The organism is Enterobacter sp. KB-221C9, from assembly GCF_041320715.1.
Lineage (GTDB): Bacteria > Pseudomonadota > Gammaproteobacteria > Enterobacterales > Enterobacteriaceae > Enterobacter > Enterobacter asburiae_D.
Genome location: NZ_JBGIWG010000006.1, coordinates 57672 through 168728 on the forward strand (window position 1 = coordinate 57672; position 111057 = coordinate 168728).

Annotated in this window: 115 protein-coding genes, 3 tRNA genes and 1 other annotated feature (2 of these 119 running past the window's edge); of the genes, 55 read left to right on the top strand and 63 right to left on the bottom strand. The window is 57.1% G+C overall.

Annotated features, from left to right (window positions below):
* Positions 1–163 carry the end of a JmjC domain-containing protein gene (locus AB8846_RS10435; protein ID WP_370732659.1) on the top strand. The gene continues 959 nt to the left of window position 1, outside the view, so the window shows 163 of its 1122 coding nt (coding positions 960–1122); its start codon lies beyond the left edge, outside the window; it ends in the stop codon at positions 161–163.
* A gap of 91 nt (positions 164–254) precedes the next feature.
* Here AB8846_RS10435 and AB8846_RS10440 read toward each other — a convergent pair whose 3' ends face one another.
* On the bottom strand, positions 255–1670 hold the full coding sequence (locus AB8846_RS10440) for a PLP-dependent aminotransferase family protein (RefSeq protein ID WP_370732660.1): 1416 nt from the start codon (positions 1668–1670) through the stop codon (positions 255–257).
* Positions 1671–1846: 176 nt separating this feature from the next.
* Between AB8846_RS10440 and AB8846_RS10445 the strand changes: the two genes are divergently transcribed.
* Positions 1847–2008, top strand: coding sequence for a DUF1127 domain-containing protein (locus AB8846_RS10445; RefSeq protein WP_023334364.1), 162 nt, complete (start codon positions 1847–1849; stop codon positions 2006–2008).
* Between the two features lie 85 nt (positions 2009–2093).
* On the opposite strand, the gene AB8846_RS10450 is transcribed toward AB8846_RS10445, so the two are convergent.
* The gene (locus AB8846_RS10450; protein WP_370732661.1) at positions 2094–3482 is read right to left on the bottom strand and encodes a PLP-dependent aminotransferase family protein; all 1389 of its coding nucleotides are present in this window, start codon (positions 3480–3482) and stop codon (positions 2094–2096) included.
* Positions 3483–3583: 101 nt separating this feature from the next.
* On the opposite strand from AB8846_RS10450, the gene AB8846_RS10455 reads away from it, so the two are divergent.
* Complete coding sequence (locus AB8846_RS10455) at positions 3584–4063, top strand: carboxymuconolactone decarboxylase family protein (protein ID WP_014882392.1); 480 nt, start codon at positions 3584–3586, stop codon at positions 4061–4063.
* Here AB8846_RS10455 and AB8846_RS10460 read toward each other — a convergent pair.
* Complete coding sequence (locus AB8846_RS10460; RefSeq protein WP_370732662.1) at positions 4050–4952, bottom strand: LysR family transcriptional regulator; 903 nt, start codon at positions 4950–4952, stop codon at positions 4050–4052. The two genes, AB8846_RS10455 and AB8846_RS10460, sit on opposite strands and share 14 nt — an antisense overlap.
* 100 nt (positions 4953–5052) lie before the next feature.
* Here AB8846_RS10460 and AB8846_RS10465 point away from each other — a divergent pair, with 100 nt between their 5' ends.
* Positions 5053–6468 carry an aldehyde dehydrogenase family protein gene (locus tag AB8846_RS10465; protein WP_370732663.1) on the top strand — a complete coding sequence of 472 codons (1416 nt, stop codon included), beginning with the start codon at positions 5053–5055 and terminating at the stop codon, positions 6466–6468.
* 50 nt (positions 6469–6518) lie between these two features.
* On the opposite strand, the gene AB8846_RS10470 is transcribed toward AB8846_RS10465, so the two are convergent.
* Both AB8846_RS10470 and AB8846_RS10475 read right to left on the bottom strand, forming a co-directional pair.
* Positions 6519–7040 (bottom strand): GNAT family N-acetyltransferase, encoded by a 522-nt coding sequence (locus AB8846_RS10470; RefSeq protein WP_331413519.1) that lies wholly within the window; start codon positions 7038–7040, stop codon positions 6519–6521.
* A 3-nt stretch (positions 7041–7043) separates the two neighbouring features.
* A complete protein-coding gene (locus AB8846_RS10475) occupies positions 7044–7313 on the bottom strand; it encodes a DUF1778 domain-containing protein (RefSeq protein WP_063143245.1) in 270 nt (89 codons plus the stop codon).
* A 216-nt stretch (positions 7314–7529) separates the two neighbouring features.
* Here AB8846_RS10475 and AB8846_RS10480 point away from each other — a divergent pair, with 216 nt between their 5' ends.
* Both AB8846_RS10480 and AB8846_RS10485 read left to right on the top strand, forming a co-directional pair.
* Entirely contained in the window at positions 7530–7853 is a 324-nt protein-coding gene (locus tag AB8846_RS10480; RefSeq protein ID WP_370732664.1) for an antibiotic biosynthesis monooxygenase, read from the top strand.
* Positions 7854–7921: 68 nt separating this feature from the next.
* Positions 7922–8617, top strand: coding sequence for an ArsR/SmtB family transcription factor (locus AB8846_RS10485; protein ID WP_370732665.1), 696 nt, complete (start codon positions 7922–7924; stop codon positions 8615–8617).
* 73 nt (positions 8618–8690) lie between these two features.
* On the opposite strand, the gene AB8846_RS10490 is transcribed toward AB8846_RS10485, so the two are convergent.
* Positions 8691–9848, bottom strand: a complete 1158-nt coding sequence (locus AB8846_RS10490; protein WP_370732666.1) for a DDE-type integrase/transposase/recombinase — start codon at positions 9846–9848, stop codon at positions 8691–8693.
* Between the two features lie 214 nt (positions 9849–10062).
* Between AB8846_RS10490 and AB8846_RS10495 the strand changes: the two genes are divergently transcribed.
* Genes AB8846_RS10495 through AB8846_RS10505 form a run of 3 tightly spaced genes read left to right on the top strand, consistent with a single transcriptional unit; the run spans position 10063 to position 12669 of the window.
* Entirely contained in the window at positions 10063–10533 is a 471-nt protein-coding gene (locus tag AB8846_RS10495) for a MarR family winged helix-turn-helix transcriptional regulator (protein WP_063143248.1), read from the top strand.
* Entirely contained in the window at positions 10530–11597 is a 1068-nt protein-coding gene (locus tag AB8846_RS10500; protein ID WP_121932425.1) for an HlyD family secretion protein, read from the top strand. The genes AB8846_RS10495 and AB8846_RS10500 overlap by 4 nt, the downstream gene beginning before the upstream one ends.
* Before the next feature lie 4 nt (positions 11598–11601).
* Complete coding sequence (locus AB8846_RS10505; protein WP_370732667.1) at positions 11602–12669, top strand: DUF2955 domain-containing protein; 1068 nt, start codon at positions 11602–11604, stop codon at positions 12667–12669.
* Here AB8846_RS10505 and AB8846_RS10510 read toward each other — a convergent pair.
* Both AB8846_RS10510 and AB8846_RS10515 read right to left on the bottom strand, forming a co-directional pair.
* Positions 12657–13037, bottom strand: coding sequence for a tautomerase family protein (locus AB8846_RS10510; RefSeq protein WP_370732668.1), 381 nt, complete (start codon positions 13035–13037; stop codon positions 12657–12659). The genes AB8846_RS10505 and AB8846_RS10510 overlap by 13 nt on opposite strands.
* Positions 13037–13345 carry a carboxymuconolactone decarboxylase family protein gene (locus AB8846_RS10515; protein ID WP_370732669.1) on the bottom strand — a complete coding sequence of 103 codons (309 nt, stop codon included), beginning with the start codon at positions 13343–13345 and terminating at the stop codon, positions 13037–13039. Before AB8846_RS10515 ends, AB8846_RS10510 begins: the two co-directional genes overlap by 1 nt.
* 95 nt (positions 13346–13440) lie before the next feature.
* Between AB8846_RS10515 and AB8846_RS10520 the strand changes: the two genes are divergently transcribed.
* Positions 13441–14304: a LysR substrate-binding domain-containing protein gene (locus AB8846_RS10520; protein WP_370732670.1), complete on the top strand. Its 864-nt coding sequence runs from the start codon at positions 13441–13443 to the stop codon at positions 14302–14304.
* Here the strand turns inward: AB8846_RS10520 and AB8846_RS10525 are convergent.
* Entirely contained in the window at positions 14294–15562 is a 1269-nt protein-coding gene (locus AB8846_RS10525; protein ID WP_370732765.1) for a DUF445 domain-containing protein, read from the bottom strand. The two genes, AB8846_RS10520 and AB8846_RS10525, sit on opposite strands and share 11 nt — an antisense overlap.
* 171 nt (positions 15563–15733) lie before the next feature.
* On the opposite strand from AB8846_RS10525, the gene AB8846_RS10530 reads away from it, so the two are divergent.
* Both AB8846_RS10530 and AB8846_RS10535 read left to right on the top strand, forming a co-directional pair.
* Entirely contained in the window at positions 15734–16021 is a 288-nt protein-coding gene (locus tag AB8846_RS10530) for a BrnT family toxin (RefSeq protein WP_010427219.1), read from the top strand.
* Positions 16008–16310, top strand: a complete 303-nt coding sequence (locus AB8846_RS10535; protein WP_116342305.1) for a BrnA antitoxin family protein — start codon at positions 16008–16010, stop codon at positions 16308–16310. Before AB8846_RS10530 ends, AB8846_RS10535 begins: the two co-directional genes overlap by 14 nt.
* Before the next feature lie 30 nt (positions 16311–16340).
* Here AB8846_RS10535 and AB8846_RS10540 read toward each other — a convergent pair whose 3' ends face one another.
* Positions 16341–16979, bottom strand: coding sequence for a LysE family translocator (locus AB8846_RS10540; protein ID WP_370732671.1), 639 nt, complete (start codon positions 16977–16979; stop codon positions 16341–16343).
* A gap of 47 nt (positions 16980–17026) precedes the next feature.
* Complete coding sequence (locus AB8846_RS10545) at positions 17027–17770, bottom strand: AraC family transcriptional regulator (RefSeq protein ID WP_370732672.1); 744 nt, start codon at positions 17768–17770, stop codon at positions 17027–17029.
* A gap of 151 nt (positions 17771–17921) precedes the next feature.
* Here AB8846_RS10545 and AB8846_RS10550 point away from each other — a divergent pair, with 151 nt between their 5' ends.
* Positions 17922–19292 (top strand): NAD-dependent succinate-semialdehyde dehydrogenase, encoded by a 1371-nt coding sequence (locus AB8846_RS10550; protein ID WP_370732673.1) that lies wholly within the window; start codon positions 17922–17924, stop codon positions 19290–19292.
* A gap of 57 nt (positions 19293–19349) precedes the next feature.
* On the opposite strand, the gene AB8846_RS10555 is transcribed toward AB8846_RS10550, so the two are convergent.
* Entirely contained in the window at positions 19350–19895 is a 546-nt protein-coding gene (locus tag AB8846_RS10555) for a YfaZ family outer membrane protein (RefSeq protein WP_063143257.1), read from the bottom strand.
* Positions 19896–20305: 410 nt separating this feature from the next.
* Between AB8846_RS10555 and AB8846_RS10560 the strand changes: the two genes are divergently transcribed.
* Positions 20306–21664 (top strand): esterase-like activity of phytase family protein, encoded by a 1359-nt coding sequence (locus AB8846_RS10560; protein ID WP_370732674.1) that lies wholly within the window; start codon positions 20306–20308, stop codon positions 21662–21664.
* 53 nt (positions 21665–21717) lie between these two features.
* Here AB8846_RS10560 and yjiA read toward each other — a convergent pair whose 3' ends face one another.
* The 14 genes from yjiA to hpaG form a co-directional block, all read right to left on the bottom strand.
* Positions 21718–22671, bottom strand: a complete 954-nt coding sequence (gene yjiA, locus AB8846_RS10565; protein WP_370732675.1) for a GTPase — start codon at positions 22669–22671, stop codon at positions 21718–21720.
* Positions 22672–22681: 10 nt separating this feature from the next.
* Positions 22682–22885, bottom strand: coding sequence for a YbdD/YjiX family protein (locus AB8846_RS10570; protein ID WP_003856610.1), 204 nt, complete (start codon positions 22883–22885; stop codon positions 22682–22684).
* 96 nt (positions 22886–22981) lie between these two features.
* Entirely contained in the window at positions 22982–25135 is a 2154-nt protein-coding gene (locus AB8846_RS10575; RefSeq protein ID WP_370732676.1) for a carbon starvation CstA family protein, read from the bottom strand.
* A 191-nt stretch (positions 25136–25326) separates the two neighbouring features.
* Positions 25327–26244 carry a YafY family protein gene (locus tag AB8846_RS10580; RefSeq protein ID WP_063143260.1) on the bottom strand — a complete coding sequence of 306 codons (918 nt, stop codon included), beginning with the start codon at positions 26242–26244 and terminating at the stop codon, positions 25327–25329.
* Positions 26245–26423: 179 nt separating this feature from the next.
* The gene (locus tag AB8846_RS10585) at positions 26424–26936 is read right to left on the bottom strand and encodes a 4-hydroxyphenylacetate 3-monooxygenase reductase subunit (RefSeq protein WP_063143261.1); all 513 of its coding nucleotides are present in this window, start codon (positions 26934–26936) and stop codon (positions 26424–26426) included.
* Between the two features lie 17 nt (positions 26937–26953).
* Positions 26954–28516 carry a 4-hydroxyphenylacetate 3-monooxygenase, oxygenase component gene (gene hpaB / locus AB8846_RS10590; protein WP_014168483.1) on the bottom strand — a complete coding sequence of 521 codons (1563 nt, stop codon included), beginning with the start codon at positions 28514–28516 and terminating at the stop codon, positions 26954–26956.
* Positions 28517–28711: 195 nt separating this feature from the next.
* Entirely contained in the window at positions 28712–29602 is an 891-nt protein-coding gene (hpaA, locus tag AB8846_RS10595) for a 4-hydroxyphenylacetate catabolism regulatory protein HpaA (RefSeq protein WP_370732677.1), read from the bottom strand.
* Positions 29574–30926 carry a 4-hydroxyphenylacetate permease gene (gene hpaX, locus AB8846_RS10600; protein ID WP_370732678.1) on the bottom strand — a complete coding sequence of 451 codons (1353 nt, stop codon included), beginning with the start codon at positions 30924–30926 and terminating at the stop codon, positions 29574–29576. The genes hpaA and hpaX overlap by 29 nt, the downstream gene beginning before the upstream one ends.
* A gap of 21 nt (positions 30927–30947) precedes the next feature.
* On the bottom strand, positions 30948–31745 hold the full coding sequence (hpaI, locus tag AB8846_RS10605; protein ID WP_370732679.1) for a 4-hydroxy-2-oxoheptanedioate aldolase: 798 nt from the start codon (positions 31743–31745) through the stop codon (positions 30948–30950).
* A 9-nt stretch (positions 31746–31754) separates the two neighbouring features.
* The gene (hpaH, locus tag AB8846_RS10610; protein ID WP_023615753.1) at positions 31755–32558 is read right to left on the bottom strand and encodes a 2-oxo-hept-4-ene-1,7-dioate hydratase; all 804 of its coding nucleotides are present in this window, start codon (positions 32556–32558) and stop codon (positions 31755–31757) included.
* A gap of 147 nt (positions 32559–32705) precedes the next feature.
* Entirely contained in the window at positions 32706–33086 is a 381-nt protein-coding gene (locus AB8846_RS10615; RefSeq protein WP_331413491.1) for a 5-carboxymethyl-2-hydroxymuconate Delta-isomerase, read from the bottom strand.
* A 9-nt stretch (positions 33087–33095) separates the two neighbouring features.
* A complete protein-coding gene (hpaD, locus tag AB8846_RS10620) occupies positions 33096–33947 on the bottom strand; it encodes a 3,4-dihydroxyphenylacetate 2,3-dioxygenase (RefSeq protein ID WP_370732680.1) in 852 nt (283 codons plus the stop codon).
* Between the two features lie 2 nt (positions 33948–33949).
* On the bottom strand, positions 33950–35416 hold the full coding sequence (hpaE, locus tag AB8846_RS10625) for a 5-carboxymethyl-2-hydroxymuconate semialdehyde dehydrogenase (RefSeq protein WP_047367279.1): 1467 nt from the start codon (positions 35414–35416) through the stop codon (positions 33950–33952).
* Positions 35413–36690: a 4-hydroxyphenylacetate degradation bifunctional isomerase/decarboxylase gene (gene hpaG, locus AB8846_RS10630; protein ID WP_370732681.1), complete on the bottom strand. Its 1278-nt coding sequence runs from the start codon at positions 36688–36690 to the stop codon at positions 35413–35415. The genes hpaE and hpaG overlap by 4 nt, the downstream gene beginning before the upstream one ends.
* A 271-nt stretch (positions 36691–36961) precedes the next feature.
* Here hpaG and hpaR point away from each other — a divergent pair, with 271 nt between their 5' ends.
* The gene (gene hpaR, locus AB8846_RS10635; RefSeq protein WP_023334396.1) at positions 36962–37402 is read left to right on the top strand and encodes a homoprotocatechuate degradation operon regulator HpaR; all 441 of its coding nucleotides are present in this window, start codon (positions 36962–36964) and stop codon (positions 37400–37402) included.
* An 83-nt stretch (positions 37403–37485) separates the two neighbouring features.
* Entirely contained in the window at positions 37486–39150 is a 1665-nt protein-coding gene (gene tsr, locus AB8846_RS10640) for a methyl-accepting chemotaxis protein (RefSeq protein WP_063143380.1), read from the top strand.
* 276 nt (positions 39151–39426) lie between these two features.
* Here tsr and AB8846_RS10645 read toward each other — a convergent pair whose 3' ends face one another.
* The 18 genes from AB8846_RS10645 to AB8846_RS10730 form a co-directional block, all read right to left on the bottom strand.
* A complete protein-coding gene (locus AB8846_RS10645; RefSeq protein ID WP_370732682.1) occupies positions 39427–39933 on the bottom strand; it encodes a GNAT family N-acetyltransferase in 507 nt (168 codons plus the stop codon).
* 29 nt (positions 39934–39962) lie between these two features.
* Positions 39963–40436: a hypothetical protein gene (locus AB8846_RS10650; protein ID WP_032660867.1), complete on the bottom strand. Its 474-nt coding sequence runs from the start codon at positions 40434–40436 to the stop codon at positions 39963–39965.
* A gap of 1 nt (position 40437) precedes the next feature.
* Positions 40438–41178 (bottom strand): winged helix-turn-helix domain-containing protein, encoded by a 741-nt coding sequence (locus AB8846_RS10655; RefSeq protein WP_331413483.1) that lies wholly within the window; start codon positions 41176–41178, stop codon positions 40438–40440.
* A gap of 126 nt (positions 41179–41304) precedes the next feature.
* Complete coding sequence (locus AB8846_RS10660) at positions 41305–42261, bottom strand: spore coat U domain-containing protein (RefSeq protein ID WP_370732683.1); 957 nt, start codon at positions 42259–42261, stop codon at positions 41305–41307.
* Entirely contained in the window at positions 42252–44543 is a 2292-nt protein-coding gene (locus AB8846_RS10665) for a fimbria/pilus outer membrane usher protein (protein WP_370732684.1), read from the bottom strand. The genes AB8846_RS10660 and AB8846_RS10665 overlap by 10 nt, the downstream gene beginning before the upstream one ends.
* Positions 44464–45240: a molecular chaperone gene (locus tag AB8846_RS10670; RefSeq protein WP_063143272.1), complete on the bottom strand. Its 777-nt coding sequence runs from the start codon at positions 45238–45240 to the stop codon at positions 44464–44466. Before AB8846_RS10670 ends, AB8846_RS10665 begins: the two co-directional genes overlap by 80 nt.
* A 2-nt stretch (positions 45241–45242) precedes the next feature.
* Positions 45243–45740, bottom strand: a complete 498-nt coding sequence (locus tag AB8846_RS10675; protein ID WP_063143273.1) for a spore coat protein U domain-containing protein — start codon at positions 45738–45740, stop codon at positions 45243–45245.
* A 32-nt stretch (positions 45741–45772) separates the two neighbouring features.
* Positions 45773–46315 (bottom strand): helix-turn-helix transcriptional regulator, encoded by a 543-nt coding sequence (locus AB8846_RS10680; protein WP_063143274.1) that lies wholly within the window; start codon positions 46313–46315, stop codon positions 45773–45775.
* Complete coding sequence (locus tag AB8846_RS10685; protein ID WP_063143275.1) at positions 46312–46950, bottom strand: EAL domain-containing protein; 639 nt, start codon at positions 46948–46950, stop codon at positions 46312–46314. Before AB8846_RS10685 ends, AB8846_RS10680 begins: the two co-directional genes overlap by 4 nt.
* Positions 46951–47129: 179 nt before the next feature.
* The gene (gene opgB / locus AB8846_RS10690; protein ID WP_370732685.1) at positions 47130–49421 is read right to left on the bottom strand and encodes a phosphatidylglycerol--membrane-oligosaccharide glycerophosphotransferase; all 2292 of its coding nucleotides are present in this window, start codon (positions 49419–49421) and stop codon (positions 47130–47132) included.
* A gap of 270 nt (positions 49422–49691) precedes the next feature.
* Positions 49692–50174 carry a DUF2501 domain-containing protein gene (locus tag AB8846_RS10695; RefSeq protein ID WP_370732686.1) on the bottom strand — a complete coding sequence of 161 codons (483 nt, stop codon included), beginning with the start codon at positions 50172–50174 and terminating at the stop codon, positions 49692–49694.
* 84 nt (positions 50175–50258) lie between these two features.
* Positions 50259–50996, bottom strand: a complete 738-nt coding sequence (gene dnaC, locus AB8846_RS10700; RefSeq protein ID WP_370732687.1) for a DNA replication protein DnaC — start codon at positions 50994–50996, stop codon at positions 50259–50261.
* Positions 50993–51538: a primosomal protein DnaT gene (dnaT, locus tag AB8846_RS10705; RefSeq protein WP_063143277.1), complete on the bottom strand. Its 546-nt coding sequence runs from the start codon at positions 51536–51538 to the stop codon at positions 50993–50995. The genes dnaC and dnaT overlap by 4 nt, the downstream gene beginning before the upstream one ends.
* 149 nt (positions 51539–51687) lie before the next feature.
* Entirely contained in the window at positions 51688–52116 is a 429-nt protein-coding gene (locus AB8846_RS10710; RefSeq protein WP_010427173.1) for an organic hydroperoxide resistance protein, read from the bottom strand.
* 84 nt (positions 52117–52200) lie between these two features.
* A complete protein-coding gene (locus AB8846_RS10715) occupies positions 52201–52653 on the bottom strand; it encodes a MarR family winged helix-turn-helix transcriptional regulator (RefSeq protein WP_063143382.1) in 453 nt (150 codons plus the stop codon).
* Positions 52654–52694: 41 nt separating this feature from the next.
* Positions 52695–53336: a TetR family transcriptional regulator gene (locus AB8846_RS10720; RefSeq protein ID WP_023334413.1), complete on the bottom strand. Its 642-nt coding sequence runs from the start codon at positions 53334–53336 to the stop codon at positions 52695–52697.
* A gap of 68 nt (positions 53337–53404) precedes the next feature.
* Complete coding sequence (locus tag AB8846_RS10725; RefSeq protein ID WP_331413472.1) at positions 53405–53878, bottom strand: threonine/serine exporter; 474 nt, start codon at positions 53876–53878, stop codon at positions 53405–53407.
* Positions 53869–54645, bottom strand: a complete 777-nt coding sequence (locus AB8846_RS10730) for a threonine/serine exporter ThrE family protein (protein WP_121424960.1) — start codon at positions 54643–54645, stop codon at positions 53869–53871. Before AB8846_RS10730 ends, AB8846_RS10725 begins: the two co-directional genes overlap by 10 nt.
* Before the next feature lie 409 nt (positions 54646–55054).
* Between AB8846_RS10730 and AB8846_RS10735 the strand changes: the two genes are divergently transcribed.
* Both AB8846_RS10735 and bglJ read left to right on the top strand, forming a co-directional pair.
* Positions 55055–55792, top strand: a complete 738-nt coding sequence (locus AB8846_RS10735; protein ID WP_063143279.1) for a response regulator transcription factor — start codon at positions 55055–55057, stop codon at positions 55790–55792.
* Positions 55789–56424, top strand: coding sequence for a DNA-binding transcriptional activator BglJ (bglJ, locus tag AB8846_RS10740; RefSeq protein WP_063143280.1), 636 nt, complete (start codon positions 55789–55791; stop codon positions 56422–56424). Before AB8846_RS10735 ends, bglJ begins: the two co-directional genes overlap by 4 nt.
* 38 nt (positions 56425–56462) lie before the next feature.
* On the opposite strand, the gene AB8846_RS10745 is transcribed toward bglJ, so the two are convergent.
* Positions 56463–56921 carry a YbaK/EbsC family protein gene (locus tag AB8846_RS10745; protein WP_008502085.1) on the bottom strand — a complete coding sequence of 153 codons (459 nt, stop codon included), beginning with the start codon at positions 56919–56921 and terminating at the stop codon, positions 56463–56465.
* Between the two features lie 328 nt (positions 56922–57249).
* Here AB8846_RS10745 and AB8846_RS10750 point away from each other — a divergent pair, with 328 nt between their 5' ends.
* Positions 57250–58596, top strand: a complete 1347-nt coding sequence (locus AB8846_RS10750; protein WP_032660833.1) for a PTS sugar transporter subunit IIC — start codon at positions 57250–57252, stop codon at positions 58594–58596.
* A 140-nt stretch (positions 58597–58736) separates the two neighbouring features.
* On the opposite strand, the gene fhuF is transcribed toward AB8846_RS10750, so the two are convergent.
* Together fhuF and AB8846_RS10760 are read right to left on the bottom strand one after the other, a co-directional pair.
* Positions 58737–59525 (bottom strand): siderophore-iron reductase FhuF, encoded by a 789-nt coding sequence (gene fhuF, locus AB8846_RS10755; RefSeq protein WP_370732688.1) that lies wholly within the window; start codon positions 59523–59525, stop codon positions 58737–58739.
* Between the two features lie 94 nt (positions 59526–59619).
* Positions 59620–60684, bottom strand: a complete 1065-nt coding sequence (locus AB8846_RS10760; RefSeq protein WP_370732689.1) for a GGDEF domain-containing protein — start codon at positions 60682–60684, stop codon at positions 59620–59622.
* Between the two features lie 252 nt (positions 60685–60936).
* On the opposite strand from AB8846_RS10760, the gene AB8846_RS10765 reads away from it, so the two are divergent.
* On the top strand, positions 60937–61167 hold the full coding sequence (locus tag AB8846_RS10765; RefSeq protein WP_023310309.1) for a DUF1435 domain-containing protein: 231 nt from the start codon (positions 60937–60939) through the stop codon (positions 61165–61167).
* 41 nt (positions 61168–61208) lie between these two features.
* On the opposite strand, the gene AB8846_RS10770 is transcribed toward AB8846_RS10765, so the two are convergent.
* The 4 genes from AB8846_RS10770 to rsmC all read right to left on the bottom strand — a co-directional run bounded on the left by AB8846_RS10770 (position 61209) and on the right by rsmC (position 62730).
* Positions 61209–61294: transfer RNA gene (locus tag AB8846_RS10770), tRNA-Leu, on the bottom strand.
* Between the two features lie 33 nt (positions 61295–61327).
* Positions 61328–61414: transfer RNA gene (locus tag AB8846_RS10775), tRNA-Leu, on the bottom strand.
* Positions 61415–61442: 28 nt separating this feature from the next.
* Positions 61443–61529: transfer RNA gene (locus AB8846_RS10780), tRNA-Leu, on the bottom strand.
* Between the two features lie 172 nt (positions 61530–61701).
* Positions 61702–62730, bottom strand: a complete 1029-nt coding sequence (gene rsmC, locus AB8846_RS10785) for a 16S rRNA (guanine(1207)-N(2))-methyltransferase RsmC (RefSeq protein WP_029740018.1) — start codon at positions 62728–62730, stop codon at positions 61702–61704.
* Positions 62731–62832: 102 nt separating this feature from the next.
* Between rsmC and AB8846_RS10790 the strand changes: the two genes are divergently transcribed.
* The 8 genes from AB8846_RS10790 to AB8846_RS10825 all read left to right on the top strand — a co-directional run bounded on the left by AB8846_RS10790 (position 62833) and on the right by AB8846_RS10825 (position 69195).
* Entirely contained in the window at positions 62833–63246 is a 414-nt protein-coding gene (locus AB8846_RS10790; protein WP_370732690.1) for a DNA polymerase III subunit psi, read from the top strand.
* Positions 63215–63658 (top strand): ribosomal protein S18-alanine N-acetyltransferase, encoded by a 444-nt coding sequence (gene rimI / locus AB8846_RS10795; RefSeq protein WP_023334424.1) that lies wholly within the window; start codon positions 63215–63217, stop codon positions 63656–63658. Before AB8846_RS10790 ends, rimI begins: the two co-directional genes overlap by 32 nt.
* Before the next feature lie 20 nt (positions 63659–63678).
* A complete protein-coding gene (gene yjjG, locus AB8846_RS10800; protein WP_370732691.1) occupies positions 63679–64356 on the top strand; it encodes a pyrimidine 5'-nucleotidase in 678 nt (225 codons plus the stop codon).
* Positions 64357–64447: 91 nt separating this feature from the next.
* On the top strand, positions 64448–66037 hold the full coding sequence (gene prfC / locus AB8846_RS10805; RefSeq protein WP_370732692.1) for a peptide chain release factor 3: 1590 nt from the start codon (positions 64448–64450) through the stop codon (positions 66035–66037).
* 299 nt (positions 66038–66336) lie between these two features.
* On the top strand, positions 66337–66954 hold the full coding sequence (gene osmY / locus AB8846_RS10810; RefSeq protein WP_039260909.1) for a molecular chaperone OsmY: 618 nt from the start codon (positions 66337–66339) through the stop codon (positions 66952–66954).
* 127 nt (positions 66955–67081) lie between these two features.
* A complete protein-coding gene (locus AB8846_RS10815) occupies positions 67082–67243 on the top strand; it encodes a DUF1328 domain-containing protein (protein WP_003856556.1) in 162 nt (53 codons plus the stop codon).
* A 120-nt stretch (positions 67244–67363) separates the two neighbouring features.
* Positions 67364–68416 (top strand): patatin family protein, encoded by a 1053-nt coding sequence (locus AB8846_RS10820; protein WP_331413464.1) that lies wholly within the window; start codon positions 67364–67366, stop codon positions 68414–68416.
* Positions 68413–69195 carry a TatD family hydrolase gene (locus tag AB8846_RS10825; protein WP_370732693.1) on the top strand — a complete coding sequence of 261 codons (783 nt, stop codon included), beginning with the start codon at positions 68413–68415 and terminating at the stop codon, positions 69193–69195. The genes AB8846_RS10820 and AB8846_RS10825 overlap by 4 nt, the downstream gene beginning before the upstream one ends.
* Here the strand turns inward: AB8846_RS10825 and AB8846_RS10830 are convergent.
* The gene (locus tag AB8846_RS10830) at positions 69190–70050 is read right to left on the bottom strand and encodes a YjjW family glycine radical enzyme activase (RefSeq protein WP_370732694.1); all 861 of its coding nucleotides are present in this window, start codon (positions 70048–70050) and stop codon (positions 69190–69192) included. The two genes, AB8846_RS10825 and AB8846_RS10830, sit on opposite strands and share 6 nt — an antisense overlap.
* The gene (locus tag AB8846_RS10835) at positions 70025–71572 is read right to left on the bottom strand and encodes a YjjI family glycine radical enzyme (RefSeq protein ID WP_370732695.1); all 1548 of its coding nucleotides are present in this window, start codon (positions 71570–71572) and stop codon (positions 70025–70027) included. The genes AB8846_RS10830 and AB8846_RS10835 overlap by 26 nt, the downstream gene beginning before the upstream one ends.
* Before the next feature lie 262 nt (positions 71573–71834).
* Between AB8846_RS10835 and deoC the strand changes: the two genes are divergently transcribed.
* From deoC to deoD, 4 genes are all read left to right on the top strand, one after another.
* Positions 71835–72614 (top strand): deoxyribose-phosphate aldolase, encoded by a 780-nt coding sequence (gene deoC, locus AB8846_RS10840; protein WP_023310320.1) that lies wholly within the window; start codon positions 71835–71837, stop codon positions 72612–72614.
* 100 nt (positions 72615–72714) lie between these two features.
* Positions 72715–74037, top strand: coding sequence for a thymidine phosphorylase (deoA, locus tag AB8846_RS10845; protein WP_063143383.1), 1323 nt, complete (start codon positions 72715–72717; stop codon positions 74035–74037).
* A gap of 52 nt (positions 74038–74089) precedes the next feature.
* Complete coding sequence (deoB, locus tag AB8846_RS10850; protein ID WP_023334433.1) at positions 74090–75313, top strand: phosphopentomutase; 1224 nt, start codon at positions 74090–74092, stop codon at positions 75311–75313.
* A gap of 104 nt (positions 75314–75417) precedes the next feature.
* Entirely contained in the window at positions 75418–76140 is a 723-nt protein-coding gene (gene deoD / locus AB8846_RS10855; protein WP_010427122.1) for a purine-nucleoside phosphorylase, read from the top strand.
* 85 nt (positions 76141–76225) lie between these two features.
* On the opposite strand, the gene lplA is transcribed toward deoD, so the two are convergent.
* Both lplA and AB8846_RS10865 read right to left on the bottom strand, forming a co-directional pair.
* Complete coding sequence (gene lplA / locus AB8846_RS10860; RefSeq protein ID WP_370732696.1) at positions 76226–77242, bottom strand: lipoate--protein ligase LplA; 1017 nt, start codon at positions 77240–77242, stop codon at positions 76226–76228.
* A 39-nt stretch (positions 77243–77281) separates the two neighbouring features.
* Positions 77282–77926, bottom strand: a complete 645-nt coding sequence (locus AB8846_RS10865; protein WP_032643995.1) for a YtjB family periplasmic protein — start codon at positions 77924–77926, stop codon at positions 77282–77284.
* 117 nt (positions 77927–78043) lie between these two features.
* Here AB8846_RS10865 and serB point away from each other — a divergent pair, with 117 nt between their 5' ends.
* The 3 genes from serB to nadR all read left to right on the top strand — a co-directional run bounded on the left by serB (position 78044) and on the right by nadR (position 81742).
* Positions 78044–79012, top strand: coding sequence for a phosphoserine phosphatase (serB, locus tag AB8846_RS10870; protein WP_023310325.1), 969 nt, complete (start codon positions 78044–78046; stop codon positions 79010–79012).
* Positions 79013–79086: 74 nt separating this feature from the next.
* Positions 79087–80472 (top strand): DNA repair protein RadA, encoded by a 1386-nt coding sequence (radA, locus tag AB8846_RS10875; protein WP_014068810.1) that lies wholly within the window; start codon positions 79087–79089, stop codon positions 80470–80472.
* 37 nt (positions 80473–80509) lie between these two features.
* Positions 80510–81742: a multifunctional transcriptional regulator/nicotinamide-nucleotide adenylyltransferase/ribosylnicotinamide kinase NadR gene (nadR, locus tag AB8846_RS10880; protein ID WP_063153260.1), complete on the top strand. Its 1233-nt coding sequence runs from the start codon at positions 80510–80512 to the stop codon at positions 81740–81742.
* A 42-nt stretch (positions 81743–81784) separates the two neighbouring features.
* Here nadR and AB8846_RS10885 read toward each other — a convergent pair whose 3' ends face one another.
* Positions 81785–82786: a zinc-binding alcohol dehydrogenase family protein gene (locus AB8846_RS10885; protein WP_370732697.1), complete on the bottom strand. Its 1002-nt coding sequence runs from the start codon at positions 82784–82786 to the stop codon at positions 81785–81787.
* A gap of 108 nt (positions 82787–82894) precedes the next feature.
* On the opposite strand from AB8846_RS10885, the gene AB8846_RS10890 reads away from it, so the two are divergent.
* Positions 82895–83794 carry a LysR family transcriptional regulator gene (locus AB8846_RS10890; protein WP_370732698.1) on the top strand — a complete coding sequence of 300 codons (900 nt, stop codon included), beginning with the start codon at positions 82895–82897 and terminating at the stop codon, positions 83792–83794.
* Positions 83795–83887: 93 nt separating this feature from the next.
* On the opposite strand, the gene ettA is transcribed toward AB8846_RS10890, so the two are convergent.
* Entirely contained in the window at positions 83888–85555 is a 1668-nt protein-coding gene (gene ettA, locus AB8846_RS10895) for an energy-dependent translational throttle protein EttA (protein ID WP_063143296.1), read from the bottom strand.
* A 227-nt stretch (positions 85556–85782) separates the two neighbouring features.
* On the opposite strand from ettA, the gene sltY reads away from it, so the two are divergent.
* Together sltY and trpR are read left to right on the top strand one after the other, a co-directional pair.
* Positions 85783–87720 carry a murein transglycosylase gene (sltY, locus tag AB8846_RS10900; RefSeq protein ID WP_370732699.1) on the top strand — a complete coding sequence of 646 codons (1938 nt, stop codon included), beginning with the start codon at positions 85783–85785 and terminating at the stop codon, positions 87718–87720.
* A 55-nt stretch (positions 87721–87775) separates the two neighbouring features.
* Positions 87776–88105: a trp operon repressor gene (trpR, locus tag AB8846_RS10905; protein ID WP_010427104.1), complete on the top strand. Its 330-nt coding sequence runs from the start codon at positions 87776–87778 to the stop codon at positions 88103–88105.
* A gap of 27 nt (positions 88106–88132) precedes the next feature.
* On the opposite strand, the gene yjjX is transcribed toward trpR, so the two are convergent.
* A complete protein-coding gene (yjjX, locus tag AB8846_RS10910) occupies positions 88133–88648 on the bottom strand; it encodes an inosine/xanthosine triphosphatase (protein ID WP_023334447.1) in 516 nt (171 codons plus the stop codon).
* A gap of 50 nt (positions 88649–88698) precedes the next feature.
* Between yjjX and gpmB the strand changes: the two genes are divergently transcribed.
* Positions 88699–89346 (top strand): 2,3-diphosphoglycerate-dependent phosphoglycerate mutase GpmB, encoded by a 648-nt coding sequence (gene gpmB, locus AB8846_RS10915; RefSeq protein WP_248227263.1) that lies wholly within the window; start codon positions 88699–88701, stop codon positions 89344–89346.
* Here the strand turns inward: gpmB and robA are convergent.
* Positions 89343–90212, bottom strand: coding sequence for an MDR efflux pump AcrAB transcriptional activator RobA (gene robA, locus AB8846_RS10920; RefSeq protein ID WP_063143299.1), 870 nt, complete (start codon positions 90210–90212; stop codon positions 89343–89345). The genes gpmB and robA overlap by 4 nt on opposite strands.
* A 211-nt stretch (positions 90213–90423) precedes the next feature.
* On the opposite strand from robA, the gene creA reads away from it, so the two are divergent.
* From creA to creD, 4 genes are read left to right on the top strand one after another with little or no spacing between them, the layout of a single operon-like run.
* Positions 90424–90894 (top strand): protein CreA, encoded by a 471-nt coding sequence (gene creA / locus AB8846_RS10925; RefSeq protein WP_032642647.1) that lies wholly within the window; start codon positions 90424–90426, stop codon positions 90892–90894.
* Positions 90895–90908: 14 nt separating this feature from the next.
* Entirely contained in the window at positions 90909–91598 is a 690-nt protein-coding gene (creB, locus tag AB8846_RS10930; protein ID WP_024907408.1) for a two-component system response regulator CreB, read from the top strand.
* Complete coding sequence (gene creC / locus AB8846_RS10935) at positions 91598–93022, top strand: two-component system sensor histidine kinase CreC (protein ID WP_370732700.1); 1425 nt, start codon at positions 91598–91600, stop codon at positions 93020–93022. Before creB ends, creC begins: the two co-directional genes overlap by 1 nt.
* Before the next feature lie 56 nt (positions 93023–93078).
* Complete coding sequence (gene creD / locus AB8846_RS10940; protein WP_370732701.1) at positions 93079–94431, top strand: cell envelope integrity protein CreD; 1353 nt, start codon at positions 93079–93081, stop codon at positions 94429–94431.
* 46 nt (positions 94432–94477) lie between these two features.
* On the opposite strand, the gene arcA is transcribed toward creD, so the two are convergent.
* Positions 94478–95194: a two-component system response regulator ArcA gene (gene arcA / locus AB8846_RS10945; protein ID WP_003856501.1), complete on the bottom strand. Its 717-nt coding sequence runs from the start codon at positions 95192–95194 to the stop codon at positions 94478–94480.
* A gap of 95 nt (positions 95195–95289) precedes the next feature.
* On the opposite strand from arcA, the gene yjjY reads away from it, so the two are divergent.
* The 7 genes from yjjY (at position 95290) to AB8846_RS10980 (ending at position 102158) form a co-directional block, all read left to right on the top strand.
* A complete protein-coding gene (gene yjjY / locus AB8846_RS10950; protein ID WP_085928893.1) occupies positions 95290–95430 on the top strand; it encodes a protein YjjY in 141 nt (46 codons plus the stop codon).
* Positions 95431–95829: 399 nt separating this feature from the next.
* Positions 95830–96516, top strand: coding sequence for a tRNA/rRNA methyltransferase (locus tag AB8846_RS10955; RefSeq protein WP_370732702.1), 687 nt, complete (start codon positions 95830–95832; stop codon positions 96514–96516).
* A 211-nt stretch (positions 96517–96727) separates the two neighbouring features.
* Positions 96728–96796 (top strand): thr operon leader peptide, encoded by a 69-nt coding sequence (thrL, locus tag AB8846_RS10960; protein ID WP_015572623.1) that lies wholly within the window; start codon positions 96728–96730, stop codon positions 96794–96796.
* Positions 96735–96852 (top strand) — a sequence feature (Thr leader region). Its footprint overlaps the gene before it by 62 nt.
* A gap of 24 nt (positions 96853–96876) precedes the next feature.
* Positions 96877–99339, top strand: a complete 2463-nt coding sequence (thrA, locus tag AB8846_RS10965; protein ID WP_370732703.1) for a bifunctional aspartate kinase/homoserine dehydrogenase I — start codon at positions 96877–96879, stop codon at positions 99337–99339.
* A gap of 1 nt (position 99340) precedes the next feature.
* Positions 99341–100270: a homoserine kinase gene (thrB, locus tag AB8846_RS10970; protein ID WP_370732704.1), complete on the top strand. Its 930-nt coding sequence runs from the start codon at positions 99341–99343 to the stop codon at positions 100268–100270.
* Between the two features lie 3 nt (positions 100271–100273).
* The gene (thrC, locus tag AB8846_RS10975; protein WP_159515485.1) at positions 100274–101560 is read left to right on the top strand and encodes a threonine synthase; all 1287 of its coding nucleotides are present in this window, start codon (positions 100274–100276) and stop codon (positions 101558–101560) included.
* Between the two features lie 295 nt (positions 101561–101855).
* On the top strand, positions 101856–102158 hold the full coding sequence (locus AB8846_RS10980; protein WP_331413442.1) for a DUF2502 domain-containing protein: 303 nt from the start codon (positions 101856–101858) through the stop codon (positions 102156–102158).
* Between the two features lie 32 nt (positions 102159–102190).
* Here AB8846_RS10980 and yaaA read toward each other — a convergent pair whose 3' ends face one another.
* Both yaaA and AB8846_RS10990 read right to left on the bottom strand, forming a co-directional pair.
* Entirely contained in the window at positions 102191–102964 is a 774-nt protein-coding gene (gene yaaA, locus AB8846_RS10985) for a peroxide stress protein YaaA (RefSeq protein ID WP_063143307.1), read from the bottom strand.
* A gap of 66 nt (positions 102965–103030) precedes the next feature.
* Positions 103031–104461 carry an alanine/glycine:cation symporter family protein gene (locus AB8846_RS10990; RefSeq protein WP_370732705.1) on the bottom strand — a complete coding sequence of 477 codons (1431 nt, stop codon included), beginning with the start codon at positions 104459–104461 and terminating at the stop codon, positions 103031–103033.
* A gap of 262 nt (positions 104462–104723) precedes the next feature.
* On the opposite strand from AB8846_RS10990, the gene tal reads away from it, so the two are divergent.
* From tal to AB8846_RS11005, 3 genes are all read left to right on the top strand, one after another.
* Positions 104724–105677, top strand: coding sequence for a transaldolase (gene tal / locus AB8846_RS10995; protein ID WP_023334458.1), 954 nt, complete (start codon positions 104724–104726; stop codon positions 105675–105677).
* 110 nt (positions 105678–105787) lie between these two features.
* Positions 105788–106375, top strand: coding sequence for a molybdopterin adenylyltransferase (gene mog, locus AB8846_RS11000; RefSeq protein ID WP_023310343.1), 588 nt, complete (start codon positions 105788–105790; stop codon positions 106373–106375).
* Positions 106376–106497: 122 nt separating this feature from the next.
* On the top strand, positions 106498–107820 hold the full coding sequence (locus tag AB8846_RS11005; protein WP_370732706.1) for an MFS transporter: 1323 nt from the start codon (positions 106498–106500) through the stop codon (positions 107818–107820).
* Here the strand turns inward: AB8846_RS11005 and satP are convergent.
* Positions 107797–108363, bottom strand: a complete 567-nt coding sequence (gene satP, locus AB8846_RS11010) for an acetate uptake transporter (protein WP_023334461.1) — start codon at positions 108361–108363, stop codon at positions 107797–107799. The genes AB8846_RS11005 and satP overlap by 24 nt on opposite strands.
* Positions 108364–108659: 296 nt before the next feature.
* On the opposite strand from satP, the gene dnaK reads away from it, so the two are divergent.
* Positions 108660–110573 (top strand): molecular chaperone DnaK, encoded by a 1914-nt coding sequence (gene dnaK, locus AB8846_RS11015; protein ID WP_024907421.1) that lies wholly within the window; start codon positions 108660–108662, stop codon positions 110571–110573.
* An 87-nt stretch (positions 110574–110660) separates the two neighbouring features.
* Positions 110661–111057 carry the beginning of a molecular chaperone DnaJ gene (dnaJ, locus tag AB8846_RS11020; RefSeq protein ID WP_023310347.1) on the top strand. Its footprint extends 749 nt past the window's final position, so 397 of the gene's 1146 nt are visible here — the first part of the coding sequence; it begins with the start codon at positions 110661–110663; the stop codon falls past the right edge of the window.

A 111057-nucleotide genomic window follows, 5' to 3' on the forward strand; every position in this document is an offset into this window, starting at 1 on the left:
CAACAGCGAACAGCTGGAGACGGTAGACGCGAAGGCGGCGGATGCGCTGTGCCGCTACACCGAACTCGGCCAGGCCGAGCTGGGCGATGCGCTGAATAACCCGGCGTTTGTTGAAGAGCTCACCGGGCTGATTAACCAGGGGTACTGGTACTTCGACGAGTAGTGCGGCCTGTTGCCCGGTGGCGCTGCGCTTACCGGGCCTACAACGGCAAGAACGTAGGCCGGGTAAGGCGAAGCCGCCACCCGGCAAAACACTACGCCTCCATCGCAATCACAATCGCTTCGCCCATCTTCTTCAACGCCTCACGATTCTTCTCCGTCGGCGGCAGCGCCACGTTGATCCGCAGACAGTTGCGGTACTTCCCGGAGGCGGAGAACAGCGACCCGGCCGCGGCCTGGATCTTCAGCCGACACAGCTGCTTGCTGACGCACACCATGTCGACCTTCTCCGGCAGCTCAATCCACAGCAGGAAGCTGCCCTGCGGGCGCGTGACGCAAATCTCTGCCGGAAAATACTGCCGCACCCAGCAGGTGTAGGTTTCCATATTCTGCTGATAAATCTGGCGCATACGGCGCACGTGGCGATGATAATGCCCGTCGCGAATAAACGCCGCCACCGCCATCTGCGTGCCCGGCACGTTAAACCCGCCCGCGGCGTATTTCATGTGCATCACCCGGTCGTAATAGCGCCCCGGCACAATCCAGCCGACGCGCAGGCCCGGTGCCACGGTTTTGGTAAACGAGCTGCAGAGGATCACGCGGCCGTCGATATCCATCGAATGAATGGTGCGCGGGCGCGGGTACTCCGCCGCCAGCTCGCCGTAAATGTCATCCTCCACGATCACGATATCGTGCCGCTGGGCGAGGGCTAACACCTGCTTTTTCCGCGCCTCCGGCATGATAAACCCGAGCGGGTTATTGCAGTTGGGCACCAGGATCACCGCCTTGATCGGCCACTGCTCCAGCGCCAGCTCGAGCGCCTCGATGCTGATCCCGGTCTCGGGATCGGTAGGAATTTCAATCGCCTTGATGTCAAACCCGCGCAGCATCTGCATGGTGCCGTGAAACGACGGCGACTCCACCGCCACGATATCCCCCGGCTTGCACACCGAGAGCAGGGCGATCGACAGCGCGCCGTGGCAGCCGTTGGTGATGACAATCTCGTTCGCTGCCACCGTCGAGCCGCCGTCCAGCATCAGGCGGGCGATCTGCTCGCGCAGCTCCAGGCGGCCGTCGAGCACGTCGTAGCTCAGCATCTCGGCAGGATTATGCTGCGCGATGCGGCTCATCTCGCGCCACAGGGGCTTCAGGCTCGGCTGGTTAATATCCGGCGAGCCGCCGCCAAACGAAATCATCTCTTTGTCGGCGCGGGCGTCCAGCAGCATCATCACCTCATCCCACTGGGTGACGTCCACCGGGCGCTGCACCGGGCGCGTCATGGCCGGGACGGGCGGCTGGGCTTTGCGCTGCGAAACAAAATAGCCGGAGCGCGGCTGAGGGGTGATCAGCTGGAGGTTTTCGAGGATCTGATAGGCCTGCTGTATGGTGCTGATACTCACGCCGTGCTCCTGGCTCAGCGCGCGTACCGACGGCAGACGTTCGCCGCTGCGATACAGCCCTTGTTCAATGCGTTCTGCCAGAAGGTTGGCGAGATGTTGATAGCGCGTCATGCTGTATCCTTTGTTTTCACCATACAGATTGTAAAACCAGTACAGATTGCCGTAAAAATTGGCATGCAGATACTGTTTTAGCGGATCTGTATGTTAAACAAAAGTTGTTTTTGAGTCTGTATTGCACAGACCGATTTCCAGGATGATAACCCCACTGGTACAGTGAGGAGAGCATCATGGAATTCTATGAGAATCGTTCAAAACGTCCGTTCGTCGTGTTTGTCTGGATCGGCAAAACGATCTGCAACTGGTATCGCATCAACCGTACCCGCCGCATTCTGAGCCAGATGAGCGACGAGCAGCTCAAGGACGTTGGGTTGTCGCGGTATGATGTGTGAGGCATTTATCGCCCGGTGGCGCTTCGCTTACCGGGCCTACGGGATCGAGTAGGCCGGGTAAGGCGTAGCCGCCACCCGGCGATTTTCAGCTCAACAGCCCAAGCGTCTGCCGCTTCGGCCTTTCCAGCAAATCCACCGCCTCCTGATACGACCGCACGTTGTTATAGCCCATCACCAGCCCGTAGCGTTTGCCCGACCCGCGATACCACTCCGAAAGCGCATTCACCTGCAGCTGCTGTTCCTGCCAGCAGCGCGCCACTTCCCGGTCACAGCTTCCTCTGGTCAGAAACGCCACAACATGCATCCCGCCGTCGTTTTGCTCGGTGAAAAACAGATCGCCATAAACCTCCTGCAGGGCGGCAATCATCCAGTCGCGGCGGGTCTGATACAGCGTGCGCATCTTTTTCAGGTGACGGAAAAAATGCCCTTCGTTGAGAAACGCGGTGAGGATCTTTTGCGTCAGCACCGGCTGGCCGCTGGTGGTAATGTCCGCGCAGTCGGTAAAGGCCCCGACGGTGCTGGCGGGCATCACCACGTAGCCCATGCGCAGCGACGGCATGATGGTTTTACTGAAGGTGCCCATAAAAATCACCCGGTCGTGCTGGTCCAGGCTTTTCAGCGACGGCAGCACCTTGCGGGTGTAGTGAAACTCCCCGTCGTAATCGTCTTCAATGATCCACGCCTCGTTCTGGCTGGCCCAGTCGAGCAGCTGCTGCTTGCGCGGCAGGGAGAGGGTGACCGCCAGCGGGCTCTGGTGCGACGGAGTGACGATGGCAAAACGGGCGTCGCGATGGTGGCGGAGCAGGTAGTCCGTATCGATACCGCAGCGATCGACCGGCACCGTGTGCAGGCGCGGCACGATCCGCTTGAGCAGCTGCTGGCCCATAAAATAGCCCGGATCTTCAAACACCACCTTGTCGCTGCGGCTGGCAAGCGTGTCGAGGATCAGCCGCAGGCTGCCGCTGTAGCCGCTGGTGATCAGCACCTGTTCGGCGCTGCAGGACAGCCCGCGTGAGATATTGAGATAGCGGGCGATGGCCTGGCGCAGCGGATACCAGCCCAGGACGGGCGGATTGAGCATCTCCTCCTGACGCATGGCGCGCGTCGCCTGGCCCGCCAGCAGCAGCCATTTTTTATACGGAAAGCTGTCAAGGGCGGGGATGCCGGGGCGCAGAAACCCCGCCCGCTCGCGCTGGCTGATGAGCGATGCCGGGAGCGTGCCGGTGGGCTGTTCCGCAGGGGCAGTCTTATCCGGCAGCAGTAAATCCGGGTTGACCCGCGTGCCGCGCGCGCCCTGGCTCACCAGATACCCTTCGCCTGTCAGAATGGCATACGCCGTTTCGACAGTTTTACGCGCCACCTTCAGCTCTTCCGCCAGCACGCGGATGGCAGGCACCTTATCGCCCGGCTTCAGCACGCCGCGCGTGATGTTGTCGCGATAGCGGGAATAAATCTCGTGATAGCCCGGCTTCATGTCCTACCTCGTTTCACGCTTTTTGTATCTTTTTACTATGTCATGAACGGCGTAGATTTGCCTCATCGCATGACACATGCCGCACAAAAAGAGGAAAGACAATGAGCACCCGCGTTAACCACCATAAAGTTACACCTGCCCTCGCCAACGCCCTGTCCGCCCTGAGCATGGAAGTGGCAAAAACCTCCATCGACCCGGCGCTGAAGCACCTGATCGACATTCGCGTGTCGCAGCTGAACGGCTGCACCTTCTGCCTGGATATGCACTCGAAAGAGGCCAAAATCGCCGGCGAGCGCGAGCTGCGCCTGTACCATCTGGCGGCCTGGCGCGAGTCCCCATTGTTCAGCGCCCGCGAGAAAGCCGCGCTGGCCTTCACCGAAGCGCTGACCCAGATTGGCGTTCACGGCGTGAGCGACGCGCTGTATCGCAGCGTGGCGGAGCACTTCTCGGACGTTGAGATTTCAGAGCTGAACTTCGCCATCGTGGCGATCAACGCCTGGAACCGTCTGGGGATCACCTCCCGCATGGCGCCGGGCTCGCTGGACGCGGCTTACGGGCTGAATAAGGCTAACCTGGAATAATCCCGCGCTCGCGGATCGTCGCCACCAGCGCCCGTAGCCCTGGCGGAACGTGGCGATGGCCGGGGTAATACAGGCGCAGCCCGGCAAAAGGCTGCGCCCAGTCGTCTAAGACGCTCACCAGTTCTCCCCGCTCAAGCTCTTCCCGGATATACAGTTCCGGCAAAAATCCCACCCCTAATCCCGCTTTTACGGCGCGGATCGAGGCAAAAAGATCGGACGTCGCAAAGCGCGGCGGCACGGCAAGGGCGTACGTTTCCCCCCGACGCGCCAGCTCCCAGCGGTAGATCCCGCCGTGGGCCATGCGCATGCCGATCCCCTGATGTGAAAGCAGATCGTCCGGCGTCTGCGGAATGCCGTGACGTGCAAAATACTCCGGCGTGGCGGTGACCAGTTGGCGGATCTCCCCGGTCAGCGGTACGGCGATCATGTCCTGCGGCACGGACTCCTCAAGGCGGATCCCCGCGTCAAAGCCTTCCGCGACGATGTCGATCATTCGCGCTTCGCTGACGGTCTCTACGCGCATCTTCGGGTAGAGGATCATAAAGTCGATCAGCAGCTGGTCCAGAAACAGGGTGCCGATATGGTTCGGCACGTTCAGACGCAGCGTGCCGGCGGGTTCCCCGGTGTCGCTGTGGATCTCCTCGCTGGCGAGACGGATCTCCTGCAGGGCCGGGCCGATACGCGCCACGTAGCGCTGTCCGGCGTCGGTGAGCGCCACGCTGCGGGTGGTGCGGTTAAAGAGGCGGGTATCAAGGCGGCTCTCCAGCCCGGCGATGGCGTTGCTTACCGCCGTGGCGGACATGCCCAGCTCCTGCGCTGCGGCGCGAAAGCTGCCGCGCCGCACTACCGCCATCACCACTTCCAGCTCTGTCAGACCTGAACGATGCATAGATTATCCTGAAAATCGAAACAACCCTTGCAGCATAGCGTGGATTATCGCAACGGAAAAGCCGTGCCAGACTGTGCTCACACAGCCTGAGGAGGTTTATATGCACACCATCGAACAGATCTTTATTAACGGCGAATTTGTTACTCCGCACGGCACCGAGTGGTTTGATTTGTACAACCCGGCGACGGCGCGGGTCATCGGCAAGGTTCGTCTGGCGGATGAGGTCGACGCAGAGCGCGCCATTGCGGCGGCAAAAGCGGCGTTTCCGGCGTGGTCGCAGACCACAAAGCAGGAACGCATCGCGGCGCTAAAACGAATGCACGCCGCCGTGGCCGCTCGCCACGACGATCTGCTCGACGCGATCGTTGAAGAGTACGGCGCGCCCGCCTCGCGCTCGGCGTGGATGGCCAGCTATCCGGCGGAGGTGATTGCTCAGGCCATTGAGGCTCTGGAGGCGTTTGCATTCGTCACCCCCGCAGGCGCGGCAACGGTGCAGATGACGCCGCTTGGCGTAGCAGGGCTGATTACGCCGTGGAACAGCGACGCGGGGTTTATCTGCGGCAAGCTGGCGGCCGCGCTGGCTGCGGGCTGTACGGCAGTCATCAAGCCGAGCGAAATGAGCGCCCTGCAAACCCGGATTGTCACCGAAGCGCTGCGCGATTCCGCGCTGCCGCCGGGCGTGTTTAACATCGTCACCGGGCGCGGCGAGACGGTAGGTGAGACCATCAGCCGCCATCCGGACGTGGCAAAAATCTCGTTTACCGGCTCCACGAATACCGGTAAGGCGATCCTGCGCAACGCGGCGGAGAGCTTTAAGCGCGTGACCCTGGAGTTAGGCGGCAAATCGCCGACGATCCTGCTGGATGATGTGGATCTGGCGCAGGCGATCCCATTGGTGATTCAGGCCGGGTTTATGAACAGCGGGCAGGCGTGCGTGGCCGGGACGCGCATTCTGGTGCCGCAGGCGCGTAAGGCGGAGATCGAAACCGCGCTGGCGCAGGCCGTGTCGACGGTGAAATCCGGCGACCCGCGCGACAGCGCGACGGACCTCGGCCCGATGGTCAGCGAAAAGCAGTGGCAGCGGGTACAGGGCTATATCCGTAAAGGCATCGAAGAGGGGGCGCGTCTGCTGGCGGGTGGAGAAGGGAGACCGGACGGGACGCGAGACGGCTGGTTTGTGCGCCCGACGCTATTTGCCGACGTGAACAACCAGATGGCGGTTGCCCGTGACGAGATTTTCGGCCCGGTGCTGTGCGCGATCCCCTATCGTGACGAGGCGGAGGCGATCGCCATTGCCAATGACACAGAATACGGACTGAGCGCGATGGTGCTGGGCGGCGATGCGAACCGCGCGCGCCGCGTGGCGCAGCAGATTGTTTCCGGTCGCGTGCTGGTGAACACGCTAGCCCATGAACCGAAAGCGCCGTTCGGCGGATTTAAGCACTCCGGCGTGGGGCGCGAGATGGGCGAGTGGGGGATTCGGGCATTTATGGAGCCGAGGTCGATTCTGGGTTAAGACCGCTGAAGGTAAAGTACGCCCCGCTAGCCGGGGCGTTACGTGCTTGATCACTCTTCAAACACGCTCTCAAAGGTTTTCGTCGGCAAGAACAGGGTGAATTCATTCTCGGCCAGGAGCGGTATGAACCCCATTTTGAGGTAAAAATCTTTGGCTTTATGGTTGAGTGCTTCGACAAACAGGCCGTGAATGCCGACGGCAAAGGAGGCCAAATAAACGGTCCTCATGGCATGAATAACGAGTAATTCTCCGTAGCCTTGCCCCTGAATATGTTTATCAATCGCCAGACGGCCAAGGGTGACGCTCGGCACATTTTTATAAGGAATACGTTTTTGCTGAGTTTTAGAGGGCAGGTAAGCCTTTTCAAAACAGCTTCCGGAGAGCGTGTAATAGCCCAGAATACGCGGTTTTGGCTCTCGTGTGGTGAGGACATAACCCCGCAAAAACTTTCCACGATGCTGGCGTTTCAGGTGTTCCGTCAGGAAAGTGTTAAGGCTCTCTTCTCCACAGTCGAACTGGCTTAGGTCGTACTCAACGTCTTCTGAAAAAATCCCTATCTTCACGTCGTTCACGTTTTACTCCATATCCAGGAGACGCTTAGCCGCTCGCTTCAGGCGGTCATTTGGCGCAGGCGGATTGCTGATGGCATCCATCACCGTATTCCAGGATGCCTCGCTAAGGACCAGGCGGCGGTGCTGGTCAATTACCTCTGCTGCGCGTTCAGAGGCTGTGCTGACCATGAATTGTGAAATCGACTGGTTTGTCATTGCCGCCGCTTCTTCGATCATGTTTTTGTCATCTTCGGTTAACCGGAGATCGATGCGCTGTTTCTTCAGTGCTGACATGGTTTCATTCTCAATCTTTATCCTGGCTTAACGCCTCGTTTTACCTGTAAAACTAATGTACGGCATTTATCCGTACATTAATCATAGGTGCGTCATCACCGGAATTCAACGAGAAGTTGAGCGCAACGCCATCCGGCACAACACTTCGCTCCTTACCGAAGCATTGTGCTTTTTCCTCCTGCATTCTTTCCTCATCCTCACAACGGAGAGACACCCATGATTGCAGTCATTTTCGAAGAGAAAGCCGCGCCCGAGCACCAGGCGCGCTACCTGCAGCTCGCCGCCGAACTCAAGCCTCTGCTGGCGGACATCGACGGCTTTATTGATATCGAACGTTTTCAGAGCCTGACCACCGACGGCAAAATCCTTTCCCTTTCCTGGTGGCGGGACGAAGAGGCCGTCCGCCGCTGGAAGCAGAACGTGTTTCACCAGGCCGCGCAGGCCGAAGGGCGGGAGTCGATTTTTTCTTTCTACCGCATTCGGGTGGCGCAGCTGGTGCGGGAGTACAGCTCCGAAACCGAAGGGCACGCGGATGTATGACGTTCACCTTATTCTGCCGACAGATAATGATAAGCTGGCCGCAGAGATAACCAGACCCTGGGCGACGAATGCTAAAGACGAGCTTACCCCCTGATAACAGCGCGGCGCTGGAGCAGGCCGTTGCGGCGGCGGCGGCGGCAATGGCCGATCCGTCGCGCGTGAAGATGCTGTGCGCGCTGATGGACGGGCGGGCGTGGACCGCTACCGAGCTGAGCGCGGCGGCAGACGTTGCGCCGTCGACCGCCAGCGGGCATCTCGCCCGGCTGGTGGAAGGGCAGCTGATTACCTGCCTGTCACAGGGACGGCATCGCTACTATCGCCTTGCCGGGCACGACGTGGCGGCGCTGGTCGAGCAGATGATGGGGCTCTCCTGGAGCCGCATCACCCCGCCGGAAACCACCGCGCCGAAAGCCATGCGCGAAGCGCGAACCTGCTACGACCATCTTGCCGGAACGATCGCGGTACAAATCTATGATTTCATGCAGGCGGAAGCGTGGCTGGAGGTAGACGGTTCAGCGCTCACGCCGTATGGCCGCGAGCAGTTCCTGAAGCTCGGTATTCCGCTAACGCCTCACCCCCGTCGCAAGGCCTGCTGCGCCTGTCTGGACTGGAGCGAGCGGCGGTTTCATCTTGGCGGCGAGGCCGGCGCGGCGCTGTTGATTTATCTGGAAAGTAAAGGGTGGATCCAGCGGGTGGCGGGGTACAGGGAGGTGGTGGTGACAGCTTCCGGGAAAAGTGCCGTTCAGAGACTTTTTAGCCGCTAAAAAAAGCCCGGTGGCGCTGGGTATGACCGGATACATAGGTGACAGATCAGACCGGGAACATAGGTAACACTTTTTAGTCTATCCGGAGCACACTCTGGGTTTTTCGGTCATAGTACGCAAGCGTTATTCCGTTAAAGATGATGGCCTCAAGGCCATCATCTTGTTCTTCCAGCATGATGTACTCATCAGTCAGCGCTTCACTCAGGAACACCGTCCCCTTTTTCCCCATATAGAGTGTCCCCCTCGATTTCACCCTGTAGACCGTCCCTCCCTCCGGATAAGCATATTCAGGAACCCTGCCATCCCAGTGACGGCCTGAGGGCTTCCACACCGTTCCGGGCGTTGCACCCGCCAGGGCTTCATGCGGCCTTTCGTGGTTAAACTCTTCCCGGTAGTCACTGAACCACCGCTGTTGTTCTTCCATCGTCATGAAGGTGTTGCCCTGTTTCACTGCACTTTTCAGCGAGCGGTGCATTCGCTCATGACGGCCGTTTTCTTCCGGATGCCCCTTTCTGATACGTTCCGGTCTGATGCCCAGCTTTATCAGCCAGACGGCAAGGCGACTTAACCCGGCGATACCTGTTCCCGCGAACGGCTGACCATTATCCGTTCTCAGGACTTCCGGCAGACCGTACTCCAGGAACGCATCCGTCAGGCACTGCCTGACGAAGGGCTCGCTCTCCCGGTCCGTTCCCCGGCAGCTCAGAAGATACCGGCTGTGATTGTCGGTCAGGGTGAAGGGATGGCAGTATTCCCGGCTCAGCAGCCTGAACTTGCCTTTAAAATCAGCGCTCCAGACCTGATTGTTCTCACTGATGGTGGTCAGGGGCTGGCGATTACCCGGTGTTCTGCGTTTTCTCTTTTTATCCGGAACCAGGCCTTCACGCTTGAGGATATCGCCGATAGTGCTGGCAGCAGGTACGGTAAAATCGACGTGATGATTGAGCAGCCACATCCGCAGTTTTTTGGGGCCCCAGTCAGGGTGTTTTTGACGCAGGGCAGTCAGGTGTCCGGCGATATCATCAGGAACCGTCCGGGAGTGGGAGCGTGGCGCGCGCGACCGGTCAGAGAGAGATGACAGGTCAGAGGGGTCAAAACGCTGAAGCCATTTATAGCCGGTTTTACGGCTGATGCCAAAAAGACGGCAAAGAGCGGAGAAGGAGTCCGTACCTGCATGGCAGGCACGGATAAAATCAAGGCGTTGCATAGGTCGGGTCTCAGTCCAGGGCATAGCGAGTCTCCTCTTCTATGCCAGTTATAACTGTTACCCATGTATCCGGTCTAAAGTGTTACCCATGTTTCCGGTTCATACCCTGCGCTTACCGGGCCTACGTGTAAATCGCCTCCCGTAACGCCTTTCGCAATTCCTGCGCTTTTCCCTCTCGTTTCTTGATACTTACCCTGATAACTATTATCTTGACCGCGTGTGACGAGAGGTTTCCCCCATGAGTGAAGAAGAACTGTTCTGCCGCAGGCCGATGGGTATGCGGATGGCGATGATCGTGCGCCAGTGGCGTGCCGTCATTGACGATGCCATTCTCGATACCGGGTTAACCCAGTCGAGCTGGACGGTGATGATGCAACTGCATCAGCTCGGGGATAACGTCTCGATGAGTGAGCTGGCGGAGGTGCAGGGTATTGAACTGCCGCCGCTGATGCGCACCCTCACACAGCTGGAAAAGCAGGGTTACCTGCTGCGCGCCGTATCGCCTTATGACAAGCGCATCCGGCTTCTGACGCTGACGCCTGAGGGAAAAGCCATATTAAAAAGGCTCACTCAGGTGATTGAGACCTATCAGGCGCGCGTATCGCAAAACATCGCGCCGGAACATATCGACATTTTCAGCGCCACCCTGAATCAAATCGCCTGCAATTTGCGGACAATCCGCGAAGAAGATAACAAGACCGAAAAATAATGACTCCTGAACAAAAGTTTGCCCGCTGGGTAAGGGTGAGTATTGCCTCTTTCCTGCTGATGTTTGTCTACTTTATCGTCGCGGATATCTGGATCCCGCTGACGCCGGACTCCACCGTGATGCGCGTGGTGACGCCGGTTTCTCCGCGCGTCTCCGGGTATGTGGCGGCGGTACATGTCCACAACAACAGCCAGGTGAAGAAAGGCGATCTGCTGTTTGAACTCGACGACACGCCGTTTCGCAATAAAGTGGAAGCGGCGCAAATCGCGCTTGAGCAGGCCCGCCTTTCCAACGAACAGCTGGACGCGCAGATCGCCGCCGCGCAGGCCAGCCTGAAAACCGCCGTGCTGACCGCACGCAACGACAAAGTGACCTTCGACCGCTACCAGAAGCTGAGCACGCTGCAGAACGTTTCGCAGGCGGATCTGGATAAGGTTCGCACCACCTGGCAGAGCAGCGAGCAGTCCGTCAGCTCCATCCAGGCCAATATCCATAACCTGCGCATTCAGCGCGGCGAGCGGGACGAGCACCGCAACGTGACGCTGCAAAAATACCGTAACGCGCTGGATGAAGCGGAACTCAACCTCGGCTGGACGAAGGTCTACGCCCAGGCGGACGGCACGGTCAGTAACCTGCAGTTAAGCCCGGGCTTCTATGCTTCGTCCGGCTCTGCCGCGCTGGCGCTGGTGAACAACCAGACCGATATCGTGGCCGATTTCCGTGAGAAGAGTTTGCGCCACACCCATCAGGGCACCGATGCCGCCGTGGTGTTTGACGCCTTTCCGGGGCACGTTTTCCGCGCCCACGTGACCAGCAGCGATGCGGGGATACTGGCGGGTCAGGAGGCCGTTAATGGCCAGCTGTCCGAGCCGGAAACCTCCAACCGCTGGGTACGCGATGCCCAACGCATGCGCATCCACGTGGCGCTGGACGAAGAATTGCCGAAGCATCTGCCGACCGGCGCGCGCGCGACCGTGCAGCTCTATAACAGCGAAGGGCCGTTTGCGCGCTTCTTCTCCGGGATGCAGATCCACCTGGTGAGCCTGCTTCACTATGTTTATTAGTTCGATGTCTATTAGCACCCTGGCGCGGGTCTTTACCCCGCACGGCAACATCGTCTACACGGCAAACGACTTTCGCCAGACCCTGCGCATCGTCTTTGCCGGGATGATTGCGCTGAGCATCTCCAGCTTCTACAACACCAGCTACGGCGTGTTTTTCGTGGTCTACCCGATCATGCTGCTGTCGCTGGTGCCGGTATTTAATCGCCACGTGGCGAAGCAGTTTATCTTCAGCGCCGCGCTAAACTGCGTTGAAATGGTGCTTATCATCGGCTATCTGTCCCAATGGCCGGTCATCATGACGCTGGTGGTCTTTGCCCTGTACGTGATGCGCTTTCGCTTTATGAGCAAGGGGCCGCTGTTCCTGTTTGGCTCAATGGGCGTGGTGTGCCAGAGCGTGATGCTCAACTTTATGAGCTACCCCACTACCAGCTGGCACACGCTGCTGTTTTCCAACATCGAAGCGAGCGTGATGGCGGTGTGCCTGAGCGCGCTGATGAACTATCTCCTGCCGGACGTTGAGCCCCGCAAGCCGCCGCCGCTGATTGAGAAAGACGATGCCCGCGTGCGCCACGAGTCGCTGCTCTCCGGCACCGTCGCGACGCTGATTTTCGTGGTGTTCCAGATTAGCGACTTAAGCGATTCGCTTTCGGCGCTGATGGCGGGGATTTTGATCCTGTTCCCGATGCACTATCGTGGTTCGGTGATGAGCTCTATCTGGCGTGTGGTCGGCGTGGTACTGGGCTGTCTCTATATTCTGGTGGTGCAGCTGATCCTCTACGATCACAGCAGCCATATGCTATTGATGATGCCGCTGATCGGCCTCGGGCTGGCGTTTGGCGCGCGCCTGCACGTGATGGAAAAGGTGGGCGCGGGCGTGGGGTTTTCCAGCATTACCACCATCGGCATTATGTTCGGGCAGAACATGCACCCGGACACTGACCTGGTGTTCAGCGATCTGTACCGCATCACCTCCGTCACCTTTTCGCTGGTCGCAACGCTGACGATGGTCTTCCTGGTGCACCTGATCCTGAACCGCTTCGAGGCGACGCGCTACGTCATTCAGGGCTCATAGCGTATGCCGCCGCTGAAGCTCCAGTCCTCAGCGGCAGTAAACTGGATAACGACCATCACGTCCCCACCCTCGATGCTCATCTTCTCCTTCAGTTGCGCAGCCAACTGGTGATATAGCGCCGATTTCTGTTCTTCGCTCCTCGGCTTACCGGCCACGATATTGAACAATATCGCCCCCTCCGTTCTGCCCGGGCTGAGATAGTGCCGATCAATGTATCGATCCCCGGCAGCGAAGCATTCAAAAAAATGAAACCGATCCTGCGCGGGAACGGCGAAGGTTTCCGTCAGCGCTATGTGCAGAATGTCCGAGATCTGTTTTTTCTGCATCTCGCTATAGCGGTCGCCCGTCATGATGCGAACAAACGGCATTATTGTTTCTCCTCTGCCAGGCAGGTCAGGGCGCTGACGGCTGCCGGCCAGCCTGCGTAAAACGCCAGATGGGTAAACGCTTCGGCAATCTCATCGTCCGTCACGCCGTTTTGTCGGGCAAAGTCGATATGCCAGGGAAGCTGCGCGGTGCGCCCCAGTGCGGCCAGTGCAGCAAGCGTGATCAGGCTGCGATCCCGCGGGGCCAGCTGCGGACGCTGCCAGATATCGCCAAAAAGCACCTGCGAGCTGAGTTCCGCCAGTTTAGGGGAGACCTGCGCAAGCGTGTCGCGATTCAGTGGTGTGCTCATTTTTTCCTCCTGTTGTCTGGCAATGACTCTCGCAGGCTGCCACCATAAAGAAAATCGCAATGTATTGGATTAAATGTCCCGAAAATGAGGATCGTATGGATAAACGGTTTTCAGCATTAGACCTGGACGCGCTGCGCAGCTTTGTGGAGGGTATTCAGTCCACCAGCTTTGCCGTGGCGGCGGACAGGCTGTGTCGCTCCACGTCTGCGGTCAGCGCCCAGCTAAAAAAGCTGGAGCAGCAGTGCGGCGTGGCGCTTACCGTGAAGCAGGGGCGAACGCTGGCATTGACCCCAGAGGGTGAAATTCTGCTGAGCTACGCCCGACGCATGCTGGCGCTGAACGACGAGGCGCTCCGTGCAATCAGAGGGGAAACGCTGCAGGGAGAAGTACGTCTGGGTATGCAGGAGGACTTCGGGGAGTCTGTGATGCCGCAGGTTCTCGGCGATTTTCACAGACAACACCCTGAGCTCCGCATGATCGCACGCGTCGATCGCAACCCTCCGCTGCTGCGAGGCGTGGCGGCAAACGAACTCGATCTGGCGCTGGTCTGGCAGGAAGGACGAGAAGGCGATTATGTGCGCAGCGAACCGCTGGCATGGATTTGCAGATCCCGTGAGGACATAGAGGTACTTTTGCAACGAGGGGAGCCGCTGCCGCTGGTGATGTTTGACGCACCCTGCCTCCTGCGCAGCAGGGCCATCGCGGCGCTGGATGTCGCAGGAATACCCTGGCGTATCGTTTTTACCAGCCATAGCCTGAGTGGGCTGTGGGCGGGCGTCAGCGCAGGATTGGGTATTACGCTTCGCACGCGTATTGGCCTGCCAGAGACCTTACAGATCGACAACCGCCTGCTGCCCTATGCAGGGGAGCTGGGTATTGCGCTGCATCAGGGGGACGATACCGCCGATACAGCCATTTCCAGCATGAAGGCGCTGATCCTCAGGACGCTCAATGGATAAGCATTGGGATTTGCGAGAGTAAAAACAGGATCAGGCCAATCGTCCCGCCTACCAGCGTGCCGTTGACGCGGATGAACTGCAGATCTTTACCGATGTTAAGCTCAATCTGGCGGGACATGTCTTTGGCGTCCCAGCTTTTGACCGTGTCGCTGATGTGGCGGGTCAGAAACGCGGCGAAATCCGGTGCGAGGCGGTGCGCGGCCTGCTCCAGATGCTCGTTCAGCGACGCCCGCAGGCTGGCGTCATTTGTTAGCGTTTCGCCAAACCACAGCCCGGCGTTGGCGATGCGTTGCTTCACGCGTGAATCCTCGCTTTGCATATCCGCCTTCAGCCACTGGCGCAGGTCAGCCCACATCTCGCCCAGATAGCGGTTAAACGCCTCATCGTTTTTCAGATAGTGCTTGATGTTGTCGGCTTTCGCCGCCATCTCCGGATCGTTTTTCAGGTTGTCGATAAGCTTCAGCGTGGCGCGGTCAAACGCCTGGCGGATCTGGTGCGTGCGGTCGTGGCTGATATCGTCCAGCAGCGTGTTCACCGCGTTCGACACCATCTCCGCGCTTTGATCGCCCAGCCACTCGGTGGGCAGCACCATCGCTTTGCGCGGGTGTTCGGTCTTCAGCCAGTGGACAATCTGATCGGAGATAAACTCCCGCGTGCTTTCCCGCTGAATCAGGGTAATCAGACGGTTGATGATGGCGTCCAGCAGCACCTGGTGGCGGTTGTTTTTGGTCATGCTCTCCAGCATCACGGCGCTGGTTTCGGTGAAATCGACCTTATCAATCGCCTTGTGCACCGCCCGTTTAAGCAGGCGCTGTATGCGCCCGTCGTCCGTGAGTTCGAGAAAACCGCTCATCACCTGAATCAAATGCTGCCCGACGCGCTGGGCGTTGTCGGGCTGGCTGAACCAGGTGCCAATCATCTGCGCGGGCTCGTAGCGGCGGATTAGCGCCACCAGCGACTGAGTATCAAGAAACTTCTCCTGCACAAACTGGCCGAGATTGTCGCCGATCCGATCTTTATTGCGCGGAATAATCGCGGTATGGCGCGAGATAAACGGAATGGGCACCCGGCGGAACAGCGCGACCACGGCGAACCAGTCCGCCAGCGCGCCGACCATCGCCGCCTCGGCAATGGCCTTCACGCCGCGCACCCAGAAGGTCTGCGGCAGGAACAGGGTGGTGATAAATGCTGCGGCGGCAACCAGCAGCAGCGACAGCGCCAGCAGCTTGGCGCGTTTGAGTTCAGCTATTTTTTCCATGGGGTAAGGATAGAGGGAAGCGGGGGGAAAGTGCAAAGAAGGAGAAGGACCTTCGCGTTTCAGCATTCTGGAATGCGCCTTCAGAAAATGAAATTGAACGATGTCGACCGGTTCAATTTACGAATGTTTTGTATATGCTTTTTTGTATATACAATAAGGGAAGGGTACACTATGCCAACGGAGTTTGAATGGGATACCAACAAAGCGAAAAGTAATCTCATTAAGCATGGGATCCGCTTTGAAGAGGCTGTTCTGGTGTTTGACGATCCTTACCATTTATCTCTGCAGGATCGTCATGAAAATGGAGAGTTTCGTTGGCAGACCATTGGCCTTGTACATGGTCTAATTGTCATTATGGTCGCACACACGGTACGTTTTGAAAGTGGTGACGAAGTCATTCGAATCATTAGCGCACGAAAGGCGGACCGTAAAGAGAGGAGCCGTTATGAGCATGGTTAAACATAAACGCGGTAGTGCGCCTGAGGTTAGTGCTCGTCGTGAGGCTGAGCTCAAAGCACTTGCCGAAAAATCGGAAGCAGAGATTGATTACAGCGATATCCCTGCCACGGGGGATGAACAGTGGTCAGGGGCGGTGCGAGGGAAGTTCTATCGGCCACTCAAAACTCAGGCATCTGTACGTATCGACGCTGACGTGATGGAGTGGCTTAAACGGCCTGGAAAAGGTTACCAGACGAGGCTCAATGCCATTTTGCGTGAAGCAATGCTGCGCGATCAAAATAAAAAATAAGCAACGGGCGGCGTCAGGCTGCCCGCTATCTCAGCGTATAATTTCCAGTAGCCGCCACAGCACCCACCCACCAAACCCCATCAGCACCACTCCCGCCGTGCGCTCAATCCACCACAGCGAACGGCTAAGCTTCTGTTGAACCGCTCGTAACCCCATCAGCGACACCAGCGCCAGATCCCACGCCAGCACCATCATCACCATCCAGACGCCGCAGGTCGCCTGTTGAAGCAGCGTCACGTCCGGCCCCAGCAATGCCGTCATCAGCGCCAGATAGAACAGCGCGTTCTTCGGGTTTAACAGCGCCGAACCGAGCCCCAGCAGGATCTGCTTGCGCAGCGAAGGAAAGCGCTGGTGAGTTTCATTCAGCGCCAGCGCCTGAGGTCGGCTGCGCACCAGATGCGAGCCGATCCACAGCAGATATAGGGCCCCGCAAAGCTCTATAAGCGTAAACAGCCACGAAAACTGGCGCAGAGCGCTCCAGCCGATAATGACCAGAACAATATAGAGTGCGTTACCCGCGGCGATGCCGAGGCACAGCCCGGCGCTGCCGCGCAGCCTGTAACGCGCGGCGTAGCCCACCAGCAGGAAGAAATCCGGGCCCGGGCTTAACAGGGCAACAAAATGCGCCAGCGCCAGGGCGAGAAAAGCGGAAGGGAAGAACAGTTCCATAGCGACCTCGGTTAACAATCCGAGGTCAGAGTACGGCGCTGCAGAACCTATTTATTGTCTGATATTGATCGGCCCGTGGCGTACTGGCGAGGCGTGGCGGCAGTATAGCTCACGAAGGTCTTATGAAAATGGCTCTGGTCGGCAAAGCCGCTCTGGTAGCCGACGTCGGCAATATTATCCCCGGCGCGCAGCCGCGCTTTGGCGTATTCCACGCGGGAGATATTGAGGAAGCTGCCCGGCGTCAGGCCGGTGTCCTGCCTGAAGGTGCGGATCAGCGTCTCCTTGCGCAGCGAGAAGCGTTGGGCAAGCTCGTCGAGGGAAGGCGGGCTGGTGAGATCGGAAAGAAACGCCTCCTGAACCTGCTGGCTGGTTGAGCGAAGCGCGTCTGCGCTATCCGCACCGCGGGGAAGGGCAGAAAGCAGCGTCTCTACTGACGCAGGAGACATTGTCTCGACAACGTCCAGGTAGTGGGCAAACAGGTCAGGGCTACGAATCACCTGTAGCGCCAGAGTAAGCTCGGTGTCGATATAGAGCATATGGTAGCTGCGCGGATTCCCGGCGACGGGGTTGCAGCTGTGCGGCGCACAGGCCGGGATCACGATGAGGTCCCCGGGGTTAAGGATGTACTCTCTGTCGTGACACACGCAGCAGGTCTGGCCCTCCACAATCGCGCCGATGGAGAGCTGAGGGTGACTATGGCGTTTGTAAGCCTGCGTACTTTGCCAGGTGCTGCGCAGCTCAAAGCCTGAGGCGCGGTGAAATGTCTGCCGGACGTGTCGGGTATCGGTCATGGGCGCTCCTTCTGAAGGTTTTTTATACCACGTCAGCGAACCGTCCGGCAGCGCTTCATTAAGAACCTTCCGGATATACCCAACTTTACGCCCAGAGCCAGTCATGTTGACTACCCTTAATACCCTAAGCGGTAAAACAAGGAGATTCGACATGGCTTATCAGACAGTAAATCCTGCCACTAACCAGCTCATCAAAGAATACCCCTCACATACCGACGCGGATATCGAAGCGGCGCTCAAGGCGGCCGATGCGCTTTATCATTCGGACTGGGCGAAAGGCGATATCAGCCAGCGTCTGCCGGTGCTGCATAAGCTCGCCGACCTGATCGACGAGCGCGTGGAGGATCTGGCTAAAATCGCCAGCCAGGAGATGGGAAAGCTCATCGAACAGAGCCGCGGCGAGGTGAAGCTTTGCGCGCAAATCGCCCGCTACTACGCCGACAACGCGAAGCGGTTCCTGGCCCCGGTGAAGTACGACTCTGAGCTCGGGGAAGCGTGGGTGGAGCATCACCCCATCGGCGTGCTGATGGCCGTCGAGCCGTGGAACTTCCCGTACTACCAGCTGATGCGCGTTCTGGCGCCGAACCTGGCGGCGGGTAACCCGGTGATCGCCAAGCATGCCAGCATCGTGCCACACTGCGCCGAGACCTTTGCCCATCTGGTACGCGAGGCGGGCGCGCCGGAAGGAGCATGGACCAACCTGTTCATCTCTTCGGATCAGGTGGCGAACATTATTGCCGACGATCGCGTGCAGGGTGCCGCATTAACCGGCTCCGAAAAGGCCGGCAGCGTGGTGGCCTCGCAGGCGGCGAAGCACATCAAGAAATCTACGCTGGAGCTGGGCGGTAACGACGTGTTCGTGGTGCTGGACGATGCGGACCTGGACAAAGCGGTGAGGATCGGCGTGAATGCGCGACTCAACAACGCCGGACAGGTCTGCACCGCGGCGAAGCGCTTTATTCTGCATGAAAAGATTGCGGATGCCTTCCTGAGCAAATTCACCGAGGCGTTTAAGCAGGTGAAGATTGGCGACCCGCTGGACGAAAGCACCACGCTGGGGCCGCTGTCGTCCAAAGATGCGCTCGAAACGCTGACCAAACAGGTTAACGAGGCGGTGAAAAACGGTGCAACGCTGCACTATGGCGGCAAGCCCGTTCAGCGCGACGGGAGTTTCTTCGAACCGACGATCCTGACCAATATCTCGCGGGATAACCCGGCGTACTTCGAGGAGTTCTTCGGCCCGGTGGCGCAGGTGTATGTGGTGAAAAACGACGACGAAGCGGTCGCGCTGGCGAACGACTCCCACTACGGCCTTGGCGGGGCGGTATTCAGCCAGGATATTGAGCGCGCGAAGAAAATGGCGTCGCGCATTGAGACCGGGATGGTGTATATCAACTGGCTGACGGATACCGCGGCAGAACTGCCGTTCGGCGGCGTGAAGCGCTCCGGCTACGGACGCGAGCTGTCGGATCTGGGGATCAAAGAGTTTGTGAACCAGAAGCTGGTGGTGGTGCGTAATTAATTGCCGTCATAAAAAAACCTGCCATCTGGCAGGTTTTTTTTGGTCAGTATTGGAACCTTAGAAGCTCACGCCGCCGCCCACATAGGCACCGTCAATCAGCGTATGGTTTGGACGACCGTCTTTGCCATCTACGCTCACGTGGCGGTAACCCACTTTCAGCGTAACCGGTTTGATTGGGGTCCAGCTGACGCCGCCGTTGGCTTCAACGTAGTTTTTCACGCTGTTGTTCAGGCCGTCTGGAGCCACATAGCCTTCACCGAAGACGTTAATGCTGTCCGTCAGGGCAACATTCACGCCGCCACCGATCGGGAACGCTACGCCGTTATCGCCTTTTTTCGGGCCGATGTAGATGGCTTTCGCGCCCGCATTCAGCATCACCGGGCCAACTTCCAGGTTGTAACCGGCACCCACGCCACCGGTCTGGGTGCCGTCATCGGTATTTTTGAGCCAGTTACCTTCGGTATACAGGCCAGATGAGGATTTACCCATTTCCACATTCAGGTTGGTGAAGTTTTTACCCTGCTCGATGCTGCCGCCCATGGCCAGAGCGGAGCCAGATACCGCGGTCAAAGCAGAAAGGATAAGAATGTTAAGTTTTTTCATGAGTATTTCCTCGTCATCAAATTAATCTGAGGACACCTTAACAAGCGAGGTTTATGACTGCAAATGTGATGTAAATCGCGTTTTTATACTGATATTGTTAAATTTTTTATTGAGGTTGTTGCGGTGGTGTTTGATTGTCGGGGTGTCAACGGGTGATGTTTTGGCGTTTAGGAACCGTTTAGTTTTTTGGCTAAACACAAACTGAACGAGGCGGGGAAAGTGATTTGAGATGAATTAATTGGGTTTCTAATAATTTCCAAAAATGTTTCGCCTGTCACACAAAACAACAAAGCCTTACATTTCGAGTGATGAATATACGTTCAATCGCGCAGGTCGGTTTCCTTTTCATGTCATTTTTCTGACACGTTTATTCTTTACGTTGTTGGCTTCACTAACTGGATGCTAACAATATGAAAAGAAAAATTATTCCTGTGCTAATCGGTTGTGCGCTCTCTTTCTCTGGCCTGGCGGCGCAGCCCACTGCTGAGCGCTATGTCGTGAGCTTCCCTGAAGGCTCCCACGTGAGCTACAGCGGCGCGTTTGCCAGCGCGTTTCCGAATGGACTGCCTGTGGGAATCGGTTCTGGCCTGCTGTTTACGGGCAAGCAGGGCGACGCCCTGACCTTTGCGACCGTGACCGATCGCGGTCCAAACGCCGATGCGCCAAAAATGGGTAAAAACGAAGCCAAAATATTTGTCACGCCAGATTTCGCGCCGCTGCTGATGACCATCCGCGTTCAGAACGGCAAAGCAGAGGCAACGGATGCCCGCCCGCTGCATGACGATAAAGGCGAGATTAACGGTCTGCCGCTGCAAAGCGGCGTGATTGGCTCCACCAATGAAGTGGCGTTCAGCGACACGCTAAAAATTCTGAAGGGCGACAACCGCGGGCTGGATACGGAAGGCATCACGCCGGACGGGAAAGGCGGCTACTGGCTGTGCGATGAGTATGGCCCGTTCCTGATTAACGTCGACGGCAAAGGGAAGATCCTGGCGATCCACGGGCCGCAGGCGGCGGAAGGGGAGAAATCCATCGCGGGCGGTCTGCCAAACATTATCAAATGGCGCCAGGCGAATCGGGGCTTTGAAGGCCTGACCCGGATGCCGGACGGGCGGATTATCGCCGCCGTGCAAAGCACGCTGGATATCGACGGTAAGAGCAAAAAGCAGGCGCTGTTTACGCGTCTGGTGAGCTTCGACCCGGCGACCGGCAAAACCGCGATGTACGGTTACCCCATCGACAGCGCGGCCTACGGCAAAAACAGCGACGCCAAAATCGGCGACATCGTGGCGCTCGATGACCAGCACATCCTGCTGATTGAGCAGGGAAGCGATAAAAACGACGGGATGCGTAACCTCATTTACAAGGTGGATCTCAGCAAGGCGAGCGACCTTTCCGCCTTTGACAAGCCGGGCGAGTACCCGGAGTTTGATGATGAGAAAACCCTGGCGCAGCGCGGCATAACGCTTGCGGCTAAAACGCAGGTTGTCGACCTGCGCGCGCTGGGCTGGCAGCAGGAGAAGGCCGAAGGGCTGGCGCTGATCGACAGCAAAACGCTGGCGGTGGCGAACGATAACGACTTTGGCGTGAAGGTGGCGATGCAAAACCCGGTCGAGGGCAAGAAGCTCAAGGATTATCGGGTGAACGCGGAAGGCAAGCTGACGCTGGATGATAAACCGGTTGAGACCACGCTCAGCGTGAAGCCGCTGAAGAAACCGGAGTCAGACAGCGAGCTGTGGATTGTGACGCTGCCGGACGCGGTGAAATAGGTTTACCCCTCACCCTAACCCTCTCCCCATAGGGGAGAGGGGATGCATGGCGGTTATTTCTTCAGCCCCGCAAACGCCGCTCGAATTTCTTCTTCCGGGAGTTGGATACCTATAAACACCATCACGCTGCGCGGCGCTTCATCGCCCCAGGGTCTGTCCCAGTCGGCGCTGTACAGGCGCTGCACGCCCTGGAACAGCAGGCGGTTCGGCTCGCCGTCAATCCACAGCATCCCTTTGTAGCGCAGCAGCTTGTCGGCAAACGACAGCAGCAGGTTTTCCATCACGCGCGAAACCTCGCCGATGTCCACCGGGTAGTCCAGTTCGACCACAATCGACGCCACGTCGTTTTGCTTATCGCCCATAAAGTGGAAGCGCGGTTTTGTGGTGACGTTCTCTTCCAGCATAAAGCCGTTGGTGTTGAACAGCTGAGACAGATCGATGTCGCCGTGCGTCACCGTGAATATCGGCGCACGGGAGTTAATGCGGGTCAGGCGCTCGCGCAGCTTAACGCTTTCGCCCGCCACGTCAGTTTTGGTCAGCAGGATGCGGTCGGCATAGCCCACCTGAGACTGGGCGATGGTGAACTGGTTCATCTGCTCGTCGGCGTGAACCGCATCCACCAGGGCAATCACGCCGTCCAGCAGGTAGCGCTGGCAAAGAATTTCGTGCGAGAAAAAGGTCTGAATAATCGGGCCGGGGTCGGCCATGCCGGTGCACTCGATCACCAGACGGTCAAAGTCGATCTCGCCGCGATCGCGGCTGTCGAGCAGGTCCAGCAGGGCGTCTTCTAATTCGTTAGAGCGGGTGCAGCAGATGCAGCCGTTGGTGAGGGTTTTGATCTGGGTGGCGCGATCGCCAATCAGCTGATCGTCTACCGAGACCTCACCGAATTCGTTTTCGATAACGGCGATTTTGAAGCCGTGCTGTTCATTCAGGATGTGGCGCAGCAGGGTGGTTTTACCGGCGCCGAGGAAACCGGTCAGCAGGGTAACGGCAATCGGGGTCATGGTCTCTCCTTTAGCAGCAGCGGACGCCGCCTTCTCCACTTCCGCCGTAGCGCGCTTCCTGACGCTCGCGGAAGAATTCGGTGTAGGTCATGTACGGCTTATCCGGATGGTTGGTCTTCATATGCTCAACGTAGTTGTCATAGTCCGGAATGCCAATCAGCATTTTTGCCGCCTGACCGAGGTATTTTTTTGCTTCGCCTAAGTTACCAAACATTGTGGGTTCCAGACAGAAAAAGCCCGGTGGCGCTACGCTTACCGGGCCTACAGTTTCTGTGTAGGGCGGGTCAGCGTAGCGCCACCCGCCATTTTGTTAATGGTGTGAAGAGGTCTTCACGCCGCCTTCCGGCACCGGCACGTACGGGGTTTCTTTATCCGTACGGCCGTCGGCGTTACGCACGTTCATCCAGGTTTTGATGCCGTAGAAGATGATGCTGTACACCACCACCAGGAACAGAATGCTCAGACCCGCGTTGGTGTAGTTGTTCACCACGATATGGTTCATGTTGGCAATCTGCTGCGCGGTCAGATCCGCGCCGCCTGCGGCAATCTTCTCTTTATACTGGTTAGCCATGAAGAAGAAGCCTTCCAGCTGCGGGTTGGCGCTGAACAGCTTCAGGCCAAGCGCCCAGGTGGTGCAGAGCAGCAGCCACAGCGCAGGAACAACCGTTACCCAGATGTATTTGGTGCGTTTCATCTTCACGAGGACCACGGTACCGAGCACCAGAGCAACGGCTGCGAGCATCTGGTTAGAGATACCGAACAGCGGCCACAGGCTCTTCACGCCGCCGAGCGGGTCGACAACGCCCTGATACAGCAGGTAGCCCCACAGGCCGACGCAGCCCGCAGTACCGAGAATACCGGCGACCAGAGAGTCGGTTTTCTTCAGGAACGGCACGAAGTTACCGAGCAGGTCCTGCAACATGAAGCGGCCCGCACGGGTACCGGCGTCCAGCGCGGTCAGGATGAACAGCGCTTCGAACAGAATACCGAAGTGGTACCAGAAGCCCATGTCCGCCCACGGCAGCACTTTGTGGAACACGTGTGCGATACCTACGGCCAGCGTCGGTGCACCACCTGCGCGGTTCAGCACGGACGGTTCGCCGATGTCCTTCGCGGTCTGCATGATCTGCTCAGGCGAAATCACGAAGCCCCAGGAGCTGACGGTCGCCGCCGCGTGTGCGCTCGCGTCCTTCAGCTGCGCCATAATCAGCGCCGCGTTGTCACCGCCCATCTCGTGCAGGTTTGGCATGGTAATGCCGAGGCCCGCAGGAGGGGTGTTCATCGCGAAGTACAGACCCGGTTCGATAATGGAGGCTGCAACCAGCGCCATGATCGCCACGAAGGACTCCATCAGCATCGCGCCGTAGCCGATCAGACGCGCGTCTTTCTCGTTCGCCAGCAGCTTAGGCGTAGTACCGGACGCAATCAGGGCGTGGAAGCCGGAGACCGCACCGCAGGCGATGGTGATGAACAGGAACGGGAACAGGGCGCCTTTCCACAGCGGGCCGGTACCGTCGATGTACTGCGTTACCGCAGGCATTTTCAGATCCGGGTTAATCACCAGGATGCCGAACGCCAGACCGACGATAACGCCGATTTTAAGGAAGGTCGCCAGGTAGTCGCGCGGGGCCAGAATCAGCCAGACCGGCAGCAGCGCGGAAATAAACGCATAGCCAATCAGCGCGAAGGTGATGGTGGTGTCCTTGAAGGTCAGCGCCGGGCCCCAATACGGGTCGTGCGCAATCACGCCGCCGAAGTAGATAGAGGCTACCAGCAGCACGATACCAATCACCGACACCTCACCCACGCGGCCCGGACGCAGGAATCGCATGTAGATCCCCATGAACAGTGCAATCGGCACGGTAGAGCAGACGGTGAAGACGCCCCACGGGCTTTCGGCCAGCGCTTTCACCACGATCAGGGCCAGCACCGCGAGGATGATGATCATGATCAGGAAGCAGCCGAACAGGGCGATAGTCCCCGGCACGCGGCCCATCTCTTCTTTGACCATCTCACCCAGAGAGGCGCCGTTACGGCGAGAAGAGATAAACAGCACCATAAAGTCCTGCACCGCACCGGCCAGCACTACGCCGGCGAGCAGCCACAGGGTGCCCGGCAGGTAGCCCATCTGCGCGGCCAGCACCGGGCCGACCAGCGGGCCTGCACCGGCGATAGCGGCAAAGTGGTGACCAAACAGCACGTAGCGGTTGGTTGGCACGTAGTTCAGGCCGTCATTGTTAATGACCGCCGGGGTGGCGCGCGTCGGGTCGAGCTTCATGACCTTCTGCGCGATGTACAAGCTGTAGTAGCGATAAGCAACAAGATAGACGGAAACGGACGCGACCACGATCCACAGGGCGCTTACGTGTTCGCCCCGGCGTAATGCGACAACCGCCAGACAAAAAGCGCCGAGGATCCCGAGTAAGGCCCAGGGCACGTGCTTCAGTAGTTTTTTAGTATCCATAGTAAGACCTGGTTTTTTATGTAAAGAAAAAAGGGTCAGGGTTCGTTGTGAGGAGGTATTGATTAATGCTGGAGCGATCGTGCCAGATCCTCGCGCGTGTAAAGGACGGTAAATGAGTGAGTGGTTGAAAGTACCGGGTGAGCGGTCAAAGGGGGCGACGAGCGGTTCCGGCTCGCCGCAAAGGGACGAAATTATGTGATTGAGATCACTTGATTATTCGGGTTGCGTTCCACCGCCAGATAGTTCTCCAGCGTTCCGATCAGTTTTTCCTTAAGCCAGCTCGGCTCCAGAATCTGAATATGGGGCAGCCAGTAGAACAGCAGCGGCAGGATCTGGTTCTCGTGCGCCGCCTGGCAGCGCAGCGTGACGCCACCCTGTTGCTCCTCCAGCAGCTCTTGTTCCGGCAGAAGATCGCGGCGAAGGAAGTAATGCGAAATATTATCCTTGATGAATATTTTCACCGCGAAAGTATTTTCAGATACCCAGGGGTCGAGGCTTTTTTCCAGCAGCTCAAGGACATTTTCTTCCGGGGTGAAGGTCGTTTTCTGAATATCAAACCAGCTAATCTGGCTCAATGAGAAGGATTTCAGGCGGCTATTTTCGGTGGCTTGTAAATACCATATATTTTTTTTGTTAATGAGTTTATAGGGATTAATCAGCCGGGTTTTCCCCTTATAAACAATCTGACAAACATTATGGTTTTTAATCGAACTCTCGATTTTCGTTAAATGACGGCGAATATCACGCTGTACCGTGTGTTCGGCTTCATTCGCAAGAATAAGAATATGGTTTTCGTCAACGCGCGTTTCAAGCTTCTGCCAGAATTCCGTATTTCTTTCAGGGAAAAAGCTGTCGGCATTCAGGAAGTTAGCAAGGGTGTGATGTAAGCCTTGTCCACCGGGCGATTGTGCAGAATGGATCAGTCGATATAGCCCGTTACCGGTATGTTCAACAATGGGAGAGAGGGCATTTAAATCCCGGTAGACGGTGCGCTCGGTAATTTTAAATTTTTCCATTAGCGCACTGCGGTTTACCACACCGTTTAAATGTAGCTCAACCAGAATATCGACCAGACGTTCAGCCGAGCGGCTCCGCGTCGTTTTAGCCATAAGGTCATCCTGTATATTTAGGTATGCGCTGAATGATGCGGGTGCACTGACAGGCGGTGTCAGTATTCAGTCACAGAAAATTTCTCTTATGGTTATATAACGGCGTGATTTAGCGGAAACCTTAGGAATTTTTGTAGAAAGCGGCGCTGGCCGAAGAAAAAGGCCAGCGCGAGGGGGGATCACACGGCGGCTTCCGCCTCCAGCATGACCGGGTGGAAACGGCGCTTAAAGTAGATCAGGCCGTGGCCCTCTTCACTGAGGATGATGTTTTTAATTTCAACGAGATAAACAAGATGCGTGCCGATGGTTTGCACCTGGCTAATCTCGCCTTCCAGGCTGGCCAGCGCGCCTTTCAGCACCGGCTGCGCCAGCGGACCTTTCTGCCAGCAGGAGAGGGTAAAGCGCTCCTCCATCGTCATACCGGTCATCCCGGCGAAATGGCGAGCCATGATCTCCTGCTCATGGTTCAGCACGTTAACGCACAGCCTGCCGTTGCCCTGAAATACCGGGTTCATGGCGCTGTTGGCGTTGATGCACACCATGACCGACGGCGGGGTGTCAGTCACCGAACAGACGGCGGTGGCGGTAATGCCGCAGCGGCCCGCCTCGCCCTCGGTGGTGATCACATTGACCGCCGCCGACAGGCTGCTCATTGCGTCGCGAAAACGCAGGCGTTGTTCATCTAAATGCATTGCAACCTCCCGCTGCGCTATTTCAGCAGCTTATCCAGCATGTTGATATCGCTGTTGTTGTGCAGGTGCGGCACCGTCCAGCCGTGTTGGTCGTATTCGGACATGCAGCGGTCGACCATCGCCATCATCTTGTCCATGTTGCCGGAGCTCTGCGCCTGACGCAGACACTGCAGGCGGATCTCATCCTGGCTCCCTGAGTAGTTGATTTCGTACAGCTCGTGACGACCGCCAAACTCGCTGCCGATGGCATCCCACATCAGCTTCAAAATCTTGATGCGTTCGACGTGATCCATCCCGTTGGAGCCGCGCACGTATTTCGCCAGATACTGGTCGATCTGCGGGTTGTTCAGATCCCGGGCGCTGGACGGCAGGTAAATCAGTCCGGACGTCACGTTACGCTCGATGATGTTCTTGATCTTCGCGTAGGCCATTGGCGCCATCACGCGGTAGGTTTGCAGCGCGGCGTGATCCGGCAGATACGCGCCGTTGACCCACGGCGTGGCTTCGGAACACATAGAGTCGCTCAGCGCCCAGAACATGTTGCGCCAGGCCACCACTTCACCGAGATCCGCCTGCACGCCGCGGAACTCCAGGGTACCGGTGCACTCGAGCGATTTCTTCAGCAGGGCGGTGATGAAGTCGAGCTTCACTGCCAGGCGCACGCAGGCCTGCAGCGGGTACATGCGGGCAAATCCGCCTTCCATCGTCCAGCGACGGCAGCGGTCGAAATCGCGGTAGATCAGCACGTTTTCCCACGGGATCAGCACGTGATCCATCACCAGGATCGCGTCGTTCTCGTCGAAGCGGCTGGAGAGCGGGTAGTCGTACGGGGATCCGGTTGCGCCTGCCACCATCTCGTAAGAGGCGCGGGAGATCAGCTTCACGCCTTCGGCATCCATTGGCGCGACGAACATCAGCGCGAAGTCCGGGTTTTCGCCCATCACCTGCGCGGAGCCGAAGCCGATCATGTTGTAGTGGGTCAGCGCCGAGTTGGTTGCCACCACTTTCGCGCCGCTGACGATGATCCCGGCGTCGGTCTCTTTCTCCAGCTTGATGTAGACGTCTTTCACCTCGTCAGCCGGCTTGTGGCGGTCGATCGGCGGGTTAACGATGGCGTGGTTGAAGTACAGGCCGGTTTCCTGAATGCGTGTGTACCAGTTACGGGCGTTCTGCTCGAACTGGCCGTAGAAGGCCGGGTTGGCGCCGAGCGCGCAGCCGAACGCGGCTTTGTAGTCCGGCGTGCGGCCCATCCAGCCGTAGCTCAGGCGCGACCACTCGGCGATGGCGTCGCGCTGCTGGCGCAGGTCGTCGGCGCTTTTCGCCACGCGGAAGAACTTGTGGGTATAGCCGCCGCTGCCGGTGTCGGTGCCCCAGCAGAGGGTATCCTGCATGTCCGGCTTGTGCAGCGCGTCGTACATCTGCGCGATGGAGGCCGCCGCGTTGCGAAACGCCGGATGGGTGGTGACGTCTTTGACGCGCTCGCCGTAGATATAAATCTCACGACCGTCCTGCAGGCTCTTTAAATACTCTTCGCCGGTTAACGGACGTTTGGCATCAGCGCGGAAATCTTCAGGCTTCATAGGGACCTCGTATCGGAATTGTGTTGTTAAATTTATGTTTTGTTTTTGTTGTTTAATTGAAGCCTGAGAGGGGCGGAACGTGAAGGGACGTTTGGGACAACGGCGGGTACTTTTCGGGCGGGATTGGGATTTGTGATCTGTGCGGCTTTTCGGCGGGTGGTGCTGCGCTTACCCGCCCTACGAAACGTGATGCGTTCAGGAAACCGGTACTTTCTGCGCCCGGTACGCGCTCGGCGAGCACCCCACTAAGCGGTTAAAAAATCGGGCAAAATAGGCCGGATCCTTAAACCCCAGCTGCCAGGCAATCTCGCTGACCGCGCTGTCGGAAAACAGCAGCAGCCGTCTGGCCTCGCGCAGCTGCCGGTCGAAGATCAGCCGCTTCGGCGGGCGGTTGGCGAAGCGGCGGCAGATATCGGTCAGGCGGGATTCGGTCAGGTGCAGCTCGCTGGCGTATTCGGGCACCGTCCAGTGCTGGTGGTAGTGGGCATCTATCAGCTGGGTAAAGCGCTGGAACAGCTTCAGCTCGCCGCGCATGCCGCCCGAAGCGTGGTCGTCGAGCTTCGCGTTGCGCAGCAGCAGGGTAAAGACCGCCTGGGCCAGCAGGGCCAGGGTATGCTCGCGCCCCGGCAGCTGTTCCGTGGATTCCCGGGCAATAAGCTGCCAGTAGTGCTTCAGCGCCGCCAGCTCGTCCGGCCTGTCGGCCAGCGAGAGGCAGATCCCCGGCAGGCCAAACGCTTCCCGCGTGCCGGGGTAGAGCACTTCAAGCAGCGGCCAGATCAGATCCTCGCGCACCGTCAGCACGTGCCCGTCGCTGTCGGATTCGGTGATAAACGCGTGCGGCACCGACGGCGGCGTGAGGACGAACAGCGGAGCCTGCACCGAGTAGCGGTGATCGTCGAGCTGGAGCTCAATCTGTCCGGTATCGAGAAAGTGCATCTGAAAATACTGGTCGTGACGATGCGCCTGCATGTCGCGGCCAAAAAAGGCCGCCATGCGGGCGAACGACTGGTAGTGCACATCGTCGGTGCCCAGACTTTCGTCGTACTCCTTGCTGATATCAATGTTGGCGATAGGGCTCTGGCACATGATCGTTCCTCTGTTGATCCCGCTGCGTCATCGGAATGCGCGTCAGCACCAGCGCGCCGACCACCAGCAGCCCGGCCACAAACCACAGCCCGGAGCTGAAGCTGCCGGTCGCGTCGCGCAGGATCCCAATCAGCAATGGGCTGACGGCGGATCCGACGTTGCCGATAGCGTTGATCACCGCCAGCGCCACCGCGCGGGACTGCAGGCTAATCACCCGATCCGGCGTGGTCCAGAATATCGCCATGGCGGTAAACGATCCGGTTGAGGCCATGATGATGCCAAGCAGCTGGATCAGGCTGTGATCGGTGGCCGAGGCCAGCATCCATCCCGCCGCGGCGAACAGGTACGGCAGGATGGTATGCTTTTTTCGCTCTTTCAGCCTGTCGGAGCGTCGGCTCCACCAGATCATCCCGAGAATGGTGCAAAACTGCGGGATCGCCGCCAGCAGGCCGATGACGATATTGCTGCTCCCCGTGTTGAAGCTTTGCAGGATCTGCGGCGTCCAGATGTTGATGGCGCTGAGCGTGTTGGTCAGGCAGAAGTAGGCCAGCGTGTAGAGCAGCACAGCCGGGGTCAGCACTTCGCGCAGCGTCGATCGCGGCGTGACGGATTGGGCAATAGCGACCTCCTGCTCGCGGGCGATCATCGTTTTCAGCGCCTGCTTTTCGTCATCGTCCAGCCAGGTGGCCTGATCCGGCGTGTCGTTGAGGTAAAACCAGGTCACCACGCCGAGCACCACCGACGGCAGCCCCTCCAGCAGGAACAGCCACTGCCAGCCCTTCAGGTTCCACAGCCCGTCCATCGCCAGAATGTAGCCGGAGAGGATCGAGCCGAGCATCATGGTCACCGGCATGGCGATCATAAACAGCGCGTTGGCGCGGGCGCGGTGATAGGCCGGGAACCACCAGGTGAGATAGACCAGGATCCCCGGCAGGAAGCCCGCTTCCGCAATGCCCACCAGCATGCGTAAAACATAGAGCGTGTGCGGGCTGGTGGCGAACATGGTACAGGTGGAGGCGATGCCCCACACCACCATGATCCCGGCGATCCAGCGCCGCGCGCCGATTTTCGCCAGCATGATGTTGCTCGGGATCCCACACAGCACGTAGGTGACGTAAAACAGCGTCGCGGCCAGGCCAAACATGGTCGACGTAAGGCCCAGATCTTTGCCCATCGTCAGCCCGGCAAAGCCGATATTGATGCGATCGAGAAACGAAAAAACAAACAGGATGAAGAGAAAGACGATCAGGCGTCGGAACAGCTTGTTAATGGCGCGATGTTCAACAGCTTTATTATCATGAGGTTGCAGGGTAGAGGTCGTCATGGTGCGCTCCAGATCTTACGTTTAGTAGACGGATTTATTGTTATTAACTGACGTAACCGGTTGTTCGATAAAGCGTGCCGCCAGCGCTTCCGCGCCGCGGGCGAGCAGGGTGGTGTCGACGCCGACGGCAACAAACAGCGCGCCGAGTTCAAGGTAGCGTTTCGCCAGCGGCTCGTTCGCCATCAGGATGCCGGGCGCTTTACCGGCGCTAAGGATCTGCGCGATCGCCTGCTCGATGGCGGCCTGCACCTCCGGGTGCTGCGGATTGCCGGCAAAGCCCATGTCGGCGCTCAGATCCGCCGGGCCGATAAACACGCCGTCGACCCCTTCCACGTCCAGGATCTGCGGCAGGTTTTTCAGCGCCTCGCGGGTTTCGATCTGCACCAGCACGCACATGGCGTCGTTGGCCTGCTGCAGGTAATCCGGGATGCGGTTCCAGCGCGAGGCGCGCGCCAGGGCGCTGCCGACGCCGCGAATGCCCGCAGGCGGGTAGCGGGTGGAACGTACCGCCAGCCGCGCTTCGTCGGCGTTTTGCACCATCGGCACCAGCAGGGTTTGCGCGCCCACGTCCAGCAGCTGTTTGATCTGCACCGGGTCGTTCCACGACGGGCGCACCACCGGCTGGCTGGCGTACGGCGCGATGGCCTGTAATTGGGTTAAGACGGTTTGCACGCTGTTCGGCGCGTGCTCGCCGTCGATCAGCAGCCAGTCGAAACCTGCCCCCGCCAGCAGCTCGGCGCTGTAGCTGCTGGTCAGCCCCAGCCATAAACCGATTTGCGGGCGGCCCGCTTTCAGCGCCGCTTTGAATGCGTTTTGCATGGTTGTCTCCTAAACAAAGCGGCAGCTGATGGAGCCCATGTTGCCGTAGTCCACGTGGAAGGTGTCGCCTCTGCTGGCGGGCACCGGGCGGGTAAACGAGCCGCCGAGAACGATCTGGCCGGGCTCAAGCTGCACGTCGTACGGGGCGAGCTTGTTCGCCAGCCACGCTACGCCGTTCGCCGGGTGGTTAAGCACGCCCGCGGCAACGCCGGTCTCTTCGATCACGCCGTTGCGGTAGAGCAGGGCGGAGATCCAGCGCAGATCCAGCGCGTCGGGCTTAATCGGACGGCCGCCGAGGATCACCCCCGCGTTGGCGGCGTTATCGGAGATGGTGTCGAACACCTTGCGCGGGCGCTGGGTTTCCGGGTCAACGTTGTGGCAGCGGGCGTCGATCAGCTCCAGCGCGGGGATGACGTAGTCCGTCGCGTTGTAGACGTCGAAGATCGTGCAGTTCGGGCCGCGCAGCGGCTTTGCCAGCACGAACGCCAGCTCCACTTCGATGCGCGGAACGATGAAGCGGTCGACGGGAATATCGCTGCCGTCGTGGAAGAACATGTCGTCCAGCAGCGCGCCGTAGTCCGGTTCGCTGATCTGGGAGCTGGCCTGCATCGCTTTGGAGGTGAGGCCGATCTTGTGGCCCTTCAGCACGCGGCCTTCGGCGATTTTCAGGCTGACCCATTCGCGCTGGACGGCGTAGGCGTCTTCAATCGTGATCTCCGGGTAGTCCAGCGAGATCGCGCGGATCTGCTCCCGGGATTGTTCCGCCTGATGCAGACGATGGGCGATCAGGGTATGGGTATGTTTGTCGAGCATGGCGATATCCTGTTCTTGCCGGGTGGCGCTGCGCTTACCCGGCCTACGGTTTGGTGCTGCTGTTGCCGGGTGGCGCTTCGCTTACCCGGCCTACGTTCGGGGCCGTTGTAGGCCCGGTAAGCGAAGCGCCACCGGGCGAGCAGACGGCTACGTAAACAACGCGTGCACGTTGTTCTGTTTGTAATTGAGCGTCGGATGCAGTTCGTCGAGCTCGAACGACAGCGCCAGATAGCGGGCGGCCATCAGCTCCGCGAAGTGCGTTTTGATCAGCGCAAACAGCATCTCCCCCACGGCTTCCCGGCTCTCCAGGCTGCGCCCGGAACCAATCTTCAGCGTCATATGCACAAAGGCGTAATCGTGCCTGCCGTCGGCCATCTGCCAGGTGTCCAGCCAGTGGGCGCGGCTGCGGATACCGCCGATGGGGAAGATGCCCGTGGCGGCGAGCGCCTCGTTCACTTTGGCGAACAGCCCCGGCAGGTCGGCCTGCTCGCGGATGTTGTCGGTGCATTCAGCAATAAAGTGCGGCATGGTGGCTCCTTACGCGGGCAGCGGGAAAACGGCGTTAACCTGGCCGGTGCCGGAGCTGGCGAACAGCTCGGTGAGGAACTCCACCTTGCCGTCGTAGTTGTCCCAGCCGAGCATCCCCAGCAGCATCACCGTGTCGTGCATATTGCCCTCGCCGTAGCAGTAGTCGGCGTACTCCGGCAGCATGTTGCAAAACTCTTTGAACTGGCCCTCGCGCCACAGCTTCACCACGCGCTCGTCCATCTGACGGTCAAACTCGCGGGTGTAGCTGTTCATCCCTTCTTCCGCGCGCTGGTCGTCGATAAAGCGGTGCGACAGCGAGCCGCTGGCGAGCACCGCCACGGTGCCGTCGTATTTCTCAATGGCGCTGACGATGGCCTCGCCCAGCCTGCGGCTGTCGGCGAAGTCGTGAACTGTGCAGAACGCCGAGATGGAGATCACCTTGAAGTGTTTATCCGCGTTCATGTAGCGCATCGGCACCAGCGTGCCGTACTCCAGCTTGAGGCTCGGGATGTTGTGCGCTTTGGCGCGCACGCCGAGCTTCACCGCCTCGTCGGCGATCAGCTGGCCGAGCGCCGGGTTGCCGTCGTAGTCGTAGGTCATATCGCGGATAAAATGCGGCAGCTCGTTGCTGGTGTAGACGCCCGCAAAATGGTCCGCACAGTTGATGTGGTACGCGCTGTTCACCAGCCAGTGGGTGTCGAATACGATGATGGTGTCCACGCCCAGCTCGCGGCAGCGCTTGCTGATCTCTTTATGCCCGTCGATGGCCGACTGGCGGCAGCCGTGGTTTTTCCCCGGCAGCTCGGAGAGGTACATCGACGGTACGTGGGTGATTTTTGCCGCTAACGCTAATTTACCCATGATCAGATCCCCCACTTTGGAATCGGATGGTCGCCCATGGAGATGCAGACGTTCTTCATCTCCGCGAACACCTCGAAGCTGTACTCACCGCCCTCGCGGCCGGTGCCGGAGGCCTTCACGCCGCCAAACGGCTGGCGCAGGTCGCGCACGTTCTGGGTGTTCACGAACACCATCCCGGCTTCGATGCTGCGCGCCAGGCGCAGCACCTTGCTGACGTCCTGTGTCCAGATGTACGACGCCAGGCCGTACTCCACGTCATTCGCCAGGCGCAGACCTTCCGCTTCGTCCTTAAACGGCAGCAGGCAGGCCACCGGCCCGAAGATCTCCTCCTGCGCCACGCGCATGCGGTTGTCGACGTCCGCCAGCACGGTTGGTCGCAGGAAGTTGCCGCCCTTCAGGTGCGCAGGCAGATCGGTTGGTTTGTCCGGGCCGCCCGCCAGCAGGGTTGCGCCTTCTTCAATGCCGAGGCGGATGTAGCCGGAAACCTTCTCCCAGTGCTGTTGGCTGATGAGCGCGCCAATCTGGGTGTTCGGATCGGTCGGGTCGCCCACGCGCAGGCGGTTGGCGCGCTCGGCAAAGCGCTTCACGAATTCCGGGTAGATGCTCTGCTGGATAAAGATGCGCGAGCCCGCGGTGCAGCGCTCGCCGTTGATGGAGAAGATGGTGAACAGGGCGGCGTCCAGCGCGCGCTCGATGTCGGCATCTTCAAAAATCAGCACCGGGGATTTGCCGCCCAGCTCCATGGAGTATTTCTTCAGCCCGGCGTTTTTCATGATGTTGCGCCCGGTGGCGGTGCCGCCGGTGAAGGAGACGGCGCGCACGTCGTGATGGCGCACCAGCGCGTCGCCCGCCGTCGCGCCGTAGCCCTGCACCACGTTCAGCACGCCCGCCGGAATACCCGCCTCCAGCGCCAGCTCGCCCAGACGGTCGGCGGTCAGCGGCGAGAGTTCAGACATCTTCAGCACCGCGGTGTTTCCGAGTGCCAGGCACGGCGCGACCTTCCAGGTGGCGGTCATAAACGGCACGTTCCACGGCGACACCAGCGCGCAGACGCCCACCGGCTGCACAAGGGTGTAGTTGAGCATCTTGTCGTCGACCGGGTAGGTTTTGCCGTTCATCTGCTGGCACACCTCGGCGAAGAACTCGAAGTTGTGCGAGGCGCGCGGAATGAGCACGTTTTTGGTCTGGTGGATCGGCAGGCCGGTGTCGGCGGTTTCCATGGCGGCAATCTCGGGCACGTTCTGGTCGATGAGATCGCCCAGACGACGCATCAGGCGCGCGCGCTCCTTCATCGGCAGGTTAGCCCACTTCGGGAACGCCTCTTTGGCGGCGGCGACGGCCTGGTGAATTTCAGCTTCCCCGCCGGAAGCGACTTCCGCTAATACCTCGCCGGAGGCCGGGTTGGTGGTGTGGAAGTACTCGCTTCCCGCGACGTTTTTACCGTTGATCCAGTGGTTAATCTTTTTCATTTTGCAGTCTCCTCGCTGACAATTCGGTTCACCAGGCGTCCCACGCCCTCCACTTCCACCACCACTTCGTCGCCCGGCACCACGTCGGACAACCCTTTCGGCGTGCCGGTGGCAATCATGTCGCCCGGCTGCAGGGTCATAAAATCGCTCAGGTACGCAATCAGGAACGGAATGCTGAAGATCAGATCCGCCGTGGTGCCTTCCTGACGCAGCTCGCCGTTGACGAAAGTGCGCAGGGTGAGGTTGTGCGGGTCGGGAATGGCTTCTTTCGGCACGATGTGGGGGGAAATGGGCGTCAGCCCGTCGCGGCTTTTTACCCGCAGATTCGGGCGATAGTAGTTTTCCAGGTAGTCGCGGATGGCGTAGTCGTTGCAGACCGTATAGCCCGCAACATAGTCCATCGCCTCGGCTTCGCTGACCTTACGCGCGGTTTTACCGATGACCACCACCAGCTCCGCTTCGTAATGCATGTATTCGATATTGTTCGGGCGCACCGACGTCTGGCTGTCGCCGTTGAAGGTGTTCGGCGCTTTGATAAATACCAGCGGCTCGGTGGGCGGCTTGAAGTCCAGCTCGCTGGCGTGATCGGCGTAGTTCAGACCGAGGGCAAACAGCGTGGCGTGCGGCGGCGTGTGGTGCGCGAGAGTGACGTTGCGCTCATCCACCACCGGGTTTTCCAGCGGCGGAAAACCTGCCGCCAGAATACGCACGCGATCGCCCGGGCGGATCTCAACGCGGCTTTGCGGGGTACCGAGCAATATCGCATCGCCTGGATTGAGGGTGGCGAACTCGCTCAGGGCGCTCAGCAGTTCAGCAGCGCTGCGCTGAAGATCGGCCGTGTTCCAGTGGTCCGCTTCGCGGCCGTTGATCTCGGTGATGATGGTCAGGTTATCCACGCTTTCAACGGCGACCAGTTCGCCGAGCGGGCAAAATCCGTCCCGGCATTTGGCCTTGATGGCCGGGCGGTAGAAGCTCTCTTCCGGCAGGCTCACCTCGTTGGCCAGCGCGTATCCGGCGATGTAGTCCGCCGCGTTTTCTGCGCTAACTTTGCTGGCTTTTTTGCCGACGACCAGCGCCACCGTCGCACCGCTCAGCACCGTTTCCCCCTGCGGGAAGGGGATCGGCTCGCCCGCGCGAATCACCGTGTTATGCGGCTTGATAAACCACACCGCTGTTTTCGGCGGCGTGTTGTAGGGGGCTTTTTCAAACGCCTCACGCCAGGCTTCACGCTGGCTTTGATGGTTGAGGGCGACGGCAAAAACTGTACCTTTCATTCACATACTCCTCACCCCGGCGGTCCGGGTTGCGATTTCATTAATATGTTAATGATCTGGTTTTATGCTTTTGCTGTTTATTTCGCAATCAGAAGTGAAAATTTTGTGATAGGAATAACAATAAATTTACATTATTGGTTTTATTTATAGTTAAATCATCGTGTTAATGAAATTGACTGGTTTCTGTTAGACTTTTTGACGGAAAACATGTTGTTTATAAAAGCATCTTTTTGTGATTGTTTACTTGTTAATGATGTGAAGGGGAGAGGCTATGCATGATTCATTAACCATCGCGCTGCTGCAGGCGCGGGAAGCGGCGATGTCGTACTTCCGTCCGATTGTGAAGCGCCATAATCTGACCGAGCAGCAGTGGCGAATTGTGCGGGTGCTGGCTGAACATCCGTCGATGGATTTTCACGATCTGGCGTTTCGCACCTGCATTTTGCGCCCGAGCCTGACCGGCATCCTGACGCGCATGGAGCGCGACGGCCTGGTGCTGCGCTTAAAGCCGGTGAACGACCAGCGCAAGCTGTACGTGTCGCTGACTAAAGAGGGGAATGCGCTGTATGAACACGCCCAGGCGCAGGTCGAAGAGGCGTATCAGCAAATTGAGGCGGAATACACGCCGGAGAAGATGAAACAGCTGACGGCGCTGCTGGAAGAGTTTATTGAACTCGGAAACCGGCATAACGCAGCGCGGGAAGAAGAGTAAAAACCACAAATTCCAGGATGATTTTCGTAAAGTTTTCCCTTTCCAGGCCGAAAATTCTGTATCTGTCTGAGGAAAGAGAAAACATGTTAAACCGTATCAAGATTGTCACCAGCTTAATGCTGGTTTTAGCGATATTTGGCCTTTTACAACTCACATCCGGTGGTCTTTTCTTTAATGCCCTTAAGAATGACAAAGAGAATTTCACCGTCCTGCAAACCATTCGCCAGCAACAATCCACGCTGAACGCCAGCTGGGTCGCGTTGCTGCAAACCCGTAACACCCTGAACCGTGCGGGTATCCGCTACATGATGGATCAGAGCAATATCGGCAGCGGCGCGACCGTTAACGATTTGATGCAAATTGCGTCTACGTCTCTGAAACAGGCGGAAAAGAACTGGGCTGCCTACGAAGCCCTGCCGCGCGATCCGCGTCAAAGCGATGCGGATGCCATGGAGATCAAGCGTAACTATGATATTTACCACGGCGCGCTGGCGGAGCTGATTCAGCTGCTGGGGGCAGGCAAAATCAACGCCTTCTTCGACCAGCCGACCCAGAGCTATCAGGACGGTTTTGAGAAGCAGTACGTGAGCTACCTGCAGCAGAACGACAAGCTGTACGAAACGGCGGTCAAAGACAGTAACAGCTCTTACAGTCAGGCTATCTGGGTGCTGATCAGCGTCCTGATTGCCGTGCTGGTGGTGATCGTGGCCGTCTGGCTGAACATCAAGCAGACGCTGATCTCTCCGCTGAATCGTCTGATCGACAACATTCGCCATATCGCCAGCGGCGACCTGGTGAAGCGCATTGAGGTTCAGGGCACCAACGAGATGGGTGAACTGGCCGACTCGCTGCGTCATATGCAGGGTGAGCTGGTGCGTACCGTTGGCGACGTGCGTAACGGCGCCAACGCGATCTACAGCGGCGCGAGCGAAATTGCGATGGGCAATAACGACCTCTCCTCCCGTACTGAACAGCAGGCCGCTTCCCTGGAAGAGACCGCGGCCAGCATGGAGCAGCTGACGGCGACCGTTAAGCAGAACGCCGAAAACGCCCGTCAGGCGAGCCATCTTGCGCTGAGCGCCTCTGAAACCGCGCAGAAAGGCGGCAAAGTGGTGGATAACGTGGTGCAGACCATGCGCGATATCGCGGGCAGTTCGCAGAAAATTGCCGATATTATCAGCGTGATCGACGGCATTGCCTTCCAGACCAATATTCTGGCACTGAACGCGGCGGTAGAAGCGGCGCGTGCGGGCGAGCAGGGCCGTGGGTTTGCGGTGGTGGCAGGTGAAGTGCGTAACCTGGCCCAGCGCAGCGCCCAGGCTGCTCGTGAGATCAAGAGCCTGATTGAAGACTCCGTGGGCCGCGTAGAAGTGGGCTCGACGCTGGTAGAAAGCGCCGGTGAAACCATGGGTGAGATCGTGAGCGCGGTGACCCGCGTAACGGACATCATGGGTGAAATCGCCTCTGCGTCTGACGAGCAGAGCCGCGGTATCGACCAGGTGGGTCTGGCGGTAGCGGAGATGGATCGCGTGACCCAGCAGAACGCCTCGCTCGTTGAGGAATCTGCCGCAGCGGCGGCCGCGCTGGAAGAGCAGGCGAGCCGTCTGACGCAGGCCGTGGCGGTGTTCCGCATTCAGCAGGAGCAGATGAAAGCGCGCGAACTCGCTGCGGCTAAAGCGGTTTCCACGCCGGTGATGGCGCGTAAAACCGCGACGGCCGATTCAGGCGATAACTGGGAAACGTTCTAACTCTGCGCGTTGTGCCGGGTGGCGGCTGCGCCTTACCCGGCCTACGGTTCGTGGTTTTTGCCGGGTGGCGGCTGCGCCTTACCCGGCCTACTGTTCGTGGTTTTTGCCGGGTGGCGGCTGCGCCTTACCCGGCCTACGGTTCGTGGTTTTTGCCGGGTGGCGGCTACGCCTTACCCGGCCTACGGTTCGTGGTTTTTGCCGGGTGGCGGCTTCGCCTTACCCGGCCTACGGTTCAGGGTTTTGTAGGCCCGGTAAGCGAAGCGCCACCGGGCGATATCAAAGCGGCAGGCGCATGGCGCAGCGGGAGTTATACGCTAAGCCGTGCGCTGCTTCTTCTTCACGTTTTTCACGCAGTTCAGGCGTGAGTTCAGTGACGTATTCAAACCCCAGCTTTGCATAGAAAGGCGCGTTCCACGGTACGTCCCGAAACGTCGTCAACGTTAGCGACGCCAGCCCCAGCCTGCGGGCATGGTCAGCCGCACGGGCGATGAGCTGCCGACCCATTCCGTTTCCCTGCCAGTCCAGATCGACCGAAAGCTCCACGATAAAAAGCGACGAAGAATGTGCTTCGGTGAGGATAAACCCTGCGGGGCGGTCGTTCACCAGCGCCAGCCAGCTTAGCCCACGTTCGGCATACTCAAGATGCTGCTCAGCGGAAAGGACCTCACCGTCGGCAAGCCAGGCGAATTTGGGGTCTTCACGAAATCGCTGACCCGCCGCGCGTTCAATGGCGGGCAGGGCAGTAACGTCGTTAGGGGTAGTGGGGCGAATATGAATGTGCATGGCGGCAAGTATAGCCTGACCCGTCGACATTATTCCGAGCAGACCAGCACCGGCGAGTAAAAATTGCTGATCACCAGCGCGTCTTCCGGCGTGCGCTCAATCGTCAGCAGCCTTTTATTGCCCAGCGTCAGGCCCGCGACGTACTTCTCAAAGACGCCGGGCGGCATGGCATCGTGGCTAAAACGCTCCACTTTTTGAATGACAATTTCATACAGTTCGCCCTCCACGTGACGCCATTTAAACATCTCCTGGCGGGAAACCTCCCAGCTGCGCGGCGCATTCACCACGCTGCCGTTTAGCGTGATGTATCCCGTTTTGTCGGGATGAAAACGCATAATGATCTCGCCGTCAAAGGTGAAATCGTGGCTGTCGCGCCTGTCGGAGAAGGTCAGGTTTCCATCGCAGGCCACCGAGAGCGGGGGCGTGTGGAAGTACCAGGCCAGCGCGGCGCCCAGCAGCAGCAGGTTCAGGATCAGAATTAGCCAAACTTTTTTGTGTCTCATATCACCACTCGTAATAGTAAAGCGTACGACAGGCGCTGGCTTTACCACGCGTGAGAGAACATTGGGAGAGTACCAGCCGCCCTTCGTGGCCGTAGAAAAGCGTTCTCTGAATGTGCATGTAGAAGATGGAATTTTTCAGGCACGGAAGATGGCCGTCCTGCTGAAGCGTCTGCGCCAGCCCAATCGCCTTCTCATGGAACACGTCCGCCAGCGGCGTAAAGGTGTAGACCGGACAGGTGCCGATATGCGTCAGCAGGTGGATCTCCCTCTGCGCGTTTTCTGGCTTGATGAGCGCGATCCAGATGCATAGCGCAACGACGACCAGCGTAAGTGCGCCGCAGAACAGCCATTCCGGGCGAACGCGCCATGCAGGTTTCGCCGTTTCGGCGGTCGCTGGGGCCTCCTCAAGCGGGGTGACCGTGACGTCTGCGCTGAGCATAAAGCCTGTTTTCGGTACGGTAACGATAAACAGCTCGTCGGGAAGCAAGGTCGCCAGCATCTTGCGCAGAATACTGATGTACTGGTTTAAGGAGTTGTTAGACCCCTGGAGCCCTCGCCGATCCCAGACTTCCTGGAGAAAGGTTTCCCGTTCGATCACGTTCCCATGATGCTGAACCAGCAGCCTCAGGATGGTATTAGCCGTACAGGTGAGGATCTGCGCATCCTCATCCGGCGCATTGATAAGAGAAACAGAACCGTCCTCGTCGTTATAGACGATGGCGTCAGCAAGCAGGTATTTCATAAGTTGTTGTAATACAGACAGAGATAACAAATAAAAAGAGAAGGCTTACGCCTTCCGGGCAGCACTGCTGGCTATTTTAACGCCACTGTTACCGATAACATTGATCCAGACAGGATTTTGGGTGGTTCAATAAGTCAGCGTGATAATCACGTCATCAATAAATTCCCCGGTACCGGTTAGCTGCTGCGCCGGGACCTCGCCGTAAACCGTGAAGTTCTGGGTGCCGCCAGCGGGATTGGTGACCTGCAGCGCATCGCCGCTGCTTTGATCCCCCCAGCGTTGCGTGGCCGCCTCATCCTGCCAGAGCCCGTAGCGCAGGCACTGGCCCTCGTTGTTGCAGAGCTGTCGCTGATTACCGCTGGCGTGGTTGCCTTTGCCCATGGCAAGGGTGAACGCGGTTCCGGACGGACAGCGCGTGGTGAGAGTGGCGGAGGATCGCGTCGGGCGCAGGGTTGCGGTGCTGGTCAGGGTGCCGAAGTTGAGCGGTGTCACGCGCTCGATGTAGCATCCCTGGCTGATTTCGGCCTGCGCGTTGGTGCCGCCCTGCACCTGCTCCCCCTCTGCGGAACCGTCCGAGCAGTTTTGCAGCGCATCCTGACGCATGGCGCTGTGCCAGGCGATGCGCAGATTCATGTTGTAGTTGTAATAGTGATATGCCGGAAGCTGGCTTTGCCCTGCCGGAATGGTAGCGATAAGCGGAAAGGTACCGCTGACGTTGGCATTGCTTTCCGCGGCCAGGGTCTGCTGAATCAGGTTCCCGCTGCTGGCAGGCCCCAGCTCCTGAGCGCGCGCTGCGCCGTTAAGCAGGCGGAAGAGGAGGGTGTACTGTTTCCCCTCCTGGTCCCCCGGCGAGATCATCTCAAAGGGCGGGGCGTCTACGCTGCTCAGGCAGACGTTGATATATTCCGTCCGGCCCTCGTTGTCGGCCTGGCAGCTAAATTTTACCTCGGTGTTGACGGAGGTGGTATTGCCCGCCACGACGTTGCCAAAGTTAATGGCGGGCGTGGAGGTTATCCAGCAGGCTGCCGCCATCGCCTTCACGGACAGGACGAGCAGCAATAATAACGGCGTTCTTAATGACACAGTTGTTCTCCGATATTCTGTATAGATGACGCGGTACGCGGCGCCGGAAGCGTGACCCGGCACTCTCCCTCACCGGTCTTCACCACCAGTTCACCCGGCAGGGGCGGATCTTCAAGCCAGATAAAACCGTCGCGTCCCACGATGGTGGCACCCTGCGGCGTTGACACGACGCTGCCCAGCGGGAGCGGCCTGCGGTGGCTGTCGACCAGTCTGGCCTGAACCGTGACGGCGTGATGGACGTTAAAATCGACTTTGACCGCGCTGCTGTTGCCCGGTCTGGCATGCATGTCGGTGACGGGAGCAATCACATCGGCAGGCAGATCGAGCGGGTCAATGCTGACTTTGCTGTTGTGGTAACGCGGCAGGTCGGTCAGCAGGAGATAACCGTTCTCATCCGTTTCACCGGCCGGGCGGTTTTCCAGCATCACCGGTACGTGCCCGATACCGCGCGTTGAGACCAGTGCCAGGCCCTGCTCGCTGTAGCGCAGGGCGTGCAGGCTATTATCCAGCAGCGTCAGGCTGCCTTCGGCTGAGGCATACTGATTGCCCACGTTAGCGCCTTGCTCCAGCCCCACATGCCACTCTCCGGCGTGACCCAGATAGCCCACGTCAGCATACTTTTCCCGGCGTTCGCCAACGCTTTGCCCCAGCTGCCATGACCAGCCGCCGGTCTGGTCGTCGGGCTGATGGCGATAGTCCATGCGCGGGGAGTCCTGGCTGGCCTGGAGTGAAAGGGTGTCCTGGCGGCCCAGCGGCAGAGAGAGCATAAGCTGAACGTTGCTCGACGCGTCCGTAAACGAGCGGGTATAGCTCAGCGTGGCGGAGAGATGCGCCGGTAAAAAAACGGACCAGGAGGCATTGAGATAGCGTTGTTTGTTACCCTGAATTTCTTGTTGTACCCAGCCCACGCCTGGCGTACCGACGCGGGAGAATGAATGGCTTAGCCACACGCTATCGCTGCGCCTGACGGGCACGGCACCGCTCATGCGGGCATTATCGGCGAAGGCGGCATCGGTACGGACAGTGCTGGCAGAAATGCCCATCCCGCCGCCGTTCCACTGCCAGCCAAGGCCCCACTGCATTCCCTGACCGTAGGGGCTGTCGCTCGCCGCGACGTGCTGGCTGATAATGCCTGCGTCGGGGGATATCAACCAGTCAACGCCTGTCCCGAGATTACGCAGTTTGCGCTGCTGCTCCGTATGCAGCGCCAGCGTCAGGTGGTTATTGACCCCATAGCGCCAGCCGGCGTCGAGCATCGGCGACGCGGCATAGTCGTCGGAACGCTGGGCGTAGTTTTGCCGCATCCAGCCGATATCCAGCGAGCCGCTGCTGAGCCCTTCGGCCAGCATTCCCGGTGCGCCGTACACGTCGAGCTGTACGGTGCGACGCTGGCCGTTGATGTCGGTAATGACTACCTGCGCCTGCCCGCTTCCGGTGAAGGCCGGCAGAGTATCCAGCGTAAACGCCCCCGGCGTCACGCGCTGGCTGCTCTGCTTAAGGCCGTCGATATACAAATCGACCGTGGAAGGCAGCACGGCCGTGTCGCTGAAGCGGCTGCGCGGTTCAGTATTGAGCTGCGGATCGAGTTCAAAATTACGCGCCCAGTGCAGCCCGCCAAAGCGCACCTGCCGGCTCCAGCGGGTGCCGGTGGTGATGCTGTCGCCCAGCGCCAGAGTGGTCAGCGAATCGGTGTTGTCCCTCTGCCAGCGGGTTTCGAGACGCGTGTGGGCTGGTCGACCGGCGCTGTTTTCCTCTCCGGCATGGCTTGAAAAACTGCTGCTGAACGTCCCGGGCAGCACCCCAGATGCGGTCAGCTGGGTCTGGGCATTCAGCTGGCGTTTACCCTGTGCATCGCTGGCGTAGAGGGCGTAGCCGAGCGTAAACGCGCTGATGGGCTGGGCCTCAGGATAGGCGTACTGCGGGGACGATTTTTCGAACGTCAGATGCTGCTGGCCCTCGAGCGCCTCTGCCTCGGCCATAATCGACACCTGCTGGGCAAGCAGGTCGATATCAACCTTCAGGCCCGGCAGGGCCGTCAGGTCTACCCATCCGCCGCGATCGTCCGGGGCGCGGAGCCCCAGTTTTTTGATGTCGCTGTCGCTAATCCACAGCGCATCGTCCACCACCCGACAGGCCCACAGATCCCCTCGCGGGGCGTGATTCACGGTGATGGCCAGCCATTGTACGGTGTCGGCGGTACCTTCAGTGCGGGCTGACAGCATCAGCGGTAGCCAAAGCAGGAGCGCGAGAAGCGAGCGGGCGCAGGGGTATCTGGCTGGCATGGTGGTCATCGTTGAGGTAGACGCGTAACGCGCTGAGCGTATGGCGTGACGCTTGCTTAAGTTTCACAAGAGCGGTCTGTCCCGGCAGTACATAGCCCGCCAGTCCTTTAATCGAGCCCGCAACCTGCCCACTGGCCGTCAGGGCCTCAAGATGGCTCAGGCGAATATGACTTTTTCCGGCGTTATAGCAGCGGATTGTCGCCGGGCTGTCCGCCTGTTCACAGCTCAGGGCATCGTGGTCGACGGGGGTATTCTGGGTTCCGGCAATGAATACCGGAATCGAATAGCGCAGCAGGAAGTGCACCGCCGTGGGATTGGCGGTACGGGACGTGGCGTCCGGCAGTTCGTCGATGACCAGCCGGTAACTTTGCTCCTGTGCACGGATGCCAGGCTGCATGACGATAATGCGCACCAGCTGCTGCTGGCCCGGCGCCAGCGCGGTCATCGCCGGGCTGCTGACGACCTCATTGGTGGCGACTAAGACATCCTGACCGTTTTTCTGGGTCCATTCGTACACCCGAATCTGCGCATGAATGGCCGCTTTTCCACTGTTGGTGAGGGTGACCGCCGTCGCTCTTTGACCGCTTTGCAGATCGAGCGTGACGGGCGCCACCTGCAGCGTGGCGGCCAGCGCGTAGCGGGACAGCAGCGTCAGCATCATGAGCCACAGAATGAGACAGGGAAGATAACGACGCACGATCAGTACACCAGGTTTAAGGTGATGTCGTCGCTGTAGGCTCCTGCCTGTGCGGTCGTCAGGGCGCCTGCGTCAATCACGCCAAAGAGCGTCTCTTTCTGCTCCTGACCGTTGCCGGTGTCGGTTAGCCCATCGGTGCTGGTGATTTGGGTCTGTTTGCCTTCGTCAGCAAAGAGTTTCCAGGCAATCTTCTGTGCGCCCGTTTCGCCGTTTTCCGGCTTCAGCCAGAAGGTGCCGTTCTCGCTGCTGTCGCTGCTGGTGGCGGAGAGAGTGAACGGGGTCCCGTTGGTACAGACGATATCGACCTGCGTGCTGGCCTGGATTTCACTCGATTCATCCGAGCCGTGGCGCGCGAAATTGAGGTCGTTGGCTTTGAGGGTGCATGACTTCACGACCTCAAGTGAGACGTGCATCGTCGCGCTTGCGGTACTGTCTCCGGCGATCGCGGCGGCAGGAAGCAGGAGAGCGGAACAACATACAGCAGTGGTGATAATTTTCATGATCTTATTTCCTGACGTGAGTAACAGTGCAATTACAAAGAGAATGACTGAGCGTCCAGCAGGCAGAGTTTTCGATGGAATTCCGCCAGGCTGTGACAGCAAAATTTGTTCATCGCGTTACGCTTGTGGGTGTAGATCGTTTTAGGTGACTTATTGAGAATTTTTGCGATGCGAACCGGGCTGAATCCTTTATGTAACAGCATGCAAACCCGCATCTCCTGATACGAGAGCGTGGCGGCGTTTTCAAAGGAAAATGTCGTGTCGCTAAAACAGTGGCTCAGCTGCGCAAGAGACAGGTTGTCCGCGACCACTCTGACCCGCTCGCTGTGCAGCCAGGCGTTTATGTCGCTGACCCAGGCCGCATCGGTAAAAATCAGCCAGTTCTGTGCGGCGGGCGTGCCGAGCAGCCGTTCCCGCAGGCGGGTAAGCCCGTGCGGATCAACGCTGTTGATCCAATACATCTCAGGACGGGGTGTCACGGCCGCCGAAATCATCGAATGGAGGCCAAGCCATAAAAAAGCATTGTCGCTCAGAACGATGACCTGATAGCCAGCATTAGGAATGAAGGGCGTCATTTTTTGCCCCACAGATAGCCCTGGCCGTAGTCGGCCACGCTGGCGCGGGCCAGCGCGAAATCCCCTGCGGTTTCGATGCCTTCTATCAGCACCTTGCTGGCGACGCGCTTGCACTGGCGGGTGAGATGCAGGAACTTCGCCTGCTCGGTGCGTCCGCTCCAGAAGGTATGTTTATCAATTTTGACGCCGCAGAAGCGGATCTGGCTGGTCATAAGATCGGGAAGAATGTCTTCGCAGACATCGTCAGCCCACACTTCGATCCCCCACTGATGGAGCGTTGAGATGCATCTCCGCAGAGCCCGGCTTTGCGTGTCGTCGAGCTGTACCAGCGTATGGAGGTCGGTGACCTCGATAGCAAGCCTCTCCGGGCAGGGGGTCTCTGCTTTTAGCCTGTCGAGGAAGTCCGTTTCCAGCAGCAAATCCGACGTTGCGTTGAGATAATACTTGTCGCCCTCCTCGCAAAACATGGCATGACGAAGCTGCGCAAAGAAGTGCGCCTTACGCTGCGTCGAGGGCATCGAGCCAAAGTAGTCTTCAAGATCGACGTGGGGCTTTGCCGTGGACAATACCTCCCAGGCAATCACATTTTCGCTGCGCAGTGCCCGGATGGATTCGAACTTATAGCCGGTTAGCATGATAAAAGTGCGTAATGCTCCGTGGTGATTCATGGAGCTGCACATGTTACGGATTTGTCTTTTGGCGGGATATTTATAAATTAAAATGGCTTATATAAAGTGTTTTTATCTAATTTATAATGTTTATATAGAATTATTTATTTTCATAAGTGCCCGGCAGAATGCCGGGCAAGCGCGCGTTAGCCTTCTGTACTGACAATTTTGATTTCTACCATGCCAATCCCGATCTCGCGCGGTGAGTGTCCAAGGATATTCCCTTCATTCGTCGACTGCGGGTCTGGCGGCACAATCACCAGCGTATTGCTGCGCGATGGGTTCTCAAAATGCAGCGTGTGCGTGGACATGTCGTTCCCGAGCGTCAGCGTCTGCTCACGATCGCCCACGCGCACCGGTACGGGCCTGTTAGCGTTAGGGCCATACGCTCTGGCGGTGATCACCAGGTCGAATTGTTCCGGCAGCGGGTGGGTGTACTCAATTTTCACCTCGTTGCCCAGCTGCGCGTTTGACCAGCGTCCCCAGGACTCCGGACGCGAGATGCCGCTAAACTGCTTCACTTCCTCGGGCGCGCCGGCCACGTTAAAGATAAAGCTGTCCGCTTTGTAGCGAATATCGTTATCGCTGATTTTCAGCATGTCGATGTTGTGCTGATAGCGCGCGGTATCAATCACCGTATCTTTAAACGCTGTTTTGCCTTTCCACTGGGCTTTATCCACGTGCTGAACGGTTTGCTCCCCGCCAAGCTGGCCCTGAGAGACGCACCAGTCGGTAGAGAGCGCCAGCGTCTGCGACCAGAGCTGGCCCATTTTGTAGCACCGGTCGACCCAGACGAAATTATCGCGTGGCGCAAAATCAGCCAGCTGATAGCGCAGCGGCGCGGAATACTCGCTTTCCGGCAGCGGCTCAACGCGACCCTCAGACACGCGCACCAGCAGCGGCAGACGGAAGTTGCTGCCCGAGAAGGCAATCGTGTTTTTATCCCGATCGACGGTGAAGTCCTTCATCTCTTTCGGGAAGTTCCACAGGCGGATGATGTCTGGCTTCCAGGCGAGGATTTTTTCCTTCATGTTGAGGAACACTTCCGACAGGGATTGCCCCGACAGCGTGCTGCGGCCCAGGCCAATAAAGTTGTCGCCGCCCAGAATGTCCAGCACGGTTGCGCCGTTATCCATGGAGTTGCGTTTGGTGGCAATTTCCTCCTGCTGCGGCTGGTCGCCTCGCAGGACGAAGAACAGATTGCTGCGATCCTGCTTGTTGAGCTGATCCCAGGCGCTGTTTTTCATCGCCAGATGGTCAGACGAGACGACGATGACGGTGTTTTTAAACCAGGGCGAGGCTTTGATTTTCTCGACCAGCGCGGCAATGTGCTCCTGGCTGCAGGTAACGGCGCTGAAAGACTTGTTGTTTTTGCCGTCAACGTCATAGCTTTTGCGCTTGCAGCTGCGCGAGACGAACCCGTCCGGGTGGTGGGTATCCACCGTCAGCGCAAAGAGGGAGAAGCGTTTGCCCGCGCGGGAAAGCTCCTCGAACTTCTTCCAGGTTTCGTCGAGTACCGTATCGTCATAGAAGCCCCAGTCGTTACGGTAGCTCGGATCGGCAACCGTCGTTTTTAACTCTTCTGAGCCATACAGGTGGTCAAAACCGTGGGATTTCAGGAACACGTCTTTTCCGGCAAAGCGCAGGTTTGCCCCCTGCATAAAATAGTTTTCGTAGCCGGAGTTTTTCAGGATATCGCCGAGGCAAATATTCTGCGGGAAGAACGTCGACATTGAGGCTGAGGCGTTACCTTCAAAAGGCGCGAACAGCGGGATACCGCACTGGGAGGCAACCATCCCGGCAATCGTGTAATCCGTACCGGGCAGCTGCATGGTGTGGCTGAAATCAAGACCTTCATTTTTCAGCGCACCCAGATCTGGCGTCAGGTTCGGGAAGGCATCGTTATCAAAGTACGTGCGTTCCAGGCTCTCACCGTAGATGTAGACCAGGTTGAGCTTCGGGTTAGCGATCGTTTTCGACGGTTCTTTATAGTAAGCCACGAAATCAGGATCGCCGTCGCGAGACTGGGATTTCACCAGCTCGGTGATCTGATGGAACGCCGGGCTGGCGTCGACGGAGGCCAGCGCCAGGAATAACGCCAGCAGGCTGTAGCCATGATGGTGAGGATGATGGCGACGTCGACGCAGCACCCAGGCCAGCGCGCCAAAAATCGTCACCAGCGCGACGATAAGGCCGAGCCCCGGAAGAATGTACTTGCCCACACCCGCGCCCGTCAGGCTGTTCGTCAGCGTGTAGAGCACCGCATCGTTAATGCCGTCACCGGTAAAGTAATCGCTGGCGTATAAGGTAATGTTTAAAATAATAAAAATGCCGAGCACCACCAGCGTGGCGATAAACCACCAGGTGTGACGGCCGGCTTTCCAGGCGTAAACGCCGACGGAAGCCAGAAAAAGGATAAGAGACATGAATTCAGACAACAGCATATCCTCATGACGCCAGATGGTTCGCTGGCTAACTGTTTATTTTTTGGGTCATACAATGTAATTGCGATGTCGTTAAGCTGCAATTTTAGTGTCACGAAAGTGTGCTGTTGTTAGGATTTGGTTTAGAAAATCGTTTTTATGAAGATGGACACATCCTGACAAACGGACGCTGAGACGGTGGCAGGTGGGAAAAACGCTCGTTTAGCGCCGCGCTGCAAGACTATCGCATTAAACGCGGCGTGTTGTGGCAGAAAATGGGATGGATCAGGAGAGGAAATTAACGCCTTGTTTCAGCACCAGATCGCAGGCTTTGGTTTTCACCTGTTTTGCCAGAGAAGAGTTGCCGAGGGTGCTCAGGTTAAGCTGCTGGCCGTTTTGCGCGTTAAGCAGGCCCTGAATGCCGTCCATATAGTTGGTGTCCGCTTTCTGCTCCTGGGTATCCAGACCCAGTTTACCCAGCACCTGGTTTTTCACGTTCTGCGCGTCGGTCACGGAGGCCAGCTTTTGCTTCGCGCAATATTCCAGAATCCCCGCCGCATTGTTCATCGTGCCCGCGCTGAGGCTCTGGGAGCTGTTGCCCAGCAGGCTGGTGAGGGAAGAGGCGGAAAGTCCACCCTGAGAGCTGCTGCTCTCTTTGGTCAGCTCATTTGCTGCGCTAGACAGGGACTCCTGCCAGGACGCCGCTTGCGCTGCGCCGGTAACCAGCAGAGCGCCTAAAAAGGTGCTGATAACAATCTGTTTTTTCATAATGGCTTTCTCAAAAAGGTCCGTTTTGGGCCGGAAAGGGTTCCAGTATATACCTGTGCCCGGTCCGCGATTCCTGGAACTGTCTTAATACTCTTTGCCGGTGACGCGGCTGCGGTAACTTTCCCAGTCAAAAATGACGTAAAGACTGTTACCCAGCTTCATGCGGTCCATGACGCGTTCCCCCAGCAGGCGGGTCATCTCGTCGATATTGTGGTTCGTCAGCATGCCGGTGGGGCGTTTGGACGAGGAGCGGCGATCGACAATCTGGTTGATGATCACTTTTTCGTAGCGGGATTCCGTCTGAACGCCAATCTCGTCGATGACCAGCAAATCCACATTGCTCAGATCGTTAAGCAGCTGTTCTTCGCTGGTTTCGCGGTTGCTGAAGGTATCTTTCATCGCGGACATGATATCGGCCACGGTGATGATAAGAACTGATTTACCCCGCAGAAGCAGCTCGTTGCAGATAGCGGCTGCAAGGTGGTTTTTTCCGGTGCCCGGCTTGCCGCTAAAGATAAAGCTGGCGATATTGCCGTCGAATTCATCCACGTACTGACGGGCGGCGGCCAGGGCGTTCATCTGTCCGTTGGTTTCGACTTTATAGTTATCGAACGAGCAGTTCTGGTGCAGGGGACGGATACCGGAACGGTTAAAGGTGCGCTGCATTTTCATCGCCCGGTTTTCCCTGGCGAGCGCGGCAGCGCGGATTTCACCTTGCTCTTTTTGCCACGCCAGCAGCTCTTCACCCGTGGTGAAAGCGGGCTTCACGTCGGCAGGCATCATTTTTTGCAGACGTTTCATCAGGTCGCCGACGTTCTTCATTTCGCACCTCGGAATCCGCTGGGGATCTGTTTATCCGGTTCTGAAAACGCGTTGATATCGCGTTTGGGCTGGCCGTTGTTGCCGGCGCGGGTAATTTGAAGATGACGCGCAAGCTTTTGCTGCCACTGAATGTGGGTAAAGACTTTACCTTCCGCCTGCCACCAGGCGGTAAACGCGGCGAGCTCTTCCGCGGTGGCCGGTTGGGTTAACGCAATGCCCCACAGCGCCGCCTGCCGCTGAAAATCCGCATCCGGCTGCCAGCCCGCGTATAGGGCAAATTTTCCCATCGGAACGGTAACGGGAACGTTGACCGGTTCATCAAAGAACTGGTTGTCCAGCGCGACATCGCTCGCCGGGCGTGACAATTGCGCTTCGATCTCCAGAAGCTGTGCCAGACGTTCCGGCGTGATTGCGTAAAACGCCGGCGCGTTGTCGGCAAAAACCGCAACCGTGCCGCCTTCGGCGTGGGTCAACACACCGCGTGGGTCGCGCATAAAGGCATCAATGCCAGCAATGCTGGTGGTCAGAATTCTGGAGGACATAACGCTTACTCTACTGATTACTACGGGCGTGATATGGGCTTATGGTAGCACAGAGAGGAGAAAGGGAAGGAGGGGATTTCCCCGGTGGCGCTGTGCTTACCGGGGCTACAGTCGTAGGCGCTGATAAGCGCAGCGCCATCAGGTATTTATCACGCGATGATATTCAGGGTCACGTCGATGTTGCCGCGGGTCGCGTTAGAGTACGGGCAAACAATGTGCGCTGCGTCGACCAGCTTTTTGGCTTCCGCAGGATCCATACCCTCAACGTGGATGTTCAGTTTCGCTTCGATACCAAAACCGGTTGGCAGCGGGCCAATACCCACTTCGCCTTCAATAAAGGCCTCTTTTGGCAGGGCAAATTTGTCGCGCGCCGCTACGAACTTCATCGCGCCCAGGAAGCAGGCAGAGTAGCCCGCGGCAAACAGCTGCTCAGGGTTCGTCACTTCTCCCCCCATGCCGCCCATCTCTTTTGGTACGCCCAGTTTTACGTCCAGTACGCCATCGGAAGAGGTGGCACGACCGTCACGGCCACCGGTTGCTTTGGCTTTGGCGGTATAAACAACTTTTTCTAAAGACATGGCAGGTTCCTCATCTTGTTTTAATGTGTGCTATTAAATAGCGTGCGATATATATGGTTAAATAATAACGCGTAAAGTATAGTCTTACGCGCGGTGTAGCTGTTGTCGAAAAAGTTCGAGCTGCTGTTTGAGCGCCAGCAGGGTGTCGGTATCACACTGCGCTGCGCATCCCACCGCATGGGGGATACCCAATGCCTGCTGCTGCAGTTCACGTCCCGCGTCACTCAGGGTGACGGCGACCTGACGTTCGTCTTTGCGCGAACGGTGACGGTTGATTAACCCGGCACTTTCCAGCCGTTTCAACAGCGGCGTCAGGGTCGCTGAGTCCAGAAACAGCCGTTCGCCGATGTCCGACACCGTCATATCATCCTGCTCCCACAGCACCAACATCACCAGGTATTGCGGGTAAGTCAGGTTCAGCGGTGCCAGCAGTTGCCGGTACAGCTTATTAAGCGCCAGATTTGCCGAATAGAGGGCAAAACAGAGCTGGTTATCCAGCTTGAGCGCAGCGGTTGCGTCGTTCGTTTTCGCGTTCATGAGATGAATATAGATAGTGCACGATTTAATTGCAAGCAATTTTATGGGCAGGTGTAGCGGAGCGCTACCTGAACGGCCATTTTGCGGTAGTGCTGGCGCTGGGCCTGTTCGTCCGCACCGTCTTCAAACAGAAGCGTGAAGGTGTAGCTGTTGGCAACGTAGTGAAAGCTGAAGCTGCTTATCAGGCGGTGAAGATCGCGGGCGTCAACCGTCTGGCTGAAGAGCTGTTTTTCTTTGCCCCGGCGCAGGATCTCCTCCAGCAGGTCAAGCGCGCTGCGGTTGACCTGGCGAAGATAGCTCGACTGCTGCATAAAGCGGCCACGCTGCATGTTTTCCATGCAGATAATCCGGATGTAGTCTGGATGGTCGGCATGATAGTCAAAGGTGGCTTCAACCAGGTCGACCAGCGCTTCGACGGGGGGCATTCCCGCCAGGCTTAGCGCTTTTTCACTGGCGCGAATCTGGGTGTAAACGTGTTCCAGTACCAGGAGATAGAGATTCTCTTTATTCTTAAAATGGTAAACCACCATGCGTTTGGTGGTACCCGCTTTCTCCGCGATCTGCTCCATGCGGGCACCGTTCAATCCATACTCGGCAAAAAGCGCGATGGCGCTCTGAAAAATTTTCTCTTTCAGGCTGGATTCTTCGCCGTGCTCGGGGTGTTCGCTGCCAGGGTTAGCCACATCCTTTCCTTATTTTTCACCAAACGGACCAGAAGGATTATCTCCATGGCAGCGAAATAACACAAATATCAAACGCGTGGGCGTTTGCGGTACAGCCACAGTCCGGGGATCGATAGCCCGATAGAGAGCGCGCCGACGATGGATGACGCCTTAAGAAAGTTGCTCAGGAGGAGGATCATCTGAGGCTCGGTGTAGCCAAAATGGCTGATTTTCACCGCGGAAATCATCGCCGTATACGCAGATATGCCCGGGAACATCGGGATCACGGCGGCGACGGTGAATACTTTGGGATGCGCCAGATACCAGCGCGACCACTGGATGCCGATACTGCCGACAAGCATAGAAGCCATGAACGTTGACCATTCGATGTTAAAACCCGCGGTCATCATCGCCATTCGCGAGCCATGGCCAATCGCGCCCAGCAGCGCACACCACGGTAGGGCGCGTTGCGGAACGTTAAATACCATCGCAAAGCCGACGGCAGGAATGGCGGCCAGAAGCATGTCCTGTGCCAGCGCCAGCAGAAAATCTATCACGCCCATCCGCGTAACCCCCAGAGTGTCATAGCCATAACCACGCCGATGCAGGTCGCCAGCGTCAGCAGGCTTGCGATAGCCCAGCGTGCCAGGCCGGTATTGATGTGCCCTTTAAACATGTCGGCGACGGCATTGATCAACGGAAAGCCCGGGACCAGCAGAAGCACGCTGGCTGCCATAGCAATCGTCGGGGTGTTAGCAAACTGCGGCAGGCGCAGAAGCAGGCCGGAAACCGTAGTGGCGACAAACGCGGTAATGCAGAAGTTAATCTGCGGATGCAGCTGCCGGTGCGTCAGCATCTGGCGAACATACATGGCGATACTGCTGGCAAAAAAGGTGACGATCGCACCGTCCCAGCCGCCTTTATTGAGCTTGCAAAAGCAGGCGCATGACAGGCCTACCATCAACACGACAAGCCAGCGCGGATAACGTAATGGCTTAATTTGGTTGAACCGCTTTTCAATTTCATGGAGATCGAGAAGCTTGTGTTCAGCGAGGATCACGATGTGCTGCACTTCGGTCACGACATGCATGTTAATGCCGCGGTCATGGTTTTTGCGGGTGGAGGTCAGGCACTGACCGTCTTTGATCGTGGTCAGCACAATGGCGTTGGATGAGATCGCGCTTTCAACGCTATCCATACCCAGCGCCACACCCAGCCGGGTGGAAAGCTCCTCAACCAGCGCGCTTTCCGCGCCGTGCTGGAGCAGAAAAAGACCGCACTGAATACATAGCCGCGTGATAGCACGCTGCGTTGACCGATCTGCCTGCATGTATTGTCCTGAAGAAGATGGAAAGTTGCCGGTTGGCCCATAGTGATTACTTTTAGCACAAAGTGCAGTGCCTCTTGCTGTGGGCCAGATCAAGGTTTATGCAAACAGTTTCAGCCCGTATCGCGAAAGGATATTGGATTAATTTATCAGTGCGGTGAATTATTAATATGGAAATATAGAATTTTTGTATTTAGTTATTCTAATTTTATATTGTCGTTATTTTAATGGCTCCGCAATTAAATTTATTTGCGCTTTATGAGATATTACCGCTGTTTTAGGCATTTCTTAAACTAAGAACATATCTCATCTTCTGCTTGTATTAATCAGTTTTACACTCAGGGACGAAAATACTCATACATTGATGCGTTTTAACGTTACTCATCAAATGAAGAATGGACACGGAGGGTCTATGTTGTCATTGCATGGTAAGCACGGCGTTGTCATTAGCCGGATACCCGTGATGCAAAACGGGTTAGGGGGCTTGATGGCTCGCCATTTTCCGGATTTTGAATTGACCTATTGCCGCTCACTGCAGGAGCTAACGCTGCTCCAGTTACGCCGTGCGGATGTCATCATTGCCGATATTTCAGGTGAATACAGGAATCCTCGGGGTACCCTCGAAGAGTATTACGGTTTACTGAATCAATACCGGGACATTCACTGGATCTTTTTAGTATCGCGGCCGCTTTACCCTATTGCGGTTGAGTTGCTTATGCGCCCGGAAAGTACGCTGCTGTCTGATATGGAGCCTATTGAAGGCGTGGTTAATGCTATTCGGGCAGGTAGCGAGCGGGCAGAGCGAATAAGCCAGACGTTATTAACCCCGGAACCTCAAAGTACGGAGGATGAAGACGAACACGTTATCGCGCTCACGCACTCTGAACGTAAGGTACTGCGTCTGTTAGGTAAAGGATGGGGGATTAACCAAATCGCCACGTTGCTCAAGAAGAGCAATAAAACCATCAGTGCGCAGAAAAACAGTGCGATGCGACGGCTGTCATTACGCAGTAATGCCGATATGTACGCCTGGATCAACAGTACGCAGGGAATGAGAGAGCTGAATTTGATGTCAGCCTATGGAGAGTTCGAGGAATGGAAAAAACCGATTCAACAAGACATATCGCCATCGTCGAAAATTGCACGATGAGTGCGGTTGGGCTACAGCATCTTTTTGCTATGCCCGGTCTGAATCATTATCAGCTGCATCTGTTTAGCGAATTTGACAGCTTTAAGAAAGCACTTCAGCACGTCAATTTTTTCTCGCTGATCTATTCACTTTCCGATGCGCGAGAGGAACGTCGTAACTGTCTGGCGCACCTGCGGGATCTCGCATTTACGCATGGTCATATCCAGCGCATTATCCTGGTCGCTGATGAGACGGAAGCACGGTTAATTAGCCATCTTTCGCCGTCACGCCTTCACGGTGTGGTCAGTAAATCGCTGACGCTTGAGCACCTGCAGCAGGAACTCATGGTGTTGTTGAGTGAAACGGTGCGCATCAATGACAATATGATGAATCACTGGTACCGGAGTCAAAACAGGATGTTAAGCCCAACGGAACGGGCAATATTGCGTTATATGTCCTGCGGCTATTCTATTCCTCAAATCGCGGCGCAGCTTGAACGTAATATTAAGACCATCCGGGCGCATAAGTTTAATGCGATGGTGAAGCTGGGGGTGAATTCTGACGTCGGGTTGCTCGATGCGGCGGATATTATTACTCACCTTCCGGCAAGAGAACCGCGAAGTTCGGCACTCAGCAAGCCGACCTTTTTATAACCTGCCAGTTGTGCGCCAGACAGGCTCTGGCGCATCAATCAGATGCAAACATCAACCCACTTTGCGGAAGTCAGCTCTGCCATTCTGTCAGGTGAAATACGCACGGCACTATGAATTGCGCCTGCGGCGGGCAGGACTTCGGCGTACTGCTTTAATGAGATATCGCAGTAAACCGCGAGCGGGTTTTCCAGCCCGAACGGGCACACGCCGCCAACGGGATGACCGGTGATGGTCACCACTTCATCACTGCTGAGCATGCGCGCTTTCGCACCAAACGTGTCTTTCAGCTTTTTGTTATCCAGGCGCGCATCGCCTTTCGCCACCACCAGTATCACCTCATTTTTCACCTTTAATGACAAGGTCTTGGCGATTTGTCCCGGTTCAACACGATGGGCGGCAGCAGCCAACGCAACGGTAGCGGTACTCTGGCTAAGTTCAATTACGTCTATATCTGGCGCGTTGTCGGCAAAAAACTGCTGTACAGACTGCAAACTCATTGTTTCCTCCTGACAAATATCCTGCGTAATCTGTCATAAGAATTTATGCTCTGTAAATATCTCTTACGTAACAAATATCCCGAACGGCTGATTTCTGGATCCTCTTCACATTCACAGAAACCGGTTACAGTAACCGGTTGCAGAGCGTGATGCGTCGATTAATACTGAGTACGTAACGTTCCCTGTATCCAATAATAAGAGCAAATTATGAAACCATTTCGTCTGAGCAGTACCACTGGTACACAAGCCAGCAAGGTTGTGAAGCTGATTTATGGAACAACGTGCGGCGCGAAAGTGCCCGTAACAAACGTCTGACAGGAGATCTGCCATGTCTGCCAACCATGCTGCGTTTAACCTGATATTCCGTTTCGTTGAAAATTACGTGAGCCCAATTGCCGGGCGGATCTCTTCCCAGCGTCATGTCATGGCTATTCGTGATGGGTTCATCTCCGCGATGCCATTTATGATTGTGGGTTCATTTTTGTTAGTGTTCGCTTACCCACCTTTTTCGCCTGATACCACCTGGGGTTTTGCCCGCGCCTGGCTGGATATGGCGAAGCAGTTTGAAGGCCAGATCCTGACGCCGTTTGATATGACGATGGGCATTATGTCCATTTATATCTGTGCGGCCATTGCCTATAACCTTGGCAAACACTATGTCAAATCGCACCAGTTAGACCCGTTTATGTGCGCCATGCTATCGCTGATGGCGTTTCTGCTGGTCGCGGCTCCGAAAACCAAAGGCACGCTTCCTGTCGACAGCCTGGGTGGGACGGGTATTTTTACCGCGATTCTGGTGGCAATCTACTGCGTTGAGATGATGCGTTTCCTCAAGGCGCATAACATCGGTATTCGCCTGCCGGACCAGGTTCCTCCGATGATCAAAAACTCTTTTGATCTGCTGATCCCGGTGCTGGTGGTGGTGTTAACGCTCTATCCCCTGAGCCTGGTCATTCAGTCTCAGTTTGGCATGCTGATCCCGCAGGCCATTATGTCGGTCTTTAAACCTTTGGTTTCCGCAGCGGATTCCCTGCCTGCGATCCTGCTGGCCGTGTTGATTGGCCATCTGCTGTGGTTCGCCGGGATCCACGGAGCCGCCATCGTCTCCGGGATGCTGCAGATGTTCTGGCTGACTAACCTTGGCGCTAACCAGACCGCGCTGGCTGCCAGCCAGCCTCTGCCGCATATTTTTATGGAGGCGTTCTGGACGTTCTTTATCGTGATTGGCGGGTCGGGCGCCACGATGGGGCTGGTGATTTGCTATCTGCGTAGCCGTTCAGCGCATTTACGCTCTATCGGGCGTTTGAGCGTGGTACCCAGCTTCTTTAACATCAACGAACCCGTCATTTTTGGTACGCCGATTGTGATGAACCCGGTGTTCTTTATTCCGTTCCTGCTGGCACCGATGGTAAATGCCGTGCTGGCCTGGGCGGCGATGACGTTTGACCTGATTGGCCGCGTCATCTCTGTGGTCCCCTGGACGGCACCGGCGCCGATAGGCGCAGCGTGGGCTCTGGGCTGGGATTTCCGCGCGGCTATTCTGGTTGTGGTTCTGGCCTGCGTATCGGCAATCATCTACTACCCGTTCTTCAAAGTGTACGAGAAGCAGCTGCTGGAGCAGGAAGCGGAAGAAGCGCAGCGTAACGCGGAAGAGGACAATCAGCAGGTGGCCTAGGTAAAAGCAAAACGGCAACATGAGTTGCCGTTTTTAGTGTTTGTTCCCTCTCCCTGTGGGAGAGGGTCAGGGTGAGGGCATCAGGCCGGGCCAGTGTTTGTAGGCCCGGTAAGCGAAGCGCCACCGGGCAATTCACTGCACTACTTCAGCGTGCAATCCCCGCACTGCTTAACGTCCGGCAGGCGGTAGCGCTGGCAGCATGTGCGGCGAACCAGAAGCCCATCGCGGAGCACGACGGTACGGAATAACGGGTTGTCACGGCCATCGGAAAGCTGTTTTGCAAAGAAACAGGACTGACGCAGGGCGTCAACGTTCTCATCACCAAGCAGAGGCTTCATTTCCGTTAAATACCAGTGGATTAAATAGCCCGTATTGCTCCAGATAAGCTTCCCATTAATCTCTCCCGTCGCTTCAAGCGCTTCCACCACCGGGATCAGGGCCTGCGTGATAAGCCGCTCCATACGTTCCTGAGCCGTCAGGCGTTCCGCGTTCTGGTCTTCGTGAAGATCGATCCAGAAGCAGGCTGCGCGCCCGGTTTCGTGAAACTCGACGTGGAAGTTATCCGGCGCGAGTTCCAGCATGCTCTTCTGCGTTAACAGCGCCAGCATGAGGGGAGGCACCATCAGCCCGATATACCACTGCGCCCAGAGTGAGAGCAGAGGTTTATTTTCCCGCGTAAGGGTGGGCTGATTGCGATAGATATGGTCGGAATAGGTGGCCAGCAGCGATTGCAGTTTTGTCGGCTGTCGCCACTCTGAGAGCGTCATGGCGTGGTTCGGGTGCGCTTCATCAAGTCGGATAAAGTCCAGCAGGTGGGCGCGCGTCTCCGCAATCTTGTCCCGTATGGCATCCGCAAGCGAAGCATTCCCGCTGGTGAGGGGCGCTCGCCAGAGGAGGGGTTCGACGATGTGTGCGGTATGCGTGGCCATAGTATAGATAGAAATCTAAATGATAATGATTGCCAATCCTAACTATTGCTCATACCAATGGCAAGACTTTTGTCCTGGTGACTCGCCGTGATGTTTATGCCGTCTGCAGCTCTTCACTCAACAGAATGTTATTACGCCCCATATGCTTTGCTTCGTAGAGGGCTTTGTCCGCTTTTTCCAGCGCGCCTTCCACGTCTTCATCCTCGAAAATGGCAATACCAATACTGATGGTGACGTTTGTCGCGACGCTCTCGTTAAACAGATGCGGGATTTTCAAATCGTAGACTTTCTGGCGGATCCGCTCGGCCGTCAGGCGAGCATGCTCGAGTGAAATATTGGTCAGCAGCACCATAAACTCTTCCCCGCCAAAACGCGCCACAATATCGCGAGAACGCACGGCGTCGCGGATGGCCGCAGAGACGCGCTTCAGCGCCTGGTCGCCCATCATATGGCCATAATGGTCGTTATAGGCTTTGAAGTGGTCGATATCCATCAGCAGGACAAAGTGCTCGCCATTTTCTACCGTCGGCAGGTTCTCCAGACGGCTTTGCAGACCGCGACGATTATAGAGCCCGGTAAGCGGGTCCATCATGCTGAGATCGGTAAGGGTTTCTCGCTCTTCCAGCAGGCGAGAGAGCAATTCCTGAGCGAAACGATCGTTACGTGTTTGCAAAATGTTATGAATAGCGATTGCCACCACAGGAAGTGCGAAGGAATAGGTCATTCTCAGCCATATATCGTGATCGCTTAGCCACAGGCAGACAATAAAGGTGGGCAATGAGTGCAGCGTAAATGCTTTGATATTACTGGCGAATGCCAGCGTTCCGATAAAAAGCACCGTTAACAGGGCAATTAACAAATACGTCGCATGGTCGTGGGTAATTAAGGCGAATTTCGACACAATTTGCCAGGCCCATAAAATACCGAAGATCCCTGAAACGACAGGAATATTTATCTTCCGCGCGCGCTTTCTCCAGTGCCAGACGAACAGCCCTGTGCTGATGGAGAAAATAGCTATAAGCGGGGCAGATAACAGGCGTACAGAATTGAGCGGGTTTGTTACCGAGAACACTGCCGAGGTTGCGTTCAGAAATAAAAACAAACGTAACGACAATTGATATTTTCTGTGAACCAAAGACCGCCAGGATTGTGATGTCATAGTCGTGCGTTTTTATTAATATTTAATTAAAACAAATAAGTAGGTGTTGTTTCGCAATAAAATATGCAAAAAACTCAAAGAGTAATTATCAGAAAATCTTTAGATGTTGTTAACAGGTGTGCAATTTATCACCTTAGGCAATTCCTGTCATTACGCGAAAGGTAAAGGTCGATGGATTTTGATTCATTCAGCTGACAAATGATAATACCTGTCATATGATATTGGTTATCATTATCGTTGTGAGGGCAGATCATGTTGAACAGGGCGCTGGGAAGTGGTTGGGGGGTATTGCTACCGGGAGCCATTCTCGGCGGTTTGATGTTTGCCGATCTCTCCCTTGATACCTGGAAAGCGATCATTGTGTCAGGCCTGTTAGTCACGTCAGGCATGATCTGGCATAAGCAGCTACGCCACTTTGTTTTACTGCCATCCTGCGTAGCACTGGTCAGTGGAATTCTGGTGATACTGATGAGTTTGAAATAACAGGGAAAACAAGAGGAACTTCAGAAGGGATGTAAGATAATTGGTGCGAGGGGGGGGACTCGAACCCCCACATCCTAAGGACACTAACACCTGAAGCTAGCGCGTCTACCAATTCCGCCACCTTCGCACAGTCATCTTACTATTGTTGATATCGCCTCGTTGGTGCGAGGGGGGGGACTCGAACCCCCACATCCGTAAGGACACTAACACCTGAAGCTAGCGCGTCTACCAATTCCGCCACCTTCGCCCAGTGCGAGCAATATCATTGTGATTTATGGTGCGAGGGGGGGGACTCGAACCCCCACATCCGTAAGGACACTAACACCTGAAGCTAGCGCGTCTACCAATTCCGCCACCTTCGCATACCATCGATACTGTAAAAGTATCGTAACCACGGAGGCGCATTCTAGATGTTTTCAGCTTTACGTCAACTGAAAAGTGCTCACCTTTTATTGATTGCTGCAAAAATGGCCGGAACGGAGACGCCTGCTTGCCGGATGGTGATTGCGCTTATCCGGCCTGCAGGAGTGGAGATTACTTTTTGGCCTGACGCGTCATCACGGTACGGTAGACCTTAAAGCGGCCGGTCTGGGCGATCACTTCGTGGAAGCCGAAGGTTTCGTCGAGCACTTTCGGGTACGCCAGGAAGGCGTTCGCAACGATACGCAGCTCGCCGCCGCTGTTAAGGTGACGGGTTGCGCCACGGATCAGCGTTTGTGCCGCTTCAAGACTGGTCTCCATGCCGTCGTGGAACGGCGGGTTGGAGATAATCATGTCGAAGCGGCCGGTGACGTCAGAGAAGACGTTGCTGGCAATCACCTCGCCTTCAATGCCGTTTGCGGCAAGCGTTGCGCGGCTGGCTTCTACCGCCGGGGCGCTGACGTCACACAGGGTTAAGCGCACTTTTGGTGAATGGCTGGCGAGCACGGTAGAGAGCACGCCCGCGCCGCAGCCCACGTCCAGCACTTTGCCTTTGGTGTGCGGCGTCAGGGTGGAGAGCAGCAGCTTGCTGCCCGTATCCAGCGCGTCACGGCTGAACACGCCCGGCAGGGTTTTGATGGTCAGGCCGTCAAGCTGGTACTCGTCCCAGTAAGCCTGTGGATCGAACGTGGTCTGTTTTTCCAGACGGCCATGGTACAGACCACAGCGGCGAGCGCTGTCGACTTTATTCAGCGGCGCGTAGCCTTCCAGCATCTGTTCTGCACTGCGCACGCCGCTGCGGTTCTCACCCACCACGAAAATATCGCAGCCGACCGGCAGCAGGGAGAGCAGGTTCATCAGCTGGAACTGGGCTTCCGGTTTGTTCTTCGGCCAGTAGTAAATCAGCGTATCGCAGTCGGCGATATCGCTCTGCTCCGCCACCAGGCTAAAGCGCGCGCGCTCGCCCATCTGGCGGCTCAGCACCTGCCAGTGGTGGTAGTATTGGGTGTGGGCACGGCTTTCAGCACAGTCGAAACGCGCAGGCAGGTCATCCTGCATATCTCCGGCAAACAGAATACGGCTTTCTTCGAAATCATCACTGTGACGCAGCAAGACTTCACTTGCCGGGGTAAATGCAGACATGAATTGTTCCTCAATAAACTCAGGCGGGGATTATAGTAGGTAGATGGCGCACTTTCGACACATTTGCTATATTTGCGCGCCTGAGAGACAGGAGTTTTCCCTATGACATCCCGACGAGACTGGCAGTTGCAGCAGCTGGGCATTACCCAGTGGGCTTTGCGTCGCCCGACGGCGTTGCAGGGCGAAATCGCCATTTCCATCCCTCCGCACGTGCGCCTGGTGATGGTGGCGGAAGAACTGCCTGCCCTGAATGAGCCCCTGATCGATGATGTCCTTCGCAGCCTGAAGATGACGGCCGACCAGGTTTTACAGCTGACGCCAGAGCGTGTCGCGATGCTTCCTCCTGATAGCCGCTGTAACAGCTGGCGTATCGGAGAGACAAACGAGATCCCCCTCCAGGGGAGCCAGATCTGCACGCCAGCGCTGGACGAACTGAAAGCCAACCCAAAAGCGCGCAGCGCGCTATGGCAACAAATCTGCGAATATGAACACGATTTCTTCCCTCACGACGCCTGACCTGACCACCGCGTTTGCGATTGAAACACGCGCCCACGCGTTTCCGTGGAGCGAAAAAACCTTCGCCAGCAATCAGGGTGAACGGTACCTGAACTACCGCCTGGACGTTGACGGCACCATGGCCGCCTTCGCGATTACGCAGGTTGTTCTTGATGAAGCGACGCTGTTTAATATCGCGGTTGATCCCGCGTTCCAGCGCCGTGGGCTGGGAAGAGAACTGCTCGAGCACCTCATCCGTGAGCTCGAAACCCGTGACGTTTTCACCCTGTGGCTGGAGGTGCGCGCGTCGAATGTCGCCGCCATCGCGCTCTATGAAAGCTTAGGCTTTAACGAGGCGACAATCCGCCGTAACTACTACCCCACCGCAGAGGGACGTGAAGACGCCATCATAATGGCTCTGCCGATTGGATAATAAAAAATAAGGTTGTAACGATGAAATGGGACTGGATTTTCTTTGATGCCGACGAAACGCTGTTTACGTTCGATTCGTTCGGCGGTCTGCAGCGGATGTTTCTCGACTATAGCGTGACCTTCACCGCTGAAGATTTTCAGGACTATCAGGCGGTAAACAAGCCGCTGTGGGTGGATTACCAGAACGGTGCCATCACCGCGTTACAGCTTCAGCACCAGCGTTTTGACGCCTGGGCGGAACGCTTAAAGGTAAGTCCGGGGACGCTAAACGAGGCGTTCCTGAACGCGATGGCCGATATCTGTGCGCCACTGCCTGGCGCGGTTTCCCTGCTGAATGCGTTGAAAGGCAAGGCGAAACTGGGGATCATCACCAACGGTTTTACCGCCCTGCAGCAGATCCGCCTCGAGCGCACCGGCCTGCGCGATCATTTCGACGCGCTGGTGATCTCCGAAGAGGTGGGTGTACCTAAACCGGATCCGCGTATTTTCGATTATGCGCTGGCGCAGGCCGGCGATCCTGACCGCGATCGCGTACTGATGGTGGGTGATACGGCAGAGTCAGATATTCTGGGCGGCATGAATGCCGGTCTGTCGACCGTCTGGCTCAATGCGCATGGCCGCGTGAAGCCTGAAGGCATTGAGCCGACCTGGACCGTAACGTCGTTGAACGAACTGGAGCAACTCCTGTGTAAACAATGATTGCCTGCCCCCCATTGATGGGTAAAATAGCCGCAATTTTGTATTCCATGATGCGTGGCGTGCTGCCGCGCTTATAAAAGAAGATTTAATTATGACGTTGTCTCCTTATCTGCAAGAGGTGGCCAAGCGCCGCACTTTTGCCATTATCTCGCACCCGGATGCCGGTAAAACGACCATCACTGAGAAGGTGTTGCTGTTCGGACAGGCGATCCAGACTGCGGGTACCGTTAAAGGCCGTGGCTCCAGCCAGCATGCAAAATCTGACTGGATGGAGATGGAAAAGCAGCGTGGTATTTCGATTACCACCTCCGTGATGCAGTTCCCGTATCACGACTGCCTGGTGAACCTGCTGGACACCCCGGGCCACGAAGACTTCTCCGAAGATACCTACCGTACCCTGACGGCGGTGGACTGCTGTCTGATGGTGATCGACGCCGCGAAAGGTGTAGAAGACAGGACCCGTAAGCTGATGGAAGTTACCCGTCTGCGCGATACGCCGATCCTCACCTTTATGAACAAACTCGACCGTGACATCCGTGACCCGATGGAAGTGATGGACGAAGTGGAAAGCGAGCTGAAAATCGCCTGTGCGCCCATCACCTGGCCAATTGGCTGCGGTAAGCTGTTCAAAGGGGTATATCACCTCTATAAAGACGAAACCTACCTGTATCAGACCGGTAAAGGCCACACCATTCAGGAAGTCCGCGTGGTGAAAGGTCTGGATAACCCTGAGCTGGACGTGGCAGTCGGCGAAGAGCTGGCCGCGCAGCTGCGCGACGAGCTGGAGCTGGTGAAAGGCGCCTCTCACGAGTTTGATAAAGAGCTGTTCCTGGCTGGCGAAATTACTCCGGTCTTCTTCGGTACCGCGCTGGGTAACTTCGGCGTTGACCACATGCTGGACGGTCTGGTGGAGTGGGCGCCGCGTCCGATGCCGCGTAAAACCGACACCCGTGAAGTGGAAGCAAAAGAAGAGAAATTCACCGGATTCGTGTTCAAAATTCAGGCCAACATGGACCCGAAACACCGCGACCGCGTGGCCTTTATGCGCGTGGTGTCCGGTAAGTATGAAAAGGGCATGAAGCTGCGCCAGGTGCGTACCGGTAAAGACGTGGTGATTTCCGACGCGCTGACCTTTATGGCGGGCGACCGTTCGCACGTTGAAGAGGCGTATCCGGGCGACATCATCGGTCTGCACAACCACGGCACTATTCAGATCGGTGATACCTTCACTCAGGGTGAAATGATGAAGTTCACCGGTATTCCGAACTTCGCACCGGAGCTGTTCCGTCGTATTCGTCTGCGCGATCCGCTGAAGCAGAAGCAGCTGCTCAAAGGCCTGGTTCAGCTCTCCGAGGAGGGCGCCGTCCAGGTGTTCCGCCCAATCGCGAACAACGATCTGATCGTTGGCGCGGTCGGTGTGCTGCAGTTCGACGTGGTTGTTGCTCGTCTGAAGAGTGAGTACAACGTGGAAGCGATTTACGAGTCTGTGAACGTCGCGACCGCGCGCTGGGTTGAGTGTTCTGACGTGAAGAAATTCGAAGAATTTAAGCGTAAGAACGAAATTCAGCTGGCGCTGGATGGCGGCGATAACCTGACCTATATCGCGCCAACCATGGTGAACCTGAACCTGACCCAGGAACGTTATCCTGACGTTCAGTTCCGTAAAACCCGCGAGCACTAATCCCCTCTCAGAGCACGGCAGCCGCCGTGCTCTTCTTTAATTCCTGTCTTATTAATCCCTTGCGGAATGTTCTTAATTCAACGCAATTTCACGCTATTCGCGCATTTTTTACCCAATTCTGAAAGCGGCTCTGTGAGAGTGATCTATATTTAACTCAGTGTTTAACACCGGGCATGGATAAATTAACTGTTCAATGCATGACTTTAGGTTGTCCATTTTGCCCGCGTGTTTATTCGCAATATATAAAACTACTAAGGAAGTATGTAGCCCGAATAACGGGTAAACACAGGAATAGATCGATGAATATGACAAGACTGAAGATTTCGAAAACTCTGCTGGCTGTAACCCTGGGTAGCGTTCTGGTGAGCGGTTCCGCTCTGGCGGAAAGCAGCACAATGGATAAAGCACAGTCCACGGCCGATAACGCAGGGCAAAAAATCGATAGCTCTATGAATAAAGTCGGCAACTTCATGGATGACAGCTCAATCACAGCAAAAGTGAAAGCCGCATTGGTGGATGATGAAGCCATCAAAAGCACCGATATTTCCGTTAAGACCGACAAGAAAGTGGTCACGCTGAGCGGCTTCGTGGAAAGCCAGGCTCAGGCCGAACAGGCGGTGAAAGTGGCGAAGGGCGTCGAAGGTGTTGCCTCCGTCAGCGATAAGCTGCACGTACGTGACGGTAAAAACGCGTCGGTGAAAGGTTATGCCGGTGATGCGGCTACTACCAGCGAAATCAAAGCTAAACTTTTAGCTGATGACATCGTGCCGTCCCGTAAGGTGAAAGTAGAAACCACCGATGGTGTGGTTCAGCTTTCCGGTACGGTAGATTCGCAGGCGCAAAGTGAACGTGCCGAGTCCATCGCGAAAGCGATTGACGGTGTGAAAAGCGTTAAAAACGATCTGAAAACGAAGTAAATCTGGACCATTCGCCCGTTTGGCTAACACCAGCGGGCGAAATAAGAACGACTCTGGAAGAACGCCGGTGAGTGACCTGAGCGCTCACGTTTAGCGGCCGACATTAACTATGGTAAAGGAGAAGCTTATGTTTCGTTGGGGCATTATATTTCTGGTTATCGCGTTAATTGCCGCCGCATTGGGCTTTGGTGGACTGGCAGGTACAGCGGCATGGGCAGCTAAAATTGTCTTCGTTGTGGGTATTATTCTGTTCCTGGTCAGCCTGTTTACGGGTCGTAGACGTCCGTAGCAAACGCAATATTCCTTCAACAAAAAAAAGCCAGTCGCTGTGACTGGCTTTTTCTTATTTGCGTAACAGGTCGGGTGCGTTACTGTGGTGTTATAAAATAATCAAAACAGGAAAGCAGAGGTGGGGCAACGAATTCCCGTTACGCTCGGCAATATTGCGCCGCTGACGTTAAAACCGTTTCTCGCAGGTCAACTCGCGCTGGTCTGCGAAGGTGGAGGACAGCGCGGCATTTTCACCGCCGGCGTGCTGGATGAATTTATGCGCGCGCAGTTCAACCCTTTTGACCTTTACTTCGGCACCTCTGCCGGGGCGCAGAACCTCTCTGCCTATGTCTGTAACCAGCCCGGCTACGCGCGAAAGGTCATTATGCGCTACACCACGGCGAAAGAATTTTTTAACCCGGTGCGCTTTGTGCGCGGCGGCAACCTGATCGATCTCGACTGGCTGCTGGAAGCGACCTCCAGCCAGATGCCGCTGGCCATGGATACTGCCTCCCGTCTGTTTGATAGCGGCAAAGAGTTCTGGATGTGCGCCAGCCGGGGCGATGACTATTCGCCGGGCTATTTTTCTCCTCAGAAGGAGAACTGGCTGGACATCATCCGCGCCTCCAGCGCGATCCCCGGCTTTTATCGTACCGGCGCCCTGCTGGACGGCATTAGCTATCTGGACGGGGGGATCAGTGACGCGGTGCCGGTGCAGGAAGCCGCCCGGCGCGGGGCGAAAACCATTGTGGTGATCCGTACCGTACCGTCGCAAATGTATTACACGCCGCAGTGGTTTAAACGGATGGAGCGCTGGTTGGGCGACAGCAGCCTGCAGCCGCTGGTGAACATCGCGAAGCAGCATGAAACCACCTACGGCGCGATGCAGCGCTTCATTGAAAAACCGCCGGGTAAGCTGCGTATTTTTGAAATCTATCCGCCTAAGCCGCTGCTGAGCATGGCCCTGGGCAGCCGGGTTCCTGCGCTGCGCATGGATTACAAAACGGGGCGGCTGTGCGGGCGCTATTTCCTGGCGACGGTGGGGAAAATGCTGGCGGAGCAACCGCCGCTTCATCGCCATAAACGCATTATTATGCCCCCTGCGATTGTCGCCAACGACGCCCTGACGATGCCGCTGGTGGATATTCCGCAGGCGAATGACGCTTTACTGGATAACGAGGATCTGGCGTGACGCACCGCTTTGTCGATACCCACTGCCACTTTGATTTCCCGCCGTTTACGGGGGATGAAGCGCAAAGCATTGCGAGAGCTGCCGAGGCAGGCGTTCAGGCCATCATTGTGCCGTCGGTTGAAACGGCCTATTTTTCCCGTGTGCTGGATCTTTCCATGCGGCACCCCGCGCTCTATGCCGCGCTCGGCCTGCATCCGATTGTGATTGAGCGGCATCTTGATGAGCACATTGAGAGGCTTGATGAGGTAGTGCAGACCGCAGGAGACAAACTTGTCGCCATCGGTGAGATCGGCCTCGATCTTTATCGCGAGGATCCGCAGTTTGAGCGCCAGCAGACGATCCTCGACGCGCAGCTCAGGCTGGCAAAGCGCCACGATCTGCCGGTGATCCTCCATTCAAGACGCACGCACGATAAGCTGGCGATGCACCTGAAGCGCATCGATCTGCCGCGCAGGGGTGTAGTGCACGGTTTCTCCGGCAGCCTGCAGCAGGCGCAGCGGTTTATCGAGCTGGGCTATAAAATCGGCGTCGGTGGCACCATCACCTACCCGCGAGCCAGCAAAACCCGGGACGTGATGGCACGGCTGCCGCTGTCGGCGCTTCTGCTGGAAACCGACGCGCCGGATATGCCGCTGAATGGTTTTCAGGGCCAGCCGAATCGCCCGGAACAGGCGGCGCGCGTGTTTACCACCCTGTGTGATCTGCGAAAGGAGCCTGAAGAGGTGATTGCCGACGCGCTGCTTGAGAATACCCGTTCGGTATTTGGCATCACGCTATAGGTAAAGCGCCGGACGGATCACCGTTATCTTCTGTTTTTCCAGCGCCAGCGCCAGCGGTTCAACGTCCTCGGGCGTGGCGCTGCGCCATGAGGCCGCCTCACCGTAAACGCCATGGGCATGAAATGCGTTGATGCGCACCGGCACGTTCCCAAGCCCGTGGATAAAGCTCGTTAGCGGTTTGAGATGTTCCAGATAATCACACTGCTCCGGAATAACCAGCAGGCGGAGTTCCGTCAAACGGTGACGATCGGCCAGCCAGCGGATGCTCTGTTTAATCAGCGGGTTTTCGCGCCCGGTCAGGAAGCGGTGATGCTCGTTCCCCCACGCCTTCAGATCCAGCATCGCACCATCCAGTACCGGCAGCAGCTTTTGCCAGCCGGTTTCGCTTAACAGACCGTTGCTGTCGACCAGACAGGTCAGGTGACGCAGGGCAGGATCGGCTTTGATCGCTGAGAATAGCGTCACTAAAAACGGCAGTTGCGTTGTGGCTTCGCCGCCGCTCGCGGTGATGCCTTCAATAAACGGTGCGGATTTGCGGACCTGCACGAGGATCTCCTCCACGCTCAGGCGGTACGCCATAGGCGTTGCCTGCTGCTGGCACAGGTGCAGACAGGTGTCGCACTGCTGGCAGTCGCTCTCCTGCCACCAGACGCGTCCGGCCTGAATGGTCAGCGCGTCGTGCGGGCAGTGGGGAACACAGTCCCCGCAGTCGTTGCAGCGGCCGATCGTCCACGGGTTGTGGCAGGTTTTACAGCGCAGGTTGCAGCCCTGCAGGAACACGGCCAGGCGGCTGCCCGGCCCGTCCACGCAGGAAAAGGGAATGACCTGACTAACTAAAGCGCATCTGCTGTTCATGGCTAATCACGCGCGGCTGACGTTCCAGAATACGGGTATTGCGTGCGGCCTCTTCACCCAGCCACGTGGTATTGGTGCGCGATCCGGCTTCCCGGTATTTTTCCAGATCTGACAAGCGAACCATATAACCGGTCACGCGGACCAGATCGTTACCCGCTACGTTAGCGGTAAACTCACGCATACCCGCCCTGAACGCGCCCAGGCACAGCTGAACCACCGCCTGCGGGTTGCGTTTAACCGTCTCCTCCAGCGTCAGGATATCGCTGATTCCGGAGTGATAATGTTTGTGGTGCGGTGCAACGGCCAGCAGATGGCTGATGGGATCCGGCTCGTCGCCGTAGGGCAGGCGCGCGCCCGGCGTGGTGCCCGAATCAGAGCTGATCCCCGACTGCGCGTGCAGCATCGCGCGCTGCTTCCAGCCGTGCTTCACCGGCGTGTTTTCCACAAACGCCGCAAGCTGTTCGCTGATGCGATAGCCCAGCGCGGTGGCCTGTTCGTCCTTTCCGTAGCGTCCCGCTATTCCTGCTTTCTCACAGAGCGCGTTTACCGCTTCCGCCAGGCCGTACATGCCAAACATTGGCACAAACCGCTCGGCATCTATCAGCCCCTCTTTTACCAGGAAGCTATTCTCAAAGAAGCCAGATTGCCCGTAAAGGAAACCGCAGCGTGCATCGATGATGGCAATTTGCTGCTGGCAGTAGTGCGGAAGCGTGCGGGTGAAGAAGTCTTCAATGGATGTGCTGCGTTCAACAATGGCTTTGAGGTTAAGGCGCACCAGGGTGCTGCCACCGCCTGCAAGCGGCAGGGAGTTGTAACAACTCACCACGCCATAACGGCCTTTTGTGAAAATTTTATCATTCATCGGGCCATTAGAAATATGCGGTTTGCTGCATTCACATATGTTTTTTGCCACCTCAAGCAGCAAATCGTCCGGGGTGATCTCGGGATCGTAGATAAAGGTCAGGTTCGGCGCGACCTGCTTCAGCTCTGCATCGGCACGCAGAATGGCGCGGGTAATGGGGCCGTCAGCAGGCCCGATGTTGGCGTGCATAAACGCATCCGGCAGCGTACGGTCGAGATAGCGCCAGAAACGTTTTATTCGGCTATCGATCTCTTCTTGTGTTAGAATTCTAACATATGGAGTTAATATCGCATCAAGCTGACCGAGATAGACCGGCATCGATGTGACGGACGGAACATGATGGTAGAGGATGGTTAACAGCGAGAGGGCGTCGTCGAGATCTTTCGCCCCTTCCAGCTCCAGCCATTCTGAACCGTTAGCTAAGAATTTTGCGTAATCCGGCAGAACGTAACGGGGTTTGTAAGGCGCGTGGCCTTCGAACATGTCGCAGATAACCCCCTCGTCCAGCGCGGCTCGCGCGGCCTCAGGAAGTGCCGGATAAGACAGGTTGTTTTCCGCTTCCAGCGCCAGAAAATGACGTTTTTGTTCCGGGGTTAACACCGGGCTTGTCACAATGTGCTGGCAACGTTGTTGCAGGGCGTCGGGGCTGGAGTGGGGCATATTCGCTTCCTTGAGTGTTCTGCGGATGATGAACGGATTGTAGGAAGCCAGCCTGTCGGGGCTTTTGATCCGACAGGGGGTATCGCTGCTTTAGTCGACAATTTACGCGCTAAAGTTTGAAGAAGATCTCATTACAGTAATGCAAATTTGTACGCAGTTTTCATTAACTGTGATGAATGTCGAAGTGTGGATGCGGGTGAATGTTAGAATACTCACAGACCCGCAAGGTAAAATTTATACGGCACTGCCGTTGGAGAATGTTATGACCGATTTAACTGCAAGCAGCCTGCGCGCGTTGAAACTGATGGACCTGACCACCCTGAACGATGACGACACCAATGAAAAAGTCATCGCCCTGTGCCATCAGGCGAAAACGCCGGTGGGTAACACCGCAGCCATCTGTATCTACCCGCGCTTTATCCCGATTGCCCGTAAGACGCTGAAAGAGCAGGGTACGCCGGACGTGCGCATTGCAACCGTAACTAACTTCCCGCATGGCAACGATGATATCGAGATTGCGCTGGCAGAAACCCGCGCGGCGATTGCTTACGGCGCAGACGAAGTGGACGTGGTGTTCCCGTACCGCGCGCTGATCGCCGGCAACGAGCAGGTTGGTTTTGACCTGGTGAAAGCCTGTAAAGACGCGTGCGCGGCGGCAAACGTGCTGCTGAAAGTGATCATCGAAACCGGCGAGCTGAAAGAAGAGGCGCTGATTCGTAAAGCGTCTGAAATCTCCATCAAAGCCGGTGCGGATTTCATTAAAACCTCTACCGGTAAAGTGCCGGTGAATGCTACCCCAGAAAGCGCGCGCATCATGATGGAAGTGATCCGCGACATGGGCGTATCCAAAACCGTTGGTTTCAAACCTGCGGGCGGGGTGCGTACCGCTGAAGACGCGCAGCAGTTCCTGGCGATTGCCGACGAGCTGTTTGGCGCCGACTGGGCTGATTCCCGTCACTACCGCTTCGGCGCGTCCAGCCTGCTGGCAAGCCTGCTGAAGGCGCTGGGTCACGGCGACGGTAAGAGCGCAAGCAGCTACTAAGTTTGAATTGCCGGGTGGCGCTACGCTTACCCGGCCTACCGGATCGTGGTCGGGTAAACCGTACCCGCCGCCATTCACCCGATTCCTCATGGGGGTTACCGTGTTTCTCGCACAAGAAATTATTCGTAAAAAACGTGATGGTCATGCATTAAGCGATGAAGAGATCCGCTTCTTCATCAACGGCATTCGTGATAACACCGTCTCAGAAGGGCAGATTGCGGCTCTGGCGATGACCATTTTCTTCCACGATATGTCGATGCCTGAGCGCGTGTCGCTGACCATGGCGATGCGAGATTCAGGAACCGTTCTGGACTGGAAAAGCCTCAACCTCAACGGCCCGATTGTGGACAAACACTCCACCGGCGGCGTGGGCGACGTGACGTCTCTGATGCTCGGCCCAATGGTGGCAGCCTGTGGCGGTTACATCCCGATGATCTCCGGGCGCGGCCTGGGCCACACCGGCGGTACGCTCGACAAACTGGAAGCCATTCCGGGCTTCGATATCTTCCCGGATGACAACCGCTTCCGCGACATTATTAAAGACGTTGGTGTGGCGATTATCGGCCAGACCAGCTCTCTTGCTCCGGCAGACAAGCGTTTCTATGCGACCCGCGATATCACCGCGACCGTTGACTCCATCCCGCTGATCACCGCCTCTATCCTGGCGAAGAAGCTGGCAGAAGGGCTGGACGCGCTGGTGATGGACGTGAAGGTGGGCAGCGGCGCGTTTATGCCGACCTATGAACTTTCTGCGGCGCTTGCCGAAGCGATCGTTGGCGTCTCCAACGGCGCGGGCGTGCGCACCACCGCGCTGCTCACCGACATGAACCAGGTGCTGGCCTCCAGCGCCGGTAACGCGGTCGAAGTGCGTGAGGCGGTACAGTTCCTCACCGGCGAATACCGTAACCCGCGTCTGTTCGACGTCACCATGGCGCTGTGCGTTGAGATGTTAATCTCCGGCAAGCTGGCCAAAGACGATGCAGAAGCGCGCGCGAAACTGCAGGCGGTGCTGGACAACGGCAAAGCGGCGGAGATCTTCGGCCGCATGGTTGCGGCGCAGAAAGGCCCGACCGATTTCGTCGAAAACTACGCGAAATACCTGCCAACCGCGACGCTCAGCAAAGCGGTGTATGCCGATAGCGAAGGGTTTGTCTCTGCGATGGACACCCGTGCGCTCGGCATGGCGGTGGTCTCGATGGGCGGCGGCCGCCGTCAGGCATCGGACACCATTGATTACAGCGTCGGCTTTACCGATATGGCCCGTCTGGGCGACAGCGTTGACGGTCAACGTCCGCTGGCGGTGATCCATGCAAAAGACGAAGCCAGCTGGCAGGAAGCGGCTAAAGCGGTGAAGGCGGCCATTGCGCTTGACGATAAAGCGCCGGAAACCACACCGACCGTCTATCGCCGTATCACCGAATAGCGGTATACTGATCTGATCAATCATTTTTAAGCACTACGTACGGAGAACAATTATGAAACGTGCATTTATTATGGTGCTGGACTCATTCGGCATCGGCGCAACCGAAGATGCAGAACGTTTTGGTGACGTGGGTTCCGATACCATGGGTCACATCGCGGAAGCCTGTGCTAAAGGCGAAGCGGACAACGGTCGTAAAGGCCCTCTGACTCTACCCAACCTGACCCGCCTTGGTCTGGTGAAAGCGCATGAAGGCTCTACCGGTAAAATCGCAGCCGGTATGGACGGCAACGCGGAAGTGGTGGGTGCCTACGGCTGGGCGCACGAGCTCTCTTCCGGTAAAGACACCCCGTCTGGCCACTGGGAAATCGCCGGTGTGCCGGTACTGTTCGACTGGGGTTATTTCTCCGATCACGAGAACAGCTTCCCGCAGGAGCTGCTCGATAAGCTGGTGAAGCGCGCCAACCTGCCGGGCTACCTCGGCAACTGCCACTCTTCCGGTACCGTGATTCTGGATGAGCTCGGCGAAGAGCACATGAAAACCGGCAAGCCGATTTTCTACACCTCTGCTGACTCCGTGTTCCAGATTGCCTGCCACGAAGAGACTTACGGCCTGGATAAACTCTACGAACTGTGCGAAATCGCCCGTGAAGAGCTGACCGAAGGCGGCTACAACATTGGCCGCGTGATCGCGCGTCCGTTTATCGGCGACAAAGCGGGTAACTTCCAGCGTACCGGTAACCGTCACGACCTGGCCGTTGAGCCACCGGCGCCAACCGTGCTGCAGAAGCTGGTTGAAGAGAAAGACGGCCACGTGGTTTCCGTAGGTAAAATCGCGGATATCTACGCCAACTGCGGCATCACCAAAAAAGTGAAAGCCACCGGTCTGGATGCGCTGTTCGATGCCACCATCAAAGAGATGAAAGAAGCGGGCGACAAGACCATTGTCTTCACCAACTTCGTGGACTTCGACTCCTCCTGGGGCCACCGTCGCGACGTCGCAGGCTATGCGGCCGGTCTGGAACTGTTCGACCGCCGTCTGCCGGAGCTGATGGAGCTGGTGGGTGAAGATGACATTCTGATCCTGACCGCGGACCACGGCTGTGACCCAACCTGGACCGGTACCGACCACACCCGTGAGCACATTCCGGTGCTGGTGTACGGCCCGAAAGTGAAGCCGGGCTCGCTCGGTCACCGTGAAACCTTCGCGGACATCGGCCAGACTATCGCGAAATACTTTGGTACGTCTGACATGGAATATGGCAAGGCCATGTTCTGATGTCATTGCCGGGTGGCGGCTGCGCCTTACCCGGCCTACAAAACCGTAGGCCCGGCAAGCGAAGCGCCACCGGGCAAAAAAATTCAAATGAAAAGGAACTGAAGATGGCAACTCCTCACATTAATGCAGAAATGGGTGATTTCGCTGACGTCGTATTGATGCCGGGCGACCCGCTGCGCGCGAAGCACATTGCTGAAACCTTCCTCGAAGATGTGCGTGAAGTGAACAACGTTCGCGGCATGCTGGGCTTCACCGGTACCTACAAAGGCCGCAAAATCTCCGTGATGGGCCACGGCATGGGTATCCCATCCTGCTCCATCTACACCAAAGAGCTGATCACCGACTTCGGCGTGAAGAAAATCATCCGCGTGGGTTCCTGCGGCGCGGTGCGCATGGACGTTAAGCTGCGCGACATCGTTATCGGTATGGGTGCCTGCACCGATTCCAAAGTTAACCGCATGCGTTTTAAAGACCATGACTTCGCGGCGATTGCTGACTTCGGCATGGTGCGTGACGCGGTTGACGCGGCAAAAGCGCTGGGCGTTGAAGCGCGCGTGGGTAACATCTTCTCTGCTGACCTGTTCTATGCACCGGACGGCGGCGAGATGTTCGACGTGATGGAGAAATACGGCATTCTGGGCGTGGAAATGGAAGCGGCAGGTATCTACGGCGTCGCGGCTGAGTTTGGTGCGAAAGCGCTGACCATCTGCACCGTGTCCGACCATATCCGTACCCACGAGCAGACCACCGCTGCCGAGCGTCAGACCACCTTCAACGACATGATCAAAATCGCGCTGGAATCCGTTCTGCTGGGCGATAAAGAGTAAGAGCTGTTGTGCCGGGTGGCGGCTTCGCCTGACCCGGCCTGCGGTTTTGTAGGCCCGCTAAGCGCAGCGCCAGCGGGCTTTTTTACTAGCGCACGGCCTGCGCAATCCATGCCGACAGCTCCCGCAGCTCTTTTTCCTGCTCCGGAAAATCCCCAATCAACGCGTCGCATTCCTGCTGCAGCATATCTGCCCGGTACAAACAGCCCTGCAAACGTGCCGCGAGTGCTTCTAGCGGCGCCGGGTTCAGGCTATCGGTAAACACCTGCGTGCGGGTGATATGGCCTTTCTCCACGTCAAAATGCAGCTCCACGCCGCCCCAGGTAAAACGCTCGTCCAGCAGGTGAGAAAACGCAGGAGCCTGACCGAAGTTCCACTCCCAGCTGCTCTGACGGGCGAAGGTTTCGGCGAAGTTGGGCAGGTCCGGGGTTTTGTCAGGAGAGATCACCTCTGCTTCCACGCGCTCGCCGTAATGTTCAAAGAATGCCTCACGGATCGCATCGCAAATCTGCTCGTGAGTAATGCCCGGCAGCAGCTCCACCAGATTTGCCACGCGTCCGCGCACGGAGGTAATTCCTTTTGCCTGGAGCTTTTTCTTATCAGGATTCAGGTAGTTAGCCAGACGGCTCAGATCGGCGTTCAGCAACAGGGTGCCGTGGTGGAAGCCGCGATCCATCGTTTCGCGGTAGGCGGAGCCGGAGACCTTCCGGTCGCCCTCGGGGGTTTTCACCACCAGATCGTTACGCCCGGAGGCTTCAGCCGTCACGCCGAGTGAATTCAGCGCATTGAGGACAATTGAAGTAGAGATGGTTTTGTCGTATTCCGGTTTGCCCGCCATAAAGGTAAAGCAGGTGTTGCCCAGATCGTGAAACACCGCGCCGCCGCCGCTGCTGCGGCGTGCGAGACGGACGTTATCCTCTTCCATGCGTCGCGTATTGCACTCTTTCCACGGGTTTTGCGCGCGGCCAATGACCACCGTATCGGCGTTACGCCAGAGAAACAGTACGCGCTGGGTAGCGGGCATCTGGCGGAAGATGCACTCTTCTACCGCGAGATTAAACCAGGGATCGTAAGAGTCAGAGATAAGCAGGCGTAACGTCGTCATGGCAAAGTTCCTTTTCCGAATCGTTCGCCTACTTTATCACTATTCTTTCTTCTCGCTCTCTTCGTCTTCGGGGACCGACCGGCTGGCGGTCAGCAGGAACGGGGATTGCTGCCAGCGCGAGCGCTTGCCGCGAAGCAGGGTGCGTGCCAGCACAACGCCGATGGCGAGTGAAAGCAGCAGCATCAGGCGCAGAATATTGGTGGTATTATCGACCTGTTTGGCTTCAGTGGGCAGGGTGTGGGTATCGAGGGTCAGGCGCAGATAGCCCAGCGGGCCATTCTTCCCCTGAATAGGTTCGACGATCTGCTGGTTAAAATAGCCCCCGGCTTTTTTACCGTCCAGCGCCAGCCTGTCGCGCACGTCGACGTGCTCGCCCGCGCGGGCAATCAGGTTGCCTTGCTCATCATAGACGCCGGCATCAAGAATGCGGCTGTTCTCCGTGAGCAGGCGTAAAACCTGGCCTATCCGCTTATCGTCCGGCGTTTCAGTACGCATGGACGGCGCGACGTTGAGCGTCACCTGGCGTGCCAGCGTGCGGGCCAGTTCTTCAAACTGCGGGTTGCGTTGCCGTTGATGGTTCTGGCTAAACCACGATGCCCCTTGCATCAGCACAACTAATAGTGCGAGACAGGAAAGGACAATCACGGCGCGATGAAGCCGGAATTTCAGTTTTGCGCGAGCCATATTCCACCTGCTGAAAATTTACGGCTTAATGTTGCCAGAAGTGATGGTTACAGGGTAGCCTCATGCGTTATTTTCCCTCTGCAACCTTCCGGCGCGAACGAAATTACAGGAGCTTTAATGCCGAACATTACCTGGTGTGACCTGCCAACGGATGTCTCTTTATGGCCAGGATTGCCGCTCTCTTTAAGTGGCGATGAGGTGATGCCTCTGGATTACCACGCCGGTCGTAGCGGCTGGCTCCTCTACGGACGCGGTCTGGATAAGCAACGACTGACCCAGTATCAAAGCAAGCTGGGTGCGGCGATGGTCATCGTCGCCGCCTGGTGCGTGGAAGACTACCAGGTTATTCGCCTGGCGGGTTCCCTGACGCAGCGCGCAACGCGTCTGGCGCATGACGCCGGGCTGGACGTCGCGCCGCTGGGTAAAATTCCACACCTGAAAACCCCGGGCCTGCTGGTCATGGACATGGACTCTACCGCCATTCAGATCGAGTGTATTGACGAGATTGCGAAGCTGGCGGGCAGCGGCGAGCTGGTAGCGGAAGTCACCGAGCGTGCGATGCGCGGCGAGCTGGATTTCACCGCCAGCCTGCGACAGCGCGTGGCGACCCTGAAAGGGGCCGATGCCAATATTCTCCGCCAGGTGCGCGACGTGCTGCCGCTGATGCCAGGGCTGACGCAGCTGGTGCTGAAGCTTCAGTCCCTCGGCTGGAAAGTGGCGATCGCTTCCGGTGGCTTCACCTTCTTCGCGGATTACCTGCGGGAGAAACTGCACCTGACCACCGTGGTAGCCAATGAGCTGGAGATCATGGACGGCAAGCTGACCGGCCAGGTGATCGGCGATATCGTGGATGCCCAGTACAAGGCCAACACGCTGACCCGTCTGGCGGAAAAATATGAAATTCCGGTCGTCCAGACCGTCGCCATCGGGGACGGCGCGAACGACCTGCCGATGATCAAAGCGGCCGGGCTGGGCATTGCCTACCACGCCAAGCCAAAAGTGAATGAAAAGACGGAAGTGACTATCCGTCACGCTGACCTGATGGGGGTGTTCTGCATTCTCTCCGGCAGCATTAATCAGAAATAACGGTCTGCTTTGTAGGCCGGGTAAGCGTAAGCGCCGCCCGGCACGCAGGCCGCACAGAAATAACGAGGTAAACCGTGGCGAAAGCTCCAAAACGCGCATTTGTCTGTAATGAATGTGGTGCGGATTATCCGCGCTGGCAGGGGCAATGCAGCGCCTGCCATGCCTGGAACACCATCACCGAAGTGCGTGGTGTGGCGGCTTCGCCGAGCGTAGCCCGCAACGAGCGCCTGAGCGGCTATGCCGGTAACGCGGGCGTGGCGAAGGTGCAAAAACTCTCGGACATCAGCCTCGAAGAGCTGCCGCGCTTCTCCACCGGGTTCAAAGAGTTTGACCGCGTGCTCGGCGGCGGCGTGGTGCCGGGCAGCGCCATTCTGATCGGCGGTAACCCGGGCGCGGGTAAATCGACCCTGCTGCTGCAAACGCTCTGCAAGCTCGCCGAACAGATGAAAACCCTGTACGTCACGGGCGAAGAATCACTGCAGCAGGTGGCGATGCGCGCGCACCGTCTGGGCCTGCCGACCGGCAACCTGAACATGCTCTCCGAAACCAGCATCGAGCAGATCTGCATGATCGCCGAAGAAGAGCAGCCGAAGCTGATGGTGATCGACTCCATCCAGGTGATGCACATGGCGGACATTCAGTCCTCGCCGGGCAGCGTCGCGCAGGTGCGTGAAACCGCGGCTTATCTGACGCGCTTTGCCAAAACGCGCGGCGTGGCGATTGTGATGGTCGGCCACGTTACCAAAGACGGCTCGCTGGCGGGGCCGAAGGTGCTTGAACACTGTATCGATTGCTCCGTGATGCTCGACGGCGACGCGGATTCCCGTTTCCGTACCCTGCGTAGCCATAAGAACCGCTTTGGCGCGGTGAACGAACTGGGCGTATTTGCCATGACCGAACAGGGGCTGCGCGAAGTCAGCAACCCGTCGGCCATCTTCCTGAGCCGTGGCGATGAGATCACCTCCGGCAGTTCGGTGATGGTGCTGTGGGAAGGGACGCGCCCGCTGCTTGTCGAAATCCAGGCGCTGGTGGACGTGTCGATGATGGGCAACCCGCGGCGCGTGGCGGTTGGTCTGGAACAGAACCGTCTGGCGATCCTGCTGGCGGTGCTGCACCGTCACGGCGGGCTGCAGATGGCGGATCAGGACGTCTTCGTGAACGTGGTCGGCGGCGTCAAAGTCACTGAAACCAGCGCAGACCTGGCGCTGCTGCTGGCAATGGTCTCCAGCCTGCGCGACAGACCGCTGCCGCAGGATCTGGTCGTCTTTGGCGAAGTGGGCCTCGCCGGGGAAATCCGTCCGGTGCCCAGCGGTCAGGAGCGTATCTCCGAGGCAGCAAAACACGGCTTCCGCCGGGCGATCGTACCCGCCGCCAACGTACCGAAAAAAATCCCGGAAGGGATGCAGGTATTTGGCGTGAAGAAACTCGCAGATGCGTTAAATGTCTTTGACGACTTATAATTACGTAAATTTGATTTTGCAGGAGGCACCGTAATTTATGTCATCATTTGACTACATCAAGACCGCAATCCGCCAGAAGGGCTGCACGCTGCAGCAGGTGGCGGACGCCAGCGGCATGACCAAAGGCTACCTGAGCCAGCTGCTGAACGCCAAAATCAAAAGCCCCAGCGCGCAGAAGCTGGAAGCGTTGCACCGCTTTCTGGGGCTGGAATTCCCGCGTATGCAAAAGAACATCGGCGTGGTGTTCGGCAAGTTTTACCCGCTGCATACCGGGCATATCTATCTGATCCAGCGCGCCTGTAGCCAGGTTGACGAGCTGCACATCATCATGGGCTATGACGAAACTCGCGACCGTCAGCTGTTTGAAGACAGCGCCATGTCGCAGCAGCCGACCGTGCCGGACCGCCTGCGCTGGCTGCTCCAGACCTTTAAGTATCAGAAAAACATTCGTATTCATGCTTTTAACGAAGAGGGCATGGAGCCGTATCCGCACGGCTGGGACGTGTGGAGCAACGGCATCAAAGCGTTTATGGAAGAGAAGGGTATTGCGCCGAACTGGATCTACACCTCTGAAGAGTCCGACGCGCCGCAGTTCCGCGAGCATCTGAGTATCGAGACGGTGCTGATCGATCCGAAACGCACCTTTATGAACATCAGCGGGGCGCAGATCCGCGAAAACCCGTTCCGCTACTGGGATTACATTCCGACCGAAGTGAAGCCGTTCTTCGTGCGCACCGTTGCGATCCTGGGCGGCGAGTCGAGCGGTAAATCAACGCTGGTCAACAAGCTGGCGAACATCTTCAACACCACCAGCGCGTGGGAGTATGGCCGCGATTATGTCTTCTCGCACCTCGGCGGCGACGAGATGGCGCTGCAGTATTCCGACTATGACAAAATTGCGCTCGGACACGCCCAGTACATTGATTTTGCGGTGAAATACGCCAACAAAGTGGCGTTTATTGATACCGATTTCGTCACCACGCAGGCGTTCTGTAAAAAATACGAGGGGCGCGAGCACCCGTTCGTGCAGGCGCTGATTGACGAATATCGCTTTGACCTGGTGATCCTGCTGGAGAACAACACTCCGTGGGTCGCTGACGGCATGCGCAGCCTCGGCAGCTCCGTGGACAGGCGAGAGTTTCAGACCATGCTGGTGGAGATGCTCAACGAAAACAACGTTGAGTTTGTGCATGTGGAAGAGTCGGACTACGACTCCCGCTTCCTGCGCTGCGTCGAGCTGGTGAAGGAGATGATGGGGGAGCAGGGTTAAGCGTTAACCTCCCTCTCCCTGTGGGAGAGGGCATCAACCCACTCAGAACTCAACCACCACTTTCCCCCGCATATGCCCGTCCAGCACCTTACGGTGCGCCTCGGTAATGCTTTCCACGCTCAGCCCGCGCAGCGTTTCACTCAGCGAACTTTCCACCACGCCGTTATCCACCAGCTTCGCCACCTCATTGAGGATCTCCCCCTGACGCGCCATATCCGCCGTCTGATACATGCTGCGGGTATACATAAATTCCCAGTGCAGGGCGGCGGATTTGGACTTCAGCTTGTCCTGGTTCAGCGGACGTTCATTCTCGACGATAGAGCAGATATGCCCCTGCGGCGCAATCAGTTCGCTGACCGCATCCCAGTGCCCGTCGGTGTCGTTGAGGATGAAAATGTAATCCACAAAGGTAAGCCCGTGTTTCGCCAGCTCGCCTTTCAGGTCGCGGTAGTTGACGACAACGTCAGCCCCGCGATCGCGGCACCACCGGGCGGAATCTTCTCGGGAAGCGGTTGCGACGATCTTCACCTTGCTGTTGTGCTTCGCAAACGGGATCGCCAGCGATCCCACGCCGCCGGCGCCGCCGATGATCAGTAGCGTTTTGTCCTCCCCGGCGTCCTGAATGTTCAGCCGTTCAAACAGGCCTTCCCACGCGGTGAGCGCGGTTAAGGGCAGTGCAGCGGCAGCTGCCCAGCCGAGGCTGGCAGGCTTGCGCCCGACAATCCGCGCATCGATCAGCTGATGCGTGGTGTTGCTGCCCGGGCGAGTGATGTCGCCCGCGTACCACACTTCATCTCCCGGTTTGAATCCGGTGACGCCAGCCCCAACGGCTTTGACGATCCCGCTGGCGTCCCACCCGAGAATGCGCGGCGCGTTAAGCCCGTTCCTGGCAATGCCCGCGTGGACTTTGGTATCGACCGGGTTAACGGAGACGGCCTTCACCTCTACCAGCAGATCGTGCTCGCCGGGCTGCGGCATCGGCGGGGTGATTTCAATGAAGGTGGACGGATTTTCTTGGTTAACGGCGATGGCTTTAACAGACATGGTGTGCTCCTCAATGGAATGCGTTTTGTTGAGGCTAGTCTATTAAGTGGCCAGCTGCATGATAAGATGGACAATCAAGAACTCAGCGTTCGTACAGGATGAACAATCATGTTTAAACAGCTGCAGGATATGGCGCTGTTCGCGCTGGTGGCGGAGATGGGCAGCTTTACCGCGGCGGCGCAGAAGGCGGAACTGCCGAAATCCAGCGTTAGCCAGCGGATTAGCCAGCTGGAGCAGCAGGTGGGTATCCGCCTGCTCAACCGCACCACGCGCAGGATCAGCCTGACATTTGCGGGCGAGCACTATCTGGTGCACTGTCGTGAGATGCTGGCGGCCAGCGAGCGGGCGGAGTATGCCATTCAGCGGCTGCGCGAAAACCCGAGCGGGCGTCTGCGGATCACCTGTCCGGCGGGGATAGGGGCGACGCTGCTGGCGCATATGAACGCCGAGTTCCAGCTTCGCTATCCTGACGTTTCGCTGGATGTGTCGATCTCTGATGACGTGGTGGATCTGGTCGAGGCCGGTTTTGACGTGGCGCTGCGCACCGGCAAGCCGCAGGACTCCTCCCTGATTGGTCGGATGATCGGGCACTGCCCGCGCTACATGCTGGCCTCCCCGGACTATCTGGCGCGTCGGGAGCCGTTAATTCATCCCCGTCAGCTGGTGGAACACCGCTGCATTACGCACCGGGCGTGGTCGGAGTGGCTTCTGCGAAGCGAAAGCGAGGATTACCGCTACCTGCCGGATAACGCGCACATGACCGATAATCTGGTCTACGCCCGTGAGTGTGCGATTGCCGGTGCGGGGATCACGCTATTACCCGCGTTTCTGCTGGAAGATAAGATCGAAAAGGGGGCGCTGGTGAAGGTGCTGCCGGAGTGGAACGTTGAAGGCAACGATCTCTGGCTGGCCTACCCGAGCCGCAAGCTGAATTCGCCTGCGCTAATGAGCTATATCGAGTTTGCGATGCAGTTCGATGAGGTGAAGCGGTATTACGTGGGCAAATAAAAAAGCCGGGTGGCGGCTTCGCCTTACCCGGCCTACAAACAGCGCAGAACCGTAGGCCGGGTAAGCGTGAGCGCCACCCGGCTTTTTGGGCACTTACTTAGCAATACGCTTGTACTTAATACGCTTCGGCTCCAGCGCGTCGGCGCCCAGCGTGCGTTTCTTGTACTCTTCGTATTCGGTGAAGTTACCTTCGAAGAACTCCACTTTACCTTCGTCCTGATAGTCCAGGATGTGGGTCGCGATACGGTCCAGGAACCAGCGGTCGTGCGAGATCACCATCGCACAGCCCGGGAACTCAAGCAGGGCGTTTTCCAGCGCGCGCAGGGTTTCAATGTCCAGGTCGTTTGTTGGTTCATCAAGCAGCAGAACGTTACCGCCCACCTGCAGCAGCTTCGCCAGGTGCAGACGACCGCGCTCACCGCCGGACAGCTCGCCCACGCGTTTGCCCTGGTCGGTGCCTTTGAAGTTGAAGCGGCCAACATAGGCGCGGCTTGGCATCTCGGTGTTGCCGATACGCATGATATCAAGACCGCCGGAGACTTCTTCCCACACGGTTTTGCTGTTATCCATCGCGTCACGGAACTGGTCAACGGAGGCCAGCTTCACGGTTTCACCCAGGGTGATAGAGCCGCTGTCAGGCTGTTCCTGACCGGACATCATGCGGAACAGGGTTGATTTACCCGCGCCGTTCGGACCGATGATCCCGACGATAGCGCCTTTCGGTACGGAGAAGGTCAGGTCGTCGATCAGCAGACGGTCGCCGTAGGACTTACGCAGGTTGGTAACTTCAACCACTTTATCCCCCAGACGTGCTCCTGGCGGAATAAACAGTTCGTTGGTTTCGTTACGTTTCTGGTATTCGGTGTTGTTCAGCTCTTCGAAGCGTGCCAGACGGGCTTTGCCCTTAGACTGACGGCCTTTCGCACCCTGACGAACCCACTCCAGCTCTTTCTCGATAGACTTGCGACGGGCCGCTTCCTGAGAAGCTTCCTGCGCCAGACGCTGATCTTTCTGCTCCAGCCAGGAGGAGTAGTTGCCTTCCCACGGAATACCTTCGCCGCGGTCCAGCTCCAGGATCCAGCCAGCGACGTTGTCGAGGAAGTAACGGTCGTGGGTGATCGCCACAACGGTGCCTTCGAAGTCGTGCAGGAAGCGCTCCAGCCATGCCACGGATTCCGCATCCAGGTGGTTGGTTGGTTCGTCGAGCAGCAGCATGTCTGGTTTTTCCAGCAGCAGGCGGCACAGCGCCACGCGGCGGCGTTCACCCCCGGAGAGCTTCTCAACTTTTGCATCCCAGTCCGGCAGACGCAGGGCATCAGCCGCGCGCTCCAGCTGCACGTTCAGGTTGTGACCGTCGTGCGCCTGGATGATCTCTTCATACTTGCCCTGCTGCGCGGCCAGCTTGTCGAAGTCCGCATCCGGCTCGGCGTATTTGGCATACACTTCATCCAGACCTTTCAGCGCGTTAACCACTTCGGAAACCGCTTCTTCAACGGATTCGCGAACGGTGTGTTCCGGGTTCAGCTGAGGTTCCTGCGGCAGGTAACCAATCTTGATGCCAGGCTGCGGACGGGCTTCACCTTCGATGTCTGTATCAATCCCGGCCATGATGCGCAGCAGGGTGGACTTACCGGCACCGTTGAGACCCAGAACACCGATTTTTGCGCCCGGGAAGAAGCTCAGCGAGATATTTTTAAGAATATGACGTTTCGGCGGGACAACTTTGCCGACACGATGCATGGTATAAACGAATTGAGCCACGTTGGACTTCGCCTCTTTTATCGTAATGAGAAGGAATTTCAGCCTCGAAGTGTAGCCTTTTTCACGTCCTAATCCCAGCCAGGAACGTCGGGAGTGTTAAAACGCGCAAGAAAGGTAAAAAAGTGTCCATGACGTGGCGCGTTGAAGGATGCCTGGTTAGCATAAGTTAATTAGACTTTGACGTGGCAAGACGCTGCAATTGACGAAAAAACAATGAGGAAGAGCTTGTGGAAAAAGCCAAACGGGTGGTCTGGCGTCTGCTGGCTGCCAGCGTATGCGTAATGGCGGTAAGCCAGGCGGTGCATGCCGATTCACTGGATGAACAACGTAACCGCTACGCCCAGATTAAACAGGCGTGGGACAACAAGCAGATGGATACCGTGCAGGCGCTGATGCCGACGCTAAAGGATTATCCGCTGTATCCGTATCTGGAGTATCGCCAGATCACGGACGATCTGATGAACCAGCCTACCGTCACCGTGAATAACTTCATTCAGGCGAACCCGACCCTGCCGCCAGCCCGAAATCTCCAGTCTCGCTTTGTGAATGAGCTGGCGCGTCGCGAAGACTGGCGCGGACTGCTGGCGTTTAGCCCTGAAAAGCCGAACGCCACCGAAGCCCAGTGTAACTATTACTTCGCGAAATGGGCGACCGGCCAGCAGGAAGAGGCCTGGGCCGGGGCGAAAGAGCTCTGGCTGACCGGGAAAAACCAGCCGAACGCCTGTGACTCCCTGTTCGGCGCATGGCGCGCTTCCGGCAAGCAGGATCCGCTGTCCTACCTTGAGCGCATCCGTCTGGCGATGAAAGCCGGTAACACGCGTCTGGTGACCACGCTGGCGGGGCAGATGCCGTCCGATTACCAGACGATCTCCACCGCGGTTATCTCGCTGGCTAACGATCCAAACAGCGTGCTGACCTTTGCCCGCAGTACGGGCGCGACCGATTTTACCCGCCAGATGGCGGCGGTGGCCTTTGCCAGCGTGGCGCGTGACGATGTGGAAAACGCGCGGCTGATGATCCCGCAGCTGGTGCAGGCGCAGCAGCTCAATGAGGAGCAAACCCAGGAGCTTCGCGACATCGTGGCGTGGCGACTGATGGGCACCGATGTGACCGATGAACAGGCGCGCTGGCGTGACGATGCCATTATGCGCTCGAACTCCACGTCGCTGGTGGAACGCCGCGTGCGCATGGCGCTGGGCACGGGCGATCGCCGTGGGCTGAACACCTGGCTCGCGCGGTTGCCGATGGAGGCCAAAGAGAAAGACGAATGGCGCTACTGGCAGGCCGATCTGCTGATGGAGCGCGGTCGTGATGATGAGGCCAAAGAGATCCTCCATACGCTGATGCAGCAGCGCGGGTTTTACCCGATGGCCGCCGCGCAGCGTCTGGGCGAGGAGTACACCTTCCGCATTGATAAAGCGCCCGCTAACGCGAACCCGGCGCTGACGCAGGGGCCGGAAATGGCGCGCGTTCGCGAGCTGATGTACTGGAATATGGATAACACCGCGCGCAGCGAGTGGGCGAATCTGGTGACCAGCCGCACCACCGACGAGAAAGCCCAGCTTGCCCGCTATGCCTTTGATAATCACTGGTGGGATCTCAGCGTGCAGGCGACGATCGCCGGCAAGCTCTGGGATCATCTCGAAGAGCGTTTCCCGCTGGCCTATAAAGATCTTTTCGATCGCTACACCAGCGGCAAAGATATCCCGCAAAGCTACGCGATGGCGATTGCCCGCCAGGAGAGTGCCTGGAACCCGAAAGTCCGTTCCCCGGTGGGTGCCAGCGGCCTGATGCAAATCATGCCGGGCACGGCGACGCACACGGTGAAGATGTTTAATATTCCGGGGTACAGCAGCCCGTCACAGCTGTTAGATCCGGATACCAACATCAACATCGGTACCAGCTATCTCCAGTACGTGTATCAGCAGTTCGGCAATAACCGCATCTTCTCTTCGGCGGCGTATAACGCGGGCCCTGGACGCGTGCGTACCTGGCTCGGCAACAGCGCTGGGCGCATCGACGCCGTGGCGTTTGTCGAGAGCATCCCGTTCTCGGAAACGCGCGGCTACGTGAAGAACGTGCTGGCCTATGACGCCTACTATCGCTACTTCATGGGTCAGAAAGATACCCTGATGAGCGATGCCGAGTGGCAGAGACGTTACTGATCGGCGCGGGTTGTGTTATGCTGTACTCGCTAATGAGTACAAGAGGCAGCATAACATGACCCAGCATTCCCCGTATTCCTCGGCAATGGCCGAACAACGTCATCAGGAGTGGCTTCGTTTTGTGGAGCTGCTTCGCCAGTCTTACGAGCAGGATTTGCACTTGCCCCTCATGCAGCTGATGCTCACGCCGGACGAGCGCGAGGCGCTGGGCACGCGCGTGCGGATCATTGAGGAGTTGCTGCGCGGCGAGATGAGCCAGCGCGAGCTGAAAAATGAGCTTGGCGCGGGTATCGCAACGATCACCCGCGGCTCGAACAGCCTGAAGTCGGCACCGGTTGAGCTGCGCCAGTGGCTGGAAGCGGTATTGCTGAAAAACGCCGGATGACGGCTACGCCTTATCCGGCCTACAAACTTACCGATAAATCGCGTTATGGAACGGGCTTAACGCCAGAATCACCGCCTGGTGGTAAACGCCTGAACGCGTCAGCGCGCCTGCGGTAAAGACGCCAATTGCCCCTTCTTTACGACCAATCTCATCGATGCCGGTGTACTGCGACATCACCGGCCCGAGCGCTTCACCCGCACGGACTTTTTCCAGAATGATCTCCGGCAGCGGCAGGGTGGCCGAACGCGCTTCACCGCGCTGCTCGCGGCTTTCAATGACCACCCAGCTAAAGGTTGCGCCTTCGTCGATACCTGCTTCAATCGCTACCCAAAAGTCAGCATTCGGTGCCGCGGCCTTAGCGTTTGCCACGCGATTTCGTGCGCCAGCGCGCGTTTCCTCGCTGCCAAACGGCTGTTCAGGTACGCCGCTCTCGACGCCGATGGCCTCAATATGGCAGGATCCTGCGCCGAAGATCTCGTCAAATGCCCTTAGAATTGCCTGAATTTTGGCAGGATTAGTGGTAGCAGAGACAACATGGTGCATAATTAAGCTCGATTCAAAAAAAACTCATCGCAGTATAACGGAAAAAAAGCATGTTACAGGTATACCTTGTTCGCCACGGTGAAACGCAGTGGAACGCCGAGCGACGTATTCAAGGCCAGTCAGACAGTCCTCTCACTGAGAAGGGCGTGCAGCAAGCGTGGCAGGTGGCGGAACGCGCCAGAACGCTGGGCATTACCCACGTGATTACCAGCGATTTAGGTCGCACACAGCAGACGGCGCGCATCATCGCAGATGCCTGCGGCTGTGACGTCACGCTGGAGCCGCGCCTGCGCGAGCTGGATATGGGCGTGCTGGAAAAACGCCATATCGATACGCTGACGGAAACGGAGGAAGGCTGGCGCCGCACGCTGGTGAACGGCACCGAAGATGGCCGTATTCCTGAAGGGGAATCCATGCAGGAGCTGAGCGTGCGCATGCATGCCGCACTGGCGGAATGCCTGAAGCTTCCGGCTGGAAGCCGTCCGCTGCTGGTGAGTCACGGGATTGCGTTGGGTTGCCTGGTGAGCACCATTCTGGGGTTACCTGCTTACGCTGAGCGCCGTTTGCGTCTGCGCAACTGCTCCATTTCCCGAATTGATTATCAGGAAAGCGCGTGGCTGGCGTCGGGCTGGGTAGTGGAGATGGCAGGGGACATTTCGCATCTTGATGCCCCTGCGCTTGACGAACTGCAGCGTTAACGACGTATTGGAATCAAGAATTCCATACGCAGATTGATGGGGCCTTCTTCCGGTTTGGCATCCTGCGCCGGGTAGTAGCGCTCAATGTCCTGACCTTTACGGCGATTCAGATTCAGCATCGGCATGCAGGTTCCGTAAACGGTCAGGATAAACTCCTGAACCCCCGTTCCCAGCCCTTCATAGGCGAACATCACGTATTCGCCGCCTTCCAGCACGACAGGCTTCGAACCCTGAATATACCCATTGGCCATCTCAGGCGTCAGCGCGGTGGTGTAGAACACTTCCTGCTCGTCGTCTTTTTCCTGGCTTGGGTGCGTTTCGTTGAGGCCATACAGGATTGGCGGGATCGCCGGTGCGTGGCTCAGGAAGTCGCGCCAGAACTGGACGCGCATCTGATGACGGAACTCAGAAATCTGCTCCAGTGAACAGGAGTAGCTCTGCGTCGTGCCGATGAGATGGGTTTCCGGCAGTGTAATAAAGTCGTATTTCGGCATCGCGAATTCGCCCAGACGCAGCGGCGGACGCATGCCAAACGAGCTCCAGTCAGGCGAGCGACGATATAGCGCTGGCGTCAACGAGAACTGTTTTTTAAAGGCGCGGGTGAAGGTCTGCTGCGAATCGAAACGATATTGCAGGGCAATATCCAGAATCGGCCGCGCGGTCAGCCGCAATGCCACCGCAGATTTTGATAAACGACGTGCGCGAATATAGGCCCCGATAGCATGACCGGTGACATCCTTGAACATCCTTTGCAGATGCCACTTGGAATAGCCTGCTTTAGCCGCCACATTATCCAGTGACAAAGGCTGGTCGAGATGACCTTCCAGCCAGGTGAGCAGGTCGCGAATAATTCCAGCCTGATCCATATACTATCCTCATCCTTAAAACAGCAGGTGCCTGATAACAGGTTAGCGGATAATAGCATTTTTTGATGTTTTAGCATTCAGTGTTTTTTTTGCGCATTCATGCTTTTTAGAGCACATTACAGGCAGATATATTCTAATCCTGTGATCTTGCTACATTTTTGTCTAAAGTGTTGAATAATCGCTCAGTGTAATTTTAAAGAATGGTAACAATATGAAATACAAGACTTTGATCTTCACCGCGTTGATGCTGATGGTCGGGCGCGCGGCGCAGGCAGAACAGATTGGCTCCGTCGATACCGTGTTCAAAATGTTTGGCCCAGACCACAAAATCGTGGTGGAGGCGTTTGACGATCCGGACGTGAAAAACGTCACCTGCTACGTCAGTCGCGCGAAAACGGGCGGTATCAAAGGCGGCCTGGGACTGGCGGAAGATACCTCCGATGCGGCGATTTCCTGTCAGCAGGTGGGGCCGGTTGAGTTGAGCGATAAAATTAAAAACGGTAAAGCGCAGGGCGACGTGGTATTCCAGAAACGGACCTCGCTGGTGTTTAAAAAGCTGCAGGTGGTGCGTTTCTATGATGCCAAACGCAACACCCTGGCTTACCTTGCCTATTCTGACAAAGTGGTGGAAGGCTCGCCGAAAAACGCGATCAGCGCGGTGCCGATTATGCCGTGGCATTAATTCAGGGATGAACCATGCAACAACCTGTGGTCTGGCTGGTGGAAGACGAAACCAGTATCGCCGATACGCTGATCTACATGCTTCAGCAGGAAGGATTCGCGGTAAAGGCGTTTGAACGTGGTTTACCCGTGCTGGAGGAGGCGCGGCGGCAGGTTCCGGCGCTCGCCATTCTGGACGTCGGGCTGCCGGACATCAGTGGATTTGAGCTTTGCCGCCAGCTGCTGGCGCAGCATCCCTCACTGCCCGTGCTGTTTCTGACGGCGCGCAGTGATGAGGTAGACAAGCTGCTTGGCCTGGAAATGGGCGCTGATGACTACGTTGCGAAACCTTTCTCCCCTCGTGAAGTCTGCGCCCGGGTAAGGACGATTTTACGGCGCATGCAAAAATCCGCCGCGCCATCAGAAACGTTGCGTATCGGGCAGTTTGAGCTGAACGAGCCTGCCGCGCGAATCAGCTGGTGCGGGGAAGCATTGCCCCTGACCCGCTACGAATTCTTGCTGCTCAAAACCTTGTTGCAGGCCCCCGGGCGGGTCTTTTCTCGTCAGCAGCTCATGGACAAGGTGTGGGGTGAAGACGGCGACAGCTTTGACCGTACCGTGGACACCCACATCAAAACCCTGCGCGCCAAGCTGCGGGCGGTGAACGAGGAACTGTCACCCATCAGCACCCATCGCGGTATGGGCTACAGTCTGGGCCTTTACTGATGCGCATTGGGATGCGGCTATTGCTGGGATACTTCCTGATCGTGGCCATCGCCGCGTGGTTTGTGCTGTCGATCTTTGTTCAGGAAGTAAAGCCCGGCGTGCGCAGGGCAACAGAGGGCACGTTGATCGACACCGCGACCCTGTTGGCTGAAATTGGACGTGATGATTTGCTTTCGGGGCATGCGCAGCAGGGCAAACTGGCGCAGGCCTTTTCTCAGCTTCATCAGCGCCCCTTCCGCGCCAATATCGGCGGGATTCATAAAGTGCGTAACGAGTATCACGTCTACATGACCGATGCGCAGGGCAGAGTGGTATTTGATTCCGCCGGTCTGGCCGTGGGGCAAGATTACTCGCGCTGGAACGACGTCTGGCTGACGCTTCGCGGCGAATACGGCGCGCGCAGTACTCAAAGCCATCCCGACGATCCGGAAAGCACGGTGATGTATGTTGCCGCGCCGGTTGTGGATCAGGGCAAGATTATCGGCGTGCTGTCGGTCGGGAAACCTAACAGCGCGATGGCACCGGTTATCCATCGCAGCGAGCGAAGGATCCTGTGGGCAGGCGGGGCGCTGCTCGGCATTGCCCTGCTAATTGGTCTCGTTGTGGCCTGGTGGATCAATCGTTCTATCAGTACGTTATCGCGCTATGCCGACTCGGTGACCACGGATACGCCTCTCCCGCTGCCTAATCCTGGCAGTAGCGAACTGCACAAGCTGGCCCTGGCGCTGGAGAATATGCGCATTCGCCTGGAAGGGAAAAACTACATTGAACACTACGTCCATGCGCTGACCCACGAGCTGAAAAGCCCGATTGCCGCTATACGCGGCGCGGCGGAAATTCTCGCCGAGCAGCCGCCGCCGCAGGTGGCCGCACGGTTTATTGATAATATTCTGGTGCAAAACGCGCGCATGCAGTCGCTGGTTGAAAAACTGCTCACCCAGGCGCGGCTTGAAAATCGGGTCGAGATTACGCCTCAGACCGTCCGCGTCGATCTGCTGTTTACGCGTCTTGTCGACGCGCGCTCGGCGGTGCTGGCGGCAAAAGAGATTGGGCTGACCCTCCAGCCCGCTTCGCTTCATGCTGAAGGCGATCCCGACCTGCTCGAGCAGGCGCTCGGTAATTTGCTGGATAACGCTATCGATTTTACGCCGCAGGGCGGCGCCATTGAACTGGCGGCCCGGGAAGAGCACGGGCAGATACAGCTTATCGTCACCGACAGCGGAAGCGGGATCCCGGATTACGCGCTGGCGCGTATTTTTGAACGCTTTTATTCCCTGCCGCGCGAGAACGGGTTGAAAAGCAGCGGACTCGGGCTGGCGTTTGTCCAGGAGGTGGCGCGTCTGCATCAGGGAGAGATTACATTGCGTAATCGTGATGAAGGCGGCGTGATGGCCACGCTGATACTTCACCGTCCCTTCACATAACTTCAAACTGACCCCACATGGCCTGGTTACGCTCTCCTCATCACAAAGGAGACGTAATGATGAAATCCCCCCTGTTCTGGAAAGTAAGCACCCTGCTGGGGTGCATCCTGCTGCTGTTAGTCCCGCTTTTTATGGTCAGTAACCTGATATCAGAGCGGGAGAGCTACCGCAACGATGTCGAAAATACGCTTCGCCAGAGTACCAGCGGACCGCAAAAGCTGGTCGGTCCGATGATTGCGATTCCGATGACGGAGATCTTTTACAAGATAGAGGACGAGAAGAAGGTCGAATACAAGAAAAGCTATATGCATTTCATTCTGCCGGAATCTCTGGTTGTGGAAGGTAACCAGCGCGTGGAGTCCCGCAATATTGGCATCTACGACGGGCAAATCTGGAACACTGACCTGAAGATAAAAGCGCAGTTTAATACCGACGAGCTGAAGCAGCTGAAAGGAGAAACGATCGCGACAGGGCAGCCGTTTATCGTGACGGGCGTTGGCGACGCGCGGGGCATTGGCACGGTCAGTATCTCTAAAATCAACGGTGAGACGCTAAGCGTGGAACCCGGCTCAGGGGTCTACGGGGCGCTAGCAGGGATCCACATCCCGCTGACCGACAAAGCGCTGGAAGCCAAAACGTTTGCGCTTGAGATGTCCCTCAGCCTGGCGGGAACCGGCAGTTTTGCGGTGGTGCCGGTAGGGCGTAATAGCGAAATGACGCTCAACAGCAACTGGCCGCACCCGGGCTTTATGGGCGATTATCTCCCTGTTAAGCATCAGATAGGCGAGTCTGGTTTCCAGGCGAACTGGCAGAGCAGCTGGTTTGCAAATAACCTTGAAAGCTGGTTCTACGCCAAGGAGTCGCCGGAGTGGGAGGCACTCCCGGCCTTTAGCGTCACGGTAGCCACGCCAGCCGACCAGTATCAGCTGACTGACCGGGCGATCAAGTACGCCATTTTGCTGATTGCGCTGACGTTTATGGCCTTCTTTGTCTTCGAAACCTTAACCGGATTACGCCTTCACCCGATGCAGTATCTGCTGGTGGGGCTGTCGCTGGTCCTGTTCTATCTGGTGCTGCTGGCGCTGTCTGAACACGTCGGGTTTACGCCAGCCTGGGTTGTTGCAAGCCTAGTTGGCGCAGCGATGAACGGAATGTACCTGCAGGCCGTGCTGAAAAGCTGGAAGCGCAGCGGGCTGTTTGTGCTGGCGCTGCTCGGGCTGGACGTGGTGATGTGGTTCCTGCTGCGCTCGGAGGACAGCGCGCTGCTGTTGGGGTCAACGGTTCTCGCGCTGGCGCTGTTCGCCGTGATGTACCTGACCCGGCATTTCGACTGGTACTCGCTCTCTCAGCCGAAGCGACCTGAGCCACCCGCAGCACCGGATGACGATACGATGCGGATCTGGAAATAAAAAAAACGGCGCAAATGCGCCGTTTTTTAATGCGTTAACTGCGGGATTACTCCTGCAGGTCACCGCAGAAACGGTACCCTTCGCCGTGGATCGTGGCGATGATTTCCGGCGTATCTGGCGTAGATTCGAAATGCTTACGAATACGACGGATGGTCACGTCTACGGTACGGTCATGCGGCTTCAGCTCACGGCCGGTCATTTTCTTCAGCAGCTCTGCACGGGACTGAATTTTGCCCGGGTTTTCGCAGAAGTGCAGCATCGCGCGGAATTCACTGCGCGGCAGTTTATACTGCTCACCGTTCGGGCTAATCAGCGAACGGCTATTGATATCAAGTTCCCAGCCGTTGAATTTGTAGCTATCTACGCTACGACGCTCTTCGCTGACCGTACCCAGGTTCATGGTGCGGGACAGCAGGTTGCGTGCACGAATGGTTAACTCGCGAGGATTGAACGGCTTGGTGATGTAGTCATCCGCACCGATTTCCAGGCCAAGAATTTTATCAACTTCGTTATCACGGCCCGTCAGGAACATTAACGCGACGTTCGCCTGCTCGCGCAGTTCGCGCGCCAGAAGAAGGCCGTTTTTGCCCGGCAGGTTAATATCCATGATCACCAGGTTGATATCATTTTCAGAAAGGATCTGATGCATCTCTGCGCCATCAGTCGCTTCAAAGACATCGTAGCCTTCTGCTTCGAAAATGCTCTTTAACGTGTTGCGTGTTACCAACTCGTCTTCAACGATAAGAATGTGCGGGGTCTGCATGTTTGCTACCTAAATTGCCAACTAAATCGAAACAGGAAGTACAAAAGTCCCTGACCTGCCTGATGCATGTCGCAAATTAACATGATCGGCTTAACGTGACTAAAGTACGTAATTGCGTTCTTGATGCACTTTCCATCAACGTCAACAACATCATTAGCTTGGTCTTGGGTACTTTCCCTTTGGACCCGACAGTGTCAAAAACGGCTGTCATCCTAACCATTTTAACAGCAACATAACAGGCTAAGTGACACCAGACACCCAATAAAACTACGCTTCGTTGACATATATCAAGTTCAATTGTAGCACGTTAACAGTTTGATGAAATCATCGTAGCCGAATGCTAGCCTTTGTCACAATTTTTCAATAAACCAACTAGTTGCGGGCATTGATTTATAAACGAAGTGAATCCTATCAGAATAGAGTGTTCATATCACTATTATCATTATAAAACATAGGGATAATAGTGTTCTGTTAACATTCTAACTGATTGTTCAGGCACAGAATAGTTTAGCGTTTTTAATTTGTTATGAAACGCTATTTCGGTGATTTGTGTTGCAATTTTGTAAATTCGCGCTGCGTAATATGTTGAAGCGCATCACATTTTTACCCGCTAACTGATTAAAAAGAGAGCATAAATGCATCTGTCGATTGTACTGGTCGCCCCAGCCAGAGCCGAAAATATAGGCGCTGCCGCGCGTGCCATGAAGACCATGGGTTTTACCGATTTACGTATCGTGGACAGCACGGCCCACCTGGAGCCTGCGGCACGGTGGGTGGCACATGGTTCAGGGGATATTCTCGATAATATAACCACTTACGCGACGCTGGCTGATGCGCTGCACGACATCTCTTTTACCGTTGCGACTACCGCGCGCAGCCGGGCGAAGTTCCATTACTATGCCACGCCAGCGGAGCTGGTGCCGATGCTGAGCGAGAAAAGCCAGTGGCTGGATAAAGCCGCACTGGTGTTTGGTCGCGAGGATTCCGGATTAACCAACGAAGAGCTGGAGCTGGCAGACGTGCTTACCGGTGCGCCGATGGTTGCCGATTATCCCTCCCTGAATTTAGGCCAGGCGGTCATGGTCTACTGCTATCAATTAGCCTCCCTAATACAAATCCCCCGGCCTGCGGCAGAAGGGGCAAATGAAAATCAGCTGGCTGCGCTGCGGGCGCGCGTTGAGCAACTGTTGTCTCAGCTGGGAGTGGCGGACGATCAAAAAATGGCTGACTGGCTGCAGCAGCGTTTGGGGCGTCTTGAGCAGCGGGACACCGCAATGCTGCACCGTTTGCTGCACGATATTGAAAAAAAATTGGCCGAGTAAAATACTGTCATAAGTTTTTACTATGGCGAATAAGTCTGTCCAGAAGGGTTGCTATTGGGCGAATCGGATGAAAATAAATCTGCAAGCAGCGGGACGTGAGAGTCTCCCGAATTGTGATCAAATTAAAAATTCGTTGACTTAAGGTGCCCGATCCTTTAACCCTAAAAGAATACAGCACAGACAGATAATAATGACAGAGTACACAACATCCATGAAACGCATCAGCATCACCACCATTACTACAACCATCATCATTACCACAGGTAACGATGCGGGCTGACGCGTACAGGAAAAACCAAAAAAAGCCCGCACCTAGACAGTGCGGGCTTTTTTTTCGGCTAAAGGAAACGAGGTAGAACCATGCGAGTGTTGAAGTTCGGCGGTACATCAGTGGCAAATGCAGAACGCTTTCTGCGTGTTGCCGATATCCTGGAAAGCAACGCCAGGCAGGGGCAGGTTGCGACCGTGCTCTCTGCCCCGGCAAAAATCACGAACCATCTGGTGGCGATGATTGAAAAAACTATCGGTGGCCAGGATGCACTCCCGAACATCAGCGACGCAGAGCGTATCTTTGCTGACTTACTGCAAGGGCTGGCAGAGGCGCTGCCTGGCTTCCCGCACGCTCAGCTGAAGTCCTTCGTTGAGCAGGAATTCGCGCAAATCAAACACGTCCTGCACGGCATCAGCCTCCTCGGCCAGTGCCCGGACAGCATCAACGCGGCGCTGATTTGCCGGGGCGAAAAACTCTCTATCGCCATCATGGCGGGCGTGCTGGAAGCGCGCGGCCATAGCGTGACCGTGATCGACCCGGTTGAAAAACTGCTGGCGGTGGGCCACTACCTCGAATCCACCGTTGATATTGCCGAATCAACCCGCCGTATCGCCGCAAGCAAAATTCCCGCTGACCACATGATCCTGATGGCAGGCTTCACCGCCGGCAACGAGAAGGGCGAGCTGGTGGTGCTGGGCCGTAACGGCTCCGACTACTCCGCCGCCGTGCTGGCCGCCTGTTTACGCGCGGACTGTTGTGAGATTTGGACTGACGTCGATGGCGTGTACACCTGCGACCCGCGCCAGGTTCCGGACGCCAGGCTGTTGAAGTCGATGTCGTACCAGGAAGCGATGGAGCTTTCCTACTTCGGCGCCAAAGTGCTTCATCCGCGTACCATCTCCCCGATTGCCCAGTTCCAGATCCCTTGCCTGATTAAAAACACCGGTAACCCGCAGGCGCCGGGTACGCTGATTGGCGCGAGTACCGATGAGGACGGTCTGCCGGTGAAAGGCATCTCCAACCTCAACAACATGGCGATGTTCAGCGTCTCCGGTCCGGGAATGAAAGGGATGGTCGGCATGGCGGCGCGCGTGTTTGCGGCCATGTCCCGCAACGGTATCTCGGTGGTGCTGATCACCCAGTCCTCTTCCGAATACAGCATCAGCTTCTGCGTGCCGCAGGCCGACTGCCTGCGCGCCCGTCGCGCGCTGGAGGAAGAGTTCTATCTGGAGCTGAAAGAAGAGCTGCTGGAGCCGCTCTCCATTCAGGAGCGTCTGGCGATCATCTCTGTGGTCGGCGATGGCATGCGCACGCTGCGCGGTATCTCGGCCAAGTTCTTCGCCGCGCTGGCGCGCGCCAATATCAATATCGTGGCGATTGCCCAGGGCTCGTCAGAGCGTTCAATTTCTGTTGTCGTGGACAACGATGACGCGACCACCGGCGTGCGCGTGGTTCACCAGATGCTGTTCAACACCGATCAGGTTATCGAGCTGTTCCTGATTGGCGTGGGCGGCGTGGGCGGCGCGCTGCTGGAGCAGGTGAAGCGTCAGCAGGAATGGCTGAAGAAGAAACATATCGATCTGCGCGTCTGCGGGATTGCCAACTCCAGAGCGCTGCTCACCAACGTTCACGGTCTGAACCTGGAGAACTGGCAGGCCGAGATGAACGAGGCGAAAGAGCCGTTCAACCTGGGCCGCCTGATCCGTCTGGTGAAAGAGTACCACCTGCTTAATCCGGTGATTGTCGACTGTACCTCGAACCAGGCGGTGGCCGATCAGTACGCCGACTTCCTGCGCGAAGGTTTCCACGTGGTGACGCCGAACAAAAAGGCCAACACCTCGTCGATGGATTACTATCACCAGCTGCGTCTGGCGGCGAGCAAGTCGCGCCGCAAGTTCCTGTACGACACCAACGTGGGCGCGGGGCTGCCGGTTATTGAGAACCTGCAAAACCTGCTCAACGCGGGCGATGAACTGCAGCGTTTCTCCGGCATTCTCTCCGGCTCGCTGTCGTTTATCTTCGGCAAGCTGGATGAAGGGATGAGCCTGTCGGAAGCGACCCGCGCCGCGCGCGAGCTGGGCTATACCGAGCCGGATCCGCGTGACGACCTTTCCGGTATGGACGTGGCGCGCAAGCTGCTGATCCTCGTGCGTGAAACGGGCCGTGAGCTTGAGCTTTCGGATATCGTGATTGAGCCTGTACTGCCGGCAGAATTTGATGACGGCGGTGACGTCAGCGCCTTTATGGCGAATTTGCAACAGCTTGACGACGCTTTTGCCGCGCGCGTTGCGAAAGCCCGTGATGAAGGTAAGGTATTGCGCTATGTTGGCAACATTGAAGAAGATGGCGTGTGCCGGGTGAAGATTGCCGAAGTGGATGGCAACGACCCGCTGTACAAAGTCAAAAACGGCGAAAACGCCCTCGCGTTTTACAGCCACTATTATCAGCCACTGCCGCTGGTGCTTCGCGGCTATGGCGCAGGGAACGATGTTACGGCGGCGGGTGTGTTTGCCGATCTGCTGCGTACCCTGTCATGGAAGTTAGGAGTTTAACATGGTCAAAGTTTATGCCCCGGCTTCCAGCGCGAATATGAGCGTCGGATTTGACGTGCTGGGTGCGGCGGTGACGCCGGTGGATGGTTCCCTGCTGGGCGATACGGTCACGGTGGAAGCGGCAGAGAGCTTCAGCCTGAATAACGTGGGCCGCTTCGCCAGCAAACTGCCGTCCGAGCCGCGCGAAAATATCGTCTATCAGTGCTGGGAACGCTTCTGTCAGGAAATCGGTAAAAACGTGCCGGTTGCCATGACGCTGGAAAAAAGCATGCCGATTGGCTCGGGACTGGGTTCCAGCGCCTGCTCGGTGGTCGCCGCGCTGGTGGCGATGAACGAGCACTGCGGCAAGCCGCTGAACAACAACCGCCTGCTGGGGTTAATGGGCGAGCTGGAAGGGCGCATCTCCGGCAGTATTCACTATGACAACGTGGCGCCGTGCTTCCTCGGCGGCATGCAGCTGATGATCGAAGAAAATGGCATCATCAGCCAGCAGGTGCCAGGGTTTGATGAGTGGCTGTGGGTGCTGGCCTATCCGGGTATTAAAGTGTCTACCGCGGAAGCGCGTGCGATCCTGCCCGCGCAGTATCGTCGTCAGGACTGTATCGCCCACGGACGTCATCTGGCAGGCTTTATCCACGCCTGCTACACCCGTCAGCCGCAGCTGGCGGCCAAACTGATGAAGGACGTCATTGCCGAGCCGTACCGCACGAAGCTGCTGCCGGGCTTTAACGAGGCGCGACAGGCAGCGATGGATATCGGCGCGCAGGCGTGCGGCATCTCTGGCTCCGGCCCGACGCTGTTCGCCCTGTGCGACAAGCCTGACACCGCGCAGCGCGTGGCGGACTGGCTCTCTAAACACTACCTGCAAAATCAGGAAGGCTTTGTTCATATTTGCCGTCTGGACACGGCTGGCGCACGAGTACTGGGATAATTAATGAAACTCTATAACCTTAAAGATCATAACGAGCAGGTCAGCTTCGCGCAGGCGGTAACTCAGGGGCTGGGCAAAAACCAGGGGCTGTTCTTCCCGCATGACCTGCCGGAATTCCAGCTGACCGACATCGACGAGTTGCTGAAGCAGGACTTTGTCACCCGCAGCACCAAAATTCTCTCGGCGTTTATCGGCGATGAAATCCCGCAGGAGCTGCTGGAAGAGCGCGTGCGTGCGGCGTTCGCTTTCCCGGCGCCGGTGAAGCAGGTTGAGCCTGACGTTGGCTGCCTGGAGCTGTTCCACGGTCCGACTCTGGCCTTTAAAGACTTCGGCGGCCGCTTTATGGCGCAGATGCTGACCCACATCAGCGGCGATAAACCGGTGACCATCCTGACCGCAACCTCCGGCGATACCGGGGCGGCGGTGGCACACGCGTTCTACGGCCTGAAAAACGTCCGCGTGGTGATCCTCTATCCGAAAGGCAAAATCAGCCCGCTGCAGGAAAAACTGTTCTGTACGCTCGGCGGCAACATTGAAACCGTGGCAATTGACGGCGATTTCGATGCCTGCCAGGCGCTGGTCAAGCAGGCCTTCGACGACGAAGAGCTGAAGGTGGCCCTGGGTCTGAACTCCGCCAACTCCATCAACATCAGCCGTCTGCTGGCGCAGATCTGCTACTACTTCGAAGCGGTGGCGCAGCTGCCGCAGGAAGCGCGCAACCAGCTGGTGATCTCCGTGCCGAGCGGTAACTTCGGTGACCTGACGGCGGGCCTGCTGGCGAAATCCCTGGGTCTGCCGGTGAAACGCTTTATCGCCGCCACCAACGCCAACGACACCGTGCCGCGCTTCCTGAAAGACGGGAAGTGGGCGCCGAACGCCACGCAGGCGACGCTCTCTAATGCGATGGATGTGTCGCAGCCGAACAACTGGCCGCGCGTGGAAGAGCTGTTCCGCCGTAAAATCTGGCGTCTGGGTGACCTGGGCTACGCCGCGGTGACGGATGAAACCACCAAAGCGACCATGCGCGAGCTGAAGGCGGTGGGGTATACCTCTGAACCGCACGCGGCGATTGCCTACCGCGCGCTGCGCGACCAGCTTAACCCGGGTGAATACGGCCTGTTCCTGGGCACCGCGCATCCGGCGAAGTTCAAAGAGAGCGTGGAAGCGATCCTGGGCGAAACGCTGCCGCTGCCGAAAGAGCTGGCCGAGCGTGCCGACCTGCCGCTGCTGTCTCATGAACTGCCGGCAGATTTTGCCGCGCTGCGTAAGCTGATGATGGCTCGAGCGTGATTTTTTGCCTGGTGGCGGCTTCGCCTTACCGGGCCTACAACGACGCACTCATCGTAGGCCGGGTAAGCGCAGCGCTACCCGGCAACAGCAGCACTCAACCGAGGCCGGGTAAGGCGTAGCCGCCACCCGGCTTTTTTGTGAAGAAATTAAGGAGAAATAAAGCAGGAAAAAAGCAGAAATTCCCAATAAATGCGGTCACTTAGCGTTTAGGATTGCAGAGAATAACATCCCCCGTTCCCCTCGCGTAATCTCCTTACATCGGCCCACGTTGGGCAAGAAGAATAAGGAGTCACCTGTGTCTACACTGAAACCTGTACTCATCGCGCTTTCACTGATGCTGGTCGCCCCCATGGCGGTTCAGGCATCTGAAATTACCCTCGTACCTGCGGTAAAACTGCAGATTGGCGACCAGGATAACAACGGGCATTACTGGGACGGCGGCCGCTGGCGCGACCACGACTGGTGGAAAGCGCACTATGACTGGCGTGATAACCACTGGCGTCCACATGATGAGCATCGTAAACATGACAATCGCCATGATGACCATCACCACGATGACCACCGCGACGATCGCGGCCCGGACTGGAAACACCATTAATGCAAAACCCCGCCTGCTGGCGGGGTTTGTTTTTACTGCTCGTGGCGCTTAAACACCAGCTCGCCTTTCCCTGACGACGCCTCGTCAAAGAAATAGCCTTCGCTGTTAAAGGCGGTCAGCTGCTCCGGCTTCGTCAGGCGGTTCTGGATGATGTAGCGGCTCATCAGGCCGCGCGCTTTCTTGGCGTAGAAGCTGATCACCTTGAACTTGCCGTTTTTCTCGTCGAGAAACACCGGTTTGATAATCTCCGCATCCAGCTTTTTCGGCTTCACGGACTTGTAGTATTCGTCGGATGCCAGGTTAATCACCACGTTATCGCCCTGAGCGCGCAGCGCCGCGTTCAGCTTGTCGGTAATGATATCGCCCCAGAAATGATACAGGTCTTTGCCCTGGGCGTTTTCCAGGCGAATACCCATCTCCAGACGATACGGCTGCATCAGATCCAGCGGGCGCAGTACGCCGTACAGGCCCGACAGCATGCGCAAATGCTGCTGGGCGAAATCGAAATCGGCTTCGCTAAAATCTTCCGCCTGCAGGCCGGTATAGACATCGCCTTTAAACGCCAGAATCGCCTGACGGGCGTTAGCCGGGGTGAAATCCGGGTGCCACTCGTGAAAGCGGGTCGCGTTAAGATCGGCCAGCTTGTCGCTGATGCTCATCAGCGAGGCGATTTGCGGCGCAGAAAGTTTACGCGCTTCGCGGATTAGCTGTTGCGAGTAATCCAGCAGTTCAGGCTGGGTATAGCGCTCGGTGGCGAGCGGGCTCTGGTAGTCGAGCGTTTTTGCAGGTGAAATCAGAATCAGCATATCCAGTCCTTGCAGGAAATTTAGAGCGACTTTAGCAAAAAATCGCCCTGAATTGATCGATAGCTGTTATTGCCGCGGCAAATCATCCCACGTGCCGGGGGCAAGCTGCGCCTTAATATCGGGATAGCGGGCAGGATCAAATACCGGCGGAACGCCGAGTTTGCGCTGACGCAGATAGTCTCTGGCAATCAGGGTCACAACGGGCGAGAGCAGCAGGATCGCCGTGAGGTTAGTGATCGCCATCAGCGCCATAATGATATCGGCCAGCTGCCAGACCAGCGGCATACTGAGCAGGGAGCCTGCTATCACCATCAGTATGACCCCCAGGCGCAGGGTTCCGATTGCAGCGCGGGAGTCGAGTTTAAGGAAAATAAGGTTATTTTCGGCGTAGAGGTAATTCACCACAATCGAGCTGAAGGCAAACAAGATCAGGATGAGCGAGACAAACCCTGCACCCCAGCCGCCGGTCAGGTTCACCAGCGCCTGCTGGAGAAGCTGTATCCCGGCGGTTCCCGACGAATGCGGTACGGGACCTGCCAGCAGCAAAATCATGGCGCTGGCGGAACAGATGATAATGGTATCGGTGAAGACGCCAATCATCTGCACAATGCCCTGTGCGGCCGGGTGCGGCGGCCAGGAAGAGGCGGCGGCTGCCGCGTTGGGGGTTGACCCCATACCGGCTTCATTGGAGAACATTCCCCGCTGAAAACCCGCCATCAGCGCCTGGCTGAAGGTGTAGCCCAGCGCCCCGGAGGCCACCTCGCGCCAGCCAAAGGCGCTTTTGACGATGGTCACAATCACGCCCGGCACCAGGTCGATATGCAGTGCGGCGACGAACAGACTCGCGGCAACCCAGAGCAGCGCCATAATGGGAACCAGCCACTGCATCAGGCGGGCGATGCCCTTAAGACCGGCAGAAATGGTGAGCAGAACGACGAGGGCTAAAGCAATACCGGCGACCCACTCCGGGCAGGAGAAGGCGTAGCTCAGGGCATTGGCGACAGAATTTGCCTGGACGGTATTAAAAATAAGACCGTACGCGAGCAGTAAAAAAAGCGAGAACAGGATGCCCATCCAGCGCATCCCTAAGCCACGCGCCATGTACCAGGCAGGACCACCGCGAAACTGACCGTTTTTATCTTTCTCTTTATAAAGCTGGGCGAGCGAACTTTCGGCAAAGGAGGTGGCCATCCCGAGTAGCGCCGTCACCCACATCCAGAAGACCGCACCTGGCCCGCCCGCGCTGATGGCCAGCGCAACGCCCGCCAGATTACCGCTGCCGAGCCGTGCCGCCAGGCTGGTACAGAGTGCCTGGAACGACGTTAATCCGCCCGGCTGGGGCGTGATGCTGTTTTTCAGACTTCTGCCAAACTTGCGAATATAACGAAACTGGATAAACCCACTGCGTAGCGTAAACCAAATACCTGCTCCCAGAAGCAGGTAAATCATTATCGAACCCCAGAGGACTTCGTTAATAAAGAAAAAGAAATCAGGCATTAACGTCCCTCTTGTTGATGCCAACGTGAATATGTAAGCGCTACCACTGATTGGGCATGCTGTTGCTTAGCAGCCTGTTAATCTTCCGAGTTTACCATACTCTGCCTAAGCGCACTGTCTGCGGTTGCGCTACCCCTCCGTCGTGTTATCATCAGGGCAGACCGGTTACATCCCCCTAACAAGTAAACCTGTCATTTTTCCGCTGCAGGCATGCTGTCGGTAGCGTGAATTATCCAGGGCACGTTAAAAGAGAAACACTATCATGACGGATAAATTGACCTCCCTTCGTCAGTTCACCACTGTCGTAGCTGACACCGGAGATATCGCGGCAATGAAGCTGTACCAGCCGCAGGATGCCACAACTAACCCTTCTCTGATCCTTAACGCCGCACAGATCCCTGAGTATCGCAAACTGATTGACGACGCAGTGACCTGGGCGAAAGCACAGAGCAACGACCGCGCGCAGCAGGTTGTGGATGCCACCGACAAACTGGCAGTGAACATCGGTCTGGAAATCCTGAAGCTGGTTCCTGGCCGTATCTCTACCGAAGTGGATGCGCGTCTCTCCTACGACACCGAAGCGTCTATCGCCAAAGCGAAACGCCTGATCAAAATGTACAACGACGCTGGCATCAGCAACGACCGTATTCTGATCAAACTGGCTTCTACCTGGCAGGGTATCCGCGCGGCAGAGCAGCTGGAAAAAGACGGTATCAACTGTAACCTGACCCTGCTGTTCTCCTTCGCGCAGGCGCGTGCATGTGCAGAAGCAGGCGTATACCTGATTTCTCCGTTTGTGGGCCGTATTCTGGACTGGTACAAAGCCAACACCGATAAGAAAGAGTACGCACCGGCTGAAGATCCAGGCGTGGTTTCTGTGACTGAAATCTACGAATACTACAAACAGCACGGCTATGAGACCGTGGTTATGGGCGCAAGCTTCCGTAACGTCGGTGAAATCATCGAGCTGGCTGGCTGTGACCGCCTGACCATCGCGCCTGCACTGCTGAAAGAGCTGGCTGAAAGCGAAGGTACCCTGGAGCGTAAACTGTCTTACACCGGTGAAGTGAAAGCACGCCCAGAGCGCATCACTGAATCCGAGTTCCTGTGGCAGCACAACCAGGATCCAATGGCTGTAGATAAACTGGCGGACGGTATCCGTAAGTTTGCTGTTGACCAGGGCAAACTGGAAAAAATGATCGGCGACCTGCTGTAATCATTCTGCGTGACCGGGCTCCCGGTCACGCCTCTTACCCCCGCCTCTGTCTGAATTTCCTCTCTGCGTGTATCATTCCCTTTAATCAGTACTTTTTGAATGGAATGGATATGAATACCTTACGCATCGGCTTAGTGTCGATTTCTGACCGCGCCTCCAGCGGTGTTTACCAGGATAAAGGCATCCCCGCACTGGAAGAGTGGCTTGGCAGCGCGCTGACCACCCCCTTTGACATTCAGACCCGCCTGATCCCTGACGAACAGCCGATCATCGAGCAGACGCTTTGCGAGCTGGTGGATGAGATGAGCTGCCACCTGGTGCTGACCACCGGGGGGACGGGGCCTGCCCGCCGCGACGTGACGCCTGACGCAACGCTGGCTATCGCCGATCGTGAAATGCCGGGCTTCGGCGAACAGATGCGCCAGATCAGTCTACACTTTGTTCCGACGGCCATTCTCTCCCGCCAGGTGGGGGTGATCCGCAAGCAGGCGTTGATCCTGAACCTGCCGGGGCAGCCGAAATCGATTAAAGAGACGCTGGAAGGGCTGAAAGCAGAAGATGGCAGCGTCCTCGTTCACGGCATCTTTGCAAGTGTACCGTATTGTATACAGCTGCTTGACGGTCCCTATGTGGAAACCGATGAGAAAGTGGTAGCAGCTTTTCGTCCGAAAAACGCACGTCGCGAAACAATCTCCTGAAATTAATCAATATGTAACATTAGCTGAAGCGGCGATAGCGTGGTAAAGCTTTTACGGTATAGTAATTTTTTCTTTACGATTGCTGTAAAAATAAATCCACAACACACGCATAATGGTTCGCTATGTCACATAACACTCGACCTCTGAATCGACAGGACTACAAAACCCTCACGCTCGCGGCCTTAGGCGGCGCGCTGGAGTTTTACGACTTTATCATCTTCGTTTTCTTCGCCGCCGTGGTGGGAGAACTCTTCTTCCCGGCGGATATCCCGGAATGGCTGCGTCAGGTGCAAACCTTCGGCATTTTTGCCGCCGGGTATCTGGCGCGTCCGCTGGGCGGCATTATCATGGCCCACTTTGGCGATCTGGTCGGGCGCAAGAAGATGTTTACCCTTAGCATCCTGCTGATGGCTGTACCCACGCTGGCCATTGGTCTGCTGCCCACCTATGCCTCGATGGGCATCCTTGCTCCGCTGCTGCTGTTGCTGATGCGCGTCCTTCAGGGGGCGGCGATTGGCGGTGAAGTGCCGGGCGCGTGGGTGTTTGTCGCGGAGCATGTTCCGGCGCGGCGCATTGGTATCGCCTGCGGAACCTTAACGGCGGGGCTGACCGTCGGAATCCTGCTCGGCTCGGTGGTCGCAACGATTGTGAATACCAGCATGACGCAGCAGGCCGTGCACGACTGGGGCTGGCGTATTCCGTTCCTGCTGGGCGGGGCGTTTGGTCTGGTCGCGATGTACCTGCGCCGCTGGCTGCAGGAGACGCCGATTTTCCTCGAGATGCAGCAGCGCAAAGCGCTGGCGCAGGAGCTGCCGGTGAAGGCGGTCGTGGTACGCCATAAAAAAGCGGTGGTGGTGTCGATGCTGCTCACCTGGCTGCTCTCGGCGGGCATTGTGGTGGTGATACTGATGTCGCCGGTGTGGCTGCAAAAGCAGTACGGTTTCGCCCCTGCCGTGACGCTACAGGCGAACAGTATCGCGACAATCATGCTCTGCTTTGGCTGTCTGGCCGCCGGGCTGGCGGCAGATCGTTTCGGTGCCCGCATCACCTTTATCGTCGGTAGCCTGTTACTGGCCGCATCAAGCTGGGCGTTTTATCACCTGGCGGGCAGCCATCCTGAACAGCTGTTTCTGCTGTACGGCGTGGTAGGGCTGTGCGTGGGCGTAGTGGGTGCTGTGCCTTACGTCATGGTGCGAGCTTTCCCGCCGGAAGTTCGTTTCACCGGGATCTCGTTCTCTTACAACGTCTCATATGCCATTTTCGGCGGGCTGACGCCGATTGCGGTTACCGTGCTGATGGGCGTGTCGCCGATGGCGCCAGCCTGGTATGTACTCGCGCTCTCGCTGATGGGGCTGGTATTAGGATTTTGGCTTCGTCAGGCGGGGGGATGTCGTGCCCGCGAGGCGGGCACGACAGAGGGATCAGTGTTTTTCACCAATCGGTAGAATGGTGCGGTCAAACTGCTCGTTCAGCACTTCACCCATTGCGAGGTAGATAGCGCTTGCGCCGCAAACCAGACCAATCCAGCCTGCAACATGAACGATGCCTTCGTTATCCACCAGGTGACCAATCGCCAGCAGGGCGAACAGTACGGTCAGGCTCAGGAAAACGAACTGCAGCATGCGGTTACCTTTCAGGGTACCGAAGAACATGAACAGGGTGAAGACGCCCCACAGACCCAGGTAAACGCCCAGGAAATGAGCGTTTGCCGCGTCTGCCATGCCCATTTTAGGCAGCAGCAGAATGGCAACCAGGGTCAGCCAGAAAGAGCCGTAAGAGGTGAAGGCGGTTAAGCCGAAGGTGTTGCCTTTCTTATATTCCAGCAGGCCCGCGAAGATTTGCGCGATACCGCCGTAAAAAATGCCCATCGCCAGGATAATGCCATCCATCGGGAACATCCCGATATTGTGCAGGTTCAGCAGGATAGTGGTCATGCCAAAACCCATCAGGCCCAGCGGAGCCGGATTAGCCAACTTAGTGTTGCCCATAAGTCCTCAAAAAAATCATCATTAATATGGTGAAATGGTTAAACCCGCGTCAGTTCTCCCTGACTGGGCGCGGCATCATAATGGCCGCAATCGATGGCGTCTATGATCTCATCAGGGTGAAATTAAAATTTTTTTTATGCTTGCCCCTTGATGGATGCCGTCGCGACCCCATCTTGTAGTCAACCGCAGTGTGTGGACCTGAAAAAAATCAAATCTGGGCAGTTGAAAAAGCACGTTCTGCCCTTATTACAGGTACACAACCACATGTTGACTGAATTTTTAGTGGAGACGTTTAGATGGGTAAAATTATTGGTATCGACCTGGGTACTACCAACTCTTGTGTAGCGATTATGGATGGCACTACTGCACGCGTGCTGGAGAACGCCGAGGGCGATCGCACCACGCCTTCTATCATTGCTTATACCCAGGATGGTGAAACTCTGGTTGGTCAGCCGGCTAAACGTCAGGCAGTGACAAACCCGCAAAACACCCTGTTTGCGATTAAACGCCTGATCGGTCGCCGCTTCCAGGACGAAGAAGTACAGCGTGACGTTTCCATCATGCCTTACAAAATCATCGCGGCAGATAACGGCGATGCATGGCTTGATGTGAAAGGCGCTAAAACTGCACCACCGCAGATTTCTGCTGAAGTGCTGAAAAAAATGAAGAAAACCGCTGAAGATTACCTGGGTGAGCCGGTAACTGAAGCTGTTATCACCGTACCTGCCTACTTCAACGATGCTCAGCGTCAGGCAACCAAAGATGCTGGCCGTATCGCAGGTCTGGAAGTAAAACGTATCATCAACGAACCAACCGCTGCTGCACTGGCTTACGGTCTGGATAAAGAAGTTGGCAACCGTACTATCGCGGTTTACGACCTGGGTGGTGGTACCTTCGATATCTCTATTATCGAAATCGACGAAGTTGACGGCGAAAAAACCTTCGAAGTTCTGGCAACCAACGGTGATACCCACCTGGGTGGTGAAGACTTCGATACCCGTCTGATCAACTACCTCGTTGACGAGTTCAAGAAAGATCAGGGCATTGACCTGCGTAACGACCCGCTGGCTATGCAGCGCCTGAAAGAAGCCGCTGAGAAAGCGAAGATCGAGCTGTCTTCCGCTCAGCAGACCGACGTGAACCTGCCGTACATCACTGCAGACGCGACCGGTCCTAAACACATGAACATCAAAGTGACCCGTGCGAAACTGGAAAGCCTGGTAGAAGACCTGGTGAACCGTTCAATCGAGCCGCTGAAAGTTGCTCTGCAGGACGCTGGCCTGTCCGTATCCGATATCCAGGACGTTATCCTGGTCGGTGGTCAGACCCGTATGCCAATGGTTCAGAAGAAAGTGGCTGAGTTCTTTGGTAAAGAGCCACGTAAAGACGTTAACCCGGACGAAGCGGTCGCAATCGGTGCTGCGGTTCAGGGTGGCGTACTGACCGGTGAAGTGAAAGACGTACTGCTGCTGGACGTTACCCCGCTGTCTCTGGGTATCGAAACCATGGGCGGTGTGATGACTGCGCTCATCAACAAAAACACCACCATCCCAACGAAACACAGCCAGGTGTTCTCTACCGCTGAAGACAACCAGTCTGCGGTAACCATCCATGTGATTCAGGGTGAGCGTAAGCGTGCGGCGGATAACAAATCTCTGGGTCAGTTCAACCTGGATGGTATTAACCCGGCACCGCGCGGCATGCCGCAGATCGAAGTGACCTTCGACATCGATGCTGACGGTATCCTGCACGTGTCTGCGAAAGACAAAAACAGCGGTAAAGAGCAGAAGATCACCATCAAGGCATCTTCTGGCCTGAACGAAGCGGAAATCGAAAAAATGGTTCGCGATGCCGAAGCTAACGCGGAATCCGACCGTAAGTTCGAAGAGCTGGTTCAGACCCGTAACCAGGGTGACCATCTGCTGCACAGCACCCGTAAGCAGGTTGAAGAAGCGGGCGATAAACTGCCAGCGGAAGACAAAACTGCTATCGAAGCTGCACTGAGTGCGCTGGAATCCTCACTGAAAGGTGAAGACAAAGCGGACATCGAAGCGAAGATGCAGGAACTGGCGCAGGCTTCTCAGAAGCTGATGGAAATCGCTCAGCAGCAGCACGCTCAACAGCAGGCGGGCGCTGACGCTTCAGCGAACAACGCGAAAGACGACGACGTTGTCGACGCTGAGTTCGAAGAAGTTAAAGATAAAAAATAATCGCCCTGATGCAGGGTAATTAATCGGCACGGGCGTAGGAGAACTCTCCACGCCCGTGCTCGCATGTTAAGGGGCTTAAAAAAACCAATGGCAAAGCAAGACTATTACGAGATTTTAGGCGTTCCGAAAACTGCGGAAGAGCGTGAAATCAAAAAGGCGTATAAGCGCCTGGCCATGAAATTCCACCCGGACCGTAACCAGGGTGACAAAGAGGCTGAAGCCAAATTTAAAGAGATCAAAGAAGCCTACGAAGTCCTGACCGATGCACAAAAACGTGCGGCCTATGACCAGTACGGTCACGCAGCCTTTGAACAGGGCGGCATGGGCGGCGGTGGATTCGGTGGCGGCGGCTTTGGCGGCGGCGCTGACTTCAGCGATATCTTTGGCGATGTATTTGGCGACATCTTCGGCGGCGGCCGTGGTCGTCAGCGCGCGGCGCGCGGCGCGGACCTGCGCTACAACATGGAGCTGACGCTGGAAGAGG

Excerpts from the sequence above, each read along its gene's own strand:
- AB8846_RS10480 (WP_370732664.1), top strand. The coding sequence starts at position 7,530 with ATGATTGCAGTCATTTTCGAAGAGAAAGCCGCGCCCGAGCACCAGGCG.
- AB8846_RS10750 (WP_032660833.1), top strand. The coding sequence starts at position 57,250 with ATGTCTGCCAACCATGCTGCGTTTAACCTGATATTCCGTTTCGTTGAA.
- dnaK (WP_024907421.1), top strand. The coding sequence starts at position 108,660 with ATGGGTAAAATTATTGGTATCGACCTGGGTACTACCAACTCTTGTGTA.
- rsmC (WP_029740018.1), bottom strand. The coding sequence starts at position 62,730 with ATGTCTGCATTTACCCCGGCAAGTGAAGTCTTGCTGCGTCACAGTGAT.
- satP (WP_023334461.1), bottom strand. The coding sequence starts at position 108,363 with ATGGGCAACACTAAGTTGGCTAATCCGGCTCCGCTGGGCCTGATGGGT.
- hpaG (WP_370732681.1), bottom strand. The coding sequence starts at position 36,690 with ATGAAAGGTACAGTTTTTGCCGTCGCCCTCAACCATCAAAGCCAGCGT.
- AB8846_RS10455 (WP_014882392.1), top strand. The coding sequence starts at position 3,584 with ATGAGCACCCGCGTTAACCACCATAAAGTTACACCTGCCCTCGCCAAC.
- osmY (WP_039260909.1), top strand. The coding sequence starts at position 66,337 with ATGAATATGACAAGACTGAAGATTTCGAAAACTCTGCTGGCTGTAACC.
- lplA (WP_370732696.1), bottom strand. The coding sequence starts at position 77,242 with ATGACGACGTTACGCCTGCTTATCTCTGACTCTTACGATCCCTGGTTT.
- AB8846_RS10520 (WP_370732670.1), top strand. The coding sequence starts at position 13,441 with ATGGATAAACGGTTTTCAGCATTAGACCTGGACGCGCTGCGCAGCTTT.
- AB8846_RS10505 (WP_370732667.1), top strand. The coding sequence starts at position 11,602 with ATGTCTATTAGCACCCTGGCGCGGGTCTTTACCCCGCACGGCAACATC.
- hpaI (WP_370732679.1), bottom strand. The coding sequence starts at position 31,745 with ATGCAAAACGCATTCAAAGCGGCGCTGAAAGCGGGCCGCCCGCAAATC.
- AB8846_RS10695 (WP_370732686.1), bottom strand. The coding sequence starts at position 50,174 with ATGAAAAAACAGATTGTTATCAGCACCTTTTTAGGCGCTCTGCTGGTT.
- yjjG (WP_370732691.1), top strand. The coding sequence starts at position 63,679 with ATGAAATGGGACTGGATTTTCTTTGATGCCGACGAAACGCTGTTTACG.
- AB8846_RS10555 (WP_063143257.1), bottom strand. The coding sequence starts at position 19,895 with ATGAAAAAACTTAACATTCTTATCCTTTCTGCTTTGACCGCGGTATCT.
- yaaA (WP_063143307.1), bottom strand. The coding sequence starts at position 102,964 with ATGCTGATTCTGATTTCACCTGCAAAAACGCTCGACTACCAGAGCCCG.
- rimI (WP_023334424.1), top strand. The coding sequence starts at position 63,215 with ATGAACACGATTTCTTCCCTCACGACGCCTGACCTGACCACCGCGTTT.
- AB8846_RS10955 (WP_370732702.1), top strand. The coding sequence starts at position 95,830 with ATGCATCTGTCGATTGTACTGGTCGCCCCAGCCAGAGCCGAAAATATA.
- AB8846_RS10735 (WP_063143279.1), top strand. The coding sequence starts at position 55,055 with ATGTTGTCATTGCATGGTAAGCACGGCGTTGTCATTAGCCGGATACCC.
- creD (WP_370732701.1), top strand. The coding sequence starts at position 93,079 with ATGATGAAATCCCCCCTGTTCTGGAAAGTAAGCACCCTGCTGGGGTGC.
- AB8846_RS10765 (WP_023310309.1), top strand. The coding sequence starts at position 60,937 with ATGTTGAACAGGGCGCTGGGAAGTGGTTGGGGGGTATTGCTACCGGGA.
- AB8846_RS10530 (WP_010427219.1), top strand. The coding sequence starts at position 15,734 with ATGCCAACGGAGTTTGAATGGGATACCAACAAAGCGAAAAGTAATCTC.
- tal (WP_023334458.1), top strand. The coding sequence starts at position 104,724 with ATGACGGATAAATTGACCTCCCTTCGTCAGTTCACCACTGTCGTAGCT.
- deoB (WP_023334433.1), top strand. The coding sequence starts at position 74,090 with ATGAAACGTGCATTTATTATGGTGCTGGACTCATTCGGCATCGGCGCA.
- AB8846_RS10510 (WP_370732668.1), bottom strand. The coding sequence starts at position 13,037 with ATGCCGTTTGTTCGCATCATGACGGGCGACCGCTATAGCGAGATGCAG.
- AB8846_RS10865 (WP_032643995.1), bottom strand. The coding sequence starts at position 77,926 with ATGGCTCGCGCAAAACTGAAATTCCGGCTTCATCGCGCCGTGATTGTC.
- creA (WP_032642647.1), top strand. The coding sequence starts at position 90,424 with ATGAAATACAAGACTTTGATCTTCACCGCGTTGATGCTGATGGTCGGG.
- AB8846_RS10645 (WP_370732682.1), bottom strand. The coding sequence starts at position 39,933 with ATGCACATTCATATTCGCCCCACTACCCCTAACGACGTTACTGCCCTG.
- AB8846_RS10990 (WP_370732705.1), bottom strand. The coding sequence starts at position 104,461 with ATGCCTGATTTCTTTTTCTTTATTAACGAAGTCCTCTGGGGTTCGATA.
- AB8846_RS10585 (WP_063143261.1), bottom strand. The coding sequence starts at position 26,936 with ATGCATTTAGATGAACAACGCCTGCGTTTTCGCGACGCAATGAGCAGC.
- AB8846_RS10540 (WP_370732671.1), bottom strand. The coding sequence starts at position 16,979 with ATGGAACTGTTCTTCCCTTCCGCTTTTCTCGCCCTGGCGCTGGCGCAT.
- hpaE (WP_047367279.1), bottom strand. The coding sequence starts at position 35,416 with ATGAAAAAGATTAACCACTGGATCAACGGTAAAAACGTCGCGGGAAGC.
- robA (WP_063143299.1), bottom strand. The coding sequence starts at position 90,212 with ATGGATCAGGCTGGAATTATTCGCGACCTGCTCACCTGGCTGGAAGGT.
- AB8846_RS10440 (WP_370732660.1), bottom strand. The coding sequence starts at position 1,670 with ATGACGCGCTATCAACATCTCGCCAACCTTCTGGCAGAACGCATTGAA.
- AB8846_RS10830 (WP_370732694.1), bottom strand. The coding sequence starts at position 70,050 with ATGAACAGCAGATGCGCTTTAGTTAGTCAGGTCATTCCCTTTTCCTGC.
- creB (WP_024907408.1), top strand. The coding sequence starts at position 90,909 with ATGCAACAACCTGTGGTCTGGCTGGTGGAAGACGAAACCAGTATCGCC.
- AB8846_RS10665 (WP_370732684.1), bottom strand. The coding sequence starts at position 44,543 with ATGCCAGCCAGATACCCCTGCGCCCGCTCGCTTCTCGCGCTCCTGCTT.
- hpaA (WP_370732677.1), bottom strand. The coding sequence starts at position 29,602 with ATGTGCCAGAGCCCTATCGCCAACATTGATATCAGCAAGGAGTACGAC.
- AB8846_RS10465 (WP_370732663.1), top strand. The coding sequence starts at position 5,053 with ATGCACACCATCGAACAGATCTTTATTAACGGCGAATTTGTTACTCCG.
- thrB (WP_370732704.1), top strand. The coding sequence starts at position 99,341 with ATGGTCAAAGTTTATGCCCCGGCTTCCAGCGCGAATATGAGCGTCGGA.
- AB8846_RS10525 (WP_370732765.1), bottom strand. The coding sequence starts at position 15,562 with ATGGAAAAAATAGCTGAACTCAAACGCGCCAAGCTGCTGGCGCTGTCG.
- creC (WP_370732700.1), top strand. The coding sequence starts at position 91,598 with ATGCGCATTGGGATGCGGCTATTGCTGGGATACTTCCTGATCGTGGCC.
- thrC (WP_159515485.1), top strand. The coding sequence starts at position 100,274 with ATGAAACTCTATAACCTTAAAGATCATAACGAGCAGGTCAGCTTCGCG.
- AB8846_RS10495 (WP_063143248.1), top strand. The coding sequence starts at position 10,063 with ATGAGTGAAGAAGAACTGTTCTGCCGCAGGCCGATGGGTATGCGGATG.
- tsr (WP_063143380.1), top strand. The coding sequence starts at position 37,486 with ATGTTAAACCGTATCAAGATTGTCACCAGCTTAATGCTGGTTTTAGCG.
- AB8846_RS10535 (WP_116342305.1), top strand. The coding sequence starts at position 16,008 with ATGAGCATGGTTAAACATAAACGCGGTAGTGCGCCTGAGGTTAGTGCT.
- AB8846_RS10545 (WP_370732672.1), bottom strand. The coding sequence starts at position 17,770 with ATGACCGATACCCGACACGTCCGGCAGACATTTCACCGCGCCTCAGGC.
- AB8846_RS10760 (WP_370732689.1), bottom strand. The coding sequence starts at position 60,684 with ATGACATCACAATCCTGGCGGTCTTTGGTTCACAGAAAATATCAATTG.
- AB8846_RS10655 (WP_331413483.1), bottom strand. The coding sequence starts at position 41,178 with ATGAAATACCTGCTTGCTGACGCCATCGTCTATAACGACGAGGACGGT.
- AB8846_RS10490 (WP_370732666.1), bottom strand. The coding sequence starts at position 9,848 with ATGCCCTGGACTGAGACCCGACCTATGCAACGCCTTGATTTTATCCGT.
- thrA (WP_370732703.1), top strand. The coding sequence starts at position 96,877 with ATGCGAGTGTTGAAGTTCGGCGGTACATCAGTGGCAAATGCAGAACGC.
- hpaB (WP_014168483.1), bottom strand. The coding sequence starts at position 28,516 with ATGAAGCCTGAAGATTTCCGCGCTGATGCCAAACGTCCGTTAACCGGC.
- bglJ (WP_063143280.1), top strand. The coding sequence starts at position 55,789 with ATGAGTGCGGTTGGGCTACAGCATCTTTTTGCTATGCCCGGTCTGAAT.
- trpR (WP_010427104.1), top strand. The coding sequence starts at position 87,776 with ATGACCCAGCATTCCCCGTATTCCTCGGCAATGGCCGAACAACGTCAT.
- AB8846_RS10460 (WP_370732662.1), bottom strand. The coding sequence starts at position 4,952 with ATGCATCGTTCAGGTCTGACAGAGCTGGAAGTGGTGATGGCGGTAGTG.
- AB8846_RS10570 (WP_003856610.1), bottom strand. The coding sequence starts at position 22,885 with ATGTTTGGTAACTTAGGCGAAGCAAAAAAATACCTCGGTCAGGCGGCA.
- AB8846_RS10475 (WP_063143245.1), bottom strand. The coding sequence starts at position 7,313 with ATGTCAGCACTGAAGAAACAGCGCATCGATCTCCGGTTAACCGAAGAT.
- AB8846_RS10890 (WP_370732698.1), top strand. The coding sequence starts at position 82,895 with ATGTTTAAACAGCTGCAGGATATGGCGCTGTTCGCGCTGGTGGCGGAG.
- AB8846_RS10790 (WP_370732690.1), top strand. The coding sequence starts at position 62,833 with ATGACATCCCGACGAGACTGGCAGTTGCAGCAGCTGGGCATTACCCAG.
- fhuF (WP_370732688.1), bottom strand. The coding sequence starts at position 59,525 with ATGGCCACGCATACCGCACACATCGTCGAACCCCTCCTCTGGCGAGCG.
- AB8846_RS10685 (WP_063143275.1), bottom strand. The coding sequence starts at position 46,950 with ATGCTAACCGGCTATAAGTTCGAATCCATCCGGGCACTGCGCAGCGAA.
- AB8846_RS10675 (WP_063143273.1), bottom strand. The coding sequence starts at position 45,740 with ATGAAAATTATCACCACTGCTGTATGTTGTTCCGCTCTCCTGCTTCCT.
- dnaC (WP_370732687.1), bottom strand. The coding sequence starts at position 50,996 with ATGAAGAACGTCGGCGACCTGATGAAACGTCTGCAAAAAATGATGCCT.
- AB8846_RS10885 (WP_370732697.1), bottom strand. The coding sequence starts at position 82,786 with ATGTCTGTTAAAGCCATCGCCGTTAACCAAGAAAATCCGTCCACCTTC.
- yjiA (WP_370732675.1), bottom strand. The coding sequence starts at position 22,671 with ATGACCCCGATTGCCGTTACCCTGCTGACCGGTTTCCTCGGCGCCGGT.
- AB8846_RS10680 (WP_063143274.1), bottom strand. The coding sequence starts at position 46,315 with ATGACGCCCTTCATTCCTAATGCTGGCTATCAGGTCATCGTTCTGAGC.
- deoD (WP_010427122.1), top strand. The coding sequence starts at position 75,418 with ATGGCAACTCCTCACATTAATGCAGAAATGGGTGATTTCGCTGACGTC.
- hpaX (WP_370732678.1), bottom strand. The coding sequence starts at position 30,926 with ATGACGACCTCTACCCTGCAACCTCATGATAATAAAGCTGTTGAACAT.
- yjjX (WP_023334447.1), bottom strand. The coding sequence starts at position 88,648 with ATGCACCATGTTGTCTCTGCTACCACTAATCCTGCCAAAATTCAGGCA.
- AB8846_RS10615 (WP_331413491.1), bottom strand. The coding sequence starts at position 33,086 with ATGCCGCACTTTATTGCTGAATGCACCGACAACATCCGCGAGCAGGCC.
- AB8846_RS11005 (WP_370732706.1), top strand. The coding sequence starts at position 106,498 with ATGTCACATAACACTCGACCTCTGAATCGACAGGACTACAAAACCCTC.
- mog (WP_023310343.1), top strand. The coding sequence starts at position 105,788 with ATGAATACCTTACGCATCGGCTTAGTGTCGATTTCTGACCGCGCCTCC.
- arcA (WP_003856501.1), bottom strand. The coding sequence starts at position 95,194 with ATGCAGACCCCGCACATTCTTATCGTTGAAGACGAGTTGGTAACACGC.
- nadR (WP_063153260.1), top strand. The coding sequence starts at position 80,510 with ATGTCATCATTTGACTACATCAAGACCGCAATCCGCCAGAAGGGCTGC.
- AB8846_RS10835 (WP_370732695.1), bottom strand. The coding sequence starts at position 71,572 with ATGCCCCACTCCAGCCCCGACGCCCTGCAACAACGTTGCCAGCACATT.
- hpaD (WP_370732680.1), bottom strand. The coding sequence starts at position 33,947 with ATGGGTAAATTAGCGTTAGCGGCAAAAATCACCCACGTACCGTCGATG.
- AB8846_RS10450 (WP_370732661.1), bottom strand. The coding sequence starts at position 3,482 with ATGAAGCCGGGCTATCACGAGATTTATTCCCGCTATCGCGACAACATC.
- dnaT (WP_063143277.1), bottom strand. The coding sequence starts at position 51,538 with ATGTCCTCCAGAATTCTGACCACCAGCATTGCTGGCATTGATGCCTTT.
- prfC (WP_370732692.1), top strand. The coding sequence starts at position 64,448 with ATGACGTTGTCTCCTTATCTGCAAGAGGTGGCCAAGCGCCGCACTTTT.
- AB8846_RS10715 (WP_063143382.1), bottom strand. The coding sequence starts at position 52,653 with ATGAACGCGAAAACGAACGACGCAACCGCTGCGCTCAAGCTGGATAAC.
- AB8846_RS10575 (WP_370732676.1), bottom strand. The coding sequence starts at position 25,135 with ATGGATACTAAAAAACTACTGAAGCACGTGCCCTGGGCCTTACTCGGG.
- AB8846_RS10815 (WP_003856556.1), top strand. The coding sequence starts at position 67,082 with ATGTTTCGTTGGGGCATTATATTTCTGGTTATCGCGTTAATTGCCGCC.
- serB (WP_023310325.1), top strand. The coding sequence starts at position 78,044 with ATGCCGAACATTACCTGGTGTGACCTGCCAACGGATGTCTCTTTATGG.
- hpaH (WP_023615753.1), bottom strand. The coding sequence starts at position 32,558 with ATGCTCGACAAACATACCCATACCCTGATCGCCCATCGTCTGCATCAG.
- AB8846_RS10485 (WP_370732665.1), top strand. The coding sequence starts at position 7,922 with ATGCTAAAGACGAGCTTACCCCCTGATAACAGCGCGGCGCTGGAGCAG.
- hpaR (WP_023334396.1), top strand. The coding sequence starts at position 36,962 with ATGCATGATTCATTAACCATCGCGCTGCTGCAGGCGCGGGAAGCGGCG.
- gpmB (WP_248227263.1), top strand. The coding sequence starts at position 88,699 with ATGTTACAGGTATACCTTGTTCGCCACGGTGAAACGCAGTGGAACGCC.
- AB8846_RS10745 (WP_008502085.1), bottom strand. The coding sequence starts at position 56,921 with ATGAGTTTGCAGTCTGTACAGCAGTTTTTTGCCGACAACGCGCCAGAT.
- AB8846_RS10650 (WP_032660867.1), bottom strand. The coding sequence starts at position 40,436 with ATGAGACACAAAAAAGTTTGGCTAATTCTGATCCTGAACCTGCTGCTG.
- AB8846_RS10725 (WP_331413472.1), bottom strand. The coding sequence starts at position 53,878 with ATGGGCGTGATAGATTTTCTGCTGGCGCTGGCACAGGACATGCTTCTG.
- AB8846_RS10710 (WP_010427173.1), bottom strand. The coding sequence starts at position 52,116 with ATGTCTTTAGAAAAAGTTGTTTATACCGCCAAAGCCAAAGCAACCGGT.
- AB8846_RS10580 (WP_063143260.1), bottom strand. The coding sequence starts at position 26,244 with ATGGCTAAAACGACGCGGAGCCGCTCGGCTGAACGTCTGGTCGATATT.
- AB8846_RS10445 (WP_023334364.1), top strand. The coding sequence starts at position 1,847 with ATGGAATTCTATGAGAATCGTTCAAAACGTCCGTTCGTCGTGTTTGTC.
- deoC (WP_023310320.1), top strand. The coding sequence starts at position 71,835 with ATGACCGATTTAACTGCAAGCAGCCTGCGCGCGTTGAAACTGATGGAC.
- AB8846_RS10730 (WP_121424960.1), bottom strand. The coding sequence starts at position 54,645 with ATGCAGGCAGATCGGTCAACGCAGCGTGCTATCACGCGGCTATGTATT.
- AB8846_RS10550 (WP_370732673.1), top strand. The coding sequence starts at position 17,922 with ATGGCTTATCAGACAGTAAATCCTGCCACTAACCAGCTCATCAAAGAA.
- AB8846_RS10515 (WP_370732669.1), bottom strand. The coding sequence starts at position 13,345 with ATGAGCACACCACTGAATCGCGACACGCTTGCGCAGGTCTCCCCTAAA.
- AB8846_RS10560 (WP_370732674.1), top strand. The coding sequence starts at position 20,306 with ATGAAAAGAAAAATTATTCCTGTGCTAATCGGTTGTGCGCTCTCTTTC.